Below are 115,343 nucleotides of genomic sequence, written 5' to 3'. Positions count from 1 at the left end.
CCTGCGCACGCACACGCTGGTCGGCGTCGGGTCGGCGGTCTTCATGCTGGTGTCGAAATACGGTTTCGCCGATTTGCTCGGCATCGAACACGTGGCGCTCGATCCGTCGCGGATCGCCGCGCAGATCGTGTCCGGCATCGGGTTCGTCGGCGGCGGGTTGATCTTCGTGCGCCGCGACGCGGTGCGCGGCCTCACGACCGCGGCGACCGTCTGGCTCGCCGCGGCCGTCGGCGTCGCGTGTGGTGCCGGGCTGCCGGTGCTGGCCGTCGCGACCACTGCCGGGCTCGTGGTGATCACGCGCGGATTTCCGCCGATTTCCCGGTTCGTCGCGCGGCATCGGCGGCAGCCGCCGATCCTCCGGTTGAGTTATGCCGACGGACACGGCGTACTGCGTGCCGTGCTCGCCACGTGCACCGATCGAGGCTGGGCCGTCCACCGGGTGGCGGTGGACCGCGAGACAGTTTCCGAAGAGGGGCAACGGATCGCGGTCGTCACGTTGCTGTTGCAGGGGCGCGGCGATCTTCCCGAACTCACCGCGGAATTGGCCGAATTGCCCGGCGTGCGAAGCACTGCGACGGGCGCCGAAGACCCGCTCGAAGATTGACCCGCCCCGGGTTCACACGGATCGCCGGACTTCAGGCACACTGGAGGCAGTGCGGAAACCCCGGCGCGGCAAGAAAAACGAGCGCCGAGGAGAAACCATCCAAATGGGAGGTGAGAGCATGGCCCCCGGCGGTGGCGAGGACCTGATGGCCGTCCGGCCGTCCTTCGACTTGGCTTGGCGCGGCTATCAGCGCGGTCAGGTCGAAGAATTCGTCACATGGGTCGAGGCGGAATTCCAGCGCCTCGCCGCGGAACGCGACGCCGCGGCACACCAAGCGGCCGAACTCGCCGAGCGCAATCGCGAACTGCGCGCGACGATCGACCGGATCAGCCGCACCCCCATAGCGCCGGACGCCTTGCAGGAACGCTCCCGCCGGATGGTCGAGCTGACGCGCGAGGAAGCCGCGGAGATCACCGCCCGCGCGGAGGACACTGCCGCGCGGATCATCGCGGACGCCAAGGCAGAAGCCGTCCGCCTCACTGAAAAGGAACGCGCGCTCGTCGAAGCCGTCGCCGCGGATCGCGAGCAACAGCGGAGAGAACACGAAGATCTGCTGCGTCGCGCAGTCGAGGAACGCAAGGCCGCGGACGAAGCGGCGGCGAAGGAACGCCGGCGGCTCGAGGAACACCTCACGCGCACGCTGGCTGACCGCCGCACCGACGCACTCCGCGAAATCGCCGACCGCACCGCCGCCGCCCGCGCCGAGGCCGACGCGCGCATCCGCCAAGCCACCGACCACGCCACCCGCATCGTCGCCGACGCCGAACAGCGGGTCGCCGAGCTCACCGCCGTCCAGCAACGAGTGAAAGCCGCGCTGCGCGGCGCCCGCGAACTACTGGCGACCGCGAACGCCGATCTCGCGCCGGACGGCACGCCTGTGCCGAACCAACGTCGGACCTCCGCGCTCACCGAAGTCGCCGAGGCCGTACCCGCCGGGGGAACACCCGCGTCCATGGAAGTCGCCGAGGCCGCGCCCACCGGCTGAACGTCCGCGCCCCATCGAAGTCACCCAGCCCACGCCATCGGCGGAACATCCGCGCCCATGGAAGTCGCCGAAGCCGCGCCCACCGGCTGAGCACCCGTGCCCATCGAAGTCACCGAGGCTGCGCCCACCGGCGGAAGATCCACGCCCATCGAAGTCGCCGAAGCCGCGCCCGCGGCTGAGCACCCGTGCTGGACCCGCCGTCAGGCCATCCGGCGGCGGCCAGCGCGAACATCGGACCCATGCCGCCGCACGTGTGTGCCTGGCGTTCACCTAGGCCGCCCCATTGAGTGAAGGTTCGTCCCGGACCCGCTGCCGAGGTTTTCGGCGGCGGGCCACCGCGACCGCCGGGCCAGCGGCTCCGCACATTCATGCCTGACATCCATCGAGGCAGCTGCACCGATGGAAGATCCATCCTGGGCCTGCTGCCGGGACGTTCGGCCGCGGGCCACCTCCAGCATCGAACCAACGCCGCAGCGCGCACGCCTGACGCTCACGGAGGCAGCTCCACGGGCAGAACAGCTGCCCCGCACGCGCACGCCTGAGGCTCACCGAAGCAGCCTCTGCCGATTGCACATCCCGGGACCCGCCGCAGGGACGATCGGCGACTGATCACCACCGTCAAACCAGCGACGTCACTGCCCGACGTTCACTGAGGTCACCGCCACCGGTTGAACGCCGGACCCGGATACGCCGGGTGGGTATACTCGGTGGTGAAACCGACGGGGATGCCGACAAAAAGGGACGATGTGCGATGACCGGCTACGGCAGTGAACGAGAGGCCTACCTCAAGCGCCTTCGCCGGATCGAGGGGCAGATTCGCGGGCTGCAGCGCATGGTCGAGGAGGACAAGTACTGCATCGACATCCTGACCCAGGTGTCCGCGGCGACGAAGGCGTTGCAGTCCTTCTCGCTGGAACTGCTCGACGAGCACCTGGCGACCTGCGTCGTCCAGGCGGCTGCCGCGGGCGGGGAGGAAGCGGATCTGAAGGTGCGCGAGGCCTCCGACGCGATCGCCCGGCTGGTGCGGTCCTAAAACTTTCCAGTTCGTAGCGTCAGTCCCGGCGAGTGCAGGAGAGCGCCGACGGGGGGGCTCTGGCTCGTTCAGACGGCGAGAACCCCATGCGCTCGCCGGATTCCCGCTAAGGCCAAGAACTCCTCGGACAGCGCGTTCCCAGCACTGCCGAGCCAGGCCAGAAGTTACTGCCGCGCATCGGCCAGGCGGTCAGCGCTCCCCAGAACCCCGCCCGCGAAAAACGGGCCAGCAGCCGAAGCCACTGGCCCGTTCTCAGCTGGATCACGCTGCCCGGAACCGTCGCAGTCTCAGGCTGTTCGACACCACGAACACCGACGAAAACGCCATTGCCGCGCCCGCGATCATGGGGTTGAGCAGGCCGAACGCTGCCAGCGGCAGTGCCGCGACGTTGTAGGCGAACGCCCAGAACAGGTTGCCCTTGATCGTGCCGAGCGTGCGCCGGGCCAGGCGGATCGCGTCTGCCGCAGCTCGCAGGTCGCCTCGGACCAGGGTCAGGTCTCCGGCTTCGATCGCTGCGTCCGTTCCGGTTCCCATGGCCAGGCCGAGGTCGGCTTGGGCGAGTGCGGCCGCGTCGTTGACGCCGTCTCCGACCATGGCCACCACTCGGCCTTCGTTTTGCAGGCGTTTAACCACGGCCACCTTTTCCTCGGGCAGCACCTCGGCCACTACCTCGGTGATGCCCGCGGCGTCGGCGATCGCTCGCGCCGCGCCTGCGTTGTCGCCGGTCAGCAGTACCGGTTGCAGGCCCAATGCGCGCAGTTCGGCGACCGCTTGCGCGGACGTCGGCTTGATCGTGTCCGCGACCACCAGCACACCCCGCGCGACGCCGTCCCAGGCGACGAAGACCGCTGTCGCGCCGCGTTCTTCTGCCTCCTTCTTCGCCGACGAGAGCTGGTCGTCGATCTTGACGCTCCAGTCGGCCAGGAACGCTGCCCGGCCGGCGAGTACTGCCGCGCCCTCCACGAGGCCGGACACGCCGAGCCCCTCGGTGTTCCGGAACTCCGTCGCGGACGGGAGGTCACCGACGCGCTCACGAGCACCCTCCGCGATCGCTTTCGCGATCGGGTGTTCTGAAGCGTGCTCGACCGCTCCCGCGTAGCGCAGGAGTTCGCGCTCCGTGACGCCTTCCCCGACGTGGACGTCCACCAAGCTCATTCGCCCGGTCGTGACGGTCCCGGTCTTGTCGAGCACCACGGTGTCGACCCGGCGAGTGGACTCGAGGACCTCCGGCCCCTTGATCAGGATCCCCAGCTGCGCACCGCGACCAGTGCCGACCAGCAGCGCGGTCGGGGTCGCGAGCCCCAGCGCGCACGGGCAGGCGATGATCAGCACCGCGACCGCCGCGGTGAACGCCTCGGTGACGTTTCCGCTGGTCAACAGCCAGGTGATCAGCGTGCCCAGCGCCAGCACCAGCACGATCGGCACGAAGATCGCCGAGACGCGGTCGGCCAGTCGCTGCACCGCGGCCTTGCCGTTTTGCGCTTCCTCGACGAGCCGCGCCATCTGCGCGAGCTGCGTGTCCGCGCCGACTCGCGTCGCGCGCACTGCGATCCGCCCGCCGACGTTCACCGTCGCGCCCGTCACGCCGTCACCCACCGCGACCTCGACCGGTACGGATTCCCCCGTGATCACGCTGACGTCGACCGCCGAGCCACCGTCAGTGACCACGCCGTCCGTGGCGATCTTCTCGCCGGGCCGCACCACGAACGTGTCTCCGACCCGGAGCTGGTCGACCGGGATTCGCTGCTCGCGACCGTCGCGCAGGACCGTCACGTCCTTCGCGCCGAGCTCGAGCAGGGCCCGCAGCGCGGCACCAGAGCGGCGCTTGGACCTGGCCTCGAAGTAGCGGCCGGCGAGGATGAACGTGGTGACGCCTGCCGCGACCTCGAGGTAGATGTTGTCGGTCCCCGATCCCCCGGACACGCTGAACTCGAAGCCGTGCCGCAAGCCCGGCATCCCCGCCATGCCGAAGAACAGCGCGTACAGCGACCACAGCGTGGCGGCCGAGACGCCGAGCGAGATCAGCGTGTCCATCGTCGCCGCGCCGTGCCGGAGGTTGGTCCACGCGGCGCGGTGGAACGGCCACGCACCCCAGACCACGACCGGTGCGGCGAGCGTGAGCGACAGCCACTGCCAGTTCGTGAACTGCAGCGCGGGGACCATCGCCAGCACGATCACCGGAACCGTGAGGATCGCCGAGTACAGGAGCCGGTCGCGCAGCGGCCGCGTCTCGTCCTGCTCGGGTTCTTCCGGCTTCTCCGGCTGCGGTGCTTGCGCGGTGTAGCCCGTCGCTTCGACAACGCCCACCAGGTCGTCGACCGAAACGGTGGAGGGGTATTCGACGTGCGCCTTCTCGGTCGCGTAGTTGACGCTCGCGGTGACGCCTTCGACCTTGTTGAGCTTCCGTTCGACCCGAGCAGCGCACGACGCGCAGGTCATCCCGCCAATGGCGAGTTCGACTGACTGCACGGGGGCTGGTGTCGTGGTGCTCATGTCACTCCTTTTTACGCGACGACCTGGTAGCCGGCCTCAGCGACGGCGGCCTCGACGGCCTCGCGCGAGATCGGCTCCGCACTGGTGACCTTCACTGCGCCGGTGGCGAGGTCGACGTCGACGGTCCGCACGCCCGACAGGCCGCCTACCTCCTCTTTCACCGAGCTGACGCAGTGCCCGCACGTCATGCCCTCGACGGTGTAAGTCGCTTCAGTCATCGCCACACTCCCTATCGTGCTCTCCGCTGATGCCTCCTTTATACCCCTAGGGGGTAGTGGCATGCCAGGGGACCCTGTCGTGAGCCCGGTTACCCGCCGGGAGAGACTGCACGGATGCGGAAGATCTACGCGATCGGGATCGGCGCCGGCGACCCGGAACACCTGACCGTGCAGGCAGTCGACCGGCTCAATCGCGTCGACGTGTTCTTCGTGCTCGACAAGGGCAGCGCGAAGGCCGATCTGGTGCAGCTGCGCCAGGAGATCCTGGAGCGGTTCGTGACCCGGCCGGGGTATCGCGTGGTGAGCGCGAAGGACCCGGACCGCGACCGGACGCCGTCCGACTACCGCACCGCGGTCGCCGACTGGCATCAGCTCCGCACCGACGTCTACGAGCGGCTGATCCGCGACGAGCTGGCCGACGGCGAGACCGGCGCGTTTCTCGTCTGGGGCGATCCGGCGCTGTACGACAGCACTATCGCGTTGATCGAGGCCGTGCTGGCGCGCGGGAACGTGGCGTTCGACTACGAGGTCGTGCCGGGGATCAGCAGCATCTCCGCACTGGTGGCCCGGCATCGCACGACGATGAACCAGATCGGCCGCGCCGTGCAGCTCACGACGGGCCGCCGGTTGGCGCAGGGCTGGCCGAGTGACGCTGACGACGTCTTCGTGCTGCTCGACGCGCACACGACATTCGATCAGTACACGGGCCGGGGCTTGTGGATTTATTGGGGCGCGTACGTCGGGACGCCGGACGAGATTTTGCTGTCCGGACCGTTGGACGACGCGTTGGCGGCCAAGATCCGGGAGACGCGGGCCGCAGCTCGGGAGCGGCACGGGTGGATCATGGACACGTATTTGCTGCGCCGGCCGGAGTGAGTCCGCGGCGGGCCGGTTCTGCGGCTCGCCGTTTTCTGGGCATGAAAAAAGGGCGGGGCTCCGGGAAAACCTTTTCAGGTTCTCGACCGGGCCCCGCCCCTTTTCTTCACGTTAAGTTCGGCGGTGTCCTACTCTCCCACAACCCTTCGGTTGCAGTACCATCGGCGCAGTCAGGCTTAGCTTCCGGGTTCGGAATGGGACCGGGCGTTTCCCTGACGCTAAAACCACCGAAACACTCCGAAACAACACACCCACCCTGTGAAGGGTGACCGGTGTGGTGTTTCAGAACCGTAGAGTGGATGCGCAACATCTTCGTGGGCAAGTCCTCGGCCTATTAGTACCAGTCAACTCGACAACACATTACTGTGCTTCCATTTCTGGCCTATCAACCCAATCGTCTCTTGGGGGCCTTAACCCGCAAAGGGGTGGGATACCTCATCTTGGAACAGGCTTCCCGCTTAGATGCCTTCAGCGGTTATCCCTTCCGAACATAGCCAACCAGCCATGCCACTGGCGTGACAACTGGCACACCAGAGGTCCGTCCGTCCCGGTCCTCTCGTACTAGGGACAGCCTTCCTCAAGTATCCTGCGCGCGCGGCGGATAGGGACCGAACTGTCTCACGACGTTCTAAACCCAGCTCGCGTGCCGCTTTAATGGGCGAACAGCCCAACCCTTGGGACCTACTCCGGCCCCAGGATGCGACGAGCCGACATCGAGGTGCCAAACCATGCCGTCGATATGGACTCTTGGGCAAGATCAGCCTGTTATCCCCGGGGTACCTTTTATCCGTTGAGCGACACCCCTTCCACCAGGAGGTGCCGGATCACTAGTCCCGACTTTCGTCCCTGCTCGACATGTCTGTCTCACAGTCAAGCTCCCTTGTGCACTTGCACTCGACACCTGATTGCCAACCAGGCTGAGGGAACCTTTGGGCGCCTCCGTTACCCTTTAGGAGGCAACCGCCCCAGTTAAACTACCCATCAGGCACTGTCCCTGAACCAGATCATGGTCCGAGGTTCAGATTCCCAATCCGACCAGAGTGGTATTTCAACAACGACTCCACCCGAACTAGCGTCCGAGCTTCACAGTCTCCCACCTATCCTACACAAGCCGAACCGAAAACCAATACCAAACTATAGTAAAGGTCCCGGGGTCTTTCCGTCCTGCCGCGCGTAACGAGCATCTTTACTCGTAATGCAATTTCGCCGGGCCTGTGGTCGAGACAGCCGGAAAGTCGTTACGCCATTCGTGCAGGTCGGAACTTACCCGACAAGGAATTTCGCTACCTTAGGATGGTTATAGTTACCACCGCCGTTTACTGGCGCTTAAATTCTCAGCTTCACCCACAAAGTGAGTTAACCGGTCCTCTTAACGTTCCAGCACCGGGCAGGCGTCAGTCCATATACATCGTCTTGCGACTTCGCATGGACCTGTGTTTTTAGTAAACAGTCGCTTTCCGCTGGTCTCTGCGGCCAACCACCCCTCCGTCCGCACGGGACTTCAAGGTGTTTGGCCCCCCTTCTCCCGAAGTTACGGGGGCATTTTGCCGAGTTCCTTAACCACAGTTCACCCGATCGCCTTGGTATTCTCTACCTGACCACCTGTGTTGGTTTGGGGTACGGGCCGTGCATGCACTCACTAGAGGCTTTTCTCGACAGCATAGGATCACCCACTTCGCCTCAAACGGCTACGCATCACGTCTCAGCCTATATGCCATGCGGATTTGCCTACATGACGGCCTACACGCTTACACCAGGACAACCATCGCCTGGCGGAGCTACCTTCCTGCGTCACCCCATCGCTTGACTACTACGGAATCAGGTCCCACGCTCCACACACGAACTCCGTCCGAAGACATCGTCCGCGGCTTCGGGTGGTTAGTGTCAACCGCCTCGCCATGGGCGCACATGCTCGGGTACGGGAATATCAACCCGTTGTCCATCGACTACGCCTGTCGGCCTCGCCTTAGGTCCCGACTTACCCTGGGCGGATTAGCCTGGCCCAGGAACCCTTGGTCATCCGGCGGCAGAGTTTCTCACTCTGCATTCGCTACTCATGCCTGCATTCTCACTCCCGCACCCTCCACGACTCGCTTCCGCGGCCGCTTCCCTGGATGCAGGACGCTCCCCTACCCATCAACACGACTGGACGCCCGCCTCAAGGACGAACGTCGATCTATTGTGTCAATGACACAGCTTCGGCGGTGTGCTTAAGCCCCGCTACATTGTCGGCGCAGGACCACTTGACCAGTGAGCTATTACGCACTCTTTCAAGGGTGGCTGCTTCTAAGCCAACCTCCTGGTTGTCTGGGCAATCCCACATCCTTTCCCACTGAGCACACACTTAGGGGCCTTAGCTGGTGTTCTGGGCTGTTTCCCTCTCGACGACGAAGCTTATCCCCCGCCGTCTCACTGCCGCGCTCTCACTAACCGGTATTCGGAGTTTGGTTGATTTCGGTAACCCGGTAAGGCCCCTAGACCATCCAGTAGCTCTACCCCCGGCAAGAAACACGCGACGCTGCACCTAAATGCATTTCGGGGAGAACCAGCTATCACGGAGTTTGATTGGCCTTTCACCCCTACCCACAGCTCATCCCCTCAGTTTTCAACCTAAGTGGGTTCGGGCCTCCACGACGTCTTACCGTCGCTTCACCCTGGCCATGGGTAGATCACTCCGCTTCGGGTCTAGACCACGCGACTGTATCGCCCTATTCAGACTCGCTTTCGCTACGGCTACCCCACCCGGGTTAACCTCGCCACGCAGCACTAACTCGCAGGCTCATTCTTCAAAAGGCACGCCATCACCCGAAGGCTCTGACGGCTTGTAGGCACACGGTTTCAGGTACTCTTTCACTCCCCTCCCGGGGTACTTTTCATCTTTCCCTCACGGTACTCGTCCGCTATCGGTCTCCAGGAAGTATTTAGGCTTACCGGGTGGTCCCGGCAGATTCACAGCAAATTCCACGAGCTCGCTGCTACTCGGGAACACCACCAAGACCTACGACGACAGCTTTCGCGTACGGGGCTCTCACCCGCTCCGGCCGCCCGTCCCAAGGCGTTCCGCTAACCATCGCGTACATCCGGAGAAATGTCAGTCTCTCCAAGGTGGGTCCCACAACACCGCCCGCACAACGCCTGACAGCTTGACATGCAAACGGTTTAGCCTCTTCCGCTTTCGCTCGCCACTACTCACGGAATCACTTTTGTTTTCTCTTCCTGCGGGTACTGAGATGTTTCACTTCCCCGCGTTCCCTCCACACCGGCTATATATTCACCGGCGGGTAACACCACATCACTGGTGCTGGGTTTCCCCATTCGGAAATCCTCGGATCACAGCTCGGTTGACAGCTCCCCGAGGCATATCGCAGCCTCCCACGTCCTTCATCGGCTCCTGAAGCCAAGACATCCACCATGTGCCCTTAACAACTTGACCACAAAGATGCTCGCATCCACTCTACAGTTCTCAAACACCACACCAGAAACAACGTGTGTTGCCTCAGGACCCAACAGCGTGCCAGCAAACAAGAACCCGCCCGGATCCGCGACCGCCGTTCCACGCGCAGCCGAAGCCACGCAGTACTGAGTCGGCGGCATCACCACCGCGAGAACCCATAACCAGTAGTTCCACAATTCCTTGAGCAACCGGAACAAGCACGCATTCGGCACTTGAGTTCCAGCCACCCCACCGAGGTTGGTCCGGGTATCCCGGCCTGGTGGATGTGTTGTGCTCCTTAGAAAGGAGGTGATCCAGCCGCACCTTCCGGTACGGCTACCTTGTTACGACTTCGTCCCAATCGCCAGTCCCACCTTCGACCACTCCCTCCCTTGCGGGTTGGGCCATGGGCTTCGGGTGTTACCGACTTTCATGACGTGACGGGCGGTGTGTACAAGGCCCGGGAACGTATTCACCGCAGCGTTGCTGATCTGCGATTACTAGCGACTCCGACTTCACGCAGTCGAGTTGCAGACTGCGATCCGAACTGAGACCGGCTTTAAGGGATTCGCTCCACCTCGCGGTATCGCAGCCCTCTGTACCAGCCATTGTAGCATGTGTGAAGCCCTGGACATAAGGGGCATGATGACTTGACGTCATCCCCACCTTCCTCCGAGTTGACCCCGGCAGTCTCCCACGAGTCCCCGCCATGACGCGCTGGCAACGTAGGATAAGGGTTGCGCTCGTTGCGGGACTTAACCCAACATCTCACGACACGAGCTGACGACAGCCATGCACCACCTGTACACCAACCACAAGGGAAGCCCCATCTCTGGGGATGTCTGGCGCATGTCAAGCCCAGGTAAGGTTCTTCGCGTTGCATCGAATTAATCCACATGCTCCGCCGCTTGTGCGGGCCCCCGTCAATTCCTTTGAGTTTTAGCCTTGCGGCCGTACTCCCCAGGCGGGGCGCTTAATGCGTTAGCTACGGCACGGACAACGTGGAATGTCGCCCACACCTAGCGCCCAACGTTTACAGCGTGGACTACCAGGGTATCTAATCCTGTTCGCTCCCCACGCTTTCGCTCCTCAGCGTCAGTATCGGCCCAGAGACCCGCCTTCGCCACCGGTGTTCCTCCTGATATCTGCGCATTTCACCGCTACACCAGGAATTCCAGTCTCCCCTGCCGAACTCAAGTCTGCCCGTATCGACCGCACGCTCCACGTTAAGCGTGGAGATTTCACGGCCGACGCGACAAACCGCCTACGAGCTCTTTACGCCCAATAATTCCGGACAACGCTCGCACCCTACGTATTACCGCGGCTGCTGGCACGTAGTTAGCCGGTGCTTCTTATCCAGGTACCGTCACTCTCGCTTCGTCCCTGGCGAAAGAGGTTTACAACCCGAAGGCCGTCATCCCTCACGCGGCGTCGCTGCATCAGGCTTGCGCCCATTGTGCAATATTCCCCACTGCTGCCTCCCGTAGGAGTCTGGGCCGTGTCTCAGTCCCAGTGTGGCCGGTCACCCTCTCAGGCCGGCTACCCGTCGTCGCCTTGGTAGGCCATTACCCCACCAACAAGCTGATAGGCCGCGGGTTCATCCCATACCGCCGGAACTTTCCACCCCCGAAGATGCCTCCGAAGGTCGTATCCGGTATTAGACCCAGTTTCCCAGGCTTATCCCAGAGTACAGGGCAGATTACCCACGTGTTACTCACCCGTTCGCCACTCATCCCCGGCCGAAACCGGTTCAGCGTTCGACTTGCATGTGTTAAGCACGCCGCCAGCGTTCGTCCTGAGCCAGGATCAAACTCTCCAACAATGAACAGTTCGATCGAGACTACTCTCAATCATATTCTCAAAGGAAACCCCGACGAGGGGGTTTCATATAAGCTCTACTGGCTTAGTTCACTAGCACACTGTTGAGTTCTCAAGCAACACACCCCGCATCACACCCACCCCCACAAGGGCGAGCCTGACCGAAGCGGTCATTCCTAGCAGTTTTTAGTGGGACACCCACTCAATCACCCTAGAGGCGAGAGCTTGGTTCGTGTCCCGGCGGCCGCCCGGTCTCCCTGGCGACGAAGAGAAGATTACACGTCCCGAAACGGCCCGAAACAGGGGGGTCCCTTAATCCGATCTTCGCAGGTCAACCGGCCGAATTGGCCCACTCCGGCCGATCCGGCGGACAGAGCGGCCGGGAGTCGGCGGGAGGGCGGGCGGCGAATCCGGTCGCTTATCGGCGCGCGGATGCCGCAATCCGGAAGAACGCGCGGCTCGCGTTATCGGTGAATGCCCGAGTCCGACCGGCCGACGTCGACAGATGCGGAGCGGATTGCCGCCCACCGACTCGGGCGCGCCGGTCGAGACCAAGGGGCTCGCCGCTTCAGTAGGCCAGGCTCGGGTCGCCAAGAACATTGCTCCGACTACATTGCGCCGTATTGCTCTGAGAAATCGCCCCGATTAGCGTCCAGGACATGCAGACAGTCCTTCTCCCCTCCGGCGCCCGGATCGCCTACGACGACCTCGGACCGCAGGTGAAGATCCCGGTGTTTCTCGTCCACGGGCATCCGTTCGACCGGTCGATGTGGGGTCCGCAGGCCGGCTGGCTCGCGCGGAAGGGGTACCGAGCCGTCGTACCTGACCTGCGGGGATACGGGGAAAGCACCGGCCCGGCGGTCAGCGGGCTCGAAGACTTCGCCGAGGATCTCGTCGGGCTGGCCGACCGCCTCGGGATCGACCGCTTCGTGCTGGGCGGGCTGTCGATGGGCGGGCAGATCGTGATGCAGACCGTGCGGGACTACCCGGAGCGGATCGCTGCGCTGCTGCTCGCGGACACGTTCGCCGAGCCCGAGACGGACGAAGGAAAGGCGGCCCGCAACCAGGCCGCGGATCGGGTTCTCGCGGAGGGCATGACCGCGTACGCCGACGAGTTGCTGCCCAAGATGGTGTCGCCGGGCACTTTCCGCGAGAACCCCGAGGTGACCGAGCACGTCCGGAAGATGATGCGCAACGCACCGGCGGCAGGCGCGGCGGCAGCGTTGCGGGCCCGGGCGAAGCGGCCCGACTACCGCGATTCGCTGAAGCAGGTCACCGTGCCGACGTTGGTCGCGGTGGGCAGCGAGGACGAGTTCACCCCGGTCGCCGACGCACAGTTGCTGCACCAGCTCGTCGACGGCTCGAAGCTGGCGGTGCTCGACGGCGCGGGGCACCTGCCTAACCTGGAACGCGCGGCCGAGTTCAACGACGTGTTCGGCCGCTTCCTGGACCAGGACCACGCGGAAGAACGGTGACGCACTCCATGAAGACCGTATTGGTGACCGGCGCGAGCGCCGGGTTCGGTGCCGCGATCACGCGCCGGTTCGCAGCGGAGGGCGCGCGAGTCGTCGCCGCGGCCCGCAGCGGCGACCGGCTGAAGGCGCTCGCGGACGAACTGGGCGAAGCGGTGTACCCGCTGGTGCTGGACGTACGCGACGCAGCCTCGGTCGCGAACGTCGTCGAACAGCTGCCCGAGGAGTGGGCGAAGATCGACGTCCTGGTCAACAACGCCGGTCTCGCCAAGGGTCTCGAGCCCGCGCACGAGGCGAAGCTGGAAGACTGGGACCAGATGATCGAGACCAACGTGACCGGTCTCGTCCACCTCACCCGCGCGGTACTGCCCGGAATGGTCGAACGCGGCACCGGACACGTAATCAACATCGGCTCGGTCGCGGGCAGCTACCCCTACCCCGGCGGCAACGTCTACGGCGCGACCAAGGCGTTCGTCCACCAGTTCAGCCTGAACCTGCGCTCAGACCTGCGCGGCACCGGCGTCCGAGTAACGAACATCGAACCAGGCCTGGTAGGCGGCACGGAATTCTCGACCGTCCGCTTCGACGGCGACAAGAACAAAGCAGCCAACGTCTACGCCGGCACCACCCCCCTGACCCCGGACGACGTCGCGGAGTCAGTGTTCTGGGCCAGCTCCCAGCCAGCACACGTGAACATCAACGTCATAGAACTGATGCCAGTAGTGCAAACGTTCTCCGCACTGAACATCGACCGCAACACCTGACAGACGGTCCTGAGGACCACCCGCCCGCTAGCCCGCCGCTGCGCCAGGATGCCCCAACCGCTCCCAAAAAACCGCAGCCAATGCACCCAAACAGCGAGGCACCCACACCTCCCCCCGCCCCCGATACGAAGCCTCCCTGCGGTTCGGGGGTGCTTGTCAAGGCATCTTTCCCGCCTTGACAAGCACCCCCGAACCGTCAGCACAATCAAACTTCGGGGGCCCCACGCAACCCCATCAACCGGCAATGTCGCCCCCCAGGGCGACGAGCCGACCGCGAAGACCTCACCCAGGAGCAAACCCCTCCAACCCGAACAACGCGAACAACGCCTCCTGCCTCCCCGTCCGATCAGACAAAATCCGCCGAGTCCGCGGCCTCCCCCCAGTAGACCGATGCCGCAACACGGTCTCCCCGATCCCCCGCAACTGGTCCAGCAGCTCAGCCACCGACAAGTTCATCCCGGCCCGATCCGCCTCCCGCCGCATCAGATGCGTGACCGTCGCGGCGAGCACCGACACCAACGTGTGCACCGCGATCCGATGCGAAGTCCACTCCCACCGCGGCGAAGGCCCAGCCACCGCGGACCCGGTCAGCCAGCGAAACGTCGAGTCGAGATACGTCCGCGCCCGATACGCCGTGACCACCTCGGCCACCGGCCAGTCCCGATCCGTCACCAGAATCTGCTTGCCGAAGAACTCCTCCGCCAGCCGAGCGACCGCCGCCTCGTCGACCCGCCGCTCCAGCCGCAACTCCCCCGCCCGGTTCCCGGTGAGCGTCGTGTTCAACACCCGCTCCACCCGGCGCCCGCGAATGATCCGGGACATCTCGGCGTGCACCTGCGTCCGGTCGCCGCGATGAGTCCCCGCCGCGAGCGCGGCCGCCAACCCGTCAAGCTCACGCACCGTAGTGCTCAACTCGCTGGTGAACGCCCGGTACTGCGCCGCGTGCAACGTCGCCGAGTGGGTCAGGATGACGCGTCGACGGGCACCGTCCACAGTCGCCACCGTGTCGAACGCAGTCAGCCCGGCAAACCGCTCCGGATCCACCCTCCGCCGCACCGACGCGGGCCGCGCGAGCAGCTCCGGGTGATCAGCCAACGGAAGCGACCCGACAAAACCGCTCCGCGCGCCTAGGTCGAGCTGCGCGGCCTGGCCGGCGTGGAAGATCAACGTGACGTCGGTAGCCGGATACCGCTCCCCCAGCTCCGCGGCCAGCGCACCGAACGTCGGCGCGTTGTCCCTCCGGTAAACCCGGGAAGCCAGCGGAATCGCCCCATCCCGGGTGACCACCAGGCCCAGCCCGGCGAGCACGTCCTGGCAAGCCGACGGCAGCGTGCAATCAGCCGCAGTGAACGCCGCGAACTGCGCGACATCAACGGCTAACGCCTCCGTGCCGTCGTCCCCCAGCAACTCCAGAACCGCTTCCGCGACAACGGTTTCCACTCTCGCGATCCGCTCCGGAGTAAGCCGCTGCAACGCCCGCCAATGACTGGCCGTCGTCATCGACCCCTTGGGCGGCCGGGGCCGAACCAGATCCTGCGCCAGGCACCCGGACCACCACTCCTCGAACTCCGTCTCCGGCGCCGTCGCCCGGTGGAGCACGGCGAGCGCGACGTGAAGACCGAGCGTCGGCCGGGCCCGTTGCGGTCCCGCCACCGAATCGACCCGCCGGACGAGGTCGAGCCGCTGCAGCGTCCCCCACACGGCGGAAACGTCGCCGAACGACCGATGCCGCGCCCCTGCCGCCTCCGGACCGCCGCCGGCCACCGCCGCGGCGATGTCCTCGGCCGTCCCCAGATACCGCTGGCCGACGACGCGCGGTTTGCCGTCGACGCGCGCGGACTCGGCGAGGTAGTAGTACGTCCGCCCGCCGATGCGCTTCCCGATCACTGACGCCACCCTTTAGGTAATACCGCCGCCACCCGGCATCGACAAGCCCGCAACCTGCGCTAATGATCACCCTGGGCCCCGTCTGGGACCGGTGGCGGGCTAAGAGCTGGCTGGTCGCGGCGGCCGGGTCCTAGCGTGGCGGGAATGGAGCCCGAAGCTGGCGTGACCACGCCCACCCCGTCCGCCATGCGCCGTGCGCTCGCGCGGGCGCGAGACGGGAAAACGCTCGACGTCGCCGAGGCGGCCGTGCTGCTGCACGCGCGCGGCGACGACCTCAAAACGTTGTCCGAACACGCTTCCCGCATCCGCGACGCGGGCCTCGAAGAAGCCGGTCGCGCGGGGATCATCACCTACAGCCGCAAGGTGTTCATCCCGCTGACCCGGCTGTGCCGGGACCGGTGCGGCTACTGCACCTTCGTCACCGTCCCGGGCAGGCTCGAATCGCCGTTCCTGTCGCCGGACGAGGTGCTCGACATCGCCCGCAAGGGCGCGGAGATGGGCTGCAAAGAAGCCCTGTTCACGCTCGGCGACCGGCCGGAGGACCGCTGGAAGGCCGCGCGCGAATGGCTGGACGCGCACGGCTACGACGACACGCTGTCCTACGTCCGCGCGATGGCGATCCGGGTGCTCGAGGAGACCGGTCTGCTGCCGCACCTCAACCCGGGGGTCCTGAGCTGGCAGGACTTCCAGCGGCTCAAGCCGGTCGCGCCGTCGATGGGCATGATGCTGGAGACCACCGCGCGCCGGCTGTGGAGCGAGAAGGGCGGGCCGCATTACGGTTCGCCGGACAAGGACCCCGAGGTCCGGCTGCGCGTGCTGGAGGACGCCGGGCGCAGTTCGGTGCCGTTCACCACCGGCGTGCTGATCGGGATCGGCGAGACGCACGAAGAACGCGCCGACGCGCTGTTCGCGATCCGCAAGACCGCGCGCGAGTACGGCGGCATCCAGGAAGTCATCGTGCAGAACTTCCGGGCCAAGCCGGACACGAAGATGCGCGCGACCCCGGACGCCGACCTCGAGGAACTGGCCGCGAACATCGCCGTGGCGCGGCTCGTGCTCGGTCCGCGGATGCGCATCCAGGCCCCGCCGAACCTCATCGGCGACCAGTACGACCTGATGATCCGCGCGGGCATCGACGACTGGGGCGGCGTTTCGCCGCTGACCCCGGACCACGTCAACCCGGAACGCGCGTGGCCGCAGATCGACCTGCTGGCCCGGCAGACCGAGAAGGCCGGGTTCGCGCTGCGCGAGCGGCTGACCATCTACCCGGAGTACGTCAAGCGCGGCCAGCCGTGGCTCGACCCGCGCGTCACCCGGCACGTCGCGGCCCTGGTCGACGGCGAAACCGGGCTGGCCCGCGACGGCGCGAAGCCGGTCGGGATCCCGTGGCAGGAGCCGGACGGCGGCTGGCAGGAGTCGGGCCGCACCGACCTGCACACCGAGATCGACACCACCGGCCGCACCGAGGACCGGCGCGGCGACTTCGATTCGGTCTACGGCGACTGGAAGGAAATCGGCCGCAAGATCAAGACCGGTCCGCAGCGGTTCGACACCGACATCCGGGACGCGTTGCGCAGTGCGGAAAAGGACCCCGCCGGGCTGTCCGACGACGCCGCGCTCGCCCTGCTGCACGCCGACGGGCCGGAGCTGGACGCGCTCACGAAGCTGGCCGACGACCTGCGGCGCGAGGTGGTCGGGGACGACATCACCTTCGTGGTCACGCGGAACATCAACTTCACCAACGTCTGCTACACCGGCTGCCGGTTCTGCGCCTTTGCGCAGCGGAAGACCGACGCGGACGCGTACACGCTGTCGCTGGAGCAGGTCGGCGACCGGGTCGACGAGGCGTGGGCCGCGGGCGCGACCGAGATCTGCATGCAGGGCGGGATCCACCCGGACCTGCCGGGCACCGCGTACTTCGACCTCGCGGCCGAGGTGAAGCGGCGGCAGCCGGACATCCACCTGCACTCGTTCAGCCCGATGGAGGTCGTGAACGGCGCGTCGCGGACCAATCTGTCCATTCGCGACTTCCTGATCCGGGCGAAGGAGTCCGGAGTGGACTCGCTCCCGGGCACCGCGGCGGAAATCCTCGACGACGACGTCCGGTGGGTGCTCACCAAGGGCAAGCTGCCGACGGACGCGTGGATCGAGGTGGTCACCACCGCGCACGACATCGGGCTGCCGACCACGGCGACGATGATGTACGGCCACGTGGACAACCCGGGCCACTGGGTCGGCCACCTGAAGCTGCTGGCCAAACTGCAGCGCGAGGGCGTGGAACGCAACGGGCGGCGCGGGTTCAGCGAGTTCGTGCTGCTGCCGTTCATCCACCAGAGCTCGCCGATCTACCTGGCCGGGCTCGCCCGCGCGGGCACGACGCTGCGCGAGAACCGGGCGGTGCACGCGCTGTCCCGGCTGCTGTTGCACGGCACCTTCGACAACATCCAGAGCTCCTGGGTGAAGCTCGGCGAGGAGGGCAGCCGGGCGGTGCTGCAGGGCGGGGTCAACGACATCGGCGGCACGCTGATGGAGGAGACGATCAGCCGGATGGCGGGCGCGGCCAACGGGTCGTACAAGACGATCAGCGACATGCGCGCGATGGTCGAGCCGCTCGGCCGTCCGCTGCGGCAGCGGACCACGTCCTACGGCACGCCGAGCGCCGAGCGGATCGCCGCGGCGCAGGCGTCGGACGGCGTCGCGACGGCGGTGCGGAAGCCGTTGCTGCCGCTGCTCACGCCGTGATCACCCGGTGCGGTGCAGCCGCCACAGCGCGATAGCCAGCTGCAACCGCAACCGGCCCGCGGGATCGCGCACTGGCCAGCCGAGCAGCGCTTCGGCGTGGGCCAGGCGCTCCTGCAGGGTCGAATGGTGCACGACCAGCGTGTTCGCGGCGGCCCGCAGACTCGGAGCGCCCGCTACGGCGACCAGCGTGGGCAGTACCCACGGGGCCGCCGTGCGGGCGTTCTCCAAGGTTGTGACGTCCGCGACCGGTTCGCTGCGGGGTCCGACCGCGTCGGCGAGGACGGCCAGCCCGCCGAGTTCCGCGTAGTCCACAACGGACGGTCCGGGGTCGTCTTCGGTCGCGGTGAACCGGAAGGCGGTCCGGGCTTGCGCGCCAGACAGCGGTAAGTCGACCAGGTGCACGACGGCGCCCAGGCCGACCCTGGCGCGTTCCGGCGGAGTCCATTGTGGAGGGACGACCAGCGGGACCGCGTCGGTCACCACGGCGCGCGCGGTCGTGCCGAGGCCAAGGCGATGTGCGGCGCGGAGCCGGGTCCGCTCGTCGGCGGACGCGTCGAGCACCACTTCGACCGACGCCGGATCGACGACCCGGCCGCGCGTGCGGTCCAGCACCGCTCGCGCCGCCGCGGACGCGCGCTCCAGCACCATCGCGTCCACCGGACTCGCCGGACCAGGCCGTTCCAGCCACAGCGCGACCGGTCCGTCCGGACGCACCGGAGCCGACGGCCATTCCGGATCGGGCGGCTCGGCCGGCGGCACCACGCGCCCGTCCGGTTCGACGCGGACGCGCACCCGGCGTTCGTCGTCGGCCAGCCGCACGGGACAGCCGGACAGCACCGCCGCCCCGCGCACGATCGGCTCCAGCCCGGCGCGGCCCTCGACCAGCCGGTCGAAATACGCGATGACCTTGACCGTCTCGGCCGCGCCGGGATCGAGCGCGCTCAGACGCGTGACCAGCTCCCTCATCGGTCCATCATCGCTCGCCGGTTCAGCCGAGCAGCCGCCGCAGCCACGGCGTCCGCGCGGCGCGCGCCTGCTGCGAAAGCGCCGCCTGCGGGGCCGAGCCGTCGAAGCCGTGAAACGCGCCGGGCCAGACGTGCAGTTCCGCCTGCACCCCGGACAGCCACAGCCGGTTCGCGTAGGCGATGACCTCGTCGCGGAAGGTCTCGGTGCTGCCGACGTCGAGGAACGCCGGCGGGAGGCCGGACAGGTCTTCGGCGCGGGCGGGCGCGGCGTACGGCGACACGTCCGGGCCGCCGCGGGCGTCGCCGAGCAGCGCGGTCCAGCCGACGTTGTTCGCCGTGCGGTCCCAGCTGCCCATCTCCGCCATCTGGATCGCCGACGGGGAGTCGTTGCGGTCGTCGAGCATCGGGTACACGAGCAGCTGGCCGAGCAGTTCCGGACCGCCCTGGTCCCGGGCGAGCAGCGCCGTCGCGGCCGCGAGCCCGCCGCCCGCGCTCGCCCCGCCGATCACGACCCGGGAGGCGTCGAAGCCGTACTCGGCGGCGTGCTTGACCGTCCATTCCAGGCCGGCGTAGCAGTCCTCGACCGGGGCCGGATGCGGATGTTCGGGCGCGACCCGATAGTCGACGCAGACGAAGCCGAGGCCCAGTTCGGCCGCGTACTCCTTGAGGAAGTACAGGTCGCCGCCTTTGTGGCCGCCGATGATCATGCCGCCGCCGTGCAGCCAGTACAGCACCGGGACGTCGACCGCCCCGGCCGGCCGCGCGACGATCAGCGGGATCGGGCCGCGCGGGCCTTCGGCGTCCGTTTCGGACACTTCGAGGGCGCCGTCGGCGGTGATCTCGTCCAGCGGAATCTGCCGCTTCGCCGCGGCCGCGCGCACCGCCGGGATCGACTCGAGCGTCTTGATCGGCGGACGTTCGGCCGCGAGCACCTCGAGCGCCGCGGCGAGCTCGGGGTCGAACGGGAGCGGCGGGTAGGCGGTCATCGCGGGGGCCTCCAAGGGATCGGGTACCGGACCCATCCTTGCCGCCCGGGAGCCGGACCGGGCCAGCCGGACGGCGGGAATCTCCCGCCAGGCGGCGGGTCACCGGCTCAGGCTGATCGCGTTCTTCGCGCGCTCGACGGATTCCTCCGACGCGGGCCCGGCGGCGTTTTCCGTGGCCAGCGCCTGGTTCAGCTCGGCGAACGGGCGCATCCGGGTCTCGTAGTCCGCGATGCCGTCGGCCAGGACGTACGCGCCGACCAAGGCGAGGCTCGTGCCCTGTCCGGACAGCACGGACGCGCAGTACCCGGCGTCGCCGACCAGCGCGACGCGGCCGGTCGTCCAGCGGTCGAGGCGGATCTGCAGCATCGCGTCGAAGAAGAACGTCTCCGTGTCTTCCATGGCTTTGACCAGGTCCGGAACCGGACCGCCGACCTCGCTCAGGCGTTCCGCGACGAGCTTCTTCTGCTCCGCGACGTCCCGGATCTCGCGGTACTCCGGTTCGCCGAAGCCGAGCGTCACGCGGATCTCCTCGTTGCCCGGCACCGGGTAGACCGCGCCGCCGACGCCCTCGCCCTGGAACCAGATCTGCCAGTCTTCGAGGCCGACGGTGTTGGGCGCCGGGAAGATCGCCAGGTACTGGCCGAGGTAGCGGCGGAACTGGTCTTCCGGGCCGAACGCGAGCCGCCGGACCGCCGAATGCGCGCCGTCCGCGCCTACGATCAGGTCGAACGTGCGCGGTGCGGCCGCGGCGAACTCGACCCGGCCGGATCCGGCGTCGAGCGCGGTGATCTCGTCGCCGAAGCGGAACTCGACGTCGGCCGCGCCGTGCAGCAGCTCCACCAGGTCGTCGCGGAGGATCTCGATGTCCGCGCTGTCGAGCCGGCCGCTGCTGAAGGTGCGCTCCTCGGAACGGAACACCTCGTTGCCGGACGCGTCGAGCATCGACATCCCGCGCATCCGCGTCCGGGCGGCCCGGACCTGCTCCCCCAAGCCCATCCGCTCGACGACCTCCAGCGCGACCCCGCGGATGTCCACCGCCTGGCCTCCGCGGCGCAACCCGTCCGCGCGCTCCACGACCGTCACGTCGTAGCCACTGCGGCGCAGCCAGTAGGCCGACGCGCATCCAGCGATTCCCGCGCCGCAAACCAGTGCTTCCGGCATGTCCTCACCCCTCAGTACGGTGCAGCATTACCCGGACGAACCTGCCCTGACCTGGCTTCTGCCGCCAAAACTGACCTAGTACAGACGACCCGCTGACCTAGTACAGACAGGACCCCGATGCCGACCGAACCGCCGTACCTCCGCATCGCCGCCGCGCTGCGCGAAGAGATCTCGCAGTTGCCGCCGGGCGCGAAGGTGCCTTCGACGCGTCAGCTGGCTTCGGCGCATGGGGTCGCGAACGCCACCGCGGCCAAGGCGCTCGACGTGTTGCGCCGGGAAGGCGTGGTGCGTGCTGAACCGAGATCGGGCCATGTCGTCGCCGGTCAGCCCGCCGAGACTGGGTCGAAGCGTCCAGCGCTGACCCGGGATCTGTTGGTACGCACGGCAATCGCGATCGCCGACGCGGAAGGGGTCTCGGCACTCTCGATGCGCGGGCTCGCCGCGCGGTTGGGTGTTCCGGCGATGGCTCCGTACCGCTATCTGTCCGGAAAGGACGAACTGATTTTCCTGATGGCGGACAAGGTTTACGGCGAAACCGGTTACCCGGCGCGGGAACCGGAGGGGTGGCGGGCGCAGCTGGAGCTGACGGCGCGCACGCTGTGGTCAGTGCACCGGCGGCATCCGTGGCTGGCGCATCTGGTGCCGCTCACCCGGCCTTGGCCGCTGCCGAACCTGGCGGCGCACAACGAACGCGCGCTGGCCGCGTTGTCGGTGTTCGGGCTGAGCTCGGCTGACCTGTGCGATCTGAATGTGTTGTTCTACAACCACATTCAGGGCACGGCGATCAACCTGGAACGGGAGCGGCACGCGATGGGCGCGAGCGGGATCACCGAGGACCAGTGGATGGAGACGCAGGCGCGGGGATACGCGGCGTTGACCGGGTCGGGGCGGTATCCGGTGCTGGCGCGGATGGTGGCGGATCTCGCCGAGGGGTACGACCTCGACCTGGACCGGCTTTTCGAGGTCGGGCTGCAAGCGCTGCTGGACGGGCTGGCCGTCCGATATCCGGTTGGCGGGGCGGTCTCCGGGCGGCAGGATCAACCGGTGTGAACCGCATCCGCCTGGTCCCCGCGATCCGCAGCGGGTGGCCCGCCTGCTCGGCGAGGCTCCCGGCGACGCACCGGACGCCCGGGTGCTGCTGTACGTCTGCCCCCGACAACGAATTCTCCGGAAACCCGGTCACCTTCTCCGCGAGGCAGTTCCTCCGCGAACTGGCCGGCCGCTAGTCCCCGAGCCGCAGGATGTCGATCCCGCGGTTGCGGTCCGCCACGTACACGTACCCGTCGTGCCAGTACGGTGCCCACGAAGCCGCGTCCGCGGGGCGGAAGTACGCGATCTGCGTCGGGTTCGTCGGGTCGCTCACGTCCAGGAACCGGGTGCCCTGCGAGTAGAACGACTGGGCCAGCACGTGTCCGCGCAGGTCGAAGTAGTGCGCCGAGCAGTCCTCCGACACCGGGTCGCTGCCTTCCTGCCCGGCGACGCTCCAGGTGCCGACGCTGCGCATCCGGAACGGTTTCTCCGGCGTCGACCGCCAGCCCTCGCCCTGGTACGAGCCCTCCAGCGACGAGATCGTCAGCACGCCGTCGCCCGCGCAGCCGGGGAGGAAGCTTTCTTCGGTGGCGTACACGAGGTCGTGGCCGCGCCAGGCGCCGTCGGCCCAGGGGCCGACCGGGTGGAAGCTGTTGTGCAGGAACTTCGACGGCGCGGCGGTTTCCGACACTCCGCCGCCCGCGTACGGCACCGGCTTGAGCGCGCTCGCCCAGCGGTAGCGGTTCTGCACCGGGTCGCGGTGGAGGCCGGACGTCCAGTAGCCGCGCACCCCGCCCTTGCCCGACACCCACGCGACGCCCATCCGGTCCACCTGAACGTCGTGCACGTAGTCGGTTTTGCCGTCGTTGCGGGCGAGTTCGATCGGGTCCGGGTGCACCTTCGGCTCGCGCGGGTCGCGCACGTCGGTGACCCAGATCGGCCGGCCGCCCCAGTCCGCGGGCTGGTCGTCGGCCTTCGCCGGGCCGCCGGTCCAGAGGTAGCGGCAGTCGTCGACGCAGCTGGTGGTGTGGCCCGCGGGAACCTTGACGTAGCTGAGGATCTCCGGTTTCTCCGGACGCGCCACGTCGACCACGTAGATGCCGGACTCGCCGGTGTGCGTGTTGCCCTTGAACGCGCGCGGGTCGCGGGAGAGGAACACGAGCTTGCGTTTCGCGTCGACCTCGGTGTCCTCGGTTTCCCACAGCCCGGGCAGGCCCAGTTCGCCGATCGCGCGCGGCTTCGCCGGATCGCCGGTGAGGTCGTAGACCTTCAGGCCGAACTGGCCCGACACGACCATCACGTCCCGCTTGCCGTAGCTGAGGAAATTCGCCGAAATGGCTCCTTGCGCGTCGGGCACGTTGCCGATCGGCTGTACGCCCTTGATCGCGCCCGGGTCGCCCAGGGAGTGCTTCGCCTCGGTGACCGGCTTGTCGTCCTCGCAGGCCGCGGCGGGCAATCCGGTGGCGACGAGAGTCGCGGCCGCGGCCGCCAGCGCCATTCCGGAACGAATCCACCGACGGCGCACGCGAAACCTCCCCGGAGATCCCAGTGTGACTGAAGTACTTTAAGCCGGTCCCTAACCGGGCACAACCGCCTTTCGTTGCTTCCCACCTGGTAGTAAGACATCATGCGATCGCGTCCGCTGGTCCCGCTCACGCTCGCCGCCGCAGTGCTCGCGGCCGGTCTCGCCGGCTGTTCGTCGTCGGCCGGACCCGCTCGGCCCGGGGTGCTGTCGGTCGGTCTCGGCGAACCCGGCACGCTGCTGCCCGCCGACGTCACCGATCCGTCCGGGCGGATGGTCACCGGCGCGTTGTGGACTCCGCTCGCCGATTACGATCCAGCCAGCGGGAAAGTCACCCCGCGCGCGGCCGAATCGCTCAGCAGCACCGACCAGGCGACCTGGACCGTCCGGTTGCGTCCCGGGCAGTTCCACGACGGCACGCCGGTCACCGCGCAGTCCTATGTGGACACGTGGAAGGCGATCGCCGGCCATCACTGGGCCAGCACCCCGGTGCTGACGAAATCGCTGCGGGCCAAGGACATCACCGCGGTCGGCGCGAACCAGCTGCGGATCGTGCTCGACCGGCCCTCCAACCAGGTGCCGGCCTGGCTGTCCGCGCCCGGGCTCGTGCCGCTGCCCGCGTCGGTGCTGAAATCCCGCGACTGGAACGGGTTCGCCCGGCATCCGATCGGCAACGGCCCGCTGCGGCTGGAGGGCGACTGGCAGCCCGGGTCCGGCGGCAAGCTCGTCCGGGTCGCGGCGGATCCGGGGCGGGCCAAGGAAATCGAGCTGCGCGTCGGCGATCCGGCGCAGCAGTACGACGACGTCAAGGAGGGCAAGCTCGACGTCGCGACGGCCGTCCCGGGCGACCGGCACGAGGCGATGCACGCCGATTTCGCCGGCCGGCACGCGATGTGGGCGCTCCCCCGCGCCGGCTACCTGGTGTTTTTCGCCGAGGCAACCCGATTCGCGGACCCGGCCGTGCGGCATGCGTTCGCGCTCGGCACCGACCGTGCCGCGCTGGAATCCGGGCCGCTCGCGCATCAAGCGGACGCGGCCAAGGGGTTGCTGCCGCCGGTGGTCGCGCCCGGCGAACGGTCCGGCACCTGCCGTCCGTGCACTTTCGACAGCGCGGCCGCCAGATCCCTGCTGAACCAGGCAGGATTCACCGGCGACGCCTCGGTGTACTACGAGAGCTTCGACGGTACTTGGCCGCAGGCATTGGCCGAGGGGTTGTCGAAGAGCCTCGGAATCCCGGTCACCGCACAGCGCAAGGCGACCGGAGGCAAGCCGACCGGGCCGTATGCGCTGGAGGTCAAGGCCGTCTCGCCGAGCCCGGCCGACCTGCTCCACACGCTCGCCGATGCCGCCGGTTACCTCGACGCCGGATTCGCCGCCGACCTCGCGTCCGCCGAAACCACCGCGTCGCCGGAAGAAGCCGCCCAGCTGTTCCGGGTCGCGGAGAACGAGGCCCTGCGGGATCTTCCGGCGATTCCACTGTGGACCGGACACGGGCACGCCGTCTGGTCCGCCCGGGTTCACGACGCGGTGCCGACGCCGTTCGCCGGAATCGACCTAGCCCGGCTGCGCGACTAGACCCGCGCGTGCCGGGTCAGCACCTCGGCGAACGCCGCCGTCAACGGGTCCGGTTCGCTGCGGCCGTAAGCGACCAGCTCGCGGCGGATCGGCTTGCCGGGCCGCAAAACCCGGCCGCTGAACTCCGCGGGCAGCACGTTCGCCGGAACCAGCGCGGGCCCCAATCCGGCCGCGGCGAGCAGCGGGGCGGCCGCGGTCTGTTCGGTGCGTACCGCGGGCCTCGGCCGGAAGCCCGCTTCCGCACAGGCCGCGTCGAGAAGCTCCGCCAACCCGTGGCCCGGCGCGTAATGCACCCACGCGCAGCCGGCAAGCTCGGCCAGCTCGACCGTACCGTCCGAAGTGGACTCCGTCGCGCCGTCCGCCGGGAGCACGACGACGAACTCTTCCGTGCCCAGCGAGCGCACCGGGCCAGTCCACCCGGCCGGACGCGGACCGATCGCGAGGTCCGCTTCTCCGGCGAGCATCGCGTCGCGCAGTTCGTCGGCGTGGCGGTACTCGAAAAGCCGCACGTCGACGTCCGGCCGCTCGCGCCGCCATACCCGGAGCGCGGGCGGCAGCACGCCGAGGCTCACCGAGTAGACCGTCGCGACCAGCAGCTCTCCGGCGACCTGACCGGACGCCTGCCGGGCCGCGCACCGGGCCCGTTCGGCGTCGGCGAGCGCGGCGCGGGCGTGCGGCAGCATCGCGCGGCCCATCGGCGTGAGCCGGACCGAACGCGGCAGCCGTTCCAGCAACGGCCCGCCGACGCTGTGCTCCAGCGCCCGCATCTGATGCGACAGCGCGGGCTGCGTCACGTGCAACTGCTCGGCGGCCCGGGTGAACGAGCCGGTGTCGACCACGGTCACCAGGTATTCGAGCTGCCGCAGACTTGCCATAAACCCAGCTTATCGAAGCGGTGAGAAGTAAGCCTTGGACTCATCGCCCACGCGTGGTCAGGATCGAAGACATGAGCAGCACACGCGTGGCCCTCGTGGCCGGGGCCAACGGGATCATCGGCCGGAAACTCGTCTCTCACCTGCGGACTCTCGACGGCTGGGAGGTGCTCGGGCTGTCCCGGCGCGGCGGGCCGGGCAGCCTCGCCGTCGACTTGCTCGACCCGGACGGCACCCGGGCGGCGCTGGCCGGCGTCGGCGCGACGCACCTGTTCTACGCGGCCTACCAGGACCGGCCGACGTGGGCGGAACTCGTGCCGCCGAACGTGGCGATGCTGGAGAACCTGGTGAACGGCCTCGACGAAGGCCCGCTGGAGCACGTCAGCCTGATGCAGGGCTACAAGGTCTACGGCGCGCATCTCGGCCCGTTCAAAACGCCCGCCCGCGAAGCTGACGCCGGACAGCACATGCCGCCGGAGTTCAACGTGGACCAGCAGAAGTTCCTGGAACGCCGGGCCGCCGCCGGGGGCTGGTCGTGGTCGGCGATCCGGCCGTCCGTGGTCGGCGGGACGACGCTCGGCAACCCGATGAACCTCGCGCTCGTGATCGCGGTGTACGCCTCGATCTCCAAGGAACTCGGCCTGCCGCTGCGGTTTCCGGGCAAGCCCGGCGCGTACGACAGCCTGTTGGAGATGACGGACGCGCAGTTGCTCGCCGAAGGCACGGTGTGGGCCGCGACGTCTAGTCGCAACGAAGCGTTCAACATCGCCAACGGTGACCTCTTCCGCTGGCGAGAGCTGTGGCCGAAGCTAGCCGCGTACTTCGACCTTGAAGTCGCTCCGCCGCTACAGCTGCCGCTGAGCACAGTGATGGCCGACAAGGAACCACTGTGGAACGAGATGGCGGCGAAGCACGGCCTCACCGCTTCGTACGCCGACGTCTCTTCGTGGGCCTTCGGCGACTTCGTGTTCTCGTGGGACTACGACATGTTCGCGGACACGTCGAAGTCGCGCCGTGCCGGTTTTCACTCCTATGTGGACACTGAGCAGATGTTCTACCGGCTGTTCGACGAGTTCCGCCGGGACAAGGTCATCCCCGGCCGATGAACGGCATCGTGGTGGCGGTGAGGGTGAGGAACTGGACGTTGGCGTCCAGCGGCAACCCCGCCATGTAGAGCACCGCGTCGGCGACGTGGCCCGCGTCGAAGGTCGGTTCGGCCAGGAGCCGTCCGTCGGCCTGCGGGATGCCCGCGGCCATCCGCTCGGTCATCTCGGTGGCCGCGTTGCCGATGTCGATCTGTCCGCACGCGACGTTCCAGGCGCGGCCGTCGAGCGAGATCGACCGGGTGAGGCCGGTGACGGCGTGCTTGGTGGCGGTGTAGGCGACGCTCGCCGGGCGGGGCGCGTGCGCGGAAATCGAGCCGTTGTTGATGATCCGGCCGCCACGGGGGTCCTGGTCGCGCATCAGCCGCACGGCCTGCTGCGCGCACAGGAACATGCCGGTGAGGTTCGTGTCGACGGTGCGCCGCCAGTCCTCGACGGACAGCTCCGCGACAGTGCCGCCGAGCGACACCCCGGCGTTGTTCACCAGCAGATCCAACCGGCCCCACTCGTCTCGCACGGCCGAGAACAGCGCCTCCACCGATGCCGGATCGGCGACGTCGGTGGGCACGACCAGCGCGTTCGCGTCCGAACCGGCCGTCTCGCGCAAGGCGTCCTCGCGCCGTCCGGCGAGCGCGACTCGGTAACCGGCGCCGAGCAGCGCCCCGGCGATCCGGCGGCCCAGCCCGGAACCGGCCCCGGTGACCACCGCAGTCTTCTCCGCCATGTCGGCCTCCTCAAAGTCCGTTCGCCCGCACGGTGCCATATCGCGGCACACTGGGTTCATGGGACCACGTGACACGGTGCTCGCCGGATTCGCCAAGCAGCTGGGCCATCCGCGGGGCCGGGCCGGGCAAGCCGTCGTCCGGCTGCTCAACAACGTCAACCGCGGGCCGGTCACCGGAGCGGTCGAGGCGCTGGAGACCCGTCGCGGCGAAACCGCGCTGGACCTGGGTTTCGGCGGCGGCCTCGGGCTCGACCTGCTGCTGCGGGCCACCGAGGGCGGCACCGTGCACGGCGCGGAAATCTCCGAAACGGCGCTCGCCCGCGCGCGCCGGAAGTTCCCGAAGAACCTCGCCGCCGGACGGCTGGTCCTGCACCACGCCGGAATGGCCGATCTTCCGCTGGAAGACGGGACGGTCGACGCGGCGCTGACCGTCAACACGGTCTACTTCGTTCCCGACCTGGCACCCGCGTTCGCCGAGGTCGCGCGGGCGCTCTCCGGCGGCGGCCGGTTCGTCGTCGGCATCGGGGACCCGGCGATGATGCGCGACCTGCCGTTCACCGGCCACGGCTTCCGGCTGCGCCCGCCGGAAGAGATCGAAAACGCGCTCGCCGGCGCGGGGCTGGATCTTCGCCGCCACGACCGGCTCGGCGACGGGCCGCGCGCGTTCCACCTGCTGGTCGCCGGACGCTGAAAAGGGCGGGTTCCCCGGCCGGGAACCCGCCCCTTCCCGCTGCCGCTACTTCTTCGGCACGCCCAGCGCGGACAGCGCCGGACCCGCCATGATCACGCCCTTGCCGGTCACCGCGTCGAACCCGGGCGCGCCGAGGTCGATCGCACTCGACACCAGCGCGGTGCGGACCTCCGCCGGGGTCGCGGACGGCTTGCCGGACAGCAGCAAGGCCGCGATCGCCGCCGCGTGCGGGGCCGCCGCCGAGGTGCCGAAGAACGGCTGGAAGCCGGTGACCGAGGTGGCCACGCCGTCCGCGGCGGTGATGTCCGGCTTCGCGCGGGTCGCGCCGCCGGTCGAGGACACGTTGCCGGGGGTCAGCTCGGTGCCGTCGGCGTTGTAGAAGAGGTGCCGCTGGCCGTCGGAGGTGAAGCGCTCCCACTTGCTGGCCGAGGTGAACAGGCCCGGGTACGGACCGGCCGGGTTGGCCGGGTCGCCGGTCTCGAGCGGACGGCCGAACGCGGTCGCCGCCGGGGCCGCGGCCACCGAGAACGCCGCCGCGGCCGCGGAGTGGCCCGAAGTCACGCCCGCGGTGCTGAAGCCCTTGAGCGAACCGGAGGCGACGAACCGGCCGCGGATCACGTTGAGCGCGAAGAACCGGTCCGCGCCGCTGTACTTGACCACCGCGAGGCGGTATCCCGAGCCCGAGGTCGGCACGGTCAGGCTCTCGTACGGGTTCTGGGAACCGTCCTGCGCGTTCGCGCTGGAGGCGACGACGCTGCCGGAAGCGTTGAGCAGGAACAGGTCGTAGTCGTTGGCCGAACGGCCCCACGGGTCCGACCAGAACAGCGTCACCGGACGGCCGAGCGAGCCCGGCGACAGCGGGTCGGTGGTCTGCACGCCGCTGCCCGGGTCGAAGTCGTGCGGGGTGCCGGTGACGCCCGGCAGCCTGGTGCCGGACGAGCGGAAGTCGCCCTCGTAGTAGCCGCTGGTGCCGTCGGTGAGGTTGCCGGAGTTGCCCGCGGAGGAGAAGTACAGCGCGCCGGCCGCGGTCACGTCGTTGACCGCCTGCGCGACCTGCGTGTCCTGGAACGGCGACTCGTCGAAGTACGCGACGTCGTCGACGATGACCGTGCACTTGCCGGTGGTGCGCAGCGCGCGGATGTTGTCCGCGAAGCTCGATTCGCTGGTGAACGCGGTCGCGAAGCCGAGCGCCGCGCCCGGGGCGAGGTCGTGCACGATCTCCAGCATCGCGGTGCCCTCGTCGCCGCTGCCCGCCTGGCCGGGCAACACGTCGACCGCGGGCAGTTCGCCTGCGTCCTGCGACTTTTTCAGCGAGTTGACGCCGTCGGAAAGCACGCAGACCTTCACGCCGGCGCCGTTCACGCCGTACTGCGTGCGAGCGGTGTCCGCGCCGTGGGTCTTGTCCCCTTCCGACACCTGCACGGCGGCGACGGCCTGCTTGGCCAGCTGCCGGCGCTGCGCGTCCGGCTCGTTCCAGGTCATCGCCTGCGTCGCGGGCTGGACCTGCCGGACGTCGCCGCGCGCCGCGATCTTGTCGACCGCGTTGAGCGGCAGCTGGGCGCGGACCGAGCCGTTGGCCGAAGTGGACTGAACGGTGCCGCCCGCGGCACGCACGGCCTGCGCGATCGCCGAGCCCGCCGTTCCGGCGATGTCCACCGACACCGTGCCGGCCTGGGTGACCGGGAGGCCGGTGCGGTAATCCGGAAGCTGCGCGGCGAGCCCGCGGTCGGCGCGAAGGCGCTTCTCCACGACGAGCTGGCTGGACTGCTTCTTCTCGGCCGGGCTGAGGGTCTTCTTGATCGCCTGCAGCGCGCTGATCCCGGCCCCGGCGCGCGCGTTCGCCACGTCCGCGGCGGACGGCTGCGCGACGGCGACCCCGCTCCCGGCGAGCACCACCCCGACCGCGAGGGGCACCGAATACGCGGTCACCCGGCTCGTTCTTTTCATGACAACTCCTGTCCTCGCCCCCGACCACCGACTGTGGTGACGTGAATCTAAATAGCGACCGCGGCCAAGACCACCGACCAAAGTGGTATCTGTCCGAATGGCCCACCTGGTGAGACTTCGCCGGGCACTTTCCGAGCCGGAAGCGGAGCTGGCACTCTGCTCGGGTGGCGAACCTGGGGAGGGACTTCGCCCGGCTGTGGGCCGCGTACGCGATCAGCACGGCGGGCAGCACGGTCGGCGCGGGCGCGCTCGGGCTCGTCGCGGTGCTCGTGCTCGACGCTCCCGCGTGGCAGGTCTCCCTGATCACCGCCATCTCAGCGGCCGCCAGCGCGGTCCTCGCCTTTCCGCTCGGACCTCGCGTCGAGTTCGCCCGGAAGCGACCCGCGATGATCACCGGCGACCTGGTCCGCTGCGTCGCGCTGGCCAGCGTGCCGGTGGCGGCCGCGCTGCACGTGCTGACCATGCCGCAGCTCTACGCCGTCGACATCGTCGTCGCCACCGCGGCGGTCCTCTTCTCCGCGGCCAGCGGCGCGCATCTGAAAGCCCTTGTCGCGCCGGAGGAACGGCCTGTCGCGTTGAGCCGTTTCGAAAGCACCGACTGGGTATGCTGGTCGGCTGGGCCGCCGCTGGGCGGGGTGTTGATCAGCGGGCTCGGCGCGACCGCGACGATGCTCATCGACGCTTTCTCGTTTCTGTTGTCCGCGCTCGGAATCCGCCGCTTGCGTACGCCGGAGCCGCCGCCCGCGGTTGCTTCGGACGATTCGCGACGAGGCTTCACCGACGGATGGCGTTTCCTCCTGCGCAGTCGTGAACTTCGGCCGCTGTTCTTCAACTCGGTCTTGTTCAGCGGCGCGGTCCTCTGGGTTACGCCGCTGCAAACCGTGCTGATGCTGCGGGATCTCGGGTTCGCGCCGTGGGAATACGGCCTCGTGCTGGGCGTTCCCTGCCTCGGCGGGCTCCTCGGCGCACGTCTCGCCCCGACGCTCAGTTCTCGGTACGGCGCGCGAAAGTGTTGCGGTGGACCAGTTTCGGACGCACTCCGTGGCTGCTCGCGCTGCCGTTCGCCATCCCCGGCACCGCCGGGGTCGCCTTGCTGATCGCCGCGAACTTCGGGCTGTTGCTGGTGGCGGGCATCTTCAACCCGACCTACTCGGCGTACCGGCTGTCGCTGATCGACGACAGCGTTCTGACGCGGACGCTCACCGCCTGGTCGACCGGAACCCGTACCGCCAAACCGGTTTTCATCACCCTCGGCGGGATCGCCGCCGGAGTGCTTGGCGTGCGGTTTTCCCTGGGGATCGGCGCCGTGCTCTGCCTGCTCAGCGCGGCCGCGTTGCCCGCCCGCCGGGTCGCGTGATCAGTTTTTGTCGGTGGTGCCGGTTACCGTGGCTGGCATGTTCAAGATCGACCGCGCGGCCGCTGCCGACGCCGCCGCGCTCACCGACCTCATGCACGCCTCGTCGGCCTACCAAGGCCGGTACGCCTCGATCCTGGAGGGATACGCCGTCACGCCGGATTACCTGCGCCAGCACCAGGTCCTGGTCGCCCGCGGCCCCTCGGGACCAGCCGGATTCGCCGCGCTCACCGGCACCGAGCTGGATCTGCTGTTCGTCGCCGACGAAGCCCAGGGCACCGGATTGGGCGCCCGGCTGGTCCGGCAAATCCTCGAGGTGGCAAGGGAAAACGGGCTGACCGAGGTACGCGTGGTGTCGCATCCGCTCGCGGCGAAGTTCTACGAACGCATGGGCGCGCGGCAGGTCGGGACCGTTCCGCCGAAACCGCCGAGGATCTCGTGGTCCCGGCCGGAGCTGGTGTTCTCGTTGCCCGGAAACGACAGCGCCCTGGCCCGCGAAACCACCGCGGGCCAGGGCGACCGTCGAAGAATCAGAAGTTGATCATATGTCCGGCCAGTCCGTGCACCGCTTCCTTCACCGCTTCGCCCAGTGTCGGGTGGGCATGCACGTTGCGCGAAATCTCGTGCACCGTAAGGTCCCACTGCTGCGCCAGCGTCAGCTCCGGCAGCAGCTCCGTGACGTCCGGGCCGATGAGGTGCGCGCCGAGCAGTTCGCCGTACTTCGCGTCGCTCAGCACCTTCACGAAGCCCGCCGCGTCGCCGAGGCCGTGCGCCTTGCCGTTGGCCGTGAACGGGAACTTCGACACCTGAACGTCAAAGCCCTTTTCGCGCGCCTGTTCCTCGGTCCAGCCGAAGCTCGCGATCTGCGGCTGGCAGTAGGTCGCGCGCGGGATCATCACGAAGTCCAGTTCCATGGTCTCCGCGCCGGCGATCGTCTCCGCCGCCACGATGCCCATCGACTCCGACGCGTGCGCCAGCATCAGCTTCGCCGTCACGTCGCCGATCGCGAAGAGGTGCGGCACGTTCGTCCGGCCGCGGCCGTCGATCGCGATCGCGCCGCGCTCGGTCAGCTCCACGCCGGTGTTCTCCAGGCCGTAGCCCTCGACGTTCGGCCGGAACCCGATGGCCTGCAACACCTTGTCGGCCTCGAGCACCTGCTGCTCGCCGTTCTTCGACACGGTCACCGCCACCTTGGCTCCCGAGTCGTCGATCGCCTCGACCTTGGTGCCCAGCAGCACCTTGATCCCCAGCTTGCGGTAGCGCTTGGCCAGCTCGGCCGACACCTCGGCGTCCTCGAGCGGCACCATCCGGTCGAGGAACTCGACGATCGTCACGTCGACGCCGTAGTTGCGCAGCACGTACGCGAACTCGACGCCGATCGCGCCGGCCCCGGCGATCACGATGCTGCCCGGCAGCTCGCTTTCCAGGATCTGCTTTTCGTAGGTGACCACGCGCTCGCTGCGCTGCGTGCCCGGCAGCAGCCGAGCGGTCGCGCCGGTGGCGATGATGCCGTAGGTGAAAGTGATGCGCTCGCCGTTCACCTCGAGGGTGTTGGCGTCCACGAAGGTGCCGCGCCCGTTGTACTCGGTGATCTTGTTCTTCTTCATCAGGAAGTGCACGCCCTTGACGCGCCCGTCCGCGACCTTGCGGCTGCGCTCGTACGCCGCGGCGTAGTCGAAGCGGATCTCCCCGTCGGAGGAGATGCCGTAGGTCTTGGCCTCTTCCTTCACCGTGTGCGCCAGCTCGGCGTTGCGCAGCAGCGCCTTCGAAGGGATGCAGCCGACGTTGAGGCACACCCCGCCCCAGTACTTCTCTTCCACGACCGCCACGCTCAGGCCCAGCTGCGAAGCCCGGATCGCCGCGACGTACCCACCGACTCCGGCCCCGAGGACCACCACGTCATAGTCTGCGCTCATACCGTTGAAACTACCTCCCGCACCCGAGCGGGGCGGCGTGACGGCGCCCGCTTCCGGCCCCGGCGCGTCCTCGGTCGGCTGATCCCGGAAAAACCCGCCAGAACCGTGCGGCACCCGCGCACCGAGCCTCATTCCGGCGCGGCCGGATCGTCCACAGTGGTGCCTTCGCCCGCCGGTGCCGCGAAGTCCGCCGGTCAGGCTGGCGGACGCTCGCCCCGGATCCCGGCCAGCAGCTCCGCCACCGCGGCCATGATCCGCGCGGTCGCCTCCCCCAGCACATCCCTCGTCAGCCCCCGCCCACTGGCCCGGCGCCACCCAGGACGGCCGACCCCGACAAACCCGCCAGAACCACACCCAGCCCGCACCGAGACCGCTCCGAGCGCAGCCGGGTCATCCACAACTTCGCCCTCCCGCACCGCGGAAGCCACCGATCAAACCGGCGGACGCTCGCCCCGAATCCCAGCCAGCAGCTCCGCCACCGCGGCCATGATCCGCGCGGTCGCCTCCTCCAGCACGTCCCTCGTCAGCCCCCGCCCACTGGCCCAGCACCACCCCGGACGGCCGACCCCGACAAAACCCGCCAGAACACACCACACCCAGCCCGCGCCGAGAGCAGCCGGCTCGTCCACAGCTTCACCCTCCCGCACCGCAGAAGCCACCGATCAAACCGGCGGACGCTCGCCCCGAATCCCGGCCAGCAACTCCGTCACCGCAGCCATGATCCGCGCGGTCGCCTCCTCCAGCACGTCCCTCGTCAGCTCCCGCCCGCGCAGGTCGGCGAGGTCCACCGGCTCTCCGGCGACGAACTCGATCTTCCGCCGCGGCAGCACGCGCGGGAACCAGGAACCGGCGGGCAGCAGTTCGTGCGTGCCCCAGTTCGCGACCGGGATCACCGGCACGCCGGTCTCCAGCGCGATGCGCGCCGCGCCGGTCTTGCCCTTGCCAGGCCAGCCGTCCGGGTCCGCGGAAAGCCCGGCCTCCGGGAAGATCGCCACGCATTCGCCCGCCCGCACCGCGGCGACGGCGTCGCGGTACGCGCCGGCGGCGGTCGGCGCGCCGCGGTGGACCGGGATGTGCTTGCCCGAGCGCATCACCGATTTGATCACCGGCGCGTTCCACAGGCTGGCTTTGGCCAGGTACCGCGGCACCCGGCCGGAGCCAAGGCAGAAAGCGGTGAGCGTCGTCGGGTCGGCGTTCGACAGGTGGTTGGAAGCCACCACGACCCCGCCCGATTCCGGGATGTTCCGCGCGCCGCGCACGCGGAAGCGGCTCGTGAGGGCGAGCAGCTGCCACACGACTTCGATCGCGAAGTGGTACCAGGCGCCCCGGCCGGACCGGGCGAAGCTCCTGCCGTACCTCTGCATGCCGCGGAAGCCGAGCAGCTCCCCTTCGAGCGGGGTCCAGTGGTCCCGGGTCCGGGTGCGCAGCGCCATGAGCGTCATTCGTAGCGGAAGACGCTCCGGTTCGGCGCCGCGCGGACCCCGGACGCGGCGGGAATCACACCCGCTCGAGCACCACCACGGGGATCTCGCGGTCGGTCTTCTTCTGGTAGTCGTTGTAGGCGGGCCACACCGCGGCGAGCTTGTCCCACAGCCGGGCGCGCTCCTCGCCGGTCGCGGTCCGGGCGCGCGCGGTGAACTTGTCCGCCCGCACCTGCACGCGGACCTCGGGGTTCTCCTGCAGGTTCAGGTACCAGCCGGGGTGGTTCGGCGCGCCGCCCTTCGAGGCGACGATCACCGGGTTGCCGTTGTCCTCCTGGTAGATCAGGGCGAACTTGCGGTCCTGCCCGGTCTTGCGGCCCTTCGTGGTGAGAACCAGCGTCGGCACGCCGTCCTGCCAGTCGTGCCCGACCTCCCCGTCGGTCTCCTCGTAGCGGCGAACGTGCTCGTCACCGAACAGCATGCGGATTTCCTTTCGTTCGACTTCCGCGCTCGGCAGCCCGGACCGGCCCTCCTCCCACCCTGCCGCGAACCGGTCGGTCGCGCTGATCAGCTCGTGCAGCGTGCCCGGCTCGTCGAAGGCGTGCCCGGCGTCGCCGATCATCTTCAGCTCGGCGCCCGGCAGCACCTGCGCGAGTTCCCAGGCGGTGGTGGCGGGAGTGACCACGTCGTACCTGCCCTGGACCAGAACGCACGGGATGCCCGACAGCTTCCCGGCCCCGCGGATCAGCTGGTCCGGGGCGAGCCAGCCGCCGTGGCGGAAGTAGTGGTTCTCGATCCGCGCGATCGCGAGCGCGAACTCCGGCTCGGCGAACGCGGCCACCACCTCTTCCTGCGGGGTGAACTTGACCGTCTCGCCTTCCCACCGGCTCCAGGCCAGCGCGGCCGGCCCGTGCACGTTCGGGTCCGGGTGATTCAGCAGTTCGTGGTACACCTCCAGCAGGTCGCCGCCGCGGCGCGCGTACGGCACCGGCGCGAGGAACCGCGACCACGCCTCCGGGAACAGGCATGCCGCGCCGCCGCCGAAAAGCCACTGCACTTCTTTGACCCGCAGCGTCGCGACGCCGCGCAGGATCAGCTCGGTCACCCGCTCCGGATGGGTCTCGGCGTAGGCGAGCGCGAGCACGCTGCCCCACGAGCCGCCGAACAGCTGCCAGCGGTCGATGCCGCGGTCCTCGCGCAGCTGCTCCATGTCGGAAACGAGGTGCCAGGTCGTGTTCACCGACAGGTCGACGTCCGGCTCGCTGCAGTGCGGCGTGCTCCGGCCGCAGCCGCGCTGGTCGAACAGCACGATCCGGTAGCGCTCCGGGTCGAACAGCCGCCGGTGCCGCGGGGACGCGCCGCCGCCGGGCCCGCCGTGCAGGAACGCGACCGGTTTGCCCTCGGGATTGCCGCATTCCTCCCAGTACAGCGTGTTGCCGTCGCCGACCGGCAGCATCCCGTGGTCGTACGGATCGAGTTCCGGGTACAGACCGAGCATGCAGCCACTATGCCCGACCTCGGCCTCGTCCCGCTGGGGGTCCACTGTGGACGCGCGGACGCGGCCGCGCGGCTCCGGTTAGGCTTCCCTCATGGCGAAGGTACTGGTGGTGGAGGACGACGCGGCGATCGGCAGCGTCCTCGACTCCGCGCTGCGCGGACACGGCCACACAGTGCAATGGTGCCGGGACGGCCGGAGCGCGCTGCGCGAGACCTCGGCCGACCTGGTCCTGCTGGACCTGGGCCTCCCGGACGTCGACGGCGTCGAGGTGTGCCGGCGGCTGCGCGCGGCGCTGCCGGGCGCGGTGCTGGTGATCCTCACCGCGCGGGCGGACGAGATGGACGTCGTGGTCGGGCTGGAGGCCGGGGCCGACGACTACCTCACCAAGCCCATCCGGCTGGCCGAACTGCTCGCCCGGGTGCGCGCGCACCTCCGCCGCGGCGCGCCCGCCGCGCCGTCGACGCCGGTCGTGCGGATCGGCGCGCTGGAGGTCGACATCGCGAGCAGGCGGGTCAGCCTCGGCGGCCGGGAGGTCGCGCTGCGCGCGCGGGAGTTCGACCTGCTCGCGCGGCTGGCCGTCCAGCCCGGGCAGGCGGTGAGCCGGGACACGCTGATGTCCGACGTGTGGGATGCGCACTGGCACGGCTCCACCAAAACGCTCGACGTGCACATCGCCGCGCTGCGCCGCAAGCTCGCCTCGGCCGCCGAGTCGCCGTACGAGGTGCCGAGGATCGCCACCCTCCGCGGGCACGGATACCGGTTGGAAGGGGACTGACCGGGGTGCGCCGCCGGATCGTGACGCTCACCGTCCTCGCGGCGGTCCTGGCCACGAGCCTGTTCGGGCTGCCGCTCGCCGTCGGGGCGCTGTGGTACTTCCGCACGCACACCACGTCCGCGCTGGAACGCGCCGCCGACGGCGCGGCCGTCGTGGTGTCCGACGCGCTCGCCGCGGGCCAGCCCTTCCAGGTCCCGGACAACGAGGACGGCGCCGAGGTCGGCGTCTACGACCCGAACGGCCACCTTCTCGCCGGGGAAGGCCCGCGGACCGCGGACGACGTCGTGCGCGGAGTCGCCGTGACCCGCAGCGACATGCTGAACCAGAAGGTCGGCGACGAGGACGTGCTGGCCGTCCCGGTGCTGACCGGGGCGCGCCTCACCGGCATCGTGCGCGCGGCGCTTCCCCGGTCGGCGCTGACCCGCGACGTCGGCATCACCTGGCTGGTGATGGCCGGCTGCGCGATCGGCGCGGTGCTCGGAAGCTGGCTGGTGGCGCGGCGGATCGCCGCGCGCCTGACGCGCCCGCTGGAAGACCTGGCCTGCGCCGCGGCAAGGCTGGGCGAAGGCGATTTCTCCGCCCGGTCGCGACGCTCGGCGATCCCGGAAATCGACCGCGTCGGCGCGGCACTGGACGTCACCGCGACCCGGATCGGCGAAACCCTGGAACGGGAACGCGCCTTCTCCGCCGAGGCCTCGCACCAGCTCCGCACTCCCCTGGCCGGGCTGCGCCTGCAACTGGAATCCGCGCTGGAGACCCCCGGCCGCGACCCGTATGCGGCCATCCGCGCCGGAATCACCGCGGCCGACCGCTTGGAAAGGACCGTCGAAGACCTGCTCGCGCTGTCCCGGGAACGCCGCGCCCCGCGCGACGAACTGGACCTGCCCGCCCTCCTGACGGAACTGAACGACGTCCCGCTGCCCGACCGCCGCGAACTGCGCCTGGAAATCATCGACCCGCCGCCCGTGCGCGCATCAGCCCCCGCGGTCCGGCAAGTGCTCGCGGTGCTGCTGGACAACGCGGTGAACCACGGCGAAGGCACCATCACCATCCGAGCCCGAGACGCCGGCGGCGCGCTAGCCGTGGACGTCGTGGACGAAGGCCCGGACCTCGGCGAACGCGACCCGTTCTCCGACCACACCCCCGGCGGACACGGCATCGGCCTCCGCCTGGCAAGAAGCCTGGCCGAAGCCGAGGGCGGCCGATTGCGCCTCTCGCGCCCCGATCCGCCGACGTTCACGCTGCTGCTCCCGGAAGCACCCGCCTCCTGATCGCGGCGGGCGGTGTTTTCGGGGGCCCAGCCGACTTCGGCGTTCTGGGGCGGGGCTCCGCTCAGCCACTGAACCCGCGGCATCCACGCCCGATCGACCAATCCCGGCGCCCGGCCGCCGCCGTGCTGCTCCGCTCTCGCGACTCACCGCCCAGCCCGGCAACCTCCACCGCGCCGCCCCAGCCCACCGCCCGGCAACCAGCCCCCGGCAGACACCACCTGCCCCTCGCTGCCCCGCTCTCCCGGCTCGCCGCCCAGCCCGGCCACCTCCACCGCGCCGCCTCAGCTCACCGCCCGGTATCCAGCCCCTGGCAGACGCTCCTGCCCCTCGCTGCCCCGCTTTCCCGGCTCACCGGCTAGCACCGAGCCCCCTCCGGCAAGCTCCGCTCGCTGCCCAGGCACCCAGCTCTGCCAGGCCCCCAGCCACGCCCGCTAGCCGTCGGGCAACAAACTGCTCCCCAGCGACTCCCGCCCACTCCGCTTCCCGGCATCCGGCGGTTCCGCTCGTGCCACAGCCATGGCGGCTGCTCGCACGGCTCCCTGCCCTCCGCCGCCAGCCCCGATCGGGAAGCCGTCCCACTCGCGTCCGCCTTGCAGCCGGAACCCGCTATCCCCAAATCTCCGCCTGACCGGTCAGGCCTGCTGGAGGCGAGTGCCGCACGATCGCCACGCCGGTTCCGCGAAACCTCCGCCCGAACACGCCCCCGGCATCCGCTCTCGCCCGATCGCGTCAGCTCCACGCCCAGCCCTCGGCCTGCGTGGACAAACCCACCAACCGACTGCGCACGCCCGACTCCCTCACCTCCGCCCGGCCCGCAGCCTGCGCGGGCAAGCCCACCGCCCCGAGCACGCCCGGTGCCCGACCTCACCGAACTCCCGCGCCCCGCCGCCCTCGGCCTCTGCAGACAAGCCCACCGACCACCCCAAAGCGCCCGGCACCCCAACCTCACCAAACTCCCGCATCCCGCCGCCCTCGGCCTACGCAGATAAGCCCACCGCCCACCACCCCAAGCTCGCCCAGCACCCCAGCCCCACCCGACCTCCTCACCCCCGCCCAGCCCCGCAGCCTGCGGGAACAAACCCACCACCGAAAGCCCCGACCCCCGATCACTTAGAGTCAGGAACCGCCCCAACCCCACCCGGCCCAGGCAGCACCCCCGCCGGAACCCGACCCGAGAGCGCAATGAACCACCCACCCCCACCCCCTTTCCGCAACAGATCTCGGTTCTCGGGGCAATTTTCGATCGATACCGTGGCTCGAAGTCGACAGTGCCGTCACAATCCATCGCTAGGAGCCGCCCGGTGAGCACTACCTCCTCCAGTCCTTCTCGCGGGAGGCTCGCCGCGGCGATGCTGCGTCGCAAACCGGTCGCCGATTTGGTCGCCGAGGCGGATCGCGGGCCGTTGAAGCGGTCGCTCGGGCTCACTCAGCTGACCATGCTCAGCATCGGGGCCACTCTGGGCAGCGGGATCTTCGTGGTGCTCGGCGAGGCGGTTCCGGTGGCCGGGCCCGCGGTCGTGGTTTCGTTCGTGCTGGCCGGGATCACCGCGTTGTTCTCCGCGCTTTCCTACGCCGAGCTCGCGGGCATGATCCCGCTTTCGGGTTCCTCCTACTCCTACGCGTACGCGACCCTCGGCGAGCTGGTCGCCTGGGTGTGCGGGTGGTGTCTGGTGCTGGAGTACGGCGTCTCGGTCGCGTCGGTCGCGGTCGGGTGGGGGCAGTACGTCAACGAGCTGCTGCACCTGGCGTTCGGCGTCGCCTTGCCGGACGCGCTCAGCGGGCCTCCGGGGGACGGCGGGCTGGTCAACATCCCGGCGATCGTCGTCGTGCTGCTCGCGATGGTGCTGTTGCTGTCCGGTGCGAAGGAAAGCGCGCGGGCCAACGCGGTCATGGTCGTGGTGAAGATCGGCACGCTGATCCTGTTCTGCGCCATCGCCTTCACCGCGGTCCGGGCGCAGAACTTCACGCCCTTCCTGCCGCTCGGGCTGGCCGGGATGAGCGCCGGCGGGGCGAAATTGTTCTTTTCCTACATCGGGTTCGACGCCGCGTCCACCGCCGGCGAGGAAGCCCGCGACCCGCAGCGTGACCTGCCGCGCGCGATTCTGTTGTCGCTCGGCATCGTGACCATTCTCTACTGCCTCGTCGCGGTCGCCGCGATCGGTGCGCTGCCCTGGCAGGAGTTCGGCGACAAGCAGGCCGCGCTGTCGCACGTGCTCACCACGATTTCCGGCAACCCGCTGTGGGCGATCCTGCTCGCGATCGGCGCGCTGGTGGCGATTTCCAGCGTCGTGCTGACTGTCCTTTACGGACAGACCCGGATCCTGTTCGCCATGTCGCGCGACGGGCTGGTGCCGAAGTCGCTCTCCGCGGTGCATCCGAAAACCGGCGTGCCGCGCACCAATACGCTCGTGGTGTCCGGGTTCGTCGCGGTGCTCGCCGCCTTCGTCCCGCTCGGCAAGCTCGCCGACGCCACCAGCATCGGGACGCTGTTCGCGTTCGGGCTGGTCAACGTCGCCGTGCTGATCCTGCGCAAACGCCGTCCCGACGCCGAACGCACCTTCCGGGTGCCGTTCTCGCCGGTCACGCCGGTCCTCGGGGTGCTCTGCTGCGCCTACATGATGTTCAGCCTCGACGGCGCGACCTGGATCGTGTTCGGCGCGTGGATGCTGCTCGGCCTCGTCGTCTACTTCGGCTACAGCGTCCGCCGCTCGCGGCTCGCGGAGCCGGTCCGATGATCATCGCCGTCCAGCAAGGGCCGTTCGAGCGGCTGCCGGAAGCGATGGCCGCGGCGGCGGAGCGCGGCGCCGAGCTGATCGTGACTGCCGAAATGGGCACGACAGGCTACCACATCGGCGCGAAGGCTGTCGCGGAGCTGGCTGAACCGGCGGACGGACCGCGCGCGGCCGAGCTGGGCGAGTTGGCGGCCAAGCACAAGATCGCGGTGGTCTACGGCTACCCCGAGCGTGCCGGCGACGCGGTGTACAACTCGGCGCAACTGCTGTCCGCGCAAGGGGAACGGCTCGCGAACTACCGCAAGACCCATCTGTTCGGCGACCTCGACCGAGACCAGTTCTCGCCGGGCGACGAACCGGTGGTGCAGGCAGACTTCAACGGTCTCCGCGCCGGTCTGCTGATCTGTTACGACGTCGAGTTCCCCGAACTGGTCCGCGCGCACGCGCTCGCGGGCACGGAACTGCTGCTCGTGCCCACGGCGTTGATGCGGCCGTACGAGCGCGTCGCCGACCTGCTCATTCCGGCTCGCGCGCACGAAAGCCAGCTGTACGTCGTGTACGCGAACCGCTGCGACACCGAAGGCGAACTCAGCTACTGCGGCCGCTCGACAGTCGCGTCGCCGGAGGAAGTCGTCGCGAAGGCCGGGCCGGGCGAAGAGCTGCTGTTCGCCGAGCTCGATCCCGCGGTGCTCGCCCAGGCGCGAGCCGAAACCCCGTACCTGGCCGACCGGCGGCCGTCGCTCTACCGCTCTCTCACCGAAGGACCCCGGGCATGACCTCCGCAGTTCCCGCCGCGATCCACACCGAGGAACCCGGCAGGCCGATCACGATGTTCGGCCCCGACTTCCCGTTCGCCTACGACGACTACCTCGCGCATCCGGCCGGGCTCGGCAGCGTGCCGGAGCAGGCGCACGGTGCCGAGGTCGCGGTGATCGGCGGCGGGCTCTCCGGCATCGTGGCCGCCTACGAGCTGATGAAGCTCGGGCTGCGGCCGGTCGTGTACGAGATCGACGGCCTCGGCGGACGGCTGCGCACGCACCGCTTCCCCGGCCTGCCCGACGACGTGGTCGCCGAGATGGGCGCGATGCGGTTTCCGCCGTCTTCGACGTCGCTGTTCCACTACATCGACAAGGCCGGGCTGGAAACCACGCCGTTCCCGAACCCGCTTTCGCCCGCCACGCCGAGCACAGTCGTCGACCTCAAGGGGCAAAGCCATTACGCGCGCACGCCCGAGGAACTGCCCGAAGTGTACGGCGAAGTGGCGCGAGCGTGGCAGCGCACGCTGGACGAGCACGCGTCGTTCGCCGAGATGCAGACCGCCATCCGCAATCGCGACGTCGCGACGATCAAAAAGATCTGGAACGAGCTGGTGCCCCGGCTCGACAACCAGACCTTCTACGGATTCCTGTGCGATTCCCCGGCGTTTTCCTCGTTCCGGCATCGGGAGATCTTCGGCCAGGTCGGATTCGGCACCGGCGGCTGGGACACCGACTTCCCGAACTCGATTCTCGAAATCCTCCGCGTCGTCTACACCGGCGCGGACGACGAGCACCGCAGCATCGTCGGCGGCAGCGGACAGCTCCCGAAGCGGCTGTGGGAGCACGTCCCGGACAAGCTCGCGCACTGGCCGTCCGGCACGAATCTCGCTGCCCTGCACGAAAACGGCCAGCCGCGGCCCGGGGTCACGCGGCTGCACCGCACCGCGCCGAACAACATCACCGTCACCGACGCCTCCGGCCGCATCCGCACGTTCGGCGCGGCGGTGTTCACCGCGCAGAGCTGGATGCTGCTGTCGAAGATCGAATGCGACGAGGCGCTGTTCCCGATCGACCACTGGACGGCGATCGAGCGCACGCACTACATGGCGTCCTCCAAGGTGTTCGTGCCGGTGGACCGCCCGTTCTGGCTCGACCGCGACCCGGTCACCGGCCGCGACACGATGAGCATGACGCTCACCGACCGGATGCCGCGCGGCACCTACCTTCTCGGCGACGACCCGGACCGGCCCGCGGTGATCTGCCTGTCCTACACGTGGGCCGACGATTCGCTGAAGTGGCTGCCGCTCAGCGTGTCCGACCGCGTCGAGGTGATGCTGCAGTCGCTGCGCGAGATCTACCCCGGCGTCGACGTCCGGCGGCACATCGTGGGCGACCCGGTCACCGTTTCGTGGGAAGCCGAACCGCATTTCATGGGCGCGTTCAAGGCGAACCTTCCCGGACATTACCGGTACCAGCACCGGCTTTTCACGCATTTCGTGCAGGATTTACTGCCCGAGCGCTATCGCGGTTTATTCCTCGCGGGCGACGACATCTCGTGGACGGCGGGCTGGGCCGAGGGCGCGGTGCAGACCGCGCTCAACGCGGTGTGGGGGGTGCAGCGGCACTTCGGCGGCGCGAGCGATCCGGCGAATCCCGGTCCGGGCGACCGTTTCGCGGATCTCGCACCGCTCGAGCTTCCGGACTGAGCGGCGCCGTCAACCCATACCGCGCGGTAGCAGCCGAACGTGTTTCCGCCGCGACATTCGGCCCGATTAATCCGCCGTACTGAACCGATCATGCCAAACTGATGCCATGAGCACCGATCCGGCGCCGAAGTGGCGGCGACTCGAACCGGACGAACGCAAAGAGCAGATCTACGCCTGTGCGGCGCGGCTGTTCGGCGAACGACCGTATTCAGAAGTGTCCACTTCGGACATCGCCGCCGAGGCGGGCGTGGCCCGCGGACTGATCAATCATTATTTCGGAACGAAAAGGGAGTTGTACCTCGAAATCGTTCGGCGGGCGCTTACTGTGCCGCGGATTGCGGTGCAGATTCTGCCGGACGGCCCGTTGGAAGTGCGCGCGGACGCCGCCATCGACTGGCTGCTCGACATGGTGCGCGAGCAGGAGAAGCTGTGGCTCGCCGCGATCGCGCCGGAGGGCATCGGCCGCGACCCGGAGGTGGACCGGATCGTCGCCGAGGCCGACCGCGCGTCGGCCGACCGCGTCCTGGAGGCGGTCGGGCTGTCCCGCGACAGCGAGCACGGCGAGGAGCTGAACGCCGCGGTGCGCGCGTTCGCCGGCATGGTGAAGGCGGCGGGCCGCGAATGGCTCGTGCACCGCTCGCTGGACCGGCGCCAGGTGCACACGCTGCTGACCATGTCGCTCGTGACCGTGGTCGGCAAGGTGTTCCCGGCGATCCAGCATCCGCCCCAGCACTGACGCACCCGGAAGGAGAGCCCCCGGCACCACGAGGGGGGAGGAAAGTGCCGGGGGCCCCTTCCGGAGGCGAGGCCCCCGGTAACTGTCCACGCTACGCCGGGAAGGCGTCGAAACGGTGTCGGTCGGCGAAGCGGCGGCCCGACTTTTCCCCACGACCACACCGACGGCCCAGTGCGGACGCCCGAACCGGGCAATTTCGCGAATTTCAGCCGCGCGTCCGGGCCAACCGGCAGGCGAGCCCGTCGAGGCAGGTGCGGATCGCGAACTCGAACAGCCGCGGATGGTAGCCGGAGGCCGCCTCGGGGTCGCTGAGCAGCTGCTGCATCGCGCGGCCGTTCGCGGCCATGCCGGGCAGGTCCTCGCGGTCGCGGTAGGAGGCGTACTCCTCGGTGTTGTCCAGGCGCAACGCGAGGCTGCAGTCCCGGTCGTCCTCCAGCGCGACGTACTGGCACGCGGTGGTGGTGAGCATGGCGTGGGCGAGCGGGCTCTCGTCGCCGAAGCCCGCTTCCAGCAGGATCCGCACGCCGCGGTCCACCGTGGGCGTGGCCGCGGCCACCGACGGGCCGAACGAGGCCATCCGGCGGGCCGTGCCCGGATGCTTGCGCAGCAGCTCGCGCAGGCCGGTGAGCAGTTCGACGAACCAGTCCTGCCAGTCCAGCCCGTCGTCGGGCAGCCGCAGCTGGCCGACGACCCGGTCGAGCACCGCGCACACCACCGCGTCGCGGTCCCCGACGTGGTGGTAGACGACGGCCGGGTACGCGCCGATCGCGGCGGCCAGCTGCCGCAGCGTCCAGTTCTCCAGACCGCGTTCGACGGTGAGCTTGACCGCCGCGTCGATCACCTTCTTCGCGGTGACGGCGGGCAGCCCGGAGGCGGAACGGGACCGGGCGCGCTGTCCGGCACGCGGAGTCGGCATGCCGTGCACCGTAACCGGCGACCGGCGGGCTCGGCCACACGCGGTTCCGCGCTGCGGCATCATCGGGGCATGCCCCGCGCACAGGCCAACGGCCTCGAACTCGAGTACGACACGTTCGGCGATCCGGCCGCCCCGCCGATCGTCCTGGTGATGGGCCTCGGCGCCCAGATGATCACCTGGGAGGAGGGTTTCTGCGAGCTGCTCGCGAGCCGCGGCTTCCACGTCGTGCGCTTCGACAACCGCGACGCGGGCTTGTCCACCTGGTTCGGCGAGCTCGGCACGCCGGACCTCGCCGGGATCGTCGCGGGCACGGCTCCGGCGCCGTACCTGCTGTCGGACCTCGCGGACGACACCGTGGGGCTGTTCGACGCGCTCGGTTTCGCGAAGGCGCACCTGGTCGGCGCGTCGATGGGCGGGATGATCGCGCAGCAGGTCGCGATCGACCACCCGGACCGGCTGCTGAGCCTGACGTCGATCATGTCGACGACCGGCGACCCGTCGGTCGGCCAGGTCTCGCCCGCCGCGCTGGAGACGCTCACCAGGCCGGCTCCGGAAACGCGCGAGGAGCAGATCGACCAGAGCGTCGCGAACTACCGCGTGACCGGGTCGCCGGGCTATCCGGCCACCGAGGAGTACCTGCGGCGCAAGGCGGCCCGCAACTACGACCGGGGCCGGAATCCGGCCGGGATGCAGCGCCAGGCCGCCGCCGTCGTCGCGTCGGGCGACCGCACCGAACGACTGCGCGGCGTCCGGGCGCCGACCGTCGTGCTGCACGGCGACTCCGACGTGATGATCGACGTCAGCGGCGGGAAAGCCACCGCGGCCGCGATCCCGGACGCGGAGCTGGTCGTCCTTGCGGGCATGGGCCACGACCTGCCGGAACCGCTGTGGCCGGAGATCGTGGCCGCGATCGTCCGGGCGGCCGCGCGAGCTTGAGCGGGTCAACAAGCCGTCAATAACGCGCGCGGGAGCGTACGGAACCCGTCCGCGGGTCCCTCCTCGCGCGCCCGCGCGGGGTGCCATGGGGCATGCGTACTGAAGAACGGCTCGCCGGCGGGTTCGGGTTCCCGTTCGGGTGTGTGGCGGTGGTGGCGGCGGCGATCGCGGCGAAACTCGCCACCGCGCATCCCGGTTGCGCCGTGGCGGGCGTCGCGCTCGCGGTCTGCGCAGTGGCGGTGCTCACGACTCCCCTTGCCGCGGCCGGGGTGACGGCGGTGGGCTGGGCGGTGCTTTCCGGGTTCGTCTACGCCCGGTCCGGGACCCTGGTCTTCACCGCGGCGACCGGGTGGGTCGCGGCGATCCTGGCTGGTGCGGCGGGGTTCGGGCTGCTCGCCGGGGCCGGAAAGCGCGCGGTTCGGCGGGTCCGGCCGGGGTTCGCGGAAGCGGTCGTGCCCGCGCCGCGACGGGCGGCCGAATCGGGCCACCGCCGGGTGGCGTCGCTCTGAAATGGCTCGCCAACGTGCGCGAAGGGCGCCAGTCTGACGGGGTATCACGTCGTCACCTTCGGAGGTCAGCCATGAGTGAAGCGCAACCGGCACCCAGCGACGGGGAGGGCGACGTCAAGCGGAAGTTCCGCGAGGCATTGGAGCGGAAGCAGGCCAAGGCCCGCGAGGGCGCCGCGCACGAGAACGCCGGGCAGCAGAGCCAGCACGCGCACGGGCCGGCGGCCAACAAGCGGACTTTCCGGCGCAAGAGCGGCTGATCGCTCCTGGATGTGCGGGGCCGGGAGGGGAACCCGGAGGGAATCTGATTCCCCCAGGGTTCCCCTCCCGGCCTTTCGGAGCTACACCGTGAGAATCGAGCGCAGGCGGCCTACGTCCGCCATCCGGCGTTCGGCCAGGCGGTCGGCAGCGGCGGCGGGAGGTACGCCGTCGGCCTTCGCCAGTTCGTACACCGCTTTCGTGGTGTCGAAGATGGCCGCGGTTTTGCGCTGGGCGCGGGCGAAGTCGAAGCCGTGGCGTTCGTCGTCCACCTGGATCACGCCGCCCGCGTTCACCAGGTAGTCCGGGGCGAACAGGATGCCTCGGTCGTTCAGCAGCTTGTCGACGCCGGGGTGCGCGAGCTGGTTGTTCGCCGCGCCGCAGACGATTCGCGCGCGCAGCGCGGCCACGGTCTCGTCAGTGAGCACGCCGCCCATCGCGCACGGGGCGAAGACGTCCAGTTCCGTCCCGATCATGGTGTCCACATCGGACACCACCTCGACGTCGGGATAAGCCGCGCGAGTGCGATCCACCGCGCTGGGCGCGACATCGGTGATCACCACGCGAGCGCCCGCCTCCACCAGGTGGCCGACGAGAATGTGGCCGACCTTGCCGACTCCGGCCACGCCGACGCGGCGGCCGGTCAGCTCCGGCACGCCCCACACCTGGTCCGCCGAAGCGCGCATCCCCTGGTACACGCCGAAAGCGGTGAGCACCGAGGAGTCGCCCGCGCCACCGTCCTCGGGGGACCGTCCGGTGACGTGCCGGGTCTCGCGGGCGACCACGTCCATGTCGCGGACGTACGTGCCCATGTCGCAGGCGGTGATGTAGCGGCCGCCGAGGGATTCCACGAACCGGCCGTACGCGCGCAGGAGCGCTTCGGACTTCAGCGTGTTCGGGTCGCCGATGATGACAGCTTTGCCGCCGCCGAGGTCGAGCCCGGCGAGCGCGTTCTTGTACGCCATTCCTTTGGAGAGTGCGAGAACGTCGTCGAGCGCGGCGTCCTCAGTGGCGTACGGGTAGAACCGGGTGCCGCCGAGGGCCGGGCCCAAAGCGGTGGAGTAGATGCCGATGATGGCTTTCAGCCCGCTGGCCTCGTCGTGGCAGAACACGACTTGTTCATGGCCGCTGTGCCGGCCGAACACGCCTTCGGTCACGGTGGTGACTCCTTTGTCTCCCACGCGGCTCGTGGCCGCGCAAATGTGCGAACGGTGCGCACCGGGGAACAGGGGTTGCCCGTTCCGCGGTGCACACCGTCAACCTACTTCGCCGTTCTCCGGGCCACCACCCGCATCCCGGGTGCTTCACCCCAGATCCGCGACAGCTTCCCGAAGGGTGGAAATCGCGGTCTCCAGTTGTTCATCCGACAGGTAGGGCGCGGGTCCGAACCGGAGGTACTGGCCCCGGCTGTCGGTCCGTACGCCGCGCGCGGCCAGGCGTTCGCACAGGTGCCCGGCGACTGGGCTGCGCAGCGAAAGGAACCCGCCGATGCTCTCGAGCGGGGTCTCGCGGTCGCGGGTCACCACGTCGTCCGGAAGGCCGAGGCTGTCGAAGCAGCTGGCCAGCAGACCGACCTGGTGTTGCGACACTTCGCGCAGGAACTCGGCGGTGAGTCCGTGCTCGGCGAAGAACCGCTGCACGCGTACGCCGCGGTAGTGGCTCGACGGGTCGTAGGTGGCTCCGGCGAACCGGTCGCCGCCGGGTGCATACGCGACTTCGTCGGGGCGGCGTTTGTCGGCGAGGGCCCCGAATTCCGCGTACCAGCCGGTGATCACTGGCCGCAGCTCCTGTGCGTGCGCGGGCAGCCGCAGGAAACAGTTGCCCTCGCCGAGCTGCAGGTACTTGTAGCCGCCGCCGAGCACCCACGCGTTGGTGAGGCCGAGGTCGTGCAGCGGGAACGGGACCGCGCCGACCGCGTGGTAGGCGTCGACGACCAGCTCGACCGAGCGGCTCCGGCACGTTTCCGCCAGATGCGCGAGGCCCGGCACGATCCACGACGTCTCGAACAGCACTGCCGAGGCGAGCACCGCGGCGGTGCGGCCGTCGACCTGTTCGGCGAGCCGTTCGGCCAACGTCGCGACCGGAGCGGCGGGCACGCGGACGACCTCGACGCCTTCCTCGGCCAACCGGGTGAGCTGACGGCGCAGAGTGTGGAATTCCCCGTCCGTGGTCACCAATCGCGGTCGCTTCCGCAGGTCGATCGCGGACAGGAACCGCAGCACGAGTTCGTGCGTGTTCTGGCCGAGCGCGTAGTCGCCGTGCGGATCGGACAGCCACTGCCGGAACCCGTTCCGCAGCTGGTCGGCCTTCGCGAACGCCCGGCCCCACTTCTCGTCCACCTCCTCCGCGGCGTCGGCGAACGCTTCGCGCAGACCCTCTTCGGCGACGTCCGGCCAGGCCTGGTGCGAATGCGCGGACAACAGCAGCCGGTCGGCCACCCGGAACCGCGAGTAGTGCGGGGCGAGCGCGTTTTCCTTGGCGCGCAAGGATTCCACTGTGGTCACAGCCGACTCCGGACGGCCCACAGGTCCGGGAACATCGGGGTGAACAGCGTGGTGCGCAGGTAGGCCGCGCCGGACGAACCGCCGGTGCCGGTCTTGTCGCCGATCGTGCGCTCGACCATCTTCACGTGCCGGTAGCGCCATTCCTGCAGGCCCTCGTCGAGGTCGACCAGCGCCTCGGCGAGCACCGACGGGCCGCCGTCGTCGTGGTAGACCTTGAGCAGCACTTCCTGCAGTTCCGGCGACGGCTCCACCGGACGCGTCACGTCGCGGTCGGCGGCGACCGGGTAGCCCTTTCCGGACAGATACGTCAGGAACGAGTCGAACACCGACGGACGGCGCATCGCGTCGGCGATCCGGGCGCGCTGCTCGCCGCCGTCCGGATAGTGCGCGAACACGCGTTCGTCGCGGCGGCCGAGCACCGCCTCCAGCTCGCGGAACTGGCCGGACTGGAAGCCGCTCGACGCGTCGAGGCGGGCGCGGAAGCTGGTGAACTGGCTGGGCGTCATCGTCTCCAGCACGTCGATCTGCGCGACCACCACCTTCAGCACGGTCAGGATGCGGCGCAGCGTGCGGATGGCGTGCGCGGTGTTGCCCGCTTCCAGGTTCTCCTGCAGGAACGCGGCCTCGTGCAGGATCTGCTTGAACCACAGCTCGTAGACCTGGTGGATCACGATGAACAGCAGTTCGTCGTGTTCGTCCGAGCGCGGGCGCTGCGCGGCGAGCACCTCGTCGAGCGCCAGATAGGACGTGTAGCTGAGCGCGGCCTGGGTGTCGTCTGGTCCGGTCATCGGGTTCCTCATCTCGTGGACAGGGTGCGGTCGAAGTGGCGCTGGGCGGGTGGCGCGAGCGCCGAATACAGGTCGTGGAACAGCTTGACCGCGGCGGCCCGCGTGCCCGGCGCGGGGATCAGCTCGGACGGCAGCTCCGGGTCCAGCGAAGGGAATTCGCGGTAGGTGTGCACCAGGCGGGTGCGCACGGCGAACGCTTCCGGGTCGCCGAGTTCGCGCGGGACGCCGCCGAACTCGGCGACGAACGCGGCGTAGCGGGCGGACAGTCCGTCGAGGTCCCAGGCGCGTCCGGCGAGCCGGCGCACGTCCAGCGCGGCGGACGGCGTGCCGAGCATCAGCCCGGCGTGTTCGGCGACTTCGAGTTCGTTCAGCAGCGCGAGCACCTCGGCCTCCCGGTCGTGCGGGGCGAGCCAGGTGCCGTCCTGGACCGGGCCGAAGCCGAGGAAGCGCAGCCGCCGCACCAGCCGTTCGCGGGACTGGCGCCGGGTTTCCGGGATGTTCTGCCACAGCACGGTCCAGGTCCCGGCCGGTTCGTCCCGGCGGCCGAGGCCGAAGATCCGCCGGTCGCCGTCGTCGAGCAGGGCGACCGTGCGCGGGGTCAGCGAGTAGTGCACCAGCCTGCCCTCGCGGTGCCGGGACAGCAGGCCGCGGCGCACCAGCCGGGTCAGCGCGATCCGGGCCGCACCGTCGGAGAACCCCAGCTCGTGCAGCAGCGCGACGAGGCCGCCGGACCACACGCGCCTGCTCTCGCGCGGGCGCACGTAGCTGCCCAGCAGCGTCATCACGAGCTCCTGGGGCGTGCGGGCGGGTTCGGTGTCGGGCACGAGGCAACTCTATACACCTCAGCCCGCTGCAGTGTAGCTTTCGGGAGTGAGCAGTTTTTCCGACCGGATCGTCGTGGTCACCGGCGGCACCCGCGGCATCGGCGCGGCCGTCGCCGAGCGGTTCCGCGGCGCCGGCGCGACCGTGCACTCCCCCGGCCGCGCCGAATGCGACGTGACCGACGAGGCCGCCGTCCGCGCCTATTTCGCCCAGCTCGGACCGGTCGACGTGCTGGTCAACAACGCTGGTGTGTCCTCAAGCGCGCCGCTGGCGAAGACAGGTCTCGACGACTGGCGCGGCCAGTTCGAGGTGAACGCGACCGGCGCGTTCCTGTGCACCCGCGAGGTGTTGCCGGGGATGCGCGAACGCGACTGCGGACGGATCATCACGATCGCGTCGACCGCCGGCTTGGCTGGCGCGCGCTACACCTCCGGCTACACGGCGTCGAAGCACGCGGCGGTCGGCCTGATGCGCGCGGTGGCGGCTGAAGTGGCGGGCACGGGCGTCACGGCGAACGCGGTGTGCCCGTCGTTCGTGCGCACCGACATGACCGCGACTTCAGTCGCCCGGATCCGCGAGCGCACCGGCCGCGACGAGGCCGACGCGGAAGCCGCGCTCGCCGCCGCCTCCCCGCTCGGGCGGCTGCTCGAACCCGGCGAAATCGCGTACGCCGTGGAGTTTTTCGCCGCCCCGGAGGCGGCCGCGATCAACGGACAGACCCTCGTACTCGACGGTGGAGGAATCCAGAAATGAGCCCGTTCCGCGCCAGCGTCCCGCTCACGAAGTCGTGGGAGCATTTCGAGTTCACGGTGGACGACGGGGTCGCGACAGTGACCTTCGACCGTCCGGAAAAGCTCAACGCGCTCACCTTCGACGTCTACGCCGACCTGCGCGACCTCGTCGCCGAACTGCCGCACCGCGGCGACGTGCGGGTGCTGGTGCTCACCGGAAAGGGCCGCGGGTTCTGCTCGGGCGGCGACGTCGAGGAAATCATCGGCGAACTGCAGAAAATGGACACCGCGGAACTGCTCGAATTCACCCGGATGACCGGTGCGGTGGTGAAAGCCATGCGCGAAACGCCGATCCCGATCATCGCGGCGGTCAACGGCGTCGCGGCGGGCGCCGGTTCGGTCCTCGCGCTGGCGAGCGATTTCCGGCTGCTGGCGGAATCGGCGAAGTTCGCGTTCCTGTTCACGAAGGTCGGCCTGGCGGGCGCGGACATGGGCTCGGCGTACCTGCTGCCGCGCCTGGTCGGCCTCGGCCGCGCGACGGAATTGCTGATGCTGGGCGACAAACTCCCCGCCGCGCGCGCCGAAGCGATCGGCCTGGCGAACCGGGTGGTGCCGGACGCCGACCTGGCCGGCGAAGCCGCCGCACTGGCACGACGGCTCGCGGACGGCCCGGCGCTGGCGTACTCCACCACGAAGGTGCTGCTGACCCGCGAACTCGACAGCGACCTCGGCAGCTCGATCGAACTGGAAGCCATCACGCAGGCGTTGCTGATGACCGCGAAGGACCACAAGGAGTTCTACGCCGCCTGGGCCGCGGGGCGCAGTCCACAGTGGACCGGCCGCTGATCAGGCCCGGATCACCGAGGCCTGGAGTTCCGTCACCCAGTCGTCGCGGTTTTCCGGGCACTCCAGGTCGACCTCGCGCGGATAGCCGGTCGGCTGGCAGCCGTTCGCGTCGATCCAGCGGGGCGGAAACCTCGACGGCGGCGTGGACGACGACCTTGCCGTCGCCCTCCGGGACGTCCTCGTGATAGGCCGCCCCGGGTCCGGTGCAGGCGATGCCCGCCGCCTCCATTCGCCGGGAAAGCTCGTCGTAGAGCGGTCCGATGACGGGCATGCGGACCGAAACCCGGCCGTGCCGGGCGAAGTGTCCGATACTGAACATGACGCCTTCGAGTTGACCGCCTGACCCGGCGTGAGAGTCAAGCAGCCTTTCAGAGATCCGTGTAGGCGATCGCGTTCTCTTCCAAAGACCCGAACCACAGCCGGCCGTGGTACTCGCGGATGCCCACCAGCACATGGAATCCCGGGATCTCGCCGCGCAGTTCCCGCACCACCGCGCCGTCCGGGGTGACCGCGAGCGCTCCGACCCGGCGTTTCGGGGCGGGCTGCAGGGAATCCGGCAACGCGCGCACCGCCGTCCGGACCGGCGCGGGCAGGCGGCGCACGACGTCGAGGGCGCGCAGCCGCGGGCTCGCCTCGGTGATCCAGATGAGCCCGTCCGAACCGGTCGCGATGTTGTCCGGGAAGCCCGGCAGGTCGTCGACCAGGACGTCGCGGTCGCCGGACCGCGGACCGGTCAGCCAGACCCGGCTGACCCGGCACGCGCCGGTTTCGGCGACCGCCACGAAGGACTCGTCCGGCGGCAGCGCGACGCCGTTCGCGAACTGGAGACCGTCGGCGAGCAGGTCGATGCGGCCGTCCGGCGTACGGCGCAGCAGCCGTCCGCCCGCGGTCTGTTCGATCAGGTCGTCGCGCCAGTTGTCGATGCCGAAGCGGCGCGACGAATCCGTGAAGTAGACCGTGCCGTCGGCGGCGACCGCGGCGTTGTTGCAGAACACGAAGTCCAAGCCCGCGCCGGACGTCGCGAGGGTCGTCGTCTCGCCGCCGGCCAGCGGCATGGTCAGCAAACCGGCGCGGGCGTCGCAGATCAGCAGTTCGCCGTCGCCGTACAGTTCCAGCCCGAGCGGGCGGCCGCCGGTGTCGCCGAGCAGGTCGATCCGCCGTCCGTCCGGCGAAACGCGCAGGATCCGGCCGTCGTCGACCCCGGTGTAGACCCGGCCCTCGGCGTCCACGACCACGTCTTCCGGACCGTGCCCGTTCACCGGCACGATCGTGACCTCACCGAACCGCACGCCGGCCTCCTACCGGTAGCTGAGCAGCCGCGCGTTCTCGCCTTCGAGATGCGGATGCTCGTTGAAGGACAACAAAGTCACGCCGCCGCGACCGGACGTCAGCTTCGTGATCCCGGTGTTCACGGCGACGCGGTTCAGCTTCAGCAGCCCGGGTCCCGGCGTGCCCAGCAACGACCCGGCGACCGCGCCGAGCACGCCGCCGGAGGTGAACACGAGCCCGTTCTCGCCCTTGCCCAGCGAGCCGGCCAGGTCCGCCAGCGCCGCGGTGCAGCGGCCGAGAAACGCGGGCCAGCTTTCCGCGCACGGACCGGTGTCGCCGGAGTCGACCCACGCGGTCAGCGCGGCGTCCAGCAGCCGCTGGTACTCGCGCGGATCCTGTTGCGGCGCACCGCCCGCGTGGTGCCGCACGAGGTCGACGTGGTCGTATTCGTTCCAGCGTTCGTCCTCTATCACCGGCACGTCGCAGCCGAGGGCCTTCAGCGCGGTCGCCGCGGTGTCCCGCTGGCGGGCCAGCGTTCCCGAGCGCACCTGCGCGAACTCGACCCCGCGCCGGTTCAGCTCGGCGCCGACCAATGCGGACTGTTCGAAACCCAGCGGCGACAACGCGTCGTAATCCGCCGCGCCGAACGAAGCCTGGCCGTGCCGGATCAGATAGATCGCACCCATTCGCGCCGTCCCGTCAGGAAAACATCCGCAGCAACCGGCCAGGCGCCAAGCGTACCGCGAGACTCAGCGGCACCCAGGGCCACGAAGGCACGTACGCGCGCTTCGGTTCCGCTTCGATCGCCTTGACCAGCGCGTGCGCACCGGCTTCGGCCGACACCATCAGCGGATTGCGTTTGGTCGAACGCGCGGTCATCTCGGAGCTGATGTAGCCGGGCCGCACGTCGGTGACCGTGATGCCGAGGCTGCTCAGCTCCAGCCGCGCGCCGTCGGCGAACGCGGAGATCCCGGCCTTCGACGCGGAGTACGCGGTGAGGTTCCCGGGGAAACCGCGCAGCGCCATGAACGACGAGATCACCGCGAGGTGCCCGGCACGCTGGTCGCGGAAGATGCCCGCCGCCGCCTCGATCTGGGCCACCGCAGCGACGAGGTTGGTTTCGAGGGTCTGCCGGTTGGCGTCGAACCGGCCCGCGCCGACCGGCTGTCCCTTGCCGAGCCCGGCGTTGACGATCACGCGGTCGAGCCTGCCGAGTCCGGTCCGGAATTCCTCGAACACCGCGAAGACGCGCTCGTGGTCGGTGACGTCGAGCGCGCGCGTGACGACGGTGATCCCCGGGTACGCGGCACGCAGCTCCGCGGCCAGGTCGTCGAGCCGTTCGGTGCGCCGGGCGCACAGCGCGAGATTGCGGCCGCGAGCGGCGAACTGCCGGGCCATTCCCTCGCCGAGACCGGAGCTGGCTCCGGTGATCAGGATGTTCTGCCGCAAGACCATGCCCGGAGCCTACCCGCTGGTAACCCTTCGGGCTCACCTCCGTTCCGCTCGCTCCCGGCTGCCGGGAATCAGCCGGACCAGGAATGTGGGCACGGCCGTCTCACGATCCCGGCTGCGGAAGGATCTCCAGCACGTCGAAGGAATTTCGCCCTGCCGATCGCCTGCGATCGCGCCCCGCTGACGGGGATCGCGCTCCTGGTCTGCCCGCGAGGATGACCGGTGGCCCGGCCTCTGGGGGCATGCCGGGCCACCGGTTCCAGGCGCGGCCGCCGGCCGGGCGCGGGGCGCGGTCCGCGCTGCCGGGGCCGAGGCTCCGGACGCGCCGGGGGCGGCGCGATCCGTCCTGGCCATGGAATCGCGACCGTGCAGGTCACGGCAATGGTTCACAGTTGCCAGTACTAGCCCGTTCGTCCGAATGGCACGGCGGTACAACCTGGTCGGGCGGCTGCTACCGTGCCTGTGTCGGACTCGGCACGGTCGGTTACCAGCGGGGGCGGGCGGCGGGACATGACGCAGCGGCATGCGGAGCACGCCGGTCCGGACACCGGCGAAGGTGCCCGGACCGCCTTCGCGAGCGCGCTGCGCGCCGCGATCGGAGCCAGCGGGCTTTCCCTGGACCGGATCCAGGCAAGGCTGCGCGCGCGAGGCGCGTCGGTCAGCGTCACCGCGCTCAGCTACTGGCAGTCGGGCAAACGGCAGCCGGAACGGGCCGGGTCGCTGTCGGCGGTGCGGGTGCTGGAAGAAATCCTCGACGTCCCGGACGGCGCGCTGCTCGGCCTGCTGCCGCCTCCTCGCCCGCGCGGCGCGAGCCGGCGGGACCGGGCGGGCGAGGAACCGGTCACGTTCACCCGCGAGATCCTGCAGCCGCTGCTGGAGCGCGTCGGCGCGCCCGACGCGCTCGACCAGCAGCACCAGCTGAAGCTGGTCGGATTGCACGACCGCTGCGACATCGCGGCCGACGGCGGCCAGATCTCGGTCACCTCGCGCGCGGTGTTCCAGTCCGGTGCGGACGGTCAAGACCGCTGGCTCCTGGTGTACGCACAGGGCGACGCGACGGCGGTGCCCGAGCTGCAACCGGTGCGCAACTGCCGCGTCGGACGCGCCGAAGTGGACGACGACCACGGCATCCTGGTGGCTGAACTGCTCTTCGACCGCGCGCTGGAACGCGGCGAAACGCACCTCATCGAGTACACCCTGCGCAACTCCGGGCCGCCGTACCCGCAATGCCGGGCGACGCATTACCGCGAATTCCGCCGCCCGGTCCGCGAGTACCTGCTGGAGATCCGCTTCGACCCGACCGCGGTGCCCGCCCGCTGCTGGCAATACGCGAACGCCACCGACGAAGCCCCCGCCCGCCGCCGGCTGCGGCTCGACAGCGGCAACGGCGTGCACGCGATCGCGCTGGACTTCGGACCGGGCATCTTCGGCATCGGCTGGGACTGGTGATCCTGGCTGCTGAGCGGATGCGGCAAATCCATGGTCGCGGCTGCGTTGACCGGCTCGCTTCCTTCGGTCGGCGCAGCTCTGGGGAGGTGTGCGTGGACGGCGCTGCCGGTCTGGTGCCGCAGGCCGGGGTCGCGGCATTCGCGCCGGACCGAACCGTCGGCACGGGTCGCCCGCTGAGGTCCGGGCTGTTCAAGATCCTTACGTCTCAGGCTTTTTCCCCTAGCTCAGCTTGGTCCGCAACACCTTCCCGGTAGCGTTGCGCGGCAACTCGTCCAGGAACTCCACGTCCCGCGGCACCTTGTAGCGCGCCAGGTTCGCCTTCACGTACTCGCGCACGCCCTCCTCGTCGAGCGTCGAGCCCTCCGCCCGCACCACGAACGCCTTGAGCCGCTCGCCGAACTCCGGGTCTTCGACGCCGATCACCGCCGCCTCCAGGACGTCTTCCCGCTCCACCAAGAGGTTCTCCACCTCGATCGGGAACACGTTCTCGCCGCCGGAGACGATCATCTCGTCGTCGCGGCCGTCGATGAAGAGCAGGCCGTCCTCGTCGAAGTGGCCGACGTCGCCGCTGGAGAGCAGGCCGTCGATGATCTCCTTGTTGCGGCCGTCGGTGTAGCCGCCGAAGCTGAGGCCGCTGCCGACGAACACCCGCCCGGTCACGTGCGGCTTGGTGATCTTCGTGCCGTGTTCGTCGTACAGCGCGACGCGGCAGCCGACCGGCGCGCGGCCGACCGTGCCCGGCGCGCGCTTCCAGTCCTCCGGCGTCGCGACCGTCGCCACCGCGACTTCCGTCGAGCCGTACAGGTTGTGCACGACGTCGCCGAACTGCTCGTTCGCCCGGTTGCCCAGATCCGGCGACAGCGCGGACCCGGCGACGAAGATGATCCGCAGGCACGACGTGTCGTACCGGTCGCGGACCTCCTTCGGCAGGTCGACGATCCGCTGCAGCATCGTCGGCACCAGGACGAGCGCGGTGCACCGGTGCTTCGCGACGCCCTTCAGCGTGGCCTCGGGGTCGAACTTCCGGCGCATCACCACCGTGCAGCCGAGCGCGAAGCTGAGGATGAACTGCGACAGCCCGGTGCCGTGGAACAGCGGCGCGCCCATGAAGGTCGCTTCGCCGGCGCGCAGCGGGATGCGGTCCAGGAACTGCGCCGACGCCAGCGCGGACGTGTGCGGTCGCGGCGCGCCCTTGGGGGTGCCAGTGGTGCCGCTGGTGAGCAGCACGAACCCGCCGGGTTTGGCCGGCGCGGGCAGCGGCCGGTCGTCGGTGCTGGCGACGATCTCGGCGAGCACCGGGATCTCGTGCCCGCCCGGTTCGTCCACCCAGGCCAAATACCGGTCGACGTCCTCGTCGATCGCGTCGAGCAGGCCGGTGAACTCCTGGTCGTAGACGAGCGCGGTGACGCCCTCGCGCTGGGCGACGTCGGCGAACTGCGGTTTGGCGAACCCGGTGTTCATCAGCAGCAGCCGCGCGCCGAGCTTGCCCGAGGCGGCCATCGTGAGCACCAGGCCGCGGTGGTCGCGGCACAGCGCGGCGATCACCGAATCGGGGCCGAGGCCGCGCTGCGACCAGGCGCGGGCGAGCGCGTTGGACTGGTCGTCGAGCTGCTTGAAGGTGAGCGGGCCGAGGTCGTCGACGATCCCCACGGCGGTCGCGTCGCGCCGGGCGGCGATGTGGTTCGCGCCGGCGAACGGGCCGTACTTGCGGATCGCGACGAGGGACCGCAGGCCCTCGTCCAGGCGGGGGAACGGCACCAGCCCGGCGCGGCGCATCACCTCGACGCTGCGCACGGTCTCGGTCAGCTTGCCGGCCACCTGGCCGGCCAGCTCGGCCACACTCATCCGGGCACCTCCATTGCTGCGGCGGGAGCGCCCACGCCGACGGCCTCCGTACCGCCGGTATGGGAGTTACTCGACAGTAAAGCAAGGCCCGGCCGCGCACCAGTGCCCGGCCGGGGCGGATCTTTCCGGCGCCGGTCGCGGACCGTCCGCTGGCATCGGCGTGCGGAAATTGTCGGTGCTGATCCGCACAATGTGACGGTGCAGGTGATCACCGGCCGGGAGGAGGACTCCGGCTACACGATCGAGGGCCCCGCGGGGACCCTCCGCGGGCTTTCGCGCGCCGGCTGGGCCGCCGAGGTGCGCAGGCTGGAGGCGGCCGAGAGCCCGCGCTGGGTGCTGCCCTCGGTCGAGGAGGTCTACCCGGCGCTGATCGAGGCCGGGGTGCGGCTGGGCCGGTGCCACGACCTGTCGCTCGCCGAAGGGCTGCTGCTCGCCTACGAGAGCCGGGAGGGCGAATCGCGCAGTTTGCGGGCGGCGTGGGCCCGGGCGAACGGCGAGGAACCGCCCGACGACGGCCCGGCCTTCGGCGAGGACGCGCAGCCCACGCTGTTCTCCCCGCGCGGCCCTGGCCTGCCGCCGGGAGTCACCGTCGCCGCCGCGGCCCGGCGGGTGCTGGCCGAACAGGAGAAACGCGTCGCCGCCACCGAGGCCCCCGCCCGGATGCGGCTGCTGCTCGCGGCCGAATCGGCGAGCGCGCTGGCCGCCGCGGAGATCTCCGCCGCCGGGCTGCCCTGGCGCGCGGACCGGCACCTGCAGTTGCTGGAAGAACGCCTCGGACCGCGCGTACCCGCCGGGCAGCGCCCGAAAGCCCTGGTCGACCTCGCGGCGAAAATCTCGGCGGCGCTGGGCGGGCGTCCGGTCAACCCCGATTCGTCGGCCAGCATCGTCCGCGCGCTGGCCAGGGAGGGCATCGAAATCCCGGCGGCGCGGAAGTACCTGCTGCGGGACATCGACCATCCCGCGGTCGCGCCACTGCTGGAGTACAAGGAACTGTCGCGGCTGCACTCGGCCAACGGCTGGGCATGGCTGGACGAATGGGTCTCCGACGGCAGATTCCGGCCGCACTACGTGGTGGGCGGCGTGGTGTCCGGCCGCTGGGCCACCCGGGGCGGCGGGGCGCTGCAGATCCCGCGCGCGTTGCGCTCGTGCGCGTCCGCGGACCCCGGCTGGAAACTCGTCGTGGCCGACGGCGCGCAACTGGAACCGCGAGTCCTCACCGCCCTGTCCGGCGACCGCCGCCTGGCCGAAGTCGCCGCGGCCACTGATTTGTACGCCCGCTTGGCGGAAGCCCTGTTCTCCGGCACCCGCTACGTCCCGCTCCGCCCCGGCGATACCCGAGACGACCGGTCCCGCGCGAAAATCGCCATGCTGTCCGCGATGTACGGCGGCACCTCTGGCGAGGCTGGGCCACTGCTTGCGTTGCTGCGCCAGCGTTTCCCGGACGCGGTGTCCTATGTGGAGCGAGCGGCCGCGGCGGGCGAACGAGGCGAACGGGTCCGCTCCCGGCTGGGCCGCACTTCTCCGGCCCCGTCCGCCGCCTGGCGCGCCTTGACCGGCGGACTCACCGAAGACGAGGCAACGGAAACCCGAGCGCGCCGAGCTTCGCGCAGCTGGGGACGGTTCACGCGGAACTTCGTGGTGCAAGCCAGCGCAGCCGATTTGACGGCGGTTCTGCTGGCTACTTTGCGCGGCCGGCTGCCGGAACCGGCGCACCTGGTGTTCTTCCTGCACGACGAGGTGATCGTGCACACGCCCGCCGAACTGGCGGACGAGGTCGCGGCGATCGTGGAGACGTCGATCCAGGAAGCGGCCCGGCTGGTGTTCGGGGAGGCGTGTCCGGTGCGGTTTCCGATGCACGCGAAACCGGTGGACACGTACGCGGAGGCCAAGTGAGGCGGGTGAGGCTCTGACCCTTTTCGCGCGGAGTGCGGAGGCTTCGCGCGGCGGACCTGCCAGGCGATCTCGGGCAGATTTTGGCCCTTCGCGTGGTGCTTGTGGCGGTTTGGCGAGCGCGGCCACGCAGGGCTACAGAATGCGGTCCCCTGGCGTGCTGCCGCCCACAACCGAGCTGCGTCGGCCTCGGCGGGTCGGTCAGCAACCGCTGCACGGCCGCCAGCAGCCGATGGTCGGCGACCTCGGGCGCGGCGCGCCATCTCGAGCCAGCGCGCCGTCCGACGTCCACGCAGGCACGCAGGCGTCGCGCAATGACGTTCAGGCGAACCGCCGCCCACAACCAAGCTGCGTTGCCCTCGGCGGCTCGGTCGAGCCAACGCGCCATCCGACATCCGCGCAAGCACACAGGTGTCGCGGAACGACGTTCAGGCCAATTGCCGCCCACAACTGAGCTGCGTCGGTCTCGACGGCTCGGTCAGCAGCCGATGGTCGGCGACCTCACGCACGATCCGCCGTCGAGCCAGCACCATCCGATGCCAGCGCGCGAACTCCGCGCAATGACGTTCAGGCGACCACCGCATCGCCTGGCACGACAGCACGCGGCTCAGGCCCGCACCGTCACGCTCCAGATGAAGCCAACGCCTCGTCCAGTGCCTTGGTGATTCTCTTCAACGACACCGGATGCGCCGTTCCCAGCGTCTGCGCGAAGAAGCTCACCCGCAGCTCCTCGATCATCCACCGCACCTCCGCCAGCGCGGGCGACGACGTCCCCGGCGGCAACGCGGCCACCGCGTCCTCGTACTCCTTCGTGATCCACGCGACGTCCGCCATCCGCTGCAGGTCTCGCGTCTGCTCCAGCGGCAGCTTCTCCAGCCGCCGCTCGATGCCGCGCAGGTACCGGACCACGTTCGGCAGCCGGGCGGCTCCCGTTTCCGTCACGAAGCCCGCGTGGACCAAGCCGTCCAGCTGGCGGCGGATGTCGGCCAGCGACTCGGCCGGGCCGCGGGTGTCGGCCAGGCGCGTTTCGACGTCGATGGCCGCGCGCAGGATTCGCTCGACCTCCGTCAGCACCTCCAGCACCTTCGGGTTCAAGCCTGCCCGCACCTTTTCCAGCAGTGCGGCGAAACCCGCCTCGTCCCACACGGGACCGCCCGCGGAGGCCATCAGTGCGTCGACCGCGCAGTCGACACAGTCCTCCAGCAGGCCCGCCACGCTGCCGTGCGGGTTGCGGTTCAGCACGAGTTTCGAGGAATTCGACAGCGACCGCGTAATGAACTTCATCGGCGAGTTCAGGTTCAGCCGCAGCATCCGCCGCGTGCCGGCCCACATCGCGTGTTGCTGTTCGGCGGGCGTGTCCAGCAGCCGCACGGCCACCGACGCACCTTCGTCCACCAGCGCCGGATACGCCTTCACGTCGTGGCCGCGCCGGGTCGAGGCGAACACCTTCGGCAGCTCGCCGAACGACGGCCGCACCAAGCCCGCCTTCTCGATGCTGTTGGCGGCCTTGGAAATCGTCTCCCGCACGCGCGGCGCGAGGCGGCGCTTCAGCTCGTCCAGGTCCTTGCCCTCGGCCACCTTCTTGCCGCGCTCGTCCACGACGCGGAAGGTGATCCGGAGGTGGTCCGGCACGGTCGAAAGGTCCCACGCCGAACGCGGGATGTCGATGCCGCGCATCGCGTGCAGCTCGTCGCCGAGGATGTCGAGCAGCGGACCGTCCGAAGGGGACATTCGCGTCAACGCGTCGGCCGCCGTGTCGGGAGCGGGAACGAAGTTGCGCCGCAACGCTTTCGGCAGCGATTTGATCAGTTGCGTCACCAGTTCGCCGCGCAGGCCGGGCACCTGCCAGTCGAAACCGTCCGGCGTCACCTGGTTCAGCACCGGCAGCGGGATGTGCACGGTCACGCCGTCGGCATCGGCACCGGGCTCGAACTGGTAGGTGAGCTTGAAAACGTGCGTGCCCTGGGTCCACGAGTCCGGGTAGTCCGATTCGCGGACCGCGCCCGCGACCTCGTTGATGAGCATGGACTTCTCGAACGACAGCAGGTCGGGCTCGGTCCGCCGCGCCTTCTTCCACCAGCTGTCGAAGTGCCGCACGGACACGACGTCCTCGGGCACCCGCGCGTCGTAGAACTCGAACAGCGTCTGGTCGTCCACCAGGATGTCGCGCCGCCGGGCGCGGTTCTCCAGGTCCTCGACCTCGTCCAGCAGCGCGCGGTTCTCGGCGAAGAACCGGTGGTTGGTGTGCCAGTCGCCCTCGACCAGCGCGTGCCGGATGAACAGCTCGCGCGAGACCTCCGGGTCGATCCGGCCGTAGTTCACCCGCCGGTCGGCGACCAGCGGCACGCCGTACAGCGTCACCTTCTCGGTCGCCATCACCGCGCCTTGTTTGCGCTCCCAGTGCGGCTCCGAATACGAACGCTTCACGACGTGCTGCGCGAGCGGTTCGACCCAGTCCGGCTCGATCCGCGCGTTGACCCGGCCCCACAGCCGCGACGTCTCGACCAGCTCGGCCGACATCACCCAGCGCGGCTGCTTCTTGAACAGCGCCGAACCGGGGAACACCGAGAACCGCGCCCCGCGCGCGCCGAGGTAGTCGCCCTTCGCCGGGTCCTTGAGCCCGATGTGCGACAGCAGCCCGGAAATCAGCGCCGTGTGCACGTGCTGCGGATCGGCGGGCGTGGTGCTGAGCGTGATGCCGAGCGGTTTGGCGAGCTGGCGCAGCTGGCCGAAGATGTCCTGCCACTCGCGGATCCGCAGGTAGTTCAGGTACTCGGCGCGGCACATCCGGCGGAACTGGTTGCCGGTCAACGTCTTCTGCTGTTCGCTGACGTAGTCCCACAGCTTGAGGTAGGAGAGGAAGTCCGATGTCGGATCGGCGAACCGGGCGTGCTGCGCGTCGGCGGCCTGCTGCTTCTCCGCCGGCCGCTCGCGCGGGTCCTGAATGGACAGTGCGGCGGCGATGATCATCACCTCGCGCACGCAGCCGTTGCGCGCCGCCTCCAGCACCATCCGGCCCATCCGCGGGTCCACCGGCAGCAGGGCGAGCTTGCGGCCGACCTCGGTGAGCTTCGAGGAATCGCCTGCCTCGAACGCGCCGAGTTCCTGCAGCAGCTGCACGCCGTCGGCGACCTGGCGGCGGTCCGGCGGCTCCACGAACGGGAACGCGGCCATGTCGCCGAGGCCGAGCGACGTCATCTGCAGGATGACCGACGCCAGGTTCGTCCGCAGGATCTCCGGATCGGTGAACTCCGGCCGCGACGCGAAGTCCTCCTCGGAGTACAGCCGGATGCAGATGCCGTCCGAGGTGCGCCCGCAGCGGCCCTTGCGCTGGTTCGCCGACGCCTGCGAAATCGCCTCGATCGGCAGCCGCTGCACCTTCGTGCGGTGGCTGTAGCGCGAGATGCGCGCGGTGCCCGGGTCGATCACGTACTTGATCCCGGGCACGGTCAGCGACGTCTCCGCGACGTTCGTGGCCAGCACGATCCGCCGTCCGGTGTGCCGCTGGAACACGCGGTGCTGGTCGGCCGCGGACAGCCGCGCGTACAGCGGAAGCACCTCGGTGTTGCGCAGCTCCAGCCGGTTCAGCACGTCCGCGGTGTCGCGGATCTCGCGTTCGCCGGAGAGGAACACGAGGATGTCGCCGGGACCCTCGCCGGACAGCTCCTGGACCGCCTCGGCGATCGCCTGCGTCTGGTCGCGGTCCGGGTCGGCCTCGGGGTCGTCCGGGTCCGCGAGCGGGCGGTAGCGCACCTCGACCGGGTAGGTCCGGCCGGAGACCTCGACGATCGGCGCGTCGTCGAAATGCCGCGAGAACCGCTCCGGGTCGATGGTCGCCGAGGTGATGATCACCTTCAGGTCGGGGCGGCGCGGCAGCAGCTGCTTGAGGTAGCCGAGGATGAAGTCGATGTTGAGGCTGCGCTCGTGCGCCTCGTCGATGATCAGCGTGTCGTACTGGCGCAGCATCCGGTCGGTCTGGATCTCGGCCAGCAGGATGCCGTCGGTCATCAGCTTGACCAGGGTGTCCTGGCCGGACTGGTCGGTGAACCGGACCTTGTAGCCGACGGTGTCGCCCAGTTCGGTCTTCAGCTCGCTGGCGATCCGGTCGGCGACCGTGCGCGCGGCCAGCCGGCGCGGCTGGGTGTGCCCGATCTGCCCGCGCACGCCGCGGCCCAGCTCGAGGCAGATCTTCGGCAGCTGCGTGGTCTTGCCCGACCCGGTCTCCCCCGCGACGATCACCACCTGGTGGTCGCGGATAGCGTCGCCGATCTCGTCCTTGAGCCGGCTGACCGGCAGCTCGGCCGGGTACTCGATCTTCGGCACGCTTTCGCGGCGCTGCTGCACGCGCAGCAGCGCCGTTTCGACGTCGGCGGCGATGCGCTCGGCCGCCTGCTGCTTGTCGCGAGCCCGGCGCGCGCCGTCGAGACGACGGCGGAGCCGGTGCTCGTCGCGCAGCATCAACTCGGGCAGCTGGGCGCGCAGCTCTGCGAGGGAAGATGGAGTGGACATACTTAGGCCAAGGATAGCCGTGCGTGACCGGCGTGGCTTCCGAATATGCCGCGAGCGACAGCCCGGCGGCCCGGCTCACCGCGCCGGAGCCGGGCGCGTCCCGGCGAGCTTGGCCGGAAGCAGCCAGGTCAGCCGGTCCGAGCGGAGCACGGCGAGCGGTCCGATCACCGCCAGGAGCAGCACGTACCCGGCGACGAACGGGGCCACCCGCGAGTCCAGCCCGGCGGCGGTCGCCATCGTCGCCAGGACCAGCGAGAACTCGCCCCGGGTGAGCACGGTCAGGCCGATGTTCACGCCTTCGGCCCGGTCGAAGCCGTGCAGCCGGGCGGCGAACGCTCCGGCGGCGAGGTTGAGCACCAGCGTCAGCGCGACCGCGGCGAGCACCGGGAGGACGACCGTGCCGACCGCGCCCGGGTCGATCGACAGCCCGAAGATGAAGAAGAACAACGCGCCGAACGCGTCCCGCAGCGGCAGCACCAGTTTGTGCACCCGCGGCGCGACCTGGGAATTGCCCAGCATCATGCCGACCATGAACGCGCCGATCGCGTCGGACACGCCCACCTCCTCGGCCACCGCGGCGCCGAGCACGGCCACGCCGACGAAGCAGACGGTGAGCAGTTCGTCGTCCGCCGAGCCGAACAGCCGGGACACGACCCGCCCGCCCCACCGCGCGAGCGCGGCGAGCACGAGCAGGAAGCCGAACGCCTTGCCGAAGTCGGCGAGCGCCGCGCCGAAGCCGTCCGCACCGCTGAGCACCGGCTGCAGCAGCGCCAGGTACAGCGCGAGGAAGAGGTCTTCCAGCACGACGATGCCCATGATCAGGCGGGATTCCCGGTTGCTCGTCCGCCGGGTTTCCAGGAGCAGTTTGGTGACGATGGCCGAGGACGAGATGCCGATCGCGCCGGCGATCACCAGCGCCTCGCGCGTGCCCCAACCGAGCGCGAAGCCGAACGCGAGCCCGCCGCCGATGTTGAGCACGAGGTACGCGAGCCCCGCGCCGGCGAGTCTGGCGCCGCCGCGGGCGAGGTCGTCGAGCGAGAACTCCAGTCCGAGATAGAAGAGCAGGAACACGAGACCGAGCCCGGCCAGCACGCCGAACTCGGCCGGATCGTCCACAAGGGACAGTCCGGGGGTGTGCGGGCCGAAGACGAAACCGGCCAGCATGAACAGGGGAATCGTGGGCAGCCCGATCCGGGCGCCGACGCGGGCGAGGGCGCCGGCGGCGAGAAACGCGCCGCCGACGGCCAGCAAAGCATGACCGTTGCTCATGAAATCCTCCGGAGAGCCGGGTACAGGCGGGAACCGAGTGCTCAGCGATCCGGAGGAGCCCGCGCCGCGGCGGGCACGGGCGCGCGGTCCAGTTCGACCGGAGGCGCGGCGGAAAACGGGACGGTGCACCAATCCGGCCGGGCGAGGCGGATCTCGCCCGGCGCGTCGGCGAGCGGCAATGGGTGCGCGGCGACGAGGTGCGAGCCCTGTTCCTGGACCAGGACGGGTTCGGCGCCGGGCGGACGCGGGCCCGCCGGTCCCGGCCCGGGGACCGCGACGCCGAGCAGCAGCAGCGCGGCGAGTGCCACGACGAGGATGGACCGGTGCCGCGGCGCGGGAGCGGCGGCAGCAGTCGTCATCTCGAGACGAGTTTACCATGTCTTTAATCTGCGCCGACGGCATCGGATTGAGTCCACAATAGACAGAATGGTGCCGGATCCCCTGCTTCCGCCCGCCTTCAGGCGATTCTCAATGTCCACAGTGGACTACAACGGTTCATCTCCGGGAAAAATCTTCGTATCCCTTGCCTCGCCGCTTCACGCTCGGTTATCGTGGCGCTACGCCGCAGCAGTACCCGGAACCGGTCCATTCGCCGGTCCGGCCGCCTTGCCCACGTACCGCGGAAAGGGATTCCCCTCATGCGCAAGACGATGCGGCCCACGCTGGTCGCCGGTCTCACGGCTGCCTCGGCCCTCGCTCTCGTCCTCGGCACTCCCGCTCTCTCGGCCGCCGCCGCGCCCGCCCCGCTCGCCGCCTCGGCGTCAATGCGGGGATCCGGCGGCGACCTCGCGTCTCCGGAGAAGAAGGAGATCGCGATGCAGCTGGTGTCGAGCGCGGAAAACTCGTCGCTCGACTGGAAGAAGCAGTACTCCTACATCGAGGACATCGGCGACGGCCGCGGCTACACCGCGGGCATCATCGGGTTCTGCTCCGGCACCGGCGACATGCTCGAACTGGTGCGGGCCTACACCCAAGCCGTGCCGGACAACCCGCTGGCGAAGTTCCTGCCCGCGCTGGAGAAGGTCAACGGCTCCGATTCGCACGAGGGTCTCGGCTCGGCCTTCGAAAGCGCCTGGAAGGAAGCCGCGGGCACCGAGGAGTTCCAAGCCGCGCAGAACAGCGAGCGCGACCGCGTGTACTTCGATCCGGCGGTGAACCAAGGCAAATCCGACGGTCTCGGCGCGCTCGGCCAGTTCATCTACTACGACGCCATCGTGATGCACGGCCCCGGCACCAGCACCGACAGCTTCGGCGGCATCCGCGACGCCGCGCTGTCGAAGGCGAAGCCGCCGGCACAGGGCGGCGACGAAACCGCGTACCTCAAGGCGTTCCTCGACGCGCGCAAGGTGGTCATGAAGAAGGAAGAAGCGCATGCGGACACGTCCCGCGTCGACACCGAGCAGCTGGTGTTCCTCAACGACGGCAACCTCGATCTGCACACGCCGCTGAAGTGGAAGGTCTACGGCGACCCGTACGAGATCAACTGAGCGCGCAGCAGGTTCTCGCGGTCACTGCGCACAGCGCGTCCGCGTGGGACCACGACGGCGACCGCTGGGTACGGGCACTCGGTCCGTACCCAGCGGAAGTCGGCGCGGAAGGAATCGGCGTCGCGCGCGAAGGACTTTCCCGTACCCCGGCCGGAACCTGGCCGCTCACCGAAGCGTTCGGCATCGCCCCGAACCCCGGCACCCGGCTCCCCTACCGGCAAGTGTCCACTTCGGACTGGTGGGTGTCCGATGTGCACTCCCCGCGGTACAACACGCATTACCGAGGCGCCTCCGGCCCGTTCGACGAAGCCGCCGGAGAGAACCTCGGCGCGGCAGGTCCGGCGTACACGCACGCGGTGGTGATCGACTACAACCGCTCGCCGGTCGTGCCCGGCGCCGGTTCGGCGTTCTTCCTGCACGTGGCCACCGGCGGGCCGACCGCGGGCTGCGTCGCGCTGGCGCTGGACGACCTCATCGCCGTCCTGCGCTGGCTCGATCCGGCGCGAAAGCCCGTCATCGCACTAGCTGATCGGCCGTCCGCGTGTTGATCACCCGATCCGGCCCGATGCCCGCCTTTTCCGCGCGCTCGCAGCCGTAACCCTGCCAGTCGAGCTGGCCGGGCGCGTGCGCGTCGCTGTCGATCGCGAACTCGCAGCCCAGCTCGACCGCTTGGCGCAGCAACCGCATCGGCGGGTCGAGCCGGTCCGGCCGCGAGTTGATCTCCACCGCCACGCCGTTCTCGCGACACGCGGTGAACACCTTCTCCGAGTTGAACTGCGACTCCGGCCTGCTGCGTCCGCCGACCAGCCGTCCCGTGCAGTGCCCCAGCACGCGGACGTGCGGGTTCTCGATCGCGGCCAGCATCCGCGGCGTCATCTCCCGCGCGGGCATCCGCAGCTTCGAGTGCACGCTCGCCACCACGAAGTCGAGCCGGTCCAGCAGCTGCTCGGTCTGGTCGAGCGCGCCGTCGTCGAGGATGTCGACCTCGATGCCGTGCAGCAGCCGAAACGGTGCCAGCTGCTCGTTCACCCGCGCGACCTCGTCCATCTGCGCGCGAAGCCGTTCCGCGGACAGGCCGCGCGCGACAGTCAGCCGTGGCGAATGGTCGGTGAGCACGATCCACTCGTGGCCCAGGTCGCGGGCCGTCTCGGCCATCTCGAGGATCGGGCTGCCGCCGTCGGACCAGTCGGAGTGCGTATGACAGTCGCCGCGAAGCGCGGTACGCAGCGCACCGCCGTCCGGCAGCGTGCTTTTAGGCAGCTTCGCCGCGTACGCGGGCGTACGGTCGTGCCACGCGTCCTCGATGACCCCAGCTGTGGCCTTGCCGATCCCCTTCAACGCCTGAAGCGACTTCGCACCGACGCGCGCCGCGAGTTCGTCCTCGGACAACCGCTCGACCACCGCGGCGGCCTGCCGGAAGGCGCGCACCCGGTAAGTCGGTTCACCGGCGCGTTCGAGCTGGAAGGCGATGTCGCGCAGGGCACGGGCCGGGTCCATGACTCCTGTTCTACCCGCTCAGCCGCGCCGAGGCAGCTCGTGCAGCTCGACCTGGTCCAGCCGGCCGTCGCGGATCTCGGCGGTCTGATAGGTGCAGAACGGCTGCCGCCGCCGGTCGGTGGGCGAACCGGGGTTGAGCAGCCGCAGCCCGCCGGGCGTCACCGTGTCCCACGGGATGTGGCTGTGCCCGAAGATCAGCACGTCGACGTCCGGGTACAACGCGTCGCAGCGTGCCTCGCGCCCCTTCGCGTCACCGGTCTCGTGGACGACCGCCAACCGCACGCCCTCCAGCGTCTCCCTGGCGACCTCGGGCAGGCGTTTCCGCAGTTCAGGACCGTCGTTGTTGCCGTACACGCCGATCAGCCGGGCGCTGCGGGCCTCAAGAGCGTCGAGAGTGTCCACGTCGACCCAGTCGCCCGCGTGCACCACGACGTCGGCCTGCGCGACTTCGTCCCAGACCTGCGCGGGCAGCTCCTTCGCCCGCTTCGGCAGGTGGGTGTCCGCGACGAGCAGCAACCGCACGTCGTCACTCCTCCCCGAGCGCTTCGAGCACGTGGTCGAGGAACGCCGCGATGTGCGCGCGCAGCAGCTCGGCCGCGCCGTCCTCGTCGCCCTTCTTCGCGGCGGCGAGCACTGCCTTGTGCTCGTTCCATTCCTTGCGCCAGCTGGGATTCGCGTCCCAGCCGACCACGGTGATCAGCGCCGCCCGGTCGCGCAGATCGTCCAGCATCGAGACCATCAGCGGGTTGCCGCAGCCGGCGTACAGCGCGCGGTGGAACCGCCGGTTCAGCAGGCTCAACGTGGTCTGGTCGGCGTCCGCGGCCGACGCTTCCTTGAGGATCTGCGAAGCCTCCTCGAACGACTCGCGGTCCGAAGCCCGCACCGCGCGGCGCAGCGCTTCGGGCTCCAGCACCATCCGCACGTCGTAGACCGAGCGCGCCAGCGCCGCGTCGACCACGCACACCGACGCGCCCTTGTACGGGCTGAACGTGACCAGCCCGGTGTTGGACAGCACCTTGAGCGCCTCGCGCACCGGCGTCTTCGAGACCCCGAGCCGCGCGGCCAGCTCCGCCTCCACGAGCGGCTGGCCGGGCACCAGCTCGCGGGCGAGAATGCCGCGCCGGATCTCCTCCAGCACCACCTCGGTGCGGGAGGCGGGGAGGCTGAACGTGGACGGCATGCCGACCCTCCTGGCTTTCGCGCTCGTCCCCGCACATTCAACCAGGCGGGCGTCTCCGAGCGTCGACACGTACGATCATATATCAGATGCTATCCGTCGACCGAGAGGACGCGCAGCGATGAAGGCACCCGAGGACCTGCGCAGCCACCGCTGGTTCGGCGGCGACGACCTGCGGAATTTCAGCCACCGCACCCGCGCCCGGCAGCTCGGCTACGAGCCGGGAGAGCACCTCGGCAAGCCGGTGATCGGCATCCTCAACACCTGGAGCGACATCAACCCCTGCCACCAGCACCTGCGCGAACGCGCGGAGCAGGTCAAGCGCGGCGTGTGGCAGGCGGGCGGCTTCCCGCTGGAGTTCCCGGTGGCGACGCTGTCGGAGACCTATCAGAAGCCGACGCCGATGCTGTACCGGAATCTGCTGGCGATGGAGACCGAGGAACTGCTGCGGTCGTATCCGGTCGACGGCGCGGTGCTGATGGGCGGCTGCGACAAGACCACCCCGGCGCTGCTGATGGGCGCGGCGAGCGCCGGGCTGCCGTCGATTTTCGTGCCCGCCGGCCCGATGCTGCGCGGAAACTGGCGCGGCGAGGTGCTCGGCAGCGGCACCGACATGTGGAAGTACTGGGACGAACGGCGCGCGGGCACGATCGGCGACCGGGAGATGGCCGAGCTGGAACGCGGTCTCGCCCGCTCCCCCGGCCACTGCATGACGATGGGCACCGCGTCGACCATGACCTCCGCCGCCGAGGTGCTCGGGCTGACGCTGCCCGGCGCGGCCTCGATCCCGGCGGTCGATTCCGCGCACCACCGGATGGCCGCGGCGAGCGGCGCGCGAATCGTGGGCATGGTGTGGGAGGACCTGACGATCGCGAAGATCCTCGACGAACGCGCGTACGCCGACGCGATCACGACCGTGCTGGCGCTCGGCGGGTCGACCAACGCGGTGATCCACCTGATCGCGATGGCCGGGCGCAGCGGGATTTCGCTGTCCCTGCGGGATTTCGACGAGATCGCGCGCCGGGTGCCGGTGCTGGCCAACATCCGGCCGGGCGGCGACTGGCTCATGGAGGACTTCTACTACGCGGGCGGCCTGCCCGGCCTGCTGTCCCGCTTGACCGACCTGCTGCACCTGGACCGGATCACCGTCACCGGGCGTCCGCTCGCCGATTCCCTCGCCGACGCCCGCGTGCACAACGACGACGTGATCCGCCCGCGCGACAACCCGGTCGCCAGCGAAGGCGGAGTAGCCGTGCTGCGCGGCAACCTCGCGCCCGGCGGCGCGGTGATCAAGCACATCGCCGCCGACCCCGCCCTGCTCACGCACACCGGTCCGGCAGTGGTGTTCGACAACTACGCGGATCTGAAAAAGCGCATCGACGATCCGGAGCTGGGCATCACCGCCGATTCCGTGCTGGTGCTGCGCGGATCCGGTCCGCTCGGCGGCCCCGGGATGCCCGAGTACGGCATGCTGCCGATCCCGGCGCACCTGCTGGAACAAGGCGTGCGGGACATGGTGCGGATCTCCGACGCCCGGATGAGCGGGACCAGCTACGGCGCGTGCGTGCTGCACGTGGCGCCGGAATCGCACGTCGGCGGGCCGCTCGCGCTCGTCCGCGACGGCGACCTGATCACCCTGGACGTGCCCGCGCGGACGTTGCGGCTGGAGGTGGACGACGCCGAGCTGGAGCGGCGTCTCGCTTCGTGGGCCGCCCCTGCGCCCCGATTCGAACGGGGCTACGGTGCCCTCTACGCGGAGCACATCACGCAGGCCGACGAGGGCTGCGACTTCGACTTCCTGGCCCGCGCCGGAGCCAATCCGGAGCCGGACGCCGGGTGAGGGTCGTGAGCGCCGATCACGGCAAGAACCGGGATCGCCGCTCACGACACAGGGTGACCGGTTTGTTCCGCTGGGGGCAGTAGTCCGGCATGTCCGGCTCGGCCCGTACGCTGTGCCCCTGACCGCAGCGAATCGAAGGGGTCGTGAGGTGCAGTACGAACCGCGCTGGCCGGAAACCGACAGCGACCAGACCGAGATCCTGCCGGTCGTGGCGCCGGAGGAGCCTCCGTCCCCGCCGCGCCGGCGCGGCCTGCGCAAGGCGGGCTGGATCAGCGGAGGCGTGCTTGGCGTGCTGGTCGTGGCCTACCTCATCGACCTGCTGACGAGCCAGGGCCGGGTGCCGCGCGGCGTCGTCGTGGCCGGCGTGGACGTCGGCGGGCTGGAGCGGCCGGTCGCCGAACGCGAGCTGCGCGGGAAGATCGAACCCCGGCTCACCCAGCCGCTCACCGTCACCGCGGGCAACGCGCACACCAAGCTGTCGCCGACCGAGGCCGGGCTGGGGCTCGACTGGAGCGGCACCCTCGACCAGGCGGGCGACCAGCCGGTGAATCCCTTCACCCGGCTCGCGTCGTTCTTCAGCACCCGGGAACTGGGCGTCGTGTCGCACGTCGAGGCCGCGAAGCTCGACCCGGCGCTCGAGGACCTGCGCGGCCGCGTCGACCGGGAGCCCGCCGAGGGCACGATCCGGTTCGACGGCACCACGCCGGTCGCGGTCCCGCCGCAGACCGGGCAGAAGCTGGACGTCCCGGCGGCGCGGGCGAAGGTGCTCAGCGGCTGGGCTTCGGGCAGCGAGCTGACGCTTCCGGTCGCGCCGACGCCGGTGCGCACCACCCCGGAAGGCGTTCAGCGCGCGCTCACCGAGTTCGCCAAGCCCGCGGTGTCCGCGCCGATCATCGTCAAGGGCGAGGGCGCGGACGCGACGCTGACGCCGGAGCAGATCGCCGGAGCGCTCACGTTCGTCCCGGGCGACGGCGGCGGCCTCGCCCCGCAGATCGACCCGAAGAAGGTCACCGACGCGCTCGCGCCGCAGCTGAAGTCCACCGAGCAGGAGGGCAAGGACGCGGCGATCGCGTTCTCCGGCGGGAAACCGGTCGTCGAGCCGTCCGCGGACGGCAACACGGTCGACTGGGAGCAGAGCCTCAAACCGCTGCCGAACACGCTGAAGCAGACCGACAGCCGCGAGCTGAAGGCGATCTACAAGAAGACGCCGGCGAAGGTCACCACCGAGCAGGCGAACAAGCTCGGCGTCAAGGAAGTCATCGGCGAGTTCACCACCGGCGGGTTCGCGCCCGACTCCGGCACGAACATCCGCGTGGTCGCCGAGAAGGTGAACGGCGCGATCGTGAAGCCGGGAGAAACGTTCAGCCTCAACGGGTTCACCGGCCCGCGCGGGCGCGCGCAGGGCTACGTCGAGGCGGGCGTGATCGAGAACGGCGCGCCGGCCCGCGAGGTCGGCGGCGGCATTTCGCAGTTCGCCACCACGCTGTACAACGCCGCGTACTTCTCCGGGATGAAGGACGCCGGGCACAAGGAACACAGCTACTACATCAGCCGGTATCCGGCCGCGCGCGAGGCGACGGTGTTCCAGAATCCCAACGGCGCCAGCGTGATCGACCTGAAGTTCACCAACGACTCGGACACCGGCGTGGCGATCCAGACCATCTGGACGCCGTCGTCGATCACGGTGAAACTGTGGGGCACCAAGCGGTACACCGTCGAATCGGTCCCCGGCGAGCGGACGAATCCGACGCCGCCGCCGACGAAACCGGGTCCGGCGGAGAACTGCCACGCGTCCAACGGCGCGCCCGGGTTCACCGCGAGCGACACCCGGATCCTGCGCGACGCCTCGTCGGGCCGGGAAGTTTCGCGGCACACGCGGTCGGTCCGCTACAACCCGCAGCCGAAGATCACCTGCGGGGAACAGTGAGTCGCTGCATCGTGGCGGCCACCGCTAGATCGACGGCGAAGGAGAACTCCGCTTCGTGATCGCACCGCGCCAGATGCGGCGCGGATTCGACCACGGCGGGAAGCCCGGTCTGCTCCAATTCGGTGCGGCGACGGGCGATTCCGGCTTCGTCGGTGACGCCGAACGCCGGTCCCGCACCGGCCTCGCGCAGGAGCGAGCCGACGACGACCGACAGAAGCGAGCGCAGCAGGTGCACCGCCTCCTCGGGGGACGCGCCTGCCTTGCGCAGCACCGAAAGCACCGCCTCGACCGGGGCGAGCGCGGCGATCGACGGCAACTGCCTGGTCAGCACCAGCGCCGCGGCCTGCGGATGCGCGCGCGTGGCTTTCCGGAAGGACTGGGCGATCGCGCGCAGGTCTTCCTCGGGCTGCCCGGTCGGCTCCGGGAGGTCGATTCCGCCGAGCACGTGCCCGGCGACGGCGTCGAGCAAGGCTTCCTTGCCGTCGATGTGGTGATAGAGGCTCTTCGCGTCCACGCCAAGCCGTTGCGCGACGGTCCGCATGCTCACCGCTGCCGCTCCGCCGGCGTCGACTGCTTCCAGCGCGGCGGTCAGGATCGCCTCCCTCGACAGCCTGGCGTCTCCCTTGCGCGGGCGTCCCCGGCGGGTCGTGGTGTTCACGGCTCCATCATGGCGCACTTGCGTTAAATCCACAGCGTGGGTTAAATTGCGGCTTCCGGTTTGGAGGAACCCGTGGACCCGTTGGCCATCCCCGCGCCCGAAGTGCTGCGTGCCCGGCACAAGCTCGTCCTCGACCACTTCCGCGACGAGGTGCGCCAGGACTGGGACGACGTGCTCGCGACGTTCCCGCATCCGCACTACGAGATCGTCCCGACGATGACCGTGCACGACGGCGATGCCGCGGTGCGCGGGTACTACGACGAAACGCGCCGCGCGTTTCCCGATCAAGACCACGAAATCATCGCGCTGCGGCACAGCGCCGACGCGGTGATCGTCGAGTTCTGGCTTCTCGGCACCCACCGCGGGCCGCTCGGGAAGATCCCGCCCACCGGGCAGCGGTTCCGGGTCCGGATGACCGCGTACTTCCTCTTCGACGCGGACGAACAGCTGGTGTGCGAACGGATTTACTTCGACACGCTCACCATGCTCCGCCAATTGCTGCGCGCCTGCGACATCCGGAAACCCGCCTCGTGGCCCAAGCTCGTGCGCGCGGTGCGCGGGCTGCTGGCGATGTCCGGCGATCCGGATCCGCGGCTTTCCGAGACCACTCCGCCCGCTTTTTGTCGGTGACCCCGCGTACAGTCGGGCGCACACCACGGGAAGGGGGAACCGGTGTCCGACGACGCGGCCATGGGGCTTTACGGACTCACCAAACGGTTCGGGACAACGCTGGCAGCAGACGACGTGCGGCTGGAAGTGCCGCGCGGGTCGTTCTTCGGCCTCGTCGGCCCCAACGGAGCCGGGAAAACGACGTCGCTGTCGATGGCGGTCGGCTTGCTCCGGCCGGATTCCGGCGAGGCGCGCGTGTTCGGCGTGGACGTCTGGCGGGAACCGGAACGGGCGAAAAGCCTGATCGGCGTTCTTCCGGACGGATTGTCCATTCCGGAACGGCTCACCGGGCGGGAACTGCTGACGTACATGGGCCTGCTGCGCGGGCTCGCGCCGGACACGGTCGCCGAACGCGCCCAGGAACTGCTCGGCGTGCTGGAGCTGACGGACGCCGAGCGCACCCTCGTCATCGACTATTCCGCGGGCATGCGCAAGAAAATCGGCCTCGCGACGGCGCTGCTGCACGGCCCCCGGCTGCTGGTGCTGGACGAGCCGTTCGAGGCGGTGGACCCGGTTTCGGCGTCGACCATCCGCACGATCCTGCAGCGGTTCGTCGCCTCCGGCGGCGCGGTGGTGCTGTCGAGCCACGTGATGGCGTTGGTGGAACAGCTGTGCAGCCACGTCGCGGTGATCACGCGCGGCCGCGTCGTCGCCGCGGGCGCGGTGGCCGACGTGCGGGGCGAAGGCACGCTGGAGGACGCGTTCGTGCACATCGTCGGCGGGCGGACCAGTGGAGCGGAGGGGCTGGCGTGGTTGGCGTCCTCGTCCGACTGAAGCTGCGGGTCCTGCGCAATTCGCTGCGCGGGCGGCAAATCGCCGGAATGATCGTCGGCGGCCTCTTCGGCCTGCTGGCGGCTCTGGTCACCATCGGCATCGCGGTGTTCCCGGCTCCGGAAGCGCGGATCACCGTGGACCTGCTCACCTCGGTCTACGCGGTGTGGATGGCGGGCTGGGTGCTCGCCCCGATCGCGACCGGCGGCGGGGACGACACGCTGCGGCCGGAACACTTCGCGCTGCTGCCGATCGGCTGCCGCAAGCTGGCGGTCGGGCTGCTCGCGGCGAGCTTCGTGGGCGTCACCGCGCTGGTGAGCCTGCTGGCGTTCCTCGGGTTGGTGTTCTACGGGCTGCGGTTCGGCCCCGGCGCCGCGCTCGTCGGCCTCGTGTTCACCGTGCTGCAGCTGGCGTTCGTGGTGCTGCTGTACCGCGTGGTGATGGCCGCGCTGGGTGCGCTGCTGACGTCGCGCAAGGGCAAGGAACTGGGCATCATCCTGGTGGCGCTCACCGGGTTGTCCGGCGTCGCGGTGAACTACGTGATCAACAGCGTCGCCCCGGCGATCGTCAACGGCCAGCTGCCCGGTTTCGTCAGCGTCGTGCACGCACTCCCGTCCGGCTGGGGCACGCTCGCGGTGCACGCCGCCGGGACCGGCGAATGGGGCACCGCCGGCGGTCTCTTCGCCGCATTGCTCGGTGTCGTGGCGGTTCTGGTCGTGCTCTGGGGCGCGTTGCTGGCCCGCCAGGTCACCACGCCGTCCTTCCGCGGCGCCTCCCGCACCCGCGCGAAAGCCACTCGCACGCGGCGCAGCCTGCTGCCTTCGACGCCAGTGGGCGCCGTGGCGCGCAAGGAGCTTTTCACCTGGTGGCGGGACGCCCGCCGACGCGTCGCCCTGCTGTCGACGCTCCTCATCGGGTTCGTCATCACCGTCGTGCCAGCCCTGTCCGGCGGCGGTGGCCGGTCGGTGATGCTGCCGTATTTCGGTGTCGCAGTGGTGCTTTTCGCCTCCATGCAGTCCGGCAACCTGTACGGAATGGACGGCAGCGCCCTGTGGCACACGCTGGTCGTCCCCGGCGCCGAACGCGCGGACATCCGCGGCCGCCAACTGGCGTGGGCGCTCATCGTCGCCCCGGTGGCGGTGGTGCTGGCCCTGGTTTTGCCCGGCGTCACCGGCGTCCCGGACGCGTACCCGTGGGTCCTCGGCCTGGTGCCGGCAACGCTGGGCGCCGGCGCCGGGGTCCTGATGCTGCAATCCGTCTTCCTGGCCTTCCCGCTTCCGGACCAACGCCGCAGCGGCAGCCCGTGGTCGTCCGGCGGGCGGCCCGGATGCGCCCGGGCCGCCCTGATGCTGGCGACCACGCTGCTCATCGTGCTCGGTGCGTTGCCGGTGGTGGCGCTGTGCGTGGCCGGGAAGCTCGCGGACCTTCCGGTGCTGCAGTGGCTGGGCATCCCCGCCGGGATCGCGACCGGCATCGCGCTCGCGTGGTGGTGGGGTCGGCTCGCCCAGCAACGGCTGGCGGCGCGGGGCCCGGAGCTGCTGGCGACCGTCTCCAAAGAACGGTGACAGGTTTTTCCCGCGTTTTTTGCCGACGTGTCGAAAGGCGGAGCGCGCGTTCGTAGCCAAGGCAAGAGACCCCCTGGTCGAGGAGTTCGCGATGAAGCAGTACCTGCTGGCCGTCCACGCAGACGAAACGACGCTGGAGACCGGTGCCGAACTGGCCGCCCAGATGGCCCGCACCGGCAAGGTCACCGACGACATGAAAGCGGCCGGCTCCTGGGTGTTCGTCGGCGGTCTGCGCCCCTCGCACGCCAGCACCGTGGTCCGTCCCGCGAACGGCGGCGTCACGATGACCGACGGCCCGTTCGCCGAAACGAAGGAGCAGCTCGCCGGATTCTGGGTAGTCCAATGCGCGGACCTGGACGAGGCCCTGTCCTGGGCGGACAAGTGCGCGCAGGCTTGCGGCAGCCCCGTCGAAGTACGCCCGTTCGCCGACGGCCCGGAGGACGTCGCGTGACGCTGGACGCGGTCTACCGAGCCGAGTACGGCCGCTGCGTCGCCACCCTGGCCCGCCTCCTCGGCGACATCGGACTGGCCGAGGAGGCGGTGCAGGACGCCTTCGCCACCGCCGTCACCGCCTGGGCCGAGTCCTGGCCGGCCAATCCGGGCGCCTGGATCGTGACCACCGCCCGAAACCGCGCGATCGACCGCCTGCGCCGGGAATCCACCCGGGAGGCCCGGCACGCGCAAGCCCTGCTCCTCCACCAGCCCGACGAACCAGCAGAGGCGGGCCCCGTGCGCGACGACCAGTTGCGGATGATCTTCACCTGCTGCCACCCGGCCCTGTCGCCGCTGGCGCAGACCGCCCTCACCCTGCGCCTGCTGGGCGGCCTGGAGACCGCCGAGATCGCCCGTGCGTACCTGGTGCCGGAACCGACGATCGCCCAGCGCATCGTGCGGGCCAAGAAGAAAATCCGCGACGCGGGCATCCCGTACCGGGTCCCCGACGAGGCCGCCCTGCCCGACCGCCTCGCCTCCGTGCTCACGGTGCTCTACCTGGTGTTCAACGAGGGCTACACCTCGACTTCCGGCCCCCTGGTGCGAACGGACCTGTGCCTGGAAGCCGTGCGGCTGACGCGTGCCCTGGCCGACCTGATGCCGGACGAACCGGAAGTCCAAGGCCTGCTGGCCCTGCTCTTGCTGATCGAAGCCCGCCGCCCGGCCCGCGTCGATTCCTCGGGCGACCTGGTAGTGCTGGCCGAGCAGGACCGCTCGCTGTGGAACCAGTCCCTGATCGCCGAAGGCCACGCCCTGGTAAAGCAATGCCTGCGCCGCGGCCAGCCCGGGCCATACCAGCTGCAAGCCGCGATCAACGCCGTCCACACCGACGGCGCCGCGACGGACTGGCCGCAAGTACTGGCCCTCTACGACCAGCTCCTGGCCCACACCCCGACCGCCGTCGTCGCCCTGAACCGCGCCGTCGCGGTAGCCGAAGTCCACGGCCCGGAACTGGCCCTGGCCCTGGTGGACGAACTGGACTTGCCCGGCTACCACCTGCTGCCCGCCACCCGAGCAGACCTCTTGTCCCGCCTGGGCCGCACGGCCGAAGCGGAGGCCGCTTATACCGAGGCGATCGTGTTGGCAACCAACGAGACTGAGCGAACGTTCCTGGAAACGCGCCGGTCCCGCCTCGCCGAGGATGTCTGAACGCCGTCAGCCGCACCAGCGCAGGTACGCCCAGACACAGTTCGCTTGCTGGGCCTCGGCTTGCCCGAGACAGCGCCAGGCACCGCTCATGCACCAGCGCAGGGCGCGCGCGTCGATCGGCAGGTACGCGCCGCCCAGGTCAACCTGCTAGCGCACGCTACAAATTATCCTCCTCCCCCGCCAGCTTCCACTTTCCGCCGCCCGGCGCCGAACGACAGCAATTCCATCGACCAGCCCACGAGCACCCGCCACAGCTAGGTTCGGCAGGGTTCTGCTTCCGCCCAAGCAGCCCCAGCCGTCCCTGCCCGCGCACCAGCCAGCCGTGCACTCCCTGCCAGCCCTCTAGCGCAGCTTCGTCTGTCCGCTAACTCCCGTAGCCTCTCCTCTCCAATCCGCCACCCGCGCCCCTCAAGGAAGCGCCGCCAGTGATTCCTCCAGTGCCGTGTCCGGCAGTTCGTTGTCCACCATGTCCCCCGCCAGATACGCGCCGTACGCGGGGAGGTCGAGGTGCGCGTGTCCGCAGAGTGCCGTCAGGATCACCTTCTCTTCGCCAGTCTCCTTGCAGCGCAACGCTTCCTGAATGCACGCGGCCAGTGCGTGCGTCGGTTCGGGCGCGGGAATGATGCCTTCCGTGCGGGCGAACTGCACCCCCGCTGCGAAACACTCCTGCTGGCCGATCGCGAGCGCCTCGATGAGGCCCAGTTCGTAAATGTGCGAGATCAGCGGCGACATCCCGTGGTAGCGCAGGCCGCCGGCGTGGATCGGGTCCGGGATGAAGCCGTGGCCGAGCGTGTGCATTTTCAGCAGCGGCGTGAGACCGGCGGTGTCGCCGAAGTCGTAGGCGTAGCGGCCGCGGGTGAGGGTCGGGCAGGCCGCCGGTTCGACCGCGCGGATCACCGGGTTCATCCGGCCGGCCAGTTTTTCCCGCAGGAACGGGAAAGCGAGCCCGCCGAAGTTGGAGCCGCCGCCGGTGCAGCCGACGAGCACGTCCGGGGTGTCCCCGGCCAGTTCGAACTGCCGGAGCGCTTCCTCGCCGATGACCGTCTGGTGCAGCAGCACGTGGTTGAGCACGCTTCCCAGCGCGTACCGCGCACCCGGATCCGCCGCGGCCTGCTCGACCGCCTCGCTGATCGCGATTCCGAGGCTGCCCGTCGACCGCGGGTTCTCCGCCAGGATCGCCCGTCCAGCGGCAGTCCGGTCCGATGGACTCGGGTACACCTGCGCGCCGAACGTCTCCATCATCAGCTTGCGGTACGGCTTCTGGTCGTACGACGCCCGCACCTGCCAGACCTCGCAGGAAAGCCCGAACGTCGCGCACGCGAACGCCAGCGCGCTCCCCCACTGCCCGGCGCCGGTCTCGGTGGTGAGCCGCGTGACGCCCTCGGCCGCGTTGTAGAACGCTTGCGGCACAGCGGTGTTCGGTTTGTGCGAGCCGACCGGGCTGACGCCCTCGTACTTGTAGTAGATCCGGGCCGGGGTCCCGAGCGCCTTCTCCAGCCGGCGGGCGCGGTAGAGCGGGGACGGACGCCAGAGCCGGTAGACGTCCCGGACTTCCTCGGGAATGTCGACGTAGCGCTCGGTGGCGACTTCCTGCTCGATGAGCGCCCGCGGGAACAGCGGGGCCAGGTCCTCGGGCCCGACGGGCTCGCGGGTTCCCGGGTGCAGCGGCGGAGGCGGCGGCTCGGGCAGGTCCGGCACCACGTTGTACCACTGCGCCGGGAGATCGGCCTCGTCCAGGATGTATTTCGTTCGTTCTGCCATGACGCCTCCTCGGTCGGCGGAACCCAACGTAAGCCGGGCGGCGGGAGAAGCCAAGCGCCGGAGCGCGCGAGGGGACCCCTCGCGCGGATAAAGCGGCAGGTCCACCCGTGTGGGCGACCTGTCCACAATGGAGGGTGTGGCTGCTTTTCCGGAAGCGGTTTTCCGCGGGCGCCGGTTTTTGTCGGTGGGTGCCGGTAGGTTCGTGGGCATGGCGACATTGGTGACGTTCCACGCCCATCCGGACGACGAGGCGATCATGACCGGCGGCGTGATGCGCAAGGCGGCTGACGAGGGCCACCGGGTGGTGCTCGTGGTGGCCACGCGCGGAGAAAAGGGCGAGATCCCCGAAGGCCTGCTCGACGACGGCGAGCAGCTAGCGGACCGCCGGGTGCGGGAAACGCACGAGGCGGCCGAGGTGCTGGGCGTCTCGCGCGTGGAGTTCTTGGGATACCAGGACTCCGGGATGATGGGCGACCCGTCGAACGACGCTCCGGGCACGTTCTGGACCGCCCCGGTGGAGGAAGCGGCGGAGCGGCTGGCAGCGATCCTGCGCGAGGAGTCGGCCGACGTGCTGACGGTGTACGACGACTTCGGCGTCTACGGCCACCCGGACCACATCCAGGTCCACCGCGTAGGCATGCGCGCGGCCGAACTCGCGGGCACGCCGCGGGTCTACCAGGGTTCGGCGAACCGGGACCAGATCCGCCGAGCCGCCGAAGCCGCACGCGCAGCGGGCGAAGAGGGCGGCCCGGACGAGGAGATGGCCATCGGCAAACCGGAAGCCGAACTGACCGCCGAGGTGGACGTCAAGGCCTACCTGAAGGCGAAGCGGGCGGCGATGCGCGCGCACCGGAGCCAGATCAGCGAGGAGTCGTTCTTCCTGGCCCTGCCGGACGACAAGTTCGGCGAGGCATTCGGGACGGAATGGTTCATCCGGGAAGGACAGGGACCGGGGGTGACGGAGACGGATCTGATGAAGGGCCTCTGACCGGGCTGGGGCGAGTCGCCGGGAGCAGGGGCCGGGGCGGGGTGTGGGTCCGGGATGGGCTGGCTTGTGCTTTGGGCGAACCGACGGACGTGCGTTGCCGCCGCGAACAGCGGGGCGGGCGGGGTGCGGGTGTGCGAGGGCCTGGGCGAATCGACGGACGCGCGTTGCCGCCGCGAACAGCGGGGCGGGCGGGGTGCGGGTGTGCGAGGGCCTGGGCGAATCGACGGACGCGCGTTGCCGCCGCGGGCGGCGGGGCGGGCGGGGTGCGGGTGTGGGAGGGCCTGGGCGAATCGACGGACGTGCGTTGCCGCCGCGGACAGTGGGGCCGGGGTCGGCTCGGACGAACCGGCAGTCGTCCGGCGCTGCGGTGGACCGTGGGTCCGCGACGCGTCCGGAGGAACCTGCCGTCGCGGGTCGTCGTCGCGGGTCTGCGGGTGGCTCGGGCGAGCTGCGCGGCCCAGGGCTACGGCGCAAGATTCCGGCGGGACCGGGCCGGGGCTCGTGGTGGCACTGGCGGGGGCGGTCAGCCGTGGGCGCGGTTCCTGGTGCCGGGTCGGCGGATCGGGCCCGATCGGCGGGAGGACAGCTCGGCGTCGGCAGGCGTGTCTTCCAAGCAGGAGCATCGGCGGGACGACAGGTCAGCATCGGCAGGTGCCTCTGGTCCGGGCAGAGAACATCCGACGAGACGGCAAAAGTCAGCATCGGCAGGTGCCTCTGGTCCGGACAGAGAACATCCGACGAGACGGCAAAAGTCAGCGTCGACAGGTGCCTATGGTCCGGGCAGGGAGAAGCGGCGGGGAGAACAGTCGTCGGCGAACCCTGGAACAGGCGGGATTGCTGACCGGACAGCCACTCCGCAAAACCAGCGTCAAGCCGACCCCCCGACCCGAGCCGAAGCCAACCGGACCGCGTCGAGGATTTTTTCGTATCCTGTGCAGCGGCACAGGTTGCCTGCCAATGCCTCGCGGATTTCCGGATCTGACGGGGTCGGCACCCGGTGCACCAGCTCGTGCGCGGCGACCACCAAACCCGGCGTGCAGAAACCGCATTGGACTGCGCCGGCGTCTACGAAGGCCTGTTGTACTGCGTCCAGTTGGTCGCCGTCCGCCAAGCCTTCGACCGTGCGGACGTTTCTGCCCTCGGCTTGGCCGGCGGCGACCAGGCACGAACACACCGGGGTACCGTCCAAATACACCGTGCACGAACCGCATTCGCCTTGTTCGCAGGCGTTTTTCGAGCCTGGCAGGCCGAGCTGGTCGCGCAGCACGAAGAGCAGGCTCTGCCCTTCCCACACCTCGTCCACGGTGCGCGGCTCGTCGTTGACCGTGAGGTTCAGGCGCATTTCGGCTGCCCGCCTTTCCGATAGTCTTCCCAGGCCCAGCTCAACGTCCGGCGGGCCAGTACGGCGATCGCGTGCACGCGGTAGTCGGCGCTGCCCCGGACGTCGTCGATGGGCGACGCGGCGCTCGCGGCCAGTTCGCCGAACCGGTGCACGAGCGGGTCCGGCAGCGGGGAACGCGAGGCCCAGCGCTCGGCCAGGGCGTCGCGGAGGAAGTCTTCGGCGGCGGTGGCTCGGCGCGGGGTCGGGGCGGCCGATCCGATCGCCGCGCCTGCCCAGCCTGTTTCCGGGGCCAAGTCCAGTGCGAACGAGCACACGGCGATCACCATCGCGTTGCGGGTGCCGACCTTCGCGAACTGTTGCGGGCCGGTCGCGATCGGGAGGTGGATGGCGGCGATCAGCTCGTCCGGGGCTAGAGCATTGCGTTTCACGCCTTGGTAGAACTCCGTCGCCGGGATCATTCGGGTGCCGCGCACCGACGCGACCTCGACTGTCGCGTCGCAGGCCAGCAGCATCGGGTGGGTGTCTCCGGCCGGGGACGCCGCGCCCAGGTTGCCGCCGACGGTGCCTCGGTTGCGGATTTGCGGGGAGCCCACAGTGCGGCTCGCCATCGCCAGGCCGGGGAGGCGAGTGCCCAATTCGGTGATGATTCGCGTGTAGGGCACGCCCGCGCCCAGGCGGATCCGGCCGTCCTTTTCGGTCCATTCGGCCAGGTCGCGGACGCGGGTGAGGTCGAGCAGCGCGGGCGGGCGGCGGTGGTCGAAGTTGAGTTCGACCAGGACATCAGTGCCGCCTGCCAACGGGACGGCGTCCGGGCGGTCGGATTTGACCGCCAGGGCTTCGGCCCAGGTCGTCGGGGTCAGGAAATCCACGGGAGCACCTCCGGGAGGCGGGGAAGTCACGAAGCGGCACGCAAGCCCAGCGCGATGTCGTCGGGGCGGATGGGAGCGTTCGGCAGGGCCAAACCGGTAGCGTCGCGGAGGGCGTTCAGGATCGCCGGCGTCGACGACAGGGTGGGCGGCTCCCCCACGCCGTTCAAGCCGTACGGCGAATCCGGGTGCGGGAATTCGAACAGGCTGATCGGCATCGGCGGGACGTCCAGCACGGTCGGGATCAGATAGTCCGTGAACGACGGATTCCGCACCCGGCCCTCGCGGTCGACCAGGATCTCCTCCATCAGCGCCAGCCCCAGGCCCTGGACGCTGCCGCCTTCGATCTGGCCTTCCACGGCCAGCGGGTTCATCGCCTTGCCGACGTCCTGCGCGGTCGCCAGCTCGACCACCTTCACCAAACCCAGCTCGACGTCCACGTCCACCACCGCCCGGTGCGCGGCGAAGGCGAACGCGATGTGCGCGTTGCCCTGGCCGGTCTCCGGGTCGATGCCTTGGGTCGGGCGGTGGTGGTACTCGAAGGTGTGCTCAAGCGTGTCCGAACCCAGCGCGTCGGCGATGGAGCACACCGGGCGTCCGGCGCTGTCCAAGACTTGGTCGTCGGCCAAGGAGGAGCCGGAAGCGCGGCGCAGGAGTTCGCGAGCGAGGTAGCGGCAGGCGCCCTGCACCGCGCCGGTGGACATCCACGTCATCCGGGATGCGGACGCGGAACCGGCGTCGCCGACTTGGGTGTCCGCGGGGAGGACGACTACCCGGGAGACGCCCAGTTCCGTGCTCGCCACCTGTGCCTGCACCGTCGTGACGCCCTGTCCGCATTCCGCGGCGGCGGTGTGCACCGAGACCACCGGGGCGCCGTTGACCACCGTCAGTGCGACTCGCGCGGTCGAGATGTCGTCGACGCCTCCCGAGTAGCCGATCGCTTTCACCCCGACCGCGTAGCCGACTCCGCGGCGCACCCCCTCGCCGTGCGTCGTGTTGGCGGCTCCACCGGGCAGGGAGAGCAAGTCCAGAGAACCGGATGGCGGCAGCGGGCGATCGCGGAGGGCTTGCAGCAGTTCCGCGACCGGGGCGGGTCCGTCGACGGCTTGGCCGGTCGGCAGGACGGTGCCGGTGGTCATGGCGTTGCGGAGGCGCAGTTCCAGCGGGTCCATGCCTAGTGCGTGCGCCAGTTTGTCCATATTGGACTCGCAGCCGTAGGCCGATTGCACCGCACCGAAACCGCGCATCGCACCGCAGGGTGGGTTGTTCGTGAATACCGCGAGGCCGTCGATTTCGGCGTTCGGGACGTCGTACGCACCGGTGACGAAGTAGCAGGCATTGGCGATCACTACTGGCGACGTCGAGGTGTAAGCACCGCCGTCCAAAACCAGGCGGGCTTTGACGTAGACCAGGCGGCCGTCCTTGGTGGCTCCGTGTTCGTAACGCATTTTCGCCGGGTGACGGTGCACGTGGCCGAAGAAGGATTCGTAGCGGTTGTAAGACATCTTGACTGGACGGCCGAGGCGCAGGGCCAGCATGCAGGCGTGCACGTGGACGGACAGATCTTCTCGCCCGCCGAAGGCACCGCCGACTCCGGCCAGGGTCAGCCGCACTTTTTCCGGCGGCAAACCCAGGCAAGGGGCCAGTTGCTCCAGGTCTTTGTGCAGCCATTGCGAGGAAACGTAAAGCTCGACGCCGCCGTCCTCGGAAGGAATAGCCAGACCGGATTCCGGACCGAGGAAAGCCTGGTCCTGCATGCCGACCTCGTACTCGCCGGCGACCACGACCTCCGCTTCGGCGCGGGCGCGCGCCATGTCGCCGTGGCGGATCTTCACGTGCCGCACCAGGTTTCCGTCCGGATGGATGGGACGGACGCCCTCGTCCAGAACCGTCATCGGATCGGTGACCGGGGTCAGCGGTTCGTAATCGACGATGATCAGTTTCGCCGCCTGCCGCGCGGTTTCCGGGTCGTCCGCGGCGACCAGCGCCACCGGTTCGCCGTGGTAGCGGACCTCGTCGACGGCGAGGACCGGCTGGTCGGGAGACTTCATTCCGTACGTTTTCGCGCCCGGCACGTCCTCGTGGGTGAGCACGGCGTGCACGCCTGGCTGGGCGAGCGCTTTGCTCGGGTCGATGGACCGGATCCGCGCGGCCGCGTGGGGACTGCGCAGCGTGGTCGCCCAGACCATGCCTTCGATCCACAAATCCGAGGAATAGGCGAACCGGCCGGTCACCTTGGCCGCGCCGTCCGGCCGGAGGGCGCTTTCGCCCACCCCGGCGGCTTTTCCGGTTTCCGCGGCGCGTACCAGCGAGTCCACAGTGACCACCAGCTCTCCTGCTTTGCCGACTGCACGGATTCAACACGTGTAGACCGGGACTGTCAACGGCTCTTCGGGTATCGTCTGGCGCATGCAGCGGGTCACCCGGGACGACGTCGCACGGCTGGCGGGCACCTCGCCGGCCGTGGTCAGCTACGTGCTCAACAACGGCCCGCGCCCGGTCGCGCCCGCCACCCGGGAGCGGGTCGAGCGGGCGATCGCCGAACTCGGGTACCGGCCGAACCTCGTCGCGCGGGCGTTGCGGTCCACCCGCAGCAACGTGCTCGGGCTGGTCGTGCCGGACAGCAGCGAGGGCTACTTCACCCAGCTCACGCACGCGGTCGAGCGGGCCGCGTTCGCCCGCGGATCCCTTGTCCTGCTCGGGAATTCGGCATTCTCCCGGGAGCAGGAGCTGCGGTACGCCGAATCGCTGGCGAACATGCGGGTCGACGGGCTGCTGCTGGTCCGCGCCGAGATCGCCGGCGCGGCGGCGACTCACTCCACTTTGGACGTCCCGGTCGTCTACCTGCACCACCGCGCCCCGTCCGGCAGCGCCGCGCCGTCCGTGGTGCTGGACAACAAGGCGGGCGGGCGGATGACCACCGAGCACCTGCTCGGCCACGGTTACCGCGAGATCGGCTGCCTCACCGGGACCGCACGGTCCGGGCCGGTGGCCGATCGGGCCCGCGGCTGGACGGAGGCGATGCGGGCGGCGAAGCGGAGTGCGGCCAACGTCGTCCGCACCGGCCTCGATCGGCATGCCGCGCGGGCGGACATCCGGCGGTGGCTGCAGTCGCCCGAGCGGCCGCGCGCGATCATGGCGACGGCGGACGGCCTCGCGCTCGACACGCTTACCGTCGCGGCGGAACTCGGCTTGACAGTGCCGAACGACCTTGCGGTGCTCGGCTTCGGCGGTACCGACGCCGCCGCGCACAGCTGGCCCCCGCTGTCCACCGCCGGGCATTCCTTCGACGATTTCGCCGACGCGGCAGTGTCCACTCTGGACCATCTCAGGGAGAACACCCAGCCGGAAGACCGGATCCTCGACGTCCGCCTGACCGCGCGCGCCAGCTGCGGATGCGAGTGACCCCGCAGCCGACGCGGCGGGAAATCAGGAGCTGGCGGCCTCTGCCCACGCCGAGGGCGTGTAGCCGAGATAATGCGACGCGTGCGTATTCGCCGCGGAAGCCTGCGGAATGTCGCCGCGCAAATACGCCTCCGCCTCCGCCTTGTCCTTCGGCGGCGGCGTCGGCGCGAGGCCGAGCAGCTTGGCCATGTTGTTGCCGAGGTAGCCCTCGAGGTCGTCCTCGGACAGGTTCAGGCCCTGCGGCGGCTGGTGGCACAGCACTTCCAGTTCGCGCGCCCACATGCCGGGCTCGTTCGGCGGCGAATCGGTGCCGAAGACCAGGTCGCTCTTCTTCATCTCCTTGGCGAATTCGACGATCCGCGACTGCAGCAGCCAGCCCGATTCGCCGATCACGTTCGGCGAGTCCTGGATCATCCAGAACGCCTCGAAACAGTAGACGCCGCCGGTCTGGATGCCGAAATGGCCGAGAATGAACGTGACGTTCGGGAACTCGCGGATGATCGGGTAGAACTGGGTCGGGATCGAGTACGGCCCGTCCCCGGTGTGGATCAGCACGATCACGCCGAGCTCGTCGCACACCCGCATCACCGGCCGCAGCCAGTCCAGCGCCCGGTCCGGGCGATAGGAATGCATGTTGGCGTGCAGCTTCAGCATTTTGTAGCCGTATTCCTTCACGTGGAAGGCCAGCTCCGCCGCGCCGTTTTCCGGCCCGAACCGCGGGTTGTACATGAAGTTGCCGACGAACCGGTCCGGGTACCGCTGCACCAGCGAGGTCACGTACGCCTGGTATTCGCGGATGCCCTCGCGGCCGGTTTTGTTGCCCTCGCGCCAGGTCGTGTTCCCCGGCGGCGGCATGATGCAGCTGACGTCCACGCGCCGCGGCTTGCCGTTGATCCAGAATGGACCGTCCATCATCTCCAGCGTGCGCTCGCCGGTGAACGGGGTTCCGGTGTGCCGCCAGGCTTCGTCGACGAGATTCGTCGGATGGACATGGGTATCGATAATCACCGGATGTCTCCTTACGCAAGACTTGAGTAAAGGACTCCCCGGCCGCGCTTCACCGCACCTACGGGACCCGGAAGCGCGATCCGCGCTCCGGCGCAACCGAGTCCAGCACCTTCGCCGCCCGCTGTCAACACATGATCGCCGGATGCGTTGCGCGGCAAGACTTTTCCGGAGAGCGCTCTTGACACCGGCCGTCGCAGGGCTTTGCATTGAACGACCCGGCGGCGCTGCCGGGCGCCGGTGACCTCCCGTTTCGGGCCAACCGTTCGGCCAGCTGCCTCCAGCCGCGCGCTGGAGACGACCGCCGGGCCGGGTCCGTCCCCGCCCGGGGAAGGGCGGCCCGATGTCGGCTGCGGAACCGGAACCCTGCGACCTCCTGCTGACCGGCGGCACCGTGGTGACCGTCGACGACCAGCGCACAGTCCATCGCAACGGCCACGTCGCGATCCTCGGCGACCGGATCGCCGGCGTCGGCGCAGGGCCGGGCGCCGAGCGCTGGCGTGCCGCCGAGACCGTCGACTGCCGCGGCAAAGCCGTGCTGCCCGGCCTGGTCGACGGGCACAACCACCTCTACCAGGCTCTTGCTCGCGGCCTCGGCGAAGGCATGTCGATCGTGCCGTGGCTGTGCGAATTCATGTGGCCGTATTCGATCGCGATCACCGGGCCGGAAGCGGTGGCCGGGGCGCGGCTCGGTGCGGTGGAGGCGCTGCGGGCCGGCATCACCACGGTGATCGACAACCATTACGCGCCAAGCGATCTCGACACGACGCTCGCCGTCGCCGACGTCATCGAGGAAGCCGGGCTTCGCGGCGCGGTCGCGCGCGGCATGCTGGGCGAACGCACCGAGATCGCCGACCGCCGCGGCCAGCCGCTCGAACTGTTCCGGTATTCGAGCGAGGACGAATTCGCGATCACCCGCGAGGCGATGCGACACCGGCCGCCCGGCTCGAAGGTCTCCGTGTGGCCCGCCGCGCTCAATCTCTGTTACGTGGAACAGAAACTGGTCCGCCGGACGGTCGAACTCGCCCGGGAATTCGGCACTCGCTGGCACACCCATTGCTGCGAGAGCAAGACCGACCCGGTCAGCTACCTCGAAACCCACGGGGTCCGGCCGGTCGAATGGCTCGCGAAAGAAGGCCTGCTCGACGAACGGGCCACGCTCGCGCACGCGATTTGGCTGGACGAAGCCGAAATCGAGCAGGTCGCGGCGGCGGGCGCCGGGGTCTCGCACAACCCGGCGTCCAACGGCTACCTCGCTTCCGGCACCGCGCGGGTCGCGAGCATGCGAAGCCAAGGCGTCCCGGTCGCGCTGGGCACCGACGGTCCCAGCTGCGGCCACCGGCAAGATCTTTTCGAGGCAATGAAACTCAGCGTTTTCGGCCAGCGAACGGCCACTTTGGACCCGACGGCGTTGCGGGCCGAGGACGCGCTGGAAATGGCCACCCGCGAGGGGGCCCGTTACGCCGGAATCGACGCGGGCGTGCTCGGCGAGGGCAAACTCGCCGACGTCATCGTGACCGCGCTCGACCGTCCGCACGTGCGCCCGGTGCACCGGGCTGTCGCCGCCCTCGTCTACTCCGCCCGCGGGTCCGATGTGGAGCTGACGGTCGTGGGCGGCGAGATCGTCTACCGCGCCGGACAGTGCGTCCGCGTCGACGAAGCGGCCGCCGCCGACGAGGCGGAACGGCACGCGGCCCGGCTGCTGGAGCGCAGCGGCATGGGCGGACTGCTCACTCCCTGGGCGCGGTGATCCGCGCTCCCCCTTACCCGCTGTGGAGGAAACCATGCGATTCCGTCCGCGCACCACCCGAGCCGAAGCCACGACCCGCGACGCGGTCGACACCGTTCCCCGGTTCCGGCAGCTGCTCCCGCTCGGCATCCAGCACCTGCTGGTCGCCTACTCCGGAATGGTCACCGTGCCGCTGCTGATCGGGCTCGGCGTCGGCCTCTCCACCGCGCAAATCGCCACGCTCATCACGGCTAACGTGCTGGTCAGCGGCATCGCGACGCTGCTGCAGACGCTCGGGATCGGCAACGTCGGCGTCCGGCTGCCGATCGTGATGGGCTCGACCTTCACCGGCATCACCCCGGCGATCATCGTCGGCAAGGAGGCCGGCCTGCCCGCGGTGTTCGGCGCGACGATCGTCGCCGGCCTGCTCACGTGGCTGGTCGCGCCGTGGTTCAGCAAGCTGATCCGGTTCTTCCCGCCGATCGTCACCGGCACGATCATCGCGATCATCGGGTTCTCGCTGCTGCCCTCGACCGCGACGCTGATCGCCGGGTCCAATCCGGGCGCCGCCGACCACGGTTCGGCCGGACGGCTGATTCTCGGGCTGGGCACCATCGTGCTCACGGTGTGCCTGGAACGGTTCGCGCCGCCCGCGGTGCGCCGTTTCGCCATCCTGATCGCTCTCGCGGTCGGCACGCTCGTGGCGATTCCGCTCGGCATGGCGGACTTCAGCCCGGTCGGGCAGGCGGACTGGGTCGGAGTGGTGCGGCCGTTCGAATTCGGCCTGCCGACGTTCGCCTTGTCCGCCTTGCTGCCGATGATCATCGTGCAGCTGGTGAACATGGTGGAATCGACCGGCGACACGCTCGCCATCGGGCAGATCGTCGGCCGCGACGTCGGGCCGCGCGAGATTTCCCGGGCCCTGCGCGCGGACGGGATCGGCACGGCGTTCGCCGGCGTGTTCGGCTCGTTCACCGTCGTCACCTTCGGCGAGAACGTCGGCCTGGTGAGCATCACCCGGGTGCTGAGCCGGTTCGTGGTCGCCACCGCGGGCGCGGTGCTGGTGCTGATGAGCCTGGTGCCGAAGCTCGGCGCGGCCGTCGCGTCGCTGCCCGGACCGGTGCTCGGCGGCGTCGGCGTGGTCATGTTCGGCACCGTCGGCGCGGTCGGCCTGCGCATCATGAGCCAGGCGGATCTGAGCAACGGCCGCAACATCCTGATCGTCGCCATCTCGTTCGGCTTCGGCCTGCTGCCGGTCGGCGCGCCGGAGTTCTACCGGCATCTGCCCGTCGTGGTGCAGACCGTGCTGACGAGCGGCATCGCGGCCGGCGGCATCGCGGCCTTCCTGCTGAACCTCGTGCTCAACCGCCGCGAACGGGCTCCGCGCACCGGAGGCGAAGCCGCGCCCGGGTATTGACCCTCGGCGGTTCCCGATGCACCATAGTCGAAACTCCTTGCAGGGAAGGAAAAACTTCGGAACCACCCCAACCCCGTAGGTGCGGCGGCAGGATTCGCGCGCGGCCGGGGGTCCTCGCCGCCGGCAGCCCGTCCGGCTCCGGCGACGCCCCGCGATCCGCCCCGGCCCGGTCCTCCCGGCCCCGCCGGCCCAACGAGGTGAGGGAATCATGGCCAGTCGCCCGTCTCCCCTGTCCCCCGTGGACGAACGTCCCCGATTCGGCCCGCTGGTGCTGCTCGGCCTGCAGCACGTGCTCGTGATGTACGCCGGTGTCGTCGTGGTGCCGATCGTGGTCGGCGCCGGGCTGGGCCTGCCGCAGGCGCAGATCGCCGACCTGGTCAGCGTCGACCTGGTGCTCGCCGGGATCGGCACCATGCTGCAGGCGTTCGGCGTCTGGAAGTTCGGCATCCGGATGCCGCTCGTGGTCGGAGCCGCGTCCAACGGCATCGTCCCGATGGTGCTGATCGGCAGCACGCAGGGACTGTCCACAGTGTATGGCTCGCTGCTCGTGGTCGGTGTGCTCTGGGTGCTGATCGCGCCGTTGTTCAGCAAACTGCTCAAGCTGTTCCCGGAAGTCGTCACCGGCACGGTCATCACGCTGATCGGGCTCACGCTGATCCCGGTCGGGCTGAAACTCATCGCCGGGTCCAACCCGGCCGCGCACAATTACGGTGCGCCGGCGAATCTCGCGCTCGCCGGGTTCACGCTCGCGCTGATCGCGGTGTTCTACCGGGTGTTCCGCGGCCTGCTCGGACAGCTCGCGATGCTGATCGCACTGACCGTCGGCGCGATCGTGGGATGGCTGACCGGACTGGGCAGCCTCGCCGGAGTCGCCGAAGGCCCGGTTTTCGGCCTGCTGAAACCCCTCCATTACGGAGCGTTGCATTTCGACATCCCGTCGATTCTGCTGTTCCTGGTGATCATTTTCGTGCTGATGGTCGAGGCGTCCGGACAGGGGCTCGCCGTCGGGCAGGTGGTCGGCAAGAAGGTCGGGCCGCGCGACATCGCCAACCTGCTCCGGGTGGACGGACTGCTCACCGCGCTCAGCGGCGTCTTCAACGGGTTCGCCTACACCACGTTCGGCCAGAACATCGGGCTCGTCGCGCTGACCAAGGTGCGCAGCCGGTACCCGGTCGCGGCAGGCGGCATGATCCTCATCGTTTTCGGGGTGGTGCAACCGGTCGGCCGGGTGATCGCGGCGATCCCGCAACCGGTGATCGGCGCGGCCGCGGTGGCGACGTTCGCGGCGCTGACCGTGTCCGGCATCCAGCTGCTGTCCCGAGTGGACTTCAACCGGACCGGCAACCTCGTGATCGTCATGCTGTCGCTCGGCGTCGGGCTCGTTCCGGCGGGCGCGCCGGACTTCTACAAGCAGTTTCCGTTCGCGGCACAGGTTTTCCTCAAAAGCGGCGTCGCCACCGGAACTGTCTTGGCGATTCTGCTGAACCTGCTGTTCTTCGCCCGGCGGAAACGGCGGACGGAAGAGCCGATCGCGCACCCCGAACCCGTCGCGAAGCTCTCCCAGTCCTGAAAGGACGTCATGGGCACCGAACCGCAGCGGCCCCGGCTGATCGTCGGCATCACCGGGGCCAGCGGCCCGCACCTGGCCATTCACCTGCTGACCGCGCTGCGCAAGCTCGGCACGGTGGAAACGCATCTGGTCCTGTCGCGCGCCGCGCACCGCACCATCGAACTGGAAACCGGGAGGCCGCCCGCCGAGGTGGCCGAACTGGCCGATGTCCGCCATGCGCGCGGGGACATCGCCGCGTCGATCGCTTCCGGTTCCTTTCGCACCCTGGGCATGGTCGTCGTGCCGTGCTCGATGAAAACCGTCGCCGGGATCGCGCACGGCTACAGCGACGACCTGCTCGTCCGTGCCGCCGACGTCACGCTGAAAGAACGCCGTCCGCTCGTGCTCGTCGCCAGGGAAACCCCGTTGAGCCTCGTGCACCTGCGCAATCTGGTGGCGGTGACCGAGGCCGGCGCGACCGTGCTGCCGCCGATGCCCGCCTTCTACCACAATCCCGAGTCCATTGAGGACATCCTCGCCCACCTGACCGGCAAAGTGCTCGACCAGTTCGGCATCGACCACGAACTGTTCGCCCGCTGGGAAGGGCCGCCCGCCTCGCAAGGAGTTTCGCGGTGAACCACCGGCAAGATCCCCACGCGTTCGTCGACCAGTACCGGCACGAGTTCCCCGGCGACGTGCTCGTCCTCGACGATCCCGTCCCGGCCGACGAGGGCGTCACCGGGGTGATTTACGAACTCGCCGCGGCCGGACGGCACGAGATGGTGCTGTTCCGGAAGGTGACCGGACTCGGCGTGCCGGTGGTCAGCAACATGTTCGCTTCGCGGGAGCGCATCGCCCGGATGCTCGATACCGGACCGTCCGGTTTGCACAGTGCCTATCAGCAGCGCGCCCTGCGCGCGGTACCGCCGAGGGTGGTCGACAACGGTCCGGTGCTGGACAACGTGACGACCGAAGTCGACTTGGCGGCCATTCCGATGCTGCGGCATTTCGCCAGCGACCGCTCTCCTTACGTCACCAGCGGAATCATCGTCGCCGAGGATCCGGACACCGGGGTCGGCAACCTCAGCTACCACCGGGCGATGCCGCATTCCCGCACCGAATTGGCGACCAGCCTGCATTCCCGCGGCGATCTGTGGCGGATGCTGCAGAAGTACGCCGAACGCGGCGAACCGATGCCGGTCGCGATGGTGCTCGGCGGGCATCCGCTGTTCATGCTGGCCGCGTCCGCCCGGGTCGGCTACGACGTGGACGAGCGCGCGGTGGCCGGCGGATTGCTGGGCGAGCCGCTGGAAGTGGTGCGCACTCCAAAGCACGGCATCGGCGTCCCGGCGTGGTCGGATTTCGTGCTGGAAGGCACGATCGACGCTTCCGAGCACGCGGACGAAGGCCCGTTCGGCGAATTCTCCGGCTATTCCTCGAATCGCTCGACTAACAACGTGCTCCGGGTGCGAACGATCCTGCACCGCAACGACGCCATGCTCATCGACGTGGTCGGCGGCAACACCGACGAGCATCTCAATCTCGCCCGAGTGCCTCGAGAATCGGAAATGGCGGAAAAACTCAAGGCACGCTTCCCGGACGTCACCGCCGTGCACTACCCGACGTCCGGCACGCATTTCCACTGCTACGTCGCGCTTCGCCAGCGACGGCCCGGCCAGGCGCGGCAGGTCATGCTCGGCCTGCTCGGCTGGGATCCGTACGTGAAGACCGTGATCGCGGTGGACGAGGACGTCGACGTCACCAGCGACAGCGACGTCTTGTGGGCGCTCGCCACGCATTTCCAGCCGCACCAGGACTTGTTCACGGTGGACGGCCTGCCCGGCTCGCCGCTCGACCCGTCGTCGGGTTCGGACGGCACGACGTCGCGAATGGGCCTGGACGCCACCCGCGGCCCGCGGTTCGACGGCGATCGCATCGTCGTCTCGGACGAAGCACGCCAGCACGCCCGCCGGATCCTCGGCGGGAACGTTTAAGGAGGGAATCGTCATGGCCAAAATCCCGGTGACCGTTCTGACCGGCTTTCTCGGCTCCGGAAAGACCACGCTCGTCAACCACATCCTCACCGCGAACCACGGGCACCGGATCGCGGTGATCGAGAACGAATTCGGCGAGATCCCGATCGACAACGCGCTCGTGCTCGGCGGCGACGAGAAGATCATCGAAATGAGCAACGGCTGCTGCCTGTGCTGCACCGCGCGCACCGATCTGATCGAAATCCTGCAGTCGCTGCTGCGCCGTCGCGAGCGGTTCGACCGGATCCTCATCGAGACCAGCGGCATGGCCGACCCGAACCCGGTCGCGCAGACGTTTTTCGTGGACGACGAGGTGTCCTCGGCCTTCGCGCTGGACGCGATCGTGACGCTGGTCGACGCGCGGCACGTCGGCAGCCATCTCGAAGAGGGCGAGCACGACGGCGTCGGCGGCCAGGTGAGCAACCAGATCGCGTTCGCCGACCGGATCGTGCTCAACAAGATCGACCTGGTCACCGAGCCGGAAATCGAGGAACTGCGCACGCAGCTGCGCTCGGTCAACGCGACCGCGGACATCCTCACGTCCAGCTACGGCAGCGTCGACCTGGACGACATCCTCGGCATCAACGCCTTCGACCTGAACCGCACGATTGCCGCCGACCCGGACTGGCTAGAGGACGACGCGCACCACCACGACCCGACGCTGGAATCGGTCTCGATCGAACTCGACTACCCCCTGGACCGCGCCGCGTTCGAGCAGTGGCTCACCGCCCTGCTGGCCGAACGCGGCGACGATCTGTACCGGTTCAAGGGCATCCTCGCCTTCGACCGCAAGACAGTGCTGCAGGGCGTGCACCGGATCTACGAACTGACCGACGCCGGCGAATGGGGCGCGCAACCGCCGGTCAGCAAGCTCGTCCTCATCGGCCGGAATCTCGACCGCGCGGAGCTGACCGACACGGTGTCCCGCTGCGGCCTGGCCGCCGCCGGGCGGTGACTCAGGCGAGCGCCGCGGTCACGTCCAGCTCGACGAGCTGACCCGAAAAGCCCAGGCAGGTCACGCCGACCAGCGTGCTCGCGGTGGTGAAGGCCGCGGCGAGCGAGGAGTTCGTGAACCGCTGCCACACCGCGGAAAGGGTCGGCTGGTCGGAGGTGGCCACGTAGATCACCGTGCGCACGACGTCCTCCGGGGCCGCGCCGGCGTGCGCGAGCGCGGCCTCGGTGTTGGCGACGACCTGGTCCACCTGCGCGAGCACGCCGCCGGGAACGACCTCGCTGCCGGCCGTCAGCGGGCACTGGCCGGCGAGGTGCACGGTGCGGCGCGCGTCGGTGGTGGTCACGTGGTGGTAGCCGGGAGTCGGATGCAGGGCGGGCGGGTTCTGCCGTTCAATGGTCACGAGGCGGATCGTCGCTCACCGGAGCGGCGTTCCGCCACGGGATTTCCGAACGGGAGGGCGTATGCGCAGGACAGTCGACTGGGCCGGCGGGGCGATCGTGATCGTGGACCAGGTCGCGCTTCCGGGCGAGTACCGCACGCTCACGCTGCGCACGGTGACCGAACTGGTCGACGCGATCCAACGGCTCGCGGTCCGCGGCGCGCCGGCGCTGGGCGCGGCAGGCGCGCTCGGGGTCGCGCTGGCGGCCTGCCAGGGCGGGGACGTGCGGGCGGAAGCGGACCGGATCGCGCGCGCCCGGCCGACGGCGGTCAACCTGGCCTGGGGCGTCCAGCGCGCTTTGGCCCGGCTCCCGCACGGAGCCGACGCGGTGCTGGCCGAGGCCAAGGCGATGCTCGACGAGGACGAGCAACGCAACCGCACCGCGTCGGCGCACGCGGCGGAAGTCGTGCTGGACGCGTGCCCGCGCCGGCCGTTGCGGCTGCTCAGCCACTGCAACACCGGGCACCTGGCGACCGTTGCGTGGGGCACCGCGCTCGGCGTCGTCTGGCACCTGCACGCCCGCGGCCTGGTGGAGTCGGTGCTGGTGGACGAGACGCGGCCGTTGCTGCAGGGTTCCCGGCTCACCGCTTGGGAGCTCGAGCAAGCCGGGGTGCCCTACCGCGTGCAACCGGACGGCGCGGCGGCCGCGGCGATGGCGCGCGGACTGGTGGACTGCGTGCTCGTCGGCGCGGACCGGATCGCGGCGAACGGCGATGTCGCCAACAAAATCGGGACCTACGGGCTGGCGATTTCCGCCGCGCACCACGGAGTGCCGTTCGTGGTGGTCGCGCCGACGTCCACTGTGGACAAATCCGTCGCCACCGGCGCGGACATCGCCATCGAGGAACGCGCCGGTGCCGAGTTGACGGAGTTCGGCGGAACCCAGATCGCGCCGAAGGGAGCAGCGGTCTTCAACCCGGCTTTCGACGTCACGCCGCACGCGCTGATCACCGCGGTGGTCACCGAGGACGGCGTCTTCGGCCGAGCGGTCTAGGGCCGCGGGCCGACGACCTCGGCTCCGTCTCGCACGGTGATCGCCATCGCCGGGCACGAATCCGCCGCGTCCAGCACCGTTTCGTCCGGCTCGACCGTCTCCGTGACCGCCCGCGCGGTGGCCCCGTCCAGCTTGAACGTCTCCGGCAGCAGCGCCGCGCACATCCCGCTGCCCAGGCACGTCCCCTCGTCGACCTCGACCTTCCAGGCCATCGTCACCACCCCACCGGCATCGACCGCGGTCCGCGGACCAGCATCTGCGTCTTCCACTCGATGTCCCCGGCCAGCCGCAGCCCCGGCAACTCGCGCGTCAACGCCCGCAACGCCTCCTGCAGCTCCAGCCGCGCGAGCGGAGCGCCAAGGCAGTGGTGCACGCCGTGCCCGAACCCGAGGTGGTGGTTGTCGCCGCGGTCCAGCACGAGCTGGTCCGCCGTACCGAACTGCAGCCGGTCCCGGTTGGCCGCGCCGATCGCCACCAGCACCGGTTCCCCTTGGCGCACCAGGACATCGCCGACCTGGACGTCCTCCTTCGCATAACGCGCGAACCCGGCCCCCGCGCCCAGCGGCACGAACCGAAGCAGTTCCTCCACCGCGGTCGGGATCAGCGACGGATCCGCGCACAGCCGTTCCCAATGCTCGTGCTGATCCAGCAACGCGTAGACGAAATTGGGAATCTGGCTGGCGGTAGTTTCGTGGCCAGCCACCAAAATCCCGACGCACAGATCGACCAGCTCCTCCTCGGTGAGCCGATCCCGGACGTCGCGCGCCTCGATCAGCGCGGTCATCAAATCGTCCTGCGGCTGCGCGCGATGCTCGGCGATCAACCCAGCCATGTACGCCCGCAGCTCCTCGCGGCTGCGCTCCAGCTCCTCCGGTGTAAGCCGCGTGGTCGACAACGCCGCGTCGCTCCACTCGCGGAACTGCGGCCGGTCGCCCACCGGCACCCCGAGCAGCTCGCAGATCACCGCCACTGGGATCGGCAGCGCGTACAGATCGACCAGGTCAGCCGGTTGCCCGTGTTCGCGCATCTGGTCGATCAGCTCGGCAGCCAGCCGCGCGACCCGCGGGCGCAGTTCCTCGACCCGGCGCGCGGTGAACGCCTTCGCGACGAGCGTGCGCAGCCGGGTGTGGTCGGGCGGGTCCATCGAGAGGATGCCGCCCGGACGCCGGTACTCCGACATCCGCGGTTCGTCGCTTTCCTGCGCCAGCGCGCGGGAAAACCGCAGATCCCCGAGCACGAGCCGGGCGTCGGCGTAGCGGGTGGCGAGCCAGGCGGCCTCGCCGTGCGGCATCTGGACGCGGATCATCCCGGCGTTCTCGCGAGCGGCGGCGTAGGCCTCGTTGAGCGCGAGGCCCGCCTCCTCGTTGAACGGGTAGGCGAGCGGTGCGGTGTGCGTGGTGGTCATGCCAACGACTCCCCGGATCCCTTTGTAAGCAGGTGCTTACATGCTTACTCCGGAGACTGGCCGTTCGTCAATCCGCCAGGAGCTTCCGCCATTTCCCGGCGACCGAAAGCACCCAGGGCCGATAGCGTGGACCGCATGCTGGACTACGGCCTGGATTTGTCCGGAATAGCCCGCGAAGTCGCCTTGCCGGATCTGCTCGCGGAGGGCGACGACCTCGACGCGGTAGTGTCCGCGGAACCCGATTGGTCGAGACCGACCCCGGCCGAGGGGTGGACGATCGGCCACCAGATCGCGCATCTGGCGGCAACCGACGCGAACGTCGTCCTCGCCGTCCGCGCGCCGGAGAAGTTCGCCGCCGCGCTGGAGGAAGACGCCGACGCGGTCGCGGCCGAGGGAGCCGCGCGACCGCGTGCGGAGTTGCTGGCCGACTGGCGCGCCGGACGTGCCGAAGCGGCGGCGGTGCTCGGCGAAATCCCGTTGGACCAGGCGTTCCCGTGGTATGGCTCGCAGTCCTCGGCGACGCTCGCGGTGGCGCTTCGGCTGATGGAAACGTGGGCGCACGGGCAGGACATCTTCGACGCCGTGGGCGTCGAGCACCGTCCGACGGACCGGCTCAAGCACATCGCCGCACTGGGCGTGGCCGCACGCGGGCTTTCGTTCTACGCCGCCCAGCTGCCGCTGCCGACCGAACCGATCCGGGTCGAACTGACCGGTCCCAACGGCGCGGTCTGGGGGTGGGGCCCGGACGACGCGGCGCAGCGAATCCGGGGCAGCGCCAGGGATTTCTGCCTCCGCATCACGCAGCGCCGCACCTTGGACGAAACCGGCCTGGCCGCGATCGGCGACGACGCGAAAACCTGGTTGCAGAACGCCCGGATCTTCCTCTAACGCCGCCGAGGCCGCAGCAACGCCACCCCCACCGACAACGCACCCGTCGACGCCACATGAATCGCCAGCGCCTTCCGGTTCGGCGCCCACACCCCCGTCGCCGGACCGCCGGACCACATCGCCGCCACGAAACCCCCTGCAGCGCAAGCCATTGCCCGCCACAACGCCGGCGAACGGTCCCGGCCCGCCGCCAACCCGGTGCCCACCGCGCCGAATGCGCCCGCGGTGATCAGGGCCTCGCGCGCCATGTGGTACTGCACGTGACCTTCGCCGTGCCGGACCTCCGGGGCGCGGTAGCTCGGATCGGTGATGTGCGTGACCGTCTGCCACACCGACGGCGCGGCGGCGGCCAGGCCCGCGACGACGGCCGCCGCGCCGAGGGTTTCCCGTTTCATTGCCCGTCCTTTCCCTTGAGGTGGTGCGAGACCCGGCGCAGCGCGTCGTTCACCACGTCGATGGTTTCCGGGTCGAGCGCCTTCGCGAGTTCGCGTTCGATCTCCGTTTTGATTTCGAACGACGCGAGCGCCCGCGCTTTGCCCTCCTCGGTGAGGGTCACCAGCACCGAACGCCGGTCGCCCGGGTCCTTGTCGCGGCGGACCCAGCCGCGGGCCTCCAGCCGGGTGATCCGGTGCGTGACCGAACCCGACGTCAGCTCGACCGCGGCCATCACCTGGCCGGGCGTCAGCCGGTGCCCGGGCGCGCGCTTGAGCGCGGCGAGCATTTCCAGTTCCCACAGCTCGATGCCGTGCGCGGACAGCTCGCGGCGCATGGCCAGTTCCAGCTGGTGCGCGACCCGCCGCAGCCGGTAGGACAGCGACTTCGCGCCCAGCGCGCTCTCGTCGCCGCCCCCGCGCCGGACGGCGTCCACCAGGTCGTCGACCGCGTCCCGGGGCGGAGTGGTCACCGGCACAGCCCTTTCTCTCGACATCAAGACAGTGAGAGAATACCTTGACGTCAAGACAGTTCGCCAGCCGAACAGCACAGCTAGGGGGAAACATGGACATCGAGGTCGCAGTGATCGGAGCCGGGCCGGTGGGCATGGCCGCGGCCGCGTTCCTGCACCAGGCCGGCGTCGCGGTCCGGGTCTTCGAAGCGAATCCGGACCGCGCGGGGCAATCGAGGGCGACGACGATCCACCCGCGCACCCTCGAGCTTTTCGACTCGATCCCGGACGAGCAGGGCTCGCTGGCCGCGCGCCTGGTCGCCGCCGGGAACCCGGTGCCCGCCGCGCATTTCGCGGCTCTGCCGAACCGGTTGGACTACCGCGGGCTCGACACCTCGTTCCCGTTCGTGCTTTTGCTGCCGCAGCCGGAAACCGAGCGGCTGCTGGCCGAGCATCTCGCCGAGCGGGGCGTCGTGATCGAGCCCGGGTGGAAACTCGCCGACCTGACGCAGGACGGGCAAGGCGTCACCATCGTCTCGGACACCGGCGACACCCGGCGGGCCGGTTACGTGATCGGCGCGGACGGCGCGCACAGCGCGACCCGGCACGCGCTCGGCCTCGCCTTCCCCGGAAATCCCGCGTCCACCATGGGATTCCTCGCCGACGTCCGGCTGGAACGCCCGCCGGCGCAGCCGCACAACTGGGATTACGAACGCGGTTCGTACAGCGCGCTTCCGCTGCCCGGCGGCATTTACCGCGTCTTCGGCCACGAACCCGGCGACACCGGCCTCACCCCGGAAGAAGCCGCCCGCCGCCAGGCGCACGCCCCGGACGAAGCCGAGCTGCGCGCGAGGCTCACGCGGCTCGCCGGCGACGATCTCGGCATCACCGAGGTGATCTGGTCCTCGCGGACCGGCGACACCACGCGGCACGTCGAGCAGTACCGCGCCGGCCGGGTGTTCCTCGCCGGCGACGCCGCGCACGTCCATCTCCCGGCGGGCGGACAAGGGCTCAACGTCGGCGTGCAGGACGCGGCGAACCTCGCGTGGAAGCTCGCCGCGGAAGTGCGGGGCCGCGCGCCGCGGCGGATCATCGACGGCCCGCAGTCCTACGACGCCGAACGCCGCCCCATCGCGGCCCGGCTCGCGGCGAACACTCTCGCGCAGGCCGCGCTCATGGTGACCTTCACCCCGGGCGGAAAAGCGTTGCGGGACTTGATGTCCGACCTCATCGGCCGGGGCGGCGACACGGCGGACGAACTGCGCGGCTGGCTGTCCGGTTTGGACGTTTCCTACGCCGAGAACGGCGGTCTCGTGGGCCGTCGCGTGCCCAACCTCCCGCTCGCCGACGGCCGCACCCTCCATCGCGCGCTGCGGCAAGACCGGTTCACTCTCGTCACCTTCGGCACCACCACTGCGCCGGGTCAAGAGAACGTCGTGCGCTCGACCCGAGACTGGCACGGCTTGGCCGCCGTCCGCGTCCGCCCAGACGGTTACGCCGACGAAGTGTGGACCGCGGGCGAGGAAGTCCAGGCGAGCTGAATGGGAGCCGACACCGCGCGCGGCCGTTTCGGGATTCTCGCGATCCTTTGCTCCAGCATCCTCGTCGTCGCGATGGACGTCGCCATCGTCAACGTCGCGCTCCCGGTCATCCGCACCGACCTCGGCGCGTCGATCAACGGTCTGCAATGGACAGTCGACTCCTACCCGCTCGTGCTCGCCTGCTTCCTGATGCTCGCCGGGGCCACCGGGGACCGCTGGGGGCGCAAGCGGACCTTCCTGGCCGGGTTGGTCCTTTTCGGACTCGGCTCGCTGCTGTGCGGTCTCGCCCCGTCGATCGGCTGGCTGGTCGCCGCGCGGATCGTGCAGGCGCTCGGCGGCGCGATGCTGAACCCGGTGGCGATGTCGATCATCACGAACGTCTTCGCCGACCCGGGCGAGCGCGCGCGGGCGATCGGCGGGTGGGGCTCGATCGTCGGGATTTCGCTGGGCGCCGGCCCGGTGCTGGGGCGGCGTGCTCGCCGAAAGCATCGGCTGGCGGGCGATTTTCTGGGTCAACGTCCCGGTGGTCGTCGCGGCGCTCGCCTTGACCGCGCGCTACGTGCCGGAATCGCGGGCGCCGCACCCGCGCCGGCCGGATCCAGCCGGACAGGCGCTGGTCGTGGTGCTGCTCGGTTCGGTGGTGACCGCGGCGATCGAAGGCCAGCGACTCGGCTGGGGCTCGCCGGTGATCATCAGCCTCGCCGGGCTCGGGGCCGTCGCGCTGCTCGCGCTGATCCGCTGGGAACTCCGCCGCCGGGAACCGCTGGTCGAACTGCGTTTCTTCCGCAGCATGCCGTTCTCCTCGGCCACGATCAGCGCGGTGTGCGGACTCGCCGCGTTCGGCACGTTCCTGTTCCTGACGCCGCTGTACCTGCAGGAGGTGCGCGGGCTGTCGGCACTGCAATCCGGCCTGATGCTGCTGCCGACCGCGGCAGCCGTGACCCTCGCCGCGCCGCTGGCTGGCCGCCTCGTCGCCACTCGCGGCGCGCGGATTCCACTGCTGACCGCTGGGATCTCAATGACCGCAGTTGCCATCTTGCTGACCACCGCGTCGGCGACCACGCCGCTGTGGCTGCTCGCGGTCGCGTACGGCGGGTTCGGGCTGGGCTTCGGCCTGCTGAACCCGCCGATCACCAACGCCGCGGTCAGCGGCATGCCCCGGTCCCAGGCCGGAGTCGCCGCCGCGGTCGCGTCCACGTCGCGGCAGGTCGGACAGACCCTCGGCGTCGCCGTCGCGGGCACGATTCTCGCCGCGGCAGCCACTCCGCTCGCCGGCTACGCCACCGCCTGGTGGGTCGTTTCCGGAGGCACCATGGTGATCATCGCGCTCGCCGTCCTCGCCACTACCGGCTGGGCCCGGGCGGGAGCAGAACGGGTTGCCCGCCGATTCGCCGACCAGCCGAGCACCGAACCGGCCTAACCGCAGCGAGGCGGATCGGGCAAAGCTGTGGCCCTTCCGTCGCCTATCGCGGTCGATCGCCCCGCGGCCGGGCGGGCGGCTCCAGAGTGGAAGATGCCCGCACCGTCGGAGGAAAGGCGCCATCCGCATGCCCGTCCCGTCCGAGAACCCGGTCCTCCCGACCGCCCGCCCCGCTGGCTGTCCGTTCGATCCGCCCGCCGAGTACGCCTCGTTGCGGGAGACCGCGCCGGTGTCGCGGGTCCGCTGCCCGGCCGGGTTCGACACGTGGCTGGTCACCCGCTACGACGACGTCCGCGCCGTGCTCGCCGACCCGGCGCTCAGCTCGCGCGGAGCGTCGTCGGTGCACGTCAAGGCCGATCTGGACCCCTACGACGAGGTCGACCCGGGTTCGATCATCCAGCTCGACGGCGCGGAGCATGCCCGGCTGCGCAAGATGGTCGTCGCCGAGTTCACCGTCCGGCGGGTGGAGCGGCTGCGCGACTACGTCCGCGAACAGGTCGAGAAACACCTCGACGCCATGCTCGCCCAACCCGGCCGCGCCGACCTGGTCCAGGACTTCGCGCTCCCGATCCCCTCGCTGGCGATCTGCGAACTGCTGGGCGTCCCGTACGCCGACCGCGAGCTGTTCCAGCGCCAGAGCAGCGTCCTGGTCAGCACCGACCAGGACGAGGACACCACGGACCGGGCCTACCACGAACTGACCGGCTACCTGGGCACACTGTTCGCCGGCAAGCAACAGGACCCGCAGGACGACCTGTTCAGCAAGCTCATCGTCCGGGCCGAGGCCTCCGGGAGAGCGCTCGACCTGGAAGAGCTGATCATGCTCGGCCTCAGCCTGCTGGTAGCCGGGCACGAAACCACCGCCAACATGATCGCGCTCAGCACGCTCCTGCTGCTGGAACACCCGGAGCAGCGCGCGCAAGCCCTCGCCGACCCGCCGCGCGCGGTCGAGGAACTGCTGCGGTATCTGTCGGTCGTGCAGTTCGGCGTGCTGCGCTACGCCACCGAAGAGGTGAAGATCGGCGGCCAGACGATCGCCCCGGGCGACTGGCTGATCGCCGCGCTGAACTCGGCCAACCGCGACGAGGACCGCTATCCGCACGCCGACCGGCTGGACTTCGCCCGCGAATCGCCGCGCACGCACGTCGCCTTCGGGTTCGGCGCGCACCAGTGCGTCGGCCAGCAGCTCGCCCGGGTCGAAATGCAGGAAGCGCTGACCGGGTTGTTCCGCCGCGTGCCGGACCTGCGGCTGGCGGTGCCGAAGGAAGCTTTGTCCTTCAAGCACAACACGCTCGTCTACGGCCCCGAGGAGCTGCCGGTCGCCTGGTCCGAGTAGTTCGCCCGGCCGGTCCGCGGCCGGTCGGGTTAACCTCGTCGCGCACACCAGCGCACCGCAGGGGGAACCGATGGACGCGGACCAGCCTTCGCGCAAACGCGACGCGACGGCGACCAAGGCCGCGCTGCTGGACGCCGCGGCCGAGCTGTTCGCCGACCGCGGCTTCGACCGCACCACGGTGCGCGACATCGCGAACCGCGCGGGCGTCAACCAGGCGCTGCTGTTCCGGTACTTCGGCAGCAAGGACGCGTTGTTCGAGCACGTGATGGCGCGCGGCGGCCTGACCCAGGTCGAGACGACCCCGCCCGAGCGGCTGTTCTCCGCGGCGCTGCGGAGCCTCCTCGAAGGCGACGATTCGGCGTCCCGCTCGATCGAGACCTACCTGCGGTCCTCCGGCACCGATCGCGCCGACGAGGCCCTGCGCGCGCAGCTCGACGCCGAATACACCCGCGCGCTGTCCGGGCTCACCGACCAGCCGGACGCCGAACTGCGCGCCGACCTCGCGATGGCCTGGCTGCTCGGCATCGGGCTGGTCCGCTCCGTCACCCGCAAGGAACCGCTCGCCACCGCGCCCGCCGACGAGATCGAGCGGCTCATCGGCCCGGCCGTGCGCACGCTGCTGGAACGTAGCAAGTAATTCGCTGCGTCCGCGCGGATGCCGGCACCGCACAGTCCGGCCCCAGGCGTCGTGCCCGGCGGCTGACCGGAACTGTCCACAGCGGACACCTCGCGCTGGCCCCGAAACTCGGCGAGGCGCTGTCCACTTTGCACTCCGCGCGCGACCCGGCTGCCGGACTTCGTGCACGGGGTCGGCCTGTTCGTCGCCCAGCGCCGAAAGAACCTACTTTCGTATCCCCGGGCCGACGCATGGCGGCGCGCATGAGGGGTACCCCCGGACTACCCCGCGACATGCCCCCCGTAAAAAGGAGTGAAATACGCGACAACCCGGCGATCGCGACGGACACTGGAACCGTTCCCGGGGTACCCAGGGGCCGGGACAGAAGGAGGACCGCCGTGACTGCCGAGTTGAACTATCGGGAGCGGGCAACCCTGCGTGCCGTGGCCGAGGGGCACGCGGAGATCAGCTGCAGCTGTGAACCGGACTTGTTCGTCGACGGGCTGAGCTGCTGCGACCAGGGGACCGTGCGCGACCTCGTGCGCAAGGGGCTGATCGAGCCCGCCGAGGACGGAGCGTGCGGCGAGCGGGTGCCGGCGGTGCTCACCGAGGCCGGAGTGCGCGCACTGGACGGAAAGCCCGTCGCGGCTTGATCTTCCGGGGCCGAGCCGGTGCGCGGCTACCCGCGCACCCACTCCTCCCCCAGTTCGGTCGCGACCGCCTCGCCCCCGGTGAGGTCGGCCAGCCAGCTGCTGAATCGGTCTTCCTCTCCGGGCGAGAGTCCGACCTCGAAGTGCGCCGCCGCTTCGAAGCGCGTCTCATGCAGCACGTACGGCGAGGTGCGGAGGTCGTTCTCGAAGCGGCCCGCGCGGGCGTAGTCCATGGTTACGTCGAACAGCCGCAGCCGTCGGTACTCCACCAGGCCTACCGCGTCGAGCGCTTCCGACACCGCTTGCCCGTACGCCCGGATCAACCCGCCCGCGCCCAGCAGCACCCCGCCGAAATGCCGCGACACCACCGCGACCGTGTCCGTGACTTCCCGGCGGCGCAAGACCTCCAGCATCGGCACCCCGGCCGTCCCGGCGGGCTCGCCGTCGTCGCTCGACCGCTGGGTGCGGCCGTCCGGGCCGAGGACGAACGCGTGACAGTGGTGCCGCGCCGCGGGTTCCGCGCGCCGGCGGGCCGCGATGAGCTCCCGCGCGGCCGCTTCGCCGCCGACCGGCGCGAGCGCGCACCGGAATCGTGAACGCCGTATTTCAATCTCGTGCAGCCCGGCCTCTGCCACGGACAGATAACGATCAGTCATCGGCGCTCCCCCTCACGACCCCCAGTCAACCAGTCTCCAGCGCGGGGTTGACACCGGGAGGGCAGGCAGGTTTGCGCAGGTCAGCGCCCTCGCTGACCGCGTGGCGGGAGAGACGGCCCGGCATATGGGAGTACCCCGGAGGCCGTCAACGTATGCGTGGTCTTTCCCACGAGAGCGCGATGACGTATGTCGATCACAGCGAATTCACACTATCGTCATAAGACCCGGCGAACCCGGGAGTCACCACCACGCGCCCGGCCGGCCCCCACCACGCAGGCTGACCGACCCCGGCGCGTGCGCCTGTACAGCGACGTGCAGAACATTTCCGCCGCCCATCGCCGTGCGGTGACAAACCATCCGGCACCCGGCCCGGTCGTCGACCGGCCGCGGTCAGCCACGCATCGCGACGCAGTGCCGCGCCTCGCGACTGCGGAGGCACCGGATGGTTTCCCTTCTCGACTGACCATCGCGGTTTCGGACCACTTCGTTAACCGGTTCAGTGCTGAACCCCCCTTCGGAGTGAAAGAAACCGCGCCAACGCCTTGGGAGGCGGCCAGCCGTGACCCACCGTTCGAGCACCCCGGCCACAGAAGGCCTCTACGACCCCGCTTACGAGCACGATGCCTGCGGGGTGGCGTTCGTCGCGGACCTGACCGGTCGCCGAGACCATCAGATCGTGGCGAAAGCCCTTGTCGCGCTGAAGAACCTGGAACATCGCGGGGCACGCGGGGCGGAACCGGACACCGGGGACGGCGCGGGCCTGCTGATCCAGGTGCCGGACGCGTTCTACCGCGAGGTCGCCGGGTTCGAACTGCCCCCGGAGGGCAGCTACGCCGTCGGCACCGCGTTCCTGCCTAAGGACGAAAAGCGCCGCGGCCGCGCCATGACCACCATCGAGCGGATCGCCGCCGAGGAGGACATGCGCGTGGTGGGCTGGCGCGAGCTGCCGGTCGACACCGCGCACTGCGGTCCGACCGCGGCGCAGACCATGCCGCACTTCACCCAGCTGTTCCTGGCCGGGCGCAAGAACAATCTCGACGGTCTCGCGCTCGAACGCGCCGCCTTCTGCGTGCGCAAGCGCGTCGAACACGAACTGGTCGAGGACGACGTGTACTTCCCGTCGCTCTCCTCGCGCACCATCGTCTACAAGGGAATGCTGACCGAGCCGCAGGTCGAGAAGTTCTTCCTCGACCTCGCCGACGAGCGCGTGACGAGCGCCATCGGCCTGGTGCACTCCCGCTTCTCCACCAACACTTTCCCGTCGTGGCCGCTCGCGCACCCGTACCGCTACGTGGCGCACAACGGCGAGATCAACACGCTCAAGGGCAACCGCAACTGGATGGACGCCCGCGAGGCGCTGCTGGAAACCGACCTGATCCCGGGCGACCTCAAGCGGATCTACCCGGTCATCACGCGCGGCGCGAGCGACTCGGCGTCGTTCGACGAGGTGCTGGAGCTGCTCCACCTCGGCGGCCGGTCGCTGCCGCACGCGGTGCTGATGATGATCCCGGAGGCGTGGGAGAACCATCAGGAAATGGACCCCGCGCGCCGCGCGTTCTACGAATTCCACTCCACGCTGATGGAGCCGTGGGACGGCCCGGCGCTGGTGGCGTTCACCGACGGCGCGCAGATCGGCGCGGTGCTCGACCGCAACGGCCTGCGCCCGGGCCGCTACTGGGTCACCGACGACGGGCTCGTGGTGCTCGCCAGCGAGGTCGGCGTGCTGGAGCTGGACCAGTCCAAGATCGTCCGCAAGGGACGGCTGGAGCCGGGCCGGATGTTCCTCGTGGACACCGTCGCCGGCCGGATCGTCGAGGACGAGGAGATCAAGGGCCAGCTCGCGTCCGAGCACCCGTACGACGAATGGGTCGACGCCGGGCTGCTCCGCCTGGAGGACCTGCCCGAGCGCGACCGCGAGGTCCCGCTGCACGCCGCGCTCGTGCGCAGGCAGCAGGCGTTCGGCTACACCGAGGAAGAGCTGGAAACGATCCTCGAGCCGATGGCCCGCACCGGCGCGGAGCCGATCGGGTCGATGGGCAACGATTCGCCGATCGCGTCCCTTTCGTCTGGTTCGCGGCCGTTGTTCGACTACTTCATCCAGCTGTTCGCCCAGGTGACCAACCCGCCGCTGGACGCGATCCGCGAGGAGCTGGTGACCGCGCTCGGCACGCAGATCGGCGCGGAGCCGAACCTGCTGACCGCGGACGCGTCGTCCTGCCGCCGGATCGTGCTGCCGTTCCCGGTGCTGGACAACGACCAGCTCGCGAAACTGGTGCACGTCAACGACGACGGCGACCTGCCGGAGTTCCAGGCGGTCACCGTGATGGGCCGGTACAAGGTCAACGGCGGCGGCGACGCGCTGGTGCAGCGGCTCGACGAGATCCGCGCCGAGGTGTCCGAGGCGATCGAGGACGGCGCGCGGCTGATCGTGCTGTCCGACCGCGGGGTCGACGCCGACCACGCGCCGATCCCGTCGCTGCTGCTCACCGGCGCGGTGCACCACCACCTGGTGCGGGAGAAGACGCGCACGCAGGTCGGCCTCATCGTCGAGGCCGGCGACGCGCGCGAGGTGCACCACATCGCGCTGCTGATCGGCTACGGCGTGGCCGCGGTGAACCCGTACCTGGCGATGGCGACGGTCGAGGAGATGGCGCACCGGGGCCTCATCCCGGGCGTGACTCCCAAGCAGGCCACCGCGAACCTGATCAAGGCGCTCGGCAAGGGCGTCCGCAAGACCATGTCCAAGATGGGCGTGTCCACTGTGGCCTCCTACACCGGCGCGCAGATCTTCGAGGCGGTCGGCCTTGGTGCCGAAGTGATCGACACCTGTTTCACCGGAACCACTTCGCGGCTCGGCGGCGTCGGCTTCGACACGCTCGCCGAGGAGGTCGCGCAGCGGCACGTGCGGGCCTTCCCGGTCGACGGCGTCCGGGCGAGCCACCGCGAGCTGGAGACCGGCGCGGACTACCAGTGGCGACGCGAAGGCGAGCCGCACCTGTTCAACCCGCAGACGGTGTTCAAGCTGCAGCACTCCACGCGCACCGGAAAGTACGAGATCTTCAAGGAGTACACGAAGGCGGTCAACGACCAGGCCGAGAAGCTGCTGACGCTGCGCGGGCTGTTCGACTTCAAGTACGGCGAGCGCCCGCCGGTGCCGATCGAGGAGGTCGAGCCGGTTTCGGAGATCGTGAAGCGGTTCGCCACCGGGGCCATCTCGTACGGCTCGATCTCGATGGAAATGCACCAGACGCTGGCGATCGCGATGAACCGCCTCGGCGGCAAGTCGAACACCGGCGAGGGCGGCGAGGACCCGGAGCGGCTGTACGACCCGGAGCGCCGCAGCGCGGTCAAGCAGGTCGCCAGCGGCCGGTTCGGCGTCACCAGCGAATACCTGGTGAACTCCGACGACATCCAGATCAAGATGGCGCAGGGCGCGAAGCCCGGCGAGGGCGGGCAGCTGCCCGGCGGCAAGGTGTACCCGTGGATCGCGAAGACGCGGCACTCCACGCCGGGCGTCGGGCTGATTTCCCCGCCGCCGCACCACGACATCTATTCCATCGAGGACCTGGCGCAGCTGATCCACGACCTCAAGAACGCCAACCCAGACGCGCGCATCCACGTGAAGCTCGTGTCCGAGGTGGGCGTCGGCACGGTCGCCGCGGGCGTGTCCAAGGCGCACGCGGACGTCGTGCTCATTTCGGGCCACGACGGCGGCACCGGAGCCTCGCCGCTGTCCTCGATCAAGCACGCGGGCGGACCGTGGGAGCTGGGCCTGGCCGAAACGCAGCAGACGCTGCTGGCCAACCGGCTGCGCGACCGGATCGTGGTGCAGACCGACGGCCAGCTCAAGACCGGCCGCGACGTGATGATCGCGATGCTGCTCGGCGCCGAGGAGTTCGGGTTCGCGACCGCGCCGCTGGTGGTGTCCGGCTGCATCATGATGCGCGTGTGCCACCTCGACACCTGTCCGGTGGGCGTCGCGACGCAGAACCCGAAGCTGCGCGCGAAGTTCAGCGGCAAGGCGGACTACGTGGTGAACTTCTTCGAGTTCATCGCCCAGGAGGTCCGGGAGTACCTGGCGGAGCTGGGTTTCCGGTCCGTCGAGGAGGCCGTCGGCCACGCCGAGCTGCTCGACAAGCGCAAGGCGGTGGACCACTGGAAGGCCGCCGGGCTCGACCTGTCGCCGATCTTCCACGTGCCCGAGCTGCCGCCGCGCGCGTCGCGGCACCAGACCGTCCAGCAGGACCACGGGCTGGACAAGGCGCTCGACAACACGCTGATCCAGCTCGCCGAGGGCGCGCTGGCCGCCGGCGACAAGGTGCGGCTGGAACTGCCGGTGCGCAACGTGAACCGCACCGTCGGCACCATGCTCGGCTCGGAGCTGACGAAGAAGTGGGGCGGCGAAGGGCTTCCCGACGACACCATCGACGTCACCTTCACCGGCACCGCGGGCCAGTCGTTCGGCGCGTTCGTGCCGAAGGGCATCACGCTGCGGCTCTACGGCGACGGCAACGACTACGTCGGCAAGGGCCTGTCCGGCGGGCGGATCATCGTGCGGCCGCCGAAGGAATCGCCGATCGTCGCCGAGGACCACATCATCGCGGGCAACGTGATCGCGTACGGGGCCACGAGCGGCGAGATCTTCATCCGCGGCCAGGTGGGCGAGCGGTTCTGCGTGCGCAACTCGGGCGCGCTGGCGGTCGTCGAGGGCGTGGGCGACCACGGCGGCGAGTACATGACCGGCGGCCGGATGGTCGTGCTGGGCCGGATCGGCCGCAACTTCGCGGCCGGCATGTCCGGCGGGGTCGCGTACGTGCTGGACCTGCCCGCGCACCGGGTCAACCCGGAGATGGTCGACATCGACCCGCTCGACACCGCGGACGTGGACTTCCTCCGCGAAACCATCGAAAAGCACTACAACGAAACGGAATCCGCCGTCGCGCGGGCCTTGCTGGCGGACTGGGACAGTGCGGTCGACCGGTTCGGCAAGGTCATGCCGAAGGACTACAAGCGCGTGCTCGCCGCTCAGGTGGCGGCCGAACGCGACGGCCGGGACGTGAACGAGGCGATCATGGAGGCCGCACATGGCTGACCCCAAGGGCTTTCTGACCACCACGCGCGAGGAACCGAAGCGGCGTCCGGTGGACCTGCGGCTGATGGACTGGCGAGAGGTCTACGAGGACTTCGCCACGACCAAGCTGGAGAAGCAGGCCGGGCGGTGCATGGACTGCGGCATCCCGTTCTGTCACCAGGGCTGTCCGCTCGGGAACCTGATCCCGGAGTGGAACACGCTGGTGTGGCGGGAGGACTGGCAGCTGGCCGCGGAACGGCTGCACGCCACGAACAACTTCCCGGAGTTCACCGGCACGCTGTGCCCGGCGCCGTGCGAAACCGCGTGCGTGCTCGGCATCAACGACGACCCGGTGTCGATCAAGCGGGTCGAGATCTCGATCATCGACCGCGCCTTCGAGGAGGGCTGGGTCACGCCGCAGGTCCCGGTCGCGAAGACGGGCAAGAAGGTCGCCGTCGTCGGGTCCGGCCCGTCCGGGCTGGCCGCGGCGCAGCAGCTGACCCGCGCGGGCCACACCGTCGTGGTCTACGAGCGGGCGGACAAGATCGGCGGGCTGCTGCGGTACGGCATCCCCGAGTTCAAGATGGAGAAGTTCCGGCTCGACCGCCGCCTCGACCAGATGCGGGCCGAGGGCACGGAATTCCGGACGTCGGTGAACGTCGGCGTGGACGTCACCGTCGAGGAGCTCAAGAGCAACCACGACGCGGTGGTGCTCGCGGGCGGCGCGACGGCGTGGCGCGACCTGCCGATCGAGGGCCGTTCGGCCGAGGGCATCTACCAGGCGATGGAGTTCCTGCCGCCGGCCAACCGGGTCGCTTCCGGCGAACTCGAGGAGTCGCCGTACTCGGCCAAGGGCCTCGACGTCGTGGTCATCGGCGGCGGCGACACCGGCGCGGACTGCGTCGGCACGTCGCACCGCCAGGGCGCGAAGTCGGTGACCCAGCTGGAGATCATGCCGAAGCCGCCGGAGTCGCGGTCGGAGGCGCATCCGTGGCCGATGTACCCGATGATCTACCGGGTCACCTCCGCGCACGAGGAGGGCGGCGAGCGGCTGTACTCGGTCAACACCCAGGAGTTCCTGGCCGACGAGAACGGCCGGGTGCGTGCGCTGAAGCTGGTGGAGGTGCGCAACGAGGACGGCAAGTTCGTCCCGGTCGAGGGCACCGAAACCGAGCTGCCCGCACAGCTGGTGCTGCTGGCGATGGGCTTCCTCGGCCCGCAGCGCGAGGGCCTGCTGACCGACCTCGGCGTGGAACTGGACCAGCGCGGCAACGTCGTGCGGGACAAGAACTTCCGGACCACTGTGGACAATGTGTTCGTGGCGGGCGACATGGGCCGCGGCCAGTCGCTGATCGTGTGGGCGATCGCGGAAGGCCGCTCGTGCGCGGCAGGCGTGGACGCCTTCCTGACCGGCCGGAACGTGCTCCCGGCCCCGATCGCGCCGGCGGACCGGCCGATCTCCTGAAGACTCGGAGCAGGCGCGTCAACGCCGCCGCGCCTGCTCCGTTCAGTTTCGGGGTTAACGCGTCACTGCCGCCGCGCTAGCCCCGGCTGTCGGGCGGGTGCGACAACGGGGTCGCACCCGTCCTTTTTAGTGAAGGTTCGTGAGGGGAACCCTCAGCGGGTGTTGCGGAACCTGGGTGGTTAGTCGTTGCTGTCTTCCGCTAGGCGGCGGGCTGCTTCGGTTTCGATGGGGCAACCGGATCATCCGCGAACTGCGATCATGGCTTCGGCGTGAGCGGTTTTCGTTCGCAGTCGCGGATCAAGCGTCTCCCGCCTCGTCAGCCAGCCGAAGGTTCGTTCCACCGGCGGGGCAGCACCTGGAACCCTGTCACATCCGCGTTCCTGGACACCGCCACGATCTCGATGTTCTCCTCCTCGCGGGCCTAGCCCACGAGCGTGGCGTCTTTCGAGTTGACGTAGCCGCCGTCGAGCGCGCAGGTCCGGCCGGACCACCGCTGGCATCAGGCGGAGTCGATTCCGCTGGCCGAACTCGCGACCGAGCCGTTGCTGGTGATGAACCGCAGCAACGCCGCGCCGCGGCGAGGTCTGCCTGGTGACCGACCTGGTCCGGTTCGGCCTGCGCGCCATCCCGATCGAAACCC

General features: G+C 69.7%; 95 protein-coding genes, 3 rRNA genes and 2 pseudogenes (2 of these 100 running past the window's edge). 55 read left to right on the top strand and 45 right to left on the bottom strand.

What is annotated here, in order from left to right; genetic code table 11:
• The 3 genes from F9C12_RS35640 to F9C12_RS35630 all read left to right on the top strand — a co-directional run.
• A protein-coding gene (locus F9C12_RS35640) for an MgtC/SapB family protein (RefSeq protein WP_409186140.1) crosses the window boundary here: on the top strand, window positions 1-604 show its 3' portion. The gene continues 116 nt to the left of window position 1, outside the view; 604 of the gene's 720 nt are visible here — the last part of the coding sequence; its start codon lies off the left edge, out of view; it ends in the stop codon at window positions 602-604.
• Window positions 605-722: 118 nt separating this feature from the next.
• Complete coding sequence (locus tag F9C12_RS35635; protein ID WP_409463371.1) at window positions 723-1,589, top strand: DivIVA domain-containing protein; 867 nt, start codon at window positions 723-725, stop codon at window positions 1,587-1,589.
• A 751-nt stretch (window positions 1,590-2,340) separates the two neighbouring features.
• Complete coding sequence (locus F9C12_RS35630; protein WP_009081418.1) at window positions 2,341-2,622, top strand: metal-sensitive transcriptional regulator; 282 nt, start codon at window positions 2,341-2,343, stop codon at window positions 2,620-2,622.
• 261 nt (window positions 2,623-2,883) lie between these two features.
• Here F9C12_RS35630 and F9C12_RS35625 read toward each other — a convergent pair whose 3' ends face one another.
• Complete coding sequence (locus F9C12_RS35625; RefSeq protein WP_409463370.1) at window positions 2,884-5,115, bottom strand: heavy metal translocating P-type ATPase; 2,232 nt, start codon at window positions 5,113-5,115, stop codon at window positions 2,884-2,886.
• Window positions 5,116-5,126: 11 nt separating this feature from the next.
• On the bottom strand, window positions 5,127-5,333 hold the full coding sequence (locus F9C12_RS35620; protein ID WP_409463369.1) for a heavy-metal-associated domain-containing protein: 207 nt from the start codon (window positions 5,331-5,333) through the stop codon (window positions 5,127-5,129).
• A gap of 114 nt (window positions 5,334-5,447) precedes the next feature.
• On the opposite strand from F9C12_RS35620, the gene cobF reads away from it, so the two are divergent.
• Window positions 5,448-6,209, top strand: a complete 762-nt coding sequence (gene cobF / locus F9C12_RS35615; RefSeq protein WP_409186136.1) for a precorrin-6A synthase (deacetylating) — start codon at window positions 5,448-5,450, stop codon at window positions 6,207-6,209.
• A gap of 115 nt (window positions 6,210-6,324) precedes the next feature.
• Here cobF and rrf read toward each other — a convergent pair.
• From rrf to F9C12_RS35600, 3 genes are all read right to left on the bottom strand, one after another.
• A 5S ribosomal RNA gene (gene rrf, locus F9C12_RS35610) occupies window positions 6,325-6,441 on the bottom strand.
• A gap of 82 nt (window positions 6,442-6,523) precedes the next feature.
• Window positions 6,524-9,642, bottom strand: a 23S ribosomal RNA gene (locus F9C12_RS35605).
• Between the two features lie 302 nt (window positions 9,643-9,944).
• Window positions 9,945-11,464, bottom strand: a 16S ribosomal RNA gene (locus F9C12_RS35600).
• The 16S, 23S and 5S rRNA genes sit together here, the layout of an rRNA operon.
• Window positions 11,465-12,119: 655 nt before the next feature.
• Between F9C12_RS35600 and F9C12_RS35595 the strand changes: the two genes are divergently transcribed.
• Together F9C12_RS35595 and F9C12_RS35590 are read left to right on the top strand one after the other, a co-directional pair.
• Window positions 12,120-12,935 carry an alpha/beta fold hydrolase gene (locus tag F9C12_RS35595; RefSeq protein ID WP_409463368.1) on the top strand — a complete coding sequence of 272 codons (816 nt, stop codon included), beginning with the start codon at window positions 12,120-12,122 and terminating at the stop codon, window positions 12,933-12,935.
• Between the two features lie 8 nt (window positions 12,936-12,943).
• Window positions 12,944-13,696 (top strand): SDR family oxidoreductase, encoded by a 753-nt coding sequence (locus tag F9C12_RS35590; RefSeq protein ID WP_409463367.1) that lies wholly within the window; start codon window positions 12,944-12,946, stop codon window positions 13,694-13,696.
• Between the two features lie 282 nt (window positions 13,697-13,978).
• On the opposite strand, the gene F9C12_RS35585 is transcribed toward F9C12_RS35590, so the two are convergent.
• Window positions 13,979-15,583 carry a transposase gene (locus tag F9C12_RS35585; protein ID WP_409463366.1) on the bottom strand — a complete coding sequence of 535 codons (1,605 nt, stop codon included), beginning with the start codon at window positions 15,581-15,583 and terminating at the stop codon, window positions 13,979-13,981.
• 144 nt (window positions 15,584-15,727) lie between these two features.
• Between F9C12_RS35585 and F9C12_RS35580 the strand changes: the two genes are divergently transcribed.
• On the top strand, window positions 15,728-18,325 hold the full coding sequence (locus F9C12_RS35580; RefSeq protein ID WP_409463365.1) for a bifunctional FO biosynthesis protein CofGH: 2,598 nt from the start codon (window positions 15,728-15,730) through the stop codon (window positions 18,323-18,325).
• On the opposite strand, the gene F9C12_RS35575 is transcribed toward F9C12_RS35580, so the two are convergent.
• The 3 genes from F9C12_RS35575 to F9C12_RS35565 all read right to left on the bottom strand — a co-directional run bounded on the left by F9C12_RS35575 (window position 18,326) and on the right by F9C12_RS35565 (window position 21,437).
• Window positions 18,326-19,291, bottom strand: coding sequence for a helix-turn-helix domain-containing protein (locus tag F9C12_RS35575; RefSeq protein ID WP_409463364.1), 966 nt, complete (start codon window positions 19,289-19,291; stop codon window positions 18,326-18,328).
• A gap of 22 nt (window positions 19,292-19,313) precedes the next feature.
• Window positions 19,314-20,276, bottom strand: coding sequence for an alpha/beta hydrolase fold domain-containing protein (locus F9C12_RS35570; RefSeq protein ID WP_409463363.1), 963 nt, complete (start codon window positions 20,274-20,276; stop codon window positions 19,314-19,316).
• Between the two features lie 99 nt (window positions 20,277-20,375).
• On the bottom strand, window positions 20,376-21,437 hold the full coding sequence (locus F9C12_RS35565) for an FAD-dependent oxidoreductase (RefSeq protein WP_409463362.1): 1,062 nt from the start codon (window positions 21,435-21,437) through the stop codon (window positions 20,376-20,378).
• Window positions 21,438-21,554: 117 nt separating this feature from the next.
• Here F9C12_RS35565 and F9C12_RS35560 point away from each other — a divergent pair, with 117 nt between their 5' ends.
• Window positions 21,555-22,487, top strand: a complete 933-nt coding sequence (locus tag F9C12_RS35560; RefSeq protein WP_409463361.1) for a TetR/AcrR family transcriptional regulator C-terminal domain-containing protein — start codon at window positions 21,555-21,557, stop codon at window positions 22,485-22,487.
• A gap of 172 nt (window positions 22,488-22,659) precedes the next feature.
• Here F9C12_RS35560 and F9C12_RS35555 read toward each other — a convergent pair whose 3' ends face one another.
• Complete coding sequence (locus F9C12_RS35555) at window positions 22,660-23,964, bottom strand: LVIVD repeat-containing protein (RefSeq protein WP_409463360.1); 1,305 nt, start codon at window positions 23,962-23,964, stop codon at window positions 22,660-22,662.
• A gap of 129 nt (window positions 23,965-24,093) precedes the next feature.
• On the opposite strand from F9C12_RS35555, the gene F9C12_RS35550 reads away from it, so the two are divergent.
• A complete protein-coding gene (locus F9C12_RS35550; protein WP_409463359.1) occupies window positions 24,094-25,563 on the top strand; it encodes an ABC transporter substrate-binding protein in 1,470 nt (489 codons plus the stop codon).
• Here F9C12_RS35550 and F9C12_RS35545 read toward each other — a convergent pair.
• A complete protein-coding gene (locus F9C12_RS35545; protein ID WP_409463358.1) occupies window positions 25,560-26,438 on the bottom strand; it encodes a LysR substrate-binding domain-containing protein in 879 nt (292 codons plus the stop codon). The genes F9C12_RS35550 and F9C12_RS35545 overlap by 4 nt on opposite strands.
• A 71-nt stretch (window positions 26,439-26,509) precedes the next feature.
• Between F9C12_RS35545 and F9C12_RS35540 the strand changes: the two genes are divergently transcribed.
• On the top strand, window positions 26,510-27,541 hold the full coding sequence (locus tag F9C12_RS35540) for an SDR family oxidoreductase (protein ID WP_409463357.1): 1,032 nt from the start codon (window positions 26,510-26,512) through the stop codon (window positions 27,539-27,541).
• On the opposite strand, the gene F9C12_RS35535 is transcribed toward F9C12_RS35540, so the two are convergent.
• Window positions 27,525-28,262 (bottom strand): SDR family oxidoreductase, encoded by a 738-nt coding sequence (locus F9C12_RS35535; RefSeq protein WP_409186123.1) that lies wholly within the window; start codon window positions 28,260-28,262, stop codon window positions 27,525-27,527. The two genes, F9C12_RS35540 and F9C12_RS35535, sit on opposite strands and share 17 nt — an antisense overlap.
• Window positions 28,263-28,320: 58 nt before the next feature.
• Here F9C12_RS35535 and F9C12_RS35530 point away from each other — a divergent pair, with 58 nt between their 5' ends.
• Complete coding sequence (locus F9C12_RS35530; RefSeq protein ID WP_409463356.1) at window positions 28,321-28,953, top strand: class I SAM-dependent methyltransferase; 633 nt, start codon at window positions 28,321-28,323, stop codon at window positions 28,951-28,953.
• A gap of 45 nt (window positions 28,954-28,998) precedes the next feature.
• On the opposite strand, the gene F9C12_RS35525 is transcribed toward F9C12_RS35530, so the two are convergent.
• Window positions 28,999-30,900, bottom strand: coding sequence for a S8 family serine peptidase (locus tag F9C12_RS35525; protein ID WP_409463355.1), 1,902 nt, complete (start codon window positions 30,898-30,900; stop codon window positions 28,999-29,001).
• 164 nt (window positions 30,901-31,064) lie between these two features.
• Between F9C12_RS35525 and F9C12_RS35520 the strand changes: the two genes are divergently transcribed.
• Genes F9C12_RS35520 through F9C12_RS35510 form a run of 3 tightly spaced genes read left to right on the top strand, consistent with a single transcriptional unit; the run spans window position 31,065 to window position 32,795 of the window.
• Window positions 31,065-31,997, top strand: a complete 933-nt coding sequence (locus F9C12_RS35520; RefSeq protein ID WP_409463354.1) for an MFS transporter — start codon at window positions 31,065-31,067, stop codon at window positions 31,995-31,997.
• The gene (locus tag F9C12_RS35515; protein ID WP_409463353.1) at window positions 31,991-32,257 is read left to right on the top strand and encodes a hypothetical protein; all 267 of its coding nucleotides are present in this window, start codon (window positions 31,991-31,993) and stop codon (window positions 32,255-32,257) included. The genes F9C12_RS35520 and F9C12_RS35515 overlap by 7 nt, the downstream gene beginning before the upstream one ends.
• Before the next feature lie 37 nt (window positions 32,258-32,294).
• Complete coding sequence (locus F9C12_RS35510; protein WP_409463352.1) at window positions 32,295-32,795, top strand: GNAT family N-acetyltransferase; 501 nt, start codon at window positions 32,295-32,297, stop codon at window positions 32,793-32,795.
• Here the strand turns inward: F9C12_RS35510 and lpdA are convergent.
• From lpdA to pip, 4 genes are all read right to left on the bottom strand, one after another.
• A complete protein-coding gene (lpdA, locus tag F9C12_RS35505; protein WP_409186118.1) occupies window positions 32,785-34,170 on the bottom strand; it encodes a dihydrolipoyl dehydrogenase in 1,386 nt (461 codons plus the stop codon). The two genes, F9C12_RS35510 and lpdA, sit on opposite strands and share 11 nt — an antisense overlap.
• A 431-nt stretch (window positions 34,171-34,601) precedes the next feature.
• The gene (locus tag F9C12_RS35500) at window positions 34,602-34,799 is read right to left on the bottom strand and encodes a hypothetical protein (RefSeq protein ID WP_409463351.1); all 198 of its coding nucleotides are present in this window, start codon (window positions 34,797-34,799) and stop codon (window positions 34,602-34,604) included.
• Window positions 34,800-34,832: 33 nt separating this feature from the next.
• Entirely contained in the window at window positions 34,833-35,612 is a 780-nt protein-coding gene (locus tag F9C12_RS35495) for a lysophospholipid acyltransferase family protein (RefSeq protein WP_409186117.1), read from the bottom strand.
• Window positions 35,613-35,667: 55 nt separating this feature from the next.
• Window positions 35,668-37,089, bottom strand: a complete 1,422-nt coding sequence (pip, locus tag F9C12_RS35490) for a prolyl aminopeptidase (RefSeq protein ID WP_409463350.1) — start codon at window positions 37,087-37,089, stop codon at window positions 35,668-35,670.
• Between the two features lie 91 nt (window positions 37,090-37,180).
• Here pip and F9C12_RS35485 point away from each other — a divergent pair, with 91 nt between their 5' ends.
• The 6 genes from F9C12_RS35485 (at window position 37,181) to F9C12_RS35460 (ending at window position 45,067) form a co-directional block, all read left to right on the top strand.
• Window positions 37,181-37,864: a response regulator transcription factor gene (locus F9C12_RS35485; RefSeq protein WP_409186115.1), complete on the top strand. Its 684-nt coding sequence runs from the start codon at window positions 37,181-37,183 to the stop codon at window positions 37,862-37,864.
• A 5-nt stretch (window positions 37,865-37,869) separates the two neighbouring features.
• Complete coding sequence (locus tag F9C12_RS35480) at window positions 37,870-39,135, top strand: sensor histidine kinase (RefSeq protein ID WP_409463349.1); 1,266 nt, start codon at window positions 37,870-37,872, stop codon at window positions 39,133-39,135.
• 1,349 nt (window positions 39,136-40,484) lie between these two features.
• Entirely contained in the window at window positions 40,485-41,870 is a 1,386-nt protein-coding gene (locus F9C12_RS35475; protein ID WP_409467129.1) for an amino acid permease, read from the top strand.
• Window positions 41,867-42,643, top strand: coding sequence for a carbon-nitrogen hydrolase family protein (locus F9C12_RS35470; RefSeq protein WP_409463348.1), 777 nt, complete (start codon window positions 41,867-41,869; stop codon window positions 42,641-42,643). The genes F9C12_RS35475 and F9C12_RS35470 overlap by 4 nt, the downstream gene beginning before the upstream one ends.
• The gene (locus tag F9C12_RS35465) at window positions 42,640-44,331 is read left to right on the top strand and encodes a flavin monoamine oxidase family protein (RefSeq protein WP_409463347.1); all 1,692 of its coding nucleotides are present in this window, start codon (window positions 42,640-42,642) and stop codon (window positions 44,329-44,331) included. Before F9C12_RS35470 ends, F9C12_RS35465 begins: the two co-directional genes overlap by 4 nt.
• Before the next feature lie 106 nt (window positions 44,332-44,437).
• On the top strand, window positions 44,438-45,067 hold the full coding sequence (locus F9C12_RS35460; protein WP_409186111.1) for a TetR/AcrR family transcriptional regulator: 630 nt from the start codon (window positions 44,438-44,440) through the stop codon (window positions 45,065-45,067).
• A 205-nt stretch (window positions 45,068-45,272) separates the two neighbouring features.
• On the opposite strand, the gene F9C12_RS35455 is transcribed toward F9C12_RS35460, so the two are convergent.
• On the bottom strand, window positions 45,273-45,983 hold the full coding sequence (locus F9C12_RS35455) for a TetR/AcrR family transcriptional regulator (RefSeq protein ID WP_409463346.1): 711 nt from the start codon (window positions 45,981-45,983) through the stop codon (window positions 45,273-45,275).
• A 69-nt stretch (window positions 45,984-46,052) separates the two neighbouring features.
• Here F9C12_RS35455 and F9C12_RS35450 point away from each other — a divergent pair, with 69 nt between their 5' ends.
• The 3 genes from F9C12_RS35450 (at window position 46,053) to F9C12_RS35440 (ending at window position 47,685) form a co-directional block, all read left to right on the top strand.
• Complete coding sequence (locus F9C12_RS35450; RefSeq protein ID WP_409463345.1) at window positions 46,053-46,919, top strand: alpha/beta fold hydrolase; 867 nt, start codon at window positions 46,053-46,055, stop codon at window positions 46,917-46,919.
• Window positions 46,920-47,011: 92 nt separating this feature from the next.
• Complete coding sequence (locus tag F9C12_RS35445; protein ID WP_409463344.1) at window positions 47,012-47,428, top strand: hypothetical protein; 417 nt, start codon at window positions 47,012-47,014, stop codon at window positions 47,426-47,428.
• A 71-nt stretch (window positions 47,429-47,499) separates the two neighbouring features.
• A complete protein-coding gene (locus F9C12_RS35440) occupies window positions 47,500-47,685 on the top strand; it encodes a DUF5302 domain-containing protein (RefSeq protein WP_101433981.1) in 186 nt (61 codons plus the stop codon).
• An 81-nt stretch (window positions 47,686-47,766) separates the two neighbouring features.
• Here F9C12_RS35440 and F9C12_RS35435 read toward each other — a convergent pair whose 3' ends face one another.
• From F9C12_RS35435 to F9C12_RS35420, 4 genes are all read right to left on the bottom strand, one after another.
• The gene (locus F9C12_RS35435; RefSeq protein ID WP_409463343.1) at window positions 47,767-48,840 is read right to left on the bottom strand and encodes a Glu/Leu/Phe/Val dehydrogenase dimerization domain-containing protein; all 1,074 of its coding nucleotides are present in this window, start codon (window positions 48,838-48,840) and stop codon (window positions 47,767-47,769) included.
• Between the two features lie 147 nt (window positions 48,841-48,987).
• Window positions 48,988-50,187 (bottom strand): kynureninase, encoded by a 1,200-nt coding sequence (locus F9C12_RS35430; RefSeq protein WP_409463342.1) that lies wholly within the window; start codon window positions 50,185-50,187, stop codon window positions 48,988-48,990.
• Window positions 50,184-50,975, bottom strand: a complete 792-nt coding sequence (locus F9C12_RS35425; protein WP_409463341.1) for a tryptophan 2,3-dioxygenase — start codon at window positions 50,973-50,975, stop codon at window positions 50,184-50,186. Before F9C12_RS35425 ends, F9C12_RS35430 begins: the two co-directional genes overlap by 4 nt.
• 8 nt (window positions 50,976-50,983) lie before the next feature.
• Window positions 50,984-51,757, bottom strand: a complete 774-nt coding sequence (locus F9C12_RS35420) for a PaaX family transcriptional regulator C-terminal domain-containing protein (protein WP_409186932.1) — start codon at window positions 51,755-51,757, stop codon at window positions 50,984-50,986.
• Window positions 51,758-51,845: 88 nt separating this feature from the next.
• On the opposite strand from F9C12_RS35420, the gene F9C12_RS35415 reads away from it, so the two are divergent.
• Together F9C12_RS35415 and F9C12_RS35410 are read left to right on the top strand one after the other, a co-directional pair.
• On the top strand, window positions 51,846-52,550 hold the full coding sequence (locus F9C12_RS35415; protein ID WP_409463340.1) for an SDR family NAD(P)-dependent oxidoreductase: 705 nt from the start codon (window positions 51,846-51,848) through the stop codon (window positions 52,548-52,550).
• Window positions 52,547-53,374, top strand: a complete 828-nt coding sequence (locus tag F9C12_RS35410; protein ID WP_409463339.1) for an enoyl-CoA hydratase family protein — start codon at window positions 52,547-52,549, stop codon at window positions 53,372-53,374. The genes F9C12_RS35415 and F9C12_RS35410 overlap by 4 nt, the downstream gene beginning before the upstream one ends.
• 368 nt (window positions 53,375-53,742) lie before the next feature.
• Here F9C12_RS35410 and F9C12_RS35405 read toward each other — a convergent pair whose 3' ends face one another.
• Genes F9C12_RS35405 through F9C12_RS35395 form a run of 3 tightly spaced genes read right to left on the bottom strand, consistent with a single transcriptional unit; the run spans window position 53,743 to window position 56,098 of the window.
• Window positions 53,743-54,663 carry an SMP-30/gluconolactonase/LRE family protein gene (locus F9C12_RS35405; RefSeq protein ID WP_409186102.1) on the bottom strand — a complete coding sequence of 307 codons (921 nt, stop codon included), beginning with the start codon at window positions 54,661-54,663 and terminating at the stop codon, window positions 53,743-53,745.
• Between the two features lie 9 nt (window positions 54,664-54,672).
• Window positions 54,673-55,329: a histidine phosphatase family protein gene (locus F9C12_RS35400; RefSeq protein ID WP_409186101.1), complete on the bottom strand. Its 657-nt coding sequence runs from the start codon at window positions 55,327-55,329 to the stop codon at window positions 54,673-54,675.
• A 13-nt stretch (window positions 55,330-55,342) separates the two neighbouring features.
• The gene (locus tag F9C12_RS35395) at window positions 55,343-56,098 is read right to left on the bottom strand and encodes an SDR family oxidoreductase (RefSeq protein ID WP_409463338.1); all 756 of its coding nucleotides are present in this window, start codon (window positions 56,096-56,098) and stop codon (window positions 55,343-55,345) included.
• Between the two features lie 507 nt (window positions 56,099-56,605).
• Between F9C12_RS35395 and F9C12_RS35390 the strand changes: the two genes are divergently transcribed.
• On the top strand, window positions 56,606-57,544 hold the full coding sequence (locus F9C12_RS35390) for a hypothetical protein (RefSeq protein WP_409463337.1): 939 nt from the start codon (window positions 56,606-56,608) through the stop codon (window positions 57,542-57,544).
• 219 nt (window positions 57,545-57,763) lie between these two features.
• Here F9C12_RS35390 and F9C12_RS35385 read toward each other — a convergent pair whose 3' ends face one another.
• Complete coding sequence (locus tag F9C12_RS35385; RefSeq protein WP_409186098.1) at window positions 57,764-59,389, bottom strand: acyl-CoA synthetase; 1,626 nt, start codon at window positions 59,387-59,389, stop codon at window positions 57,764-57,766.
• A 198-nt stretch (window positions 59,390-59,587) separates the two neighbouring features.
• Between F9C12_RS35385 and F9C12_RS35380 the strand changes: the two genes are divergently transcribed.
• A complete protein-coding gene (locus F9C12_RS35380) occupies window positions 59,588-61,282 on the top strand; it encodes a bifunctional 3'-5' exonuclease/DNA polymerase (RefSeq protein WP_409463336.1) in 1,695 nt (564 codons plus the stop codon).
• 618 nt (window positions 61,283-61,900) lie between these two features.
• On the opposite strand, the gene hrpA is transcribed toward F9C12_RS35380, so the two are convergent.
• The 3 genes from hrpA to F9C12_RS35365 all read right to left on the bottom strand — a co-directional run bounded on the left by hrpA (window position 61,901) and on the right by F9C12_RS35365 (window position 67,416).
• On the bottom strand, window positions 61,901-65,788 hold the full coding sequence (hrpA, locus tag F9C12_RS35375; protein WP_409463335.1) for an ATP-dependent RNA helicase HrpA: 3,888 nt from the start codon (window positions 65,786-65,788) through the stop codon (window positions 61,901-61,903).
• A 75-nt stretch (window positions 65,789-65,863) separates the two neighbouring features.
• The gene (locus F9C12_RS35370; protein ID WP_409463334.1) at window positions 65,864-67,057 is read right to left on the bottom strand and encodes a cation:proton antiporter; all 1,194 of its coding nucleotides are present in this window, start codon (window positions 67,055-67,057) and stop codon (window positions 65,864-65,866) included.
• Window positions 67,058-67,098: 41 nt separating this feature from the next.
• On the bottom strand, window positions 67,099-67,416 hold the full coding sequence (locus F9C12_RS35365) for a hypothetical protein (protein WP_409463333.1): 318 nt from the start codon (window positions 67,414-67,416) through the stop codon (window positions 67,099-67,101).
• Window positions 67,417-67,695: 279 nt separating this feature from the next.
• Between F9C12_RS35365 and F9C12_RS35360 the strand changes: the two genes are divergently transcribed.
• A complete protein-coding gene (locus tag F9C12_RS35360; protein ID WP_409463332.1) occupies window positions 67,696-68,544 on the top strand; it encodes a chitosanase in 849 nt (282 codons plus the stop codon).
• Window positions 68,508-69,092 (top strand): L,D-transpeptidase, encoded by a 585-nt coding sequence (locus F9C12_RS35355; RefSeq protein ID WP_409463331.1) that lies wholly within the window; start codon window positions 68,508-68,510, stop codon window positions 69,090-69,092. The genes F9C12_RS35360 and F9C12_RS35355 overlap by 37 nt, the downstream gene beginning before the upstream one ends.
• Here F9C12_RS35355 and F9C12_RS35350 read toward each other — a convergent pair.
• From F9C12_RS35350 to F9C12_RS35340, 3 genes are read right to left on the bottom strand one after another with little or no spacing between them, the layout of a single operon-like run.
• A complete protein-coding gene (locus F9C12_RS35350; RefSeq protein ID WP_409463330.1) occupies window positions 69,058-70,041 on the bottom strand; it encodes a PHP domain-containing protein in 984 nt (327 codons plus the stop codon). The genes F9C12_RS35355 and F9C12_RS35350 overlap by 35 nt on opposite strands.
• 18 nt (window positions 70,042-70,059) lie before the next feature.
• Window positions 70,060-70,563 (bottom strand): metallophosphoesterase family protein, encoded by a 504-nt coding sequence (locus tag F9C12_RS35345; RefSeq protein WP_409186090.1) that lies wholly within the window; start codon window positions 70,561-70,563, stop codon window positions 70,060-70,062.
• A 4-nt stretch (window positions 70,564-70,567) separates the two neighbouring features.
• Window positions 70,568-71,221 carry a GntR family transcriptional regulator gene (locus tag F9C12_RS35340; RefSeq protein ID WP_409463329.1) on the bottom strand — a complete coding sequence of 218 codons (654 nt, stop codon included), beginning with the start codon at window positions 71,219-71,221 and terminating at the stop codon, window positions 70,568-70,570.
• 118 nt (window positions 71,222-71,339) lie between these two features.
• Between F9C12_RS35340 and araD the strand changes: the two genes are divergently transcribed.
• Both araD and F9C12_RS35330 read left to right on the top strand, forming a co-directional pair.
• Window positions 71,340-73,058, top strand: a complete 1,719-nt coding sequence (araD, locus tag F9C12_RS35335; protein WP_409463328.1) for an L-arabinonate dehydratase — start codon at window positions 71,340-71,342, stop codon at window positions 73,056-73,058.
• Window positions 73,059-73,206: 148 nt separating this feature from the next.
• Window positions 73,207-74,985, top strand: coding sequence for a VanW family protein (locus tag F9C12_RS35330; protein ID WP_409463327.1), 1,779 nt, complete (start codon window positions 73,207-73,209; stop codon window positions 74,983-74,985).
• On the opposite strand, the gene F9C12_RS35325 is transcribed toward F9C12_RS35330, so the two are convergent.
• Complete coding sequence (locus tag F9C12_RS35325) at window positions 74,966-75,643, bottom strand: TetR/AcrR family transcriptional regulator C-terminal domain-containing protein (protein ID WP_409463326.1); 678 nt, start codon at window positions 75,641-75,643, stop codon at window positions 74,966-74,968. The genes F9C12_RS35330 and F9C12_RS35325 overlap by 20 nt on opposite strands.
• 72 nt (window positions 75,644-75,715) lie before the next feature.
• Here F9C12_RS35325 and F9C12_RS35320 point away from each other — a divergent pair, with 72 nt between their 5' ends.
• From F9C12_RS35320 to F9C12_RS35300, 5 genes are all read left to right on the top strand, one after another.
• The gene (locus F9C12_RS35320; protein ID WP_409186085.1) at window positions 75,716-76,273 is read left to right on the top strand and encodes an ester cyclase; all 558 of its coding nucleotides are present in this window, start codon (window positions 75,716-75,718) and stop codon (window positions 76,271-76,273) included.
• Window positions 76,274-76,315: 42 nt separating this feature from the next.
• Window positions 76,316-77,086 (top strand): ABC transporter ATP-binding protein, encoded by a 771-nt coding sequence (locus tag F9C12_RS35315; protein WP_409463325.1) that lies wholly within the window; start codon window positions 76,316-76,318, stop codon window positions 77,084-77,086.
• A complete protein-coding gene (locus F9C12_RS35310) occupies window positions 77,062-78,648 on the top strand; it encodes a hypothetical protein (protein ID WP_409463324.1) in 1,587 nt (528 codons plus the stop codon). Before F9C12_RS35315 ends, F9C12_RS35310 begins: the two co-directional genes overlap by 25 nt.
• A gap of 91 nt (window positions 78,649-78,739) precedes the next feature.
• Window positions 78,740-79,099, top strand: a complete 360-nt coding sequence (locus F9C12_RS35305) for a YciI family protein (protein ID WP_409463323.1) — start codon at window positions 78,740-78,742, stop codon at window positions 79,097-79,099.
• Complete coding sequence (locus tag F9C12_RS35300) at window positions 79,096-80,289, top strand: RNA polymerase sigma factor (protein ID WP_409463322.1); 1,194 nt, start codon at window positions 79,096-79,098, stop codon at window positions 80,287-80,289. The genes F9C12_RS35305 and F9C12_RS35300 overlap by 4 nt, the downstream gene beginning before the upstream one ends.
• 408 nt (window positions 80,290-80,697) lie before the next feature.
• On the opposite strand, the gene F9C12_RS35295 is transcribed toward F9C12_RS35300, so the two are convergent.
• Complete coding sequence (locus F9C12_RS35295; protein WP_409463321.1) at window positions 80,698-82,050, bottom strand: TrpB-like pyridoxal phosphate-dependent enzyme; 1,353 nt, start codon at window positions 82,048-82,050, stop codon at window positions 80,698-80,700.
• A gap of 208 nt (window positions 82,051-82,258) precedes the next feature.
• On the opposite strand from F9C12_RS35295, the gene F9C12_RS35290 reads away from it, so the two are divergent.
• On the top strand, window positions 82,259-83,038 hold the full coding sequence (locus F9C12_RS35290; RefSeq protein ID WP_409463320.1) for a PIG-L family deacetylase: 780 nt from the start codon (window positions 82,259-82,261) through the stop codon (window positions 83,036-83,038).
• 868 nt (window positions 83,039-83,906) lie between these two features.
• On the opposite strand, the gene F9C12_RS35285 is transcribed toward F9C12_RS35290, so the two are convergent.
• Genes F9C12_RS35285 through pucD form a run of 3 tightly spaced genes read right to left on the bottom strand, consistent with a single transcriptional unit; the run spans window position 83,907 to window position 87,564 of the window.
• Entirely contained in the window at window positions 83,907-84,380 is a 474-nt protein-coding gene (locus tag F9C12_RS35285; RefSeq protein WP_409463319.1) for a (2Fe-2S)-binding protein, read from the bottom strand.
• Window positions 84,371-85,249: an FAD binding domain-containing protein gene (locus tag F9C12_RS35280; protein ID WP_409186077.1), complete on the bottom strand. Its 879-nt coding sequence runs from the start codon at window positions 85,247-85,249 to the stop codon at window positions 84,371-84,373. Before F9C12_RS35280 ends, F9C12_RS35285 begins: the two co-directional genes overlap by 10 nt.
• Window positions 85,250-85,275: 26 nt before the next feature.
• Window positions 85,276-87,564 carry a xanthine dehydrogenase subunit D gene (pucD, locus tag F9C12_RS35275; protein ID WP_409467128.1) on the bottom strand — a complete coding sequence of 763 codons (2,289 nt, stop codon included), beginning with the start codon at window positions 87,562-87,564 and terminating at the stop codon, window positions 85,276-85,278.
• A gap of 91 nt (window positions 87,565-87,655) precedes the next feature.
• On the opposite strand from pucD, the gene F9C12_RS35270 reads away from it, so the two are divergent.
• Window positions 87,656-88,651 (top strand): LacI family DNA-binding transcriptional regulator, encoded by a 996-nt coding sequence (locus tag F9C12_RS35270; RefSeq protein WP_409463318.1) that lies wholly within the window; start codon window positions 87,656-87,658, stop codon window positions 88,649-88,651.
• 24 nt (window positions 88,652-88,675) lie between these two features.
• On the opposite strand, the gene F9C12_RS35265 is transcribed toward F9C12_RS35270, so the two are convergent.
• Window positions 88,676-89,659, bottom strand: coding sequence for an amidohydrolase family protein (locus F9C12_RS35265; RefSeq protein ID WP_037370252.1), 984 nt, complete (start codon window positions 89,657-89,659; stop codon window positions 88,676-88,678).
• Window positions 89,660-89,999: 340 nt separating this feature from the next.
• Here F9C12_RS35265 and F9C12_RS35260 point away from each other — a divergent pair, with 340 nt between their 5' ends.
• The 6 genes from F9C12_RS35260 (at window position 90,000) to F9C12_RS35235 (ending at window position 97,339) form a co-directional block, all read left to right on the top strand.
• Complete coding sequence (locus tag F9C12_RS35260) at window positions 90,000-91,406, top strand: amidohydrolase (RefSeq protein WP_409463317.1); 1,407 nt, start codon at window positions 90,000-90,002, stop codon at window positions 91,404-91,406.
• Window positions 91,407-91,440: 34 nt separating this feature from the next.
• Window positions 91,441-92,802, top strand: coding sequence for a nucleobase:cation symporter-2 family protein (locus F9C12_RS35255; RefSeq protein WP_409186074.1), 1,362 nt, complete (start codon window positions 91,441-91,443; stop codon window positions 92,800-92,802).
• Between the two features lie 238 nt (window positions 92,803-93,040).
• Window positions 93,041-94,372, top strand: a complete 1,332-nt coding sequence (locus F9C12_RS35250) for a nucleobase:cation symporter-2 family protein (RefSeq protein WP_409463316.1) — start codon at window positions 93,041-93,043, stop codon at window positions 94,370-94,372.
• A 9-nt stretch (window positions 94,373-94,381) separates the two neighbouring features.
• A complete protein-coding gene (locus F9C12_RS35245) occupies window positions 94,382-94,987 on the top strand; it encodes a UbiX family flavin prenyltransferase (protein ID WP_409186072.1) in 606 nt (201 codons plus the stop codon).
• Window positions 94,984-96,345 carry a UbiD family decarboxylase gene (locus tag F9C12_RS35240; protein WP_409463315.1) on the top strand — a complete coding sequence of 454 codons (1,362 nt, stop codon included), beginning with the start codon at window positions 94,984-94,986 and terminating at the stop codon, window positions 96,343-96,345. Before F9C12_RS35245 ends, F9C12_RS35240 begins: the two co-directional genes overlap by 4 nt.
• Window positions 96,346-96,358: 13 nt before the next feature.
• A complete protein-coding gene (locus F9C12_RS35235; RefSeq protein WP_409463314.1) occupies window positions 96,359-97,339 on the top strand; it encodes a CobW family GTP-binding protein in 981 nt (326 codons plus the stop codon).
• A gap of 1 nt (window position 97,340) precedes the next feature.
• Here the strand turns inward: F9C12_RS35235 and F9C12_RS35230 are convergent, their stop codons facing one another.
• Window positions 97,341-97,739, bottom strand: coding sequence for a RidA family protein (locus F9C12_RS35230; RefSeq protein ID WP_409186069.1), 399 nt, complete (start codon window positions 97,737-97,739; stop codon window positions 97,341-97,343).
• A 61-nt stretch (window positions 97,740-97,800) separates the two neighbouring features.
• On the opposite strand from F9C12_RS35230, the gene mtnA reads away from it, so the two are divergent.
• Entirely contained in the window at window positions 97,801-98,772 is a 972-nt protein-coding gene (mtnA, locus tag F9C12_RS35225; protein WP_409463313.1) for an S-methyl-5-thioribose-1-phosphate isomerase, read from the top strand.
• Here the strand turns inward: mtnA and F9C12_RS35220 are convergent.
• The gene (locus tag F9C12_RS35220; protein WP_409186067.1) at window positions 98,769-98,984 is read right to left on the bottom strand and encodes a ferredoxin; all 216 of its coding nucleotides are present in this window, start codon (window positions 98,982-98,984) and stop codon (window positions 98,769-98,771) included. The genes mtnA and F9C12_RS35220 overlap by 4 nt on opposite strands.
• Before the next feature lie 2 nt (window positions 98,985-98,986).
• Window positions 98,987-100,177 carry a cytochrome P450 gene (locus F9C12_RS35215; protein ID WP_409186066.1) on the bottom strand — a complete coding sequence of 397 codons (1,191 nt, stop codon included), beginning with the start codon at window positions 100,175-100,177 and terminating at the stop codon, window positions 98,987-98,989.
• Between the two features lie 135 nt (window positions 100,178-100,312).
• On the opposite strand from F9C12_RS35215, the gene F9C12_RS35210 reads away from it, so the two are divergent.
• On the top strand, window positions 100,313-101,065 hold the full coding sequence (locus F9C12_RS35210; protein ID WP_409463312.1) for a maleylpyruvate isomerase family mycothiol-dependent enzyme: 753 nt from the start codon (window positions 100,313-100,315) through the stop codon (window positions 101,063-101,065).
• On the opposite strand, the gene F9C12_RS35205 is transcribed toward F9C12_RS35210, so the two are convergent.
• The gene (locus tag F9C12_RS35205; protein ID WP_409186064.1) at window positions 101,062-101,460 is read right to left on the bottom strand and encodes a hypothetical protein; all 399 of its coding nucleotides are present in this window, start codon (window positions 101,458-101,460) and stop codon (window positions 101,062-101,064) included. The genes F9C12_RS35210 and F9C12_RS35205 overlap by 4 nt on opposite strands.
• On the bottom strand, window positions 101,457-101,969 hold the full coding sequence (locus F9C12_RS35200; RefSeq protein ID WP_409463311.1) for a MarR family winged helix-turn-helix transcriptional regulator: 513 nt from the start codon (window positions 101,967-101,969) through the stop codon (window positions 101,457-101,459). Before F9C12_RS35200 ends, F9C12_RS35205 begins: the two co-directional genes overlap by 4 nt.
• Before the next feature lie 92 nt (window positions 101,970-102,061).
• On the opposite strand from F9C12_RS35200, the gene F9C12_RS35195 reads away from it, so the two are divergent.
• The 6 genes and pseudogenes from F9C12_RS35195 to F9C12_RS35170 all read left to right on the top strand — a co-directional run bounded on the left by F9C12_RS35195 (window position 102,062) and on the right by F9C12_RS35170 (window position 107,514).
• Complete coding sequence (locus tag F9C12_RS35195) at window positions 102,062-103,489, top strand: FAD-dependent monooxygenase (RefSeq protein ID WP_409463310.1); 1,428 nt, start codon at window positions 102,062-102,064, stop codon at window positions 103,487-103,489.
• Window positions 103,490-103,897 (top strand): annotated as a pseudogene (locus F9C12_RS35190) (MFS transporter); the annotation flags it as partial.
• Between the two features lie 64 nt (window positions 103,898-103,961).
• Window positions 103,962-104,909, top strand: coding sequence for an MFS transporter (locus F9C12_RS35185; protein ID WP_409463309.1), 948 nt, complete (start codon window positions 103,962-103,964; stop codon window positions 104,907-104,909).
• Window positions 104,910-105,036: 127 nt separating this feature from the next.
• Window positions 105,037-106,245, top strand: a complete 1,209-nt coding sequence (locus F9C12_RS35180; protein ID WP_409463308.1) for a cytochrome P450 — start codon at window positions 105,037-105,039, stop codon at window positions 106,243-106,245.
• A 70-nt stretch (window positions 106,246-106,315) separates the two neighbouring features.
• Window positions 106,316-106,882, top strand: a complete 567-nt coding sequence (locus F9C12_RS35175; protein WP_409186059.1) for a TetR family transcriptional regulator — start codon at window positions 106,316-106,318, stop codon at window positions 106,880-106,882.
• A 377-nt stretch (window positions 106,883-107,259) separates the two neighbouring features.
• Window positions 107,260-107,514 carry a hypothetical protein gene (locus F9C12_RS35170; RefSeq protein WP_409186058.1) on the top strand — a complete coding sequence of 85 codons (255 nt, stop codon included), beginning with the start codon at window positions 107,260-107,262 and terminating at the stop codon, window positions 107,512-107,514.
• A gap of 26 nt (window positions 107,515-107,540) precedes the next feature.
• Here F9C12_RS35170 and F9C12_RS35165 read toward each other — a convergent pair whose 3' ends face one another.
• Window positions 107,541-108,167 (bottom strand): YigZ family protein, encoded by a 627-nt coding sequence (locus tag F9C12_RS35165; protein ID WP_409463307.1) that lies wholly within the window; start codon window positions 108,165-108,167, stop codon window positions 107,541-107,543.
• 559 nt (window positions 108,168-108,726) lie between these two features.
• Here F9C12_RS35165 and gltB point away from each other — a divergent pair.
• A complete protein-coding gene (gltB, locus tag F9C12_RS35160; protein ID WP_409186056.1) occupies window positions 108,727-113,259 on the top strand; it encodes a glutamate synthase large subunit in 4,533 nt (1,510 codons plus the stop codon).
• Window positions 113,252-114,703 carry a glutamate synthase subunit beta gene (locus F9C12_RS35155; protein ID WP_409463306.1) on the top strand — a complete coding sequence of 484 codons (1,452 nt, stop codon included), beginning with the start codon at window positions 113,252-113,254 and terminating at the stop codon, window positions 114,701-114,703. The genes gltB and F9C12_RS35155 overlap by 8 nt, the downstream gene beginning before the upstream one ends.
• 254 nt (window positions 114,704-114,957) lie before the next feature.
• Here F9C12_RS35155 and F9C12_RS35150 read toward each other — a convergent pair.
• Window positions 114,958-115,172, bottom strand: a pseudogene (locus F9C12_RS35150) (IS5/IS1182 family transposase); the annotation flags it as partial.
• Window positions 115,173-115,294: 122 nt separating this feature from the next.
• On the opposite strand from F9C12_RS35150, the gene F9C12_RS35145 reads away from it, so the two are divergent.
• Window positions 115,295-115,343: the beginning of a hypothetical protein gene (locus tag F9C12_RS35145; protein WP_409186054.1), read on the top strand. The gene runs 119 nt beyond the window's last position; only the first 49 of its 168 coding nucleotides appear in the window; its start codon is at window positions 115,295-115,297; its stop codon lies beyond the right edge, outside the window.

This window comes from Amycolatopsis sp. GA6-003 (assembly GCF_046267895.1).
Lineage (GTDB): Bacteria > Actinomycetota > Actinomycetes > Mycobacteriales > Pseudonocardiaceae > Amycolatopsis.
This window is presented reverse-complemented; position numbering and strand designations above follow the sequence as displayed.

Bases quoted from the DNA above. Each gene is read 5' to 3' on its own strand.
- F9C12_RS35635 (WP_409463371.1), top strand. From the start codon at position 723: ATGGCCCCCGGCGGTGGCGAGGACCTGATGGCCGTCCGGCCGTCCTTC.
- F9C12_RS35630 (WP_009081418.1), top strand. From the start codon at position 2,341: ATGACCGGCTACGGCAGTGAACGAGAGGCCTACCTCAAGCGCCTTCGC.
- F9C12_RS35625 (WP_409463370.1), bottom strand. From the start codon at position 5,115: ATGAGCACCACGACACCAGCCCCCGTGCAGTCAGTCGAACTCGCCATT.
- F9C12_RS35620 (WP_409463369.1), bottom strand. From the start codon at position 5,333: ATGACTGAAGCGACTTACACCGTCGAGGGCATGACGTGCGGGCACTGC.
- cobF (WP_409186136.1), top strand. From the start codon at position 5,448: ATGCGGAAGATCTACGCGATCGGGATCGGCGCCGGCGACCCGGAACAC.
- F9C12_RS35595 (WP_409463368.1), top strand. From the start codon at position 12,120: ATGCAGACAGTCCTTCTCCCCTCCGGCGCCCGGATCGCCTACGACGAC.
- F9C12_RS35590 (WP_409463367.1), top strand. From the start codon at position 12,944: ATGAAGACCGTATTGGTGACCGGCGCGAGCGCCGGGTTCGGTGCCGCG.
- F9C12_RS35580 (WP_409463365.1), top strand. From the start codon at position 15,728: ATGGAGCCCGAAGCTGGCGTGACCACGCCCACCCCGTCCGCCATGCGC.
- F9C12_RS35575 (WP_409463364.1), bottom strand. From the start codon at position 19,291: ATGAGGGAGCTGGTCACGCGTCTGAGCGCGCTCGATCCCGGCGCGGCC.
- F9C12_RS35570 (WP_409463363.1), bottom strand. From the start codon at position 20,276: ATGACCGCCTACCCGCCGCTCCCGTTCGACCCCGAGCTCGCCGCGGCG.
- F9C12_RS35565 (WP_409463362.1), bottom strand. From the start codon at position 21,437: ATGCCGGAAGCACTGGTTTGCGGCGCGGGAATCGCTGGATGCGCGTCG.
- F9C12_RS35560 (WP_409463361.1), top strand. From the start codon at position 21,555: ATGCCGACCGAACCGCCGTACCTCCGCATCGCCGCCGCGCTGCGCGAA.
- F9C12_RS35555 (WP_409463360.1), bottom strand. From the start codon at position 23,964: ATGGCGCTGGCGGCCGCGGCCGCGACTCTCGTCGCCACCGGATTGCCC.
- F9C12_RS35550 (WP_409463359.1), top strand. From the start codon at position 24,094: ATGCGATCGCGTCCGCTGGTCCCGCTCACGCTCGCCGCCGCAGTGCTC.
- F9C12_RS35545 (WP_409463358.1), bottom strand. From the start codon at position 26,438: ATGGCAAGTCTGCGGCAGCTCGAATACCTGGTGACCGTGGTCGACACC.
- F9C12_RS35540 (WP_409463357.1), top strand. From the start codon at position 26,510: ATGAGCAGCACACGCGTGGCCCTCGTGGCCGGGGCCAACGGGATCATC.
- F9C12_RS35535 (WP_409186123.1), bottom strand. From the start codon at position 28,262: ATGGCGGAGAAGACTGCGGTGGTCACCGGGGCCGGTTCCGGGCTGGGC.
- F9C12_RS35530 (WP_409463356.1), top strand. From the start codon at position 28,321: ATGGGACCACGTGACACGGTGCTCGCCGGATTCGCCAAGCAGCTGGGC.
- F9C12_RS35525 (WP_409463355.1), bottom strand. From the start codon at position 30,900: ATGAAAAGAACGAGCCGGGTGACCGCGTATTCGGTGCCCCTCGCGGTC.
- F9C12_RS35510 (WP_409463352.1), top strand. From the start codon at position 32,295: ATGTTCAAGATCGACCGCGCGGCCGCTGCCGACGCCGCCGCGCTCACC.
- lpdA (WP_409186118.1), bottom strand. From the start codon at position 34,170: ATGAGCGCAGACTATGACGTGGTGGTCCTCGGGGCCGGAGTCGGTGGG.
- F9C12_RS35495 (WP_409186117.1), bottom strand. From the start codon at position 35,612: ATGACGCTCATGGCGCTGCGCACCCGGACCCGGGACCACTGGACCCCG.
- pip (WP_409463350.1), bottom strand. From the start codon at position 37,089: ATGCTCGGTCTGTACCCGGAACTCGATCCGTACGACCACGGGATGCTG.
- F9C12_RS35485 (WP_409186115.1), top strand. From the start codon at position 37,181: ATGGCGAAGGTACTGGTGGTGGAGGACGACGCGGCGATCGGCAGCGTC.
- F9C12_RS35475 (WP_409467129.1), top strand. From the start codon at position 40,485: ATGCTGCGTCGCAAACCGGTCGCCGATTTGGTCGCCGAGGCGGATCGC.
- F9C12_RS35470 (WP_409463348.1), top strand. From the start codon at position 41,867: ATGATCATCGCCGTCCAGCAAGGGCCGTTCGAGCGGCTGCCGGAAGCG.
- F9C12_RS35465 (WP_409463347.1), top strand. From the start codon at position 42,640: ATGACCTCCGCAGTTCCCGCCGCGATCCACACCGAGGAACCCGGCAGG.
- F9C12_RS35460 (WP_409186111.1), top strand. From the start codon at position 44,438: ATGAGCACCGATCCGGCGCCGAAGTGGCGGCGACTCGAACCGGACGAA.
- F9C12_RS35455 (WP_409463346.1), bottom strand. From the start codon at position 45,983: ATGCCGACTCCGCGTGCCGGACAGCGCGCCCGGTCCCGTTCCGCCTCC.
- F9C12_RS35450 (WP_409463345.1), top strand. From the start codon at position 46,053: ATGCCCCGCGCACAGGCCAACGGCCTCGAACTCGAGTACGACACGTTC.
- F9C12_RS35445 (WP_409463344.1), top strand. From the start codon at position 47,012: ATGCGTACTGAAGAACGGCTCGCCGGCGGGTTCGGGTTCCCGTTCGGG.
- F9C12_RS35440 (WP_101433981.1), top strand. From the start codon at position 47,500: ATGAGTGAAGCGCAACCGGCACCCAGCGACGGGGAGGGCGACGTCAAG.
- F9C12_RS35425 (WP_409463341.1), bottom strand. From the start codon at position 50,975: ATGACCGGACCAGACGACACCCAGGCCGCGCTCAGCTACACGTCCTAT.
- F9C12_RS35420 (WP_409186932.1), bottom strand. From the start codon at position 51,757: ATGACGCTGCTGGGCAGCTACGTGCGCCCGCGCGAGAGCAGGCGCGTG.
- F9C12_RS35410 (WP_409463339.1), top strand. From the start codon at position 52,547: ATGAGCCCGTTCCGCGCCAGCGTCCCGCTCACGAAGTCGTGGGAGCAT.
- F9C12_RS35400 (WP_409186101.1), bottom strand. From the start codon at position 55,329: ATGGGTGCGATCTATCTGATCCGGCACGGCCAGGCTTCGTTCGGCGCG.
- F9C12_RS35395 (WP_409463338.1), bottom strand. From the start codon at position 56,098: ATGGTCTTGCGGCAGAACATCCTGATCACCGGAGCCAGCTCCGGTCTC.
- F9C12_RS35390 (WP_409463337.1), top strand. From the start codon at position 56,606: ATGACGCAGCGGCATGCGGAGCACGCCGGTCCGGACACCGGCGAAGGT.
- F9C12_RS35385 (WP_409186098.1), bottom strand. From the start codon at position 59,389: ATGAGTGTGGCCGAGCTGGCCGGCCAGGTGGCCGGCAAGCTGACCGAG.
- hrpA (WP_409463335.1), bottom strand. From the start codon at position 65,788: ATGTCCACTCCATCTTCCCTCGCAGAGCTGCGCGCCCAGCTGCCCGAG.
- F9C12_RS35370 (WP_409463334.1), bottom strand. From the start codon at position 67,057: ATGAGCAACGGTCATGCTTTGCTGGCCGTCGGCGGCGCGTTTCTCGCC.
- F9C12_RS35365 (WP_409463333.1), bottom strand. From the start codon at position 67,416: ATGACGACTGCTGCCGCCGCTCCCGCGCCGCGGCACCGGTCCATCCTC.
- F9C12_RS35360 (WP_409463332.1), top strand. From the start codon at position 67,696: ATGCGCAAGACGATGCGGCCCACGCTGGTCGCCGGTCTCACGGCTGCC.
- F9C12_RS35350 (WP_409463330.1), bottom strand. From the start codon at position 70,041: ATGGACCCGGCCCGTGCCCTGCGCGACATCGCCTTCCAGCTCGAACGC.
- F9C12_RS35340 (WP_409463329.1), bottom strand. From the start codon at position 71,221: ATGCCGTCCACGTTCAGCCTCCCCGCCTCCCGCACCGAGGTGGTGCTG.
- araD (WP_409463328.1), top strand. From the start codon at position 71,340: ATGAAGGCACCCGAGGACCTGCGCAGCCACCGCTGGTTCGGCGGCGAC.
- F9C12_RS35305 (WP_409463323.1), top strand. From the start codon at position 78,740: ATGAAGCAGTACCTGCTGGCCGTCCACGCAGACGAAACGACGCTGGAG.
- F9C12_RS35295 (WP_409463321.1), bottom strand. From the start codon at position 82,050: ATGGCAGAACGAACGAAATACATCCTGGACGAGGCCGATCTCCCGGCG.
- F9C12_RS35290 (WP_409463320.1), top strand. From the start codon at position 82,259: ATGGCGACATTGGTGACGTTCCACGCCCATCCGGACGACGAGGCGATC.
- F9C12_RS35285 (WP_409463319.1), bottom strand. From the start codon at position 84,380: ATGCGCCTGAACCTCACGGTCAACGACGAGCCGCGCACCGTGGACGAG.
- F9C12_RS35270 (WP_409463318.1), top strand. From the start codon at position 87,656: ATGCAGCGGGTCACCCGGGACGACGTCGCACGGCTGGCGGGCACCTCG.
- F9C12_RS35260 (WP_409463317.1), top strand. From the start codon at position 90,000: ATGTCGGCTGCGGAACCGGAACCCTGCGACCTCCTGCTGACCGGCGGC.
- F9C12_RS35255 (WP_409186074.1), top strand. From the start codon at position 91,441: ATGCGATTCCGTCCGCGCACCACCCGAGCCGAAGCCACGACCCGCGAC.
- F9C12_RS35245 (WP_409186072.1), top strand. From the start codon at position 94,382: ATGGGCACCGAACCGCAGCGGCCCCGGCTGATCGTCGGCATCACCGGG.
- F9C12_RS35235 (WP_409463314.1), top strand. From the start codon at position 96,359: ATGGCCAAAATCCCGGTGACCGTTCTGACCGGCTTTCTCGGCTCCGGA.
- mtnA (WP_409463313.1), top strand. From the start codon at position 97,801: ATGCGCAGGACAGTCGACTGGGCCGGCGGGGCGATCGTGATCGTGGAC.
- F9C12_RS35220 (WP_409186067.1), bottom strand. From the start codon at position 98,984: ATGGCCTGGAAGGTCGAGGTCGACGAGGGGACGTGCCTGGGCAGCGGG.
- F9C12_RS35215 (WP_409186066.1), bottom strand. From the start codon at position 100,177: ATGACCACCACGCACACCGCACCGCTCGCCTACCCGTTCAACGAGGAG.
- F9C12_RS35210 (WP_409463312.1), top strand. From the start codon at position 100,313: ATGCTGGACTACGGCCTGGATTTGTCCGGAATAGCCCGCGAAGTCGCC.
- F9C12_RS35205 (WP_409186064.1), bottom strand. From the start codon at position 101,460: ATGAAACGGGAAACCCTCGGCGCGGCGGCCGTCGTCGCGGGCCTGGCC.
- F9C12_RS35195 (WP_409463310.1), top strand. From the start codon at position 102,062: ATGGACATCGAGGTCGCAGTGATCGGAGCCGGGCCGGTGGGCATGGCC.
- F9C12_RS35180 (WP_409463308.1), top strand. From the start codon at position 105,037: ATGCCCGTCCCGTCCGAGAACCCGGTCCTCCCGACCGCCCGCCCCGCT.
- F9C12_RS35175 (WP_409186059.1), top strand. From the start codon at position 106,316: ATGGACGCGGACCAGCCTTCGCGCAAACGCGACGCGACGGCGACCAAG.
- F9C12_RS35165 (WP_409463307.1), bottom strand. From the start codon at position 108,167: ATGACTGATCGTTATCTGTCCGTGGCAGAGGCCGGGCTGCACGAGATT.
- F9C12_RS35155 (WP_409463306.1), top strand. From the start codon at position 113,252: ATGGCTGACCCCAAGGGCTTTCTGACCACCACGCGCGAGGAACCGAAG.